The organism is Burkholderia seminalis (assembly GCF_001718535.1).
Taxonomy (GTDB): Bacteria; Pseudomonadota; Gammaproteobacteria; order Burkholderiales; family Burkholderiaceae; genus Burkholderia; species Burkholderia seminalis.
This window is the reverse complement of record NZ_CP013400.1, coordinates 55,125-167,308: the sequence shown is the minus strand read 5'-3', so window position 1 is coordinate 167,308 and position 112,184 is coordinate 55,125. Positions and strand designations below refer to the sequence as shown.

The 112,184-nt window shown below is 66.5% G+C and carries 112 protein-coding genes (1 of these 112 only partly in view); 53 read left to right on the top strand and 59 right to left on the bottom strand.

Annotation, left to right across the window (positions count from 1 at the left end):
• From WJ12_RS36030 to leuA, 3 genes are all read right to left on the bottom strand, one after another.
• Positions 1–178 carry the 5' portion of a hypothetical protein gene (locus tag WJ12_RS36030; protein ID WP_156444714.1) on the bottom strand. The gene continues 347 nt to the left of window position 1, outside the view, so 178 of the gene's 525 nt are visible here — the first part of the coding sequence; its start codon is at positions 176–178; its stop codon lies off the left edge, out of view.
• Entirely contained in the window at positions 175–579 is a 405-nt protein-coding gene (locus tag WJ12_RS21475) for a hypothetical protein (protein WP_034189643.1), read from the bottom strand. Before WJ12_RS21475 ends, WJ12_RS36030 begins: the two co-directional genes overlap by 4 nt.
• 134 nt (positions 580–713) lie before the next feature.
• Positions 714–2,423: a 2-isopropylmalate synthase gene (gene leuA / locus WJ12_RS21470; RefSeq protein ID WP_197423850.1), complete on the bottom strand. Its 1,710-nt coding sequence runs from the start codon at positions 2,421–2,423 to the stop codon at positions 714–716.
• A gap of 957 nt (positions 2,424–3,380) precedes the next feature.
• On the opposite strand from leuA, the gene WJ12_RS21465 reads away from it, so the two are divergent.
• The 4 genes from WJ12_RS21465 (at position 3,381) to WJ12_RS21450 (ending at position 6,573) form a co-directional block, all read left to right on the top strand.
• Positions 3,381–3,770, top strand: a complete 390-nt coding sequence (locus WJ12_RS21465) for a fucose-binding lectin II (RefSeq protein WP_034189645.1) — start codon at positions 3,381–3,383, stop codon at positions 3,768–3,770.
• 123 nt (positions 3,771–3,893) lie between these two features.
• A complete protein-coding gene (locus WJ12_RS21460; RefSeq protein WP_034189646.1) occupies positions 3,894–4,700 on the top strand; it encodes a fucose-binding lectin II in 807 nt (268 codons plus the stop codon).
• A 150-nt stretch (positions 4,701–4,850) separates the two neighbouring features.
• Positions 4,851–5,585 (top strand): fucose-binding lectin II, encoded by a 735-nt coding sequence (locus WJ12_RS21455; RefSeq protein ID WP_059556335.1) that lies wholly within the window; start codon positions 4,851–4,853, stop codon positions 5,583–5,585.
• Between the two features lie 148 nt (positions 5,586–5,733).
• Positions 5,734–6,573, top strand: a complete 840-nt coding sequence (locus WJ12_RS21450) for an AraC family transcriptional regulator (protein WP_059556336.1) — start codon at positions 5,734–5,736, stop codon at positions 6,571–6,573.
• Between the two features lie 55 nt (positions 6,574–6,628).
• Here the strand turns inward: WJ12_RS21450 and WJ12_RS21445 are convergent, their stop codons facing one another.
• From WJ12_RS21445 to WJ12_RS21415, 8 genes are all read right to left on the bottom strand, one after another.
• A complete protein-coding gene (locus tag WJ12_RS21445) occupies positions 6,629–6,961 on the bottom strand; it encodes a helix-turn-helix domain-containing protein (RefSeq protein WP_049029949.1) in 333 nt (110 codons plus the stop codon).
• The gene (locus tag WJ12_RS21440) at positions 6,954–7,316 is read right to left on the bottom strand and encodes a type II toxin-antitoxin system RelE/ParE family toxin (protein ID WP_376699837.1); all 363 of its coding nucleotides are present in this window, start codon (positions 7,314–7,316) and stop codon (positions 6,954–6,956) included. Before WJ12_RS21440 ends, WJ12_RS21445 begins: the two co-directional genes overlap by 8 nt.
• Before the next feature lie 307 nt (positions 7,317–7,623).
• Positions 7,624–7,773: a hypothetical protein gene (locus WJ12_RS21435; RefSeq protein WP_154233778.1), complete on the bottom strand. Its 150-nt coding sequence runs from the start codon at positions 7,771–7,773 to the stop codon at positions 7,624–7,626.
• Between the two features lie 139 nt (positions 7,774–7,912).
• Positions 7,913–11,254 carry an autotransporter outer membrane beta-barrel domain-containing protein gene (locus WJ12_RS21430; RefSeq protein ID WP_226103860.1) on the bottom strand — a complete coding sequence of 1,114 codons (3,342 nt, stop codon included), beginning with the start codon at positions 11,252–11,254 and terminating at the stop codon, positions 7,913–7,915.
• 121 nt (positions 11,255–11,375) lie between these two features.
• Positions 11,376–11,567, bottom strand: coding sequence for a hypothetical protein (locus tag WJ12_RS36025; RefSeq protein ID WP_156444716.1), 192 nt, complete (start codon positions 11,565–11,567; stop codon positions 11,376–11,378).
• A gap of 176 nt (positions 11,568–11,743) precedes the next feature.
• Positions 11,744–12,310 (bottom strand): cytochrome b, encoded by a 567-nt coding sequence (locus WJ12_RS21425; RefSeq protein WP_059556338.1) that lies wholly within the window; start codon positions 12,308–12,310, stop codon positions 11,744–11,746.
• Positions 12,307–13,545: a catalase family peroxidase gene (locus WJ12_RS21420; protein ID WP_226103859.1), complete on the bottom strand. Its 1,239-nt coding sequence runs from the start codon at positions 13,543–13,545 to the stop codon at positions 12,307–12,309. The genes WJ12_RS21425 and WJ12_RS21420 overlap by 4 nt, the downstream gene beginning before the upstream one ends.
• 188 nt (positions 13,546–13,733) lie before the next feature.
• Complete coding sequence (locus WJ12_RS21415; RefSeq protein WP_059556340.1) at positions 13,734–15,101, bottom strand: M23 family metallopeptidase; 1,368 nt, start codon at positions 15,099–15,101, stop codon at positions 13,734–13,736.
• A gap of 289 nt (positions 15,102–15,390) precedes the next feature.
• On the opposite strand from WJ12_RS21415, the gene WJ12_RS21410 reads away from it, so the two are divergent.
• On the top strand, positions 15,391–16,260 hold the full coding sequence (locus tag WJ12_RS21410; protein ID WP_059556341.1) for a mechanosensitive ion channel family protein: 870 nt from the start codon (positions 15,391–15,393) through the stop codon (positions 16,258–16,260).
• A 222-nt stretch (positions 16,261–16,482) separates the two neighbouring features.
• The gene (locus WJ12_RS21405) at positions 16,483–16,905 is read left to right on the top strand and encodes an NUDIX hydrolase (protein ID WP_059556342.1); all 423 of its coding nucleotides are present in this window, start codon (positions 16,483–16,485) and stop codon (positions 16,903–16,905) included.
• Between the two features lie 43 nt (positions 16,906–16,948).
• On the opposite strand, the gene WJ12_RS21400 is transcribed toward WJ12_RS21405, so the two are convergent.
• Positions 16,949–18,091, bottom strand: coding sequence for a branched-chain amino acid ABC transporter substrate-binding protein (locus tag WJ12_RS21400; RefSeq protein WP_059556343.1), 1,143 nt, complete (start codon positions 18,089–18,091; stop codon positions 16,949–16,951).
• A gap of 69 nt (positions 18,092–18,160) precedes the next feature.
• The gene (locus WJ12_RS21395; RefSeq protein WP_059556344.1) at positions 18,161–19,198 is read right to left on the bottom strand and encodes a histone deacetylase family protein; all 1,038 of its coding nucleotides are present in this window, start codon (positions 19,196–19,198) and stop codon (positions 18,161–18,163) included.
• A 129-nt stretch (positions 19,199–19,327) separates the two neighbouring features.
• Between WJ12_RS21395 and WJ12_RS21390 the strand changes: the two genes are divergently transcribed.
• The 5 genes from WJ12_RS21390 to dbpA all read left to right on the top strand — a co-directional run bounded on the left by WJ12_RS21390 (position 19,328) and on the right by dbpA (position 24,231).
• Positions 19,328–19,816, top strand: coding sequence for an Lrp/AsnC family transcriptional regulator (locus WJ12_RS21390; RefSeq protein WP_034189659.1), 489 nt, complete (start codon positions 19,328–19,330; stop codon positions 19,814–19,816).
• A 69-nt stretch (positions 19,817–19,885) separates the two neighbouring features.
• Complete coding sequence (locus WJ12_RS21385; RefSeq protein WP_059556397.1) at positions 19,886–20,191, top strand: hypothetical protein; 306 nt, start codon at positions 19,886–19,888, stop codon at positions 20,189–20,191.
• A gap of 538 nt (positions 20,192–20,729) precedes the next feature.
• Positions 20,730–22,373, top strand: coding sequence for a malate dehydrogenase (quinone) (gene mqo / locus WJ12_RS21380; RefSeq protein WP_034189660.1), 1,644 nt, complete (start codon positions 20,730–20,732; stop codon positions 22,371–22,373).
• Between the two features lie 255 nt (positions 22,374–22,628).
• On the top strand, positions 22,629–22,826 hold the full coding sequence (locus WJ12_RS21375) for a hypothetical protein (protein ID WP_006483193.1): 198 nt from the start codon (positions 22,629–22,631) through the stop codon (positions 22,824–22,826).
• A gap of 1 nt (position 22,827) precedes the next feature.
• Positions 22,828–24,231: an ATP-dependent RNA helicase DbpA gene (gene dbpA / locus WJ12_RS21370; RefSeq protein WP_059556345.1), complete on the top strand. Its 1,404-nt coding sequence runs from the start codon at positions 22,828–22,830 to the stop codon at positions 24,229–24,231.
• Positions 24,232–24,271: 40 nt separating this feature from the next.
• Here the strand turns inward: dbpA and WJ12_RS21365 are convergent, their stop codons facing one another.
• Positions 24,272–25,096: a phosphate/phosphite/phosphonate ABC transporter substrate-binding protein gene (locus tag WJ12_RS21365; protein WP_049030916.1), complete on the bottom strand. Its 825-nt coding sequence runs from the start codon at positions 25,094–25,096 to the stop codon at positions 24,272–24,274.
• 243 nt (positions 25,097–25,339) lie between these two features.
• Between WJ12_RS21365 and WJ12_RS21360 the strand changes: the two genes are divergently transcribed.
• Entirely contained in the window at positions 25,340–26,365 is a 1,026-nt protein-coding gene (locus tag WJ12_RS21360) for a fatty acid desaturase (RefSeq protein ID WP_059556346.1), read from the top strand.
• 176 nt (positions 26,366–26,541) lie between these two features.
• Positions 26,542–27,744: a benzoate/H(+) symporter BenE family transporter gene (locus WJ12_RS21355; RefSeq protein ID WP_034189664.1), complete on the top strand. Its 1,203-nt coding sequence runs from the start codon at positions 26,542–26,544 to the stop codon at positions 27,742–27,744.
• Positions 27,745–27,769: 25 nt separating this feature from the next.
• On the opposite strand, the gene WJ12_RS21350 is transcribed toward WJ12_RS21355, so the two are convergent.
• Positions 27,770–28,657: an NmrA family NAD(P)-binding protein gene (locus tag WJ12_RS21350; protein WP_059556347.1), complete on the bottom strand. Its 888-nt coding sequence runs from the start codon at positions 28,655–28,657 to the stop codon at positions 27,770–27,772.
• A 133-nt stretch (positions 28,658–28,790) separates the two neighbouring features.
• Positions 28,791–29,714 (bottom strand): AraC family transcriptional regulator, encoded by a 924-nt coding sequence (locus WJ12_RS21345; protein ID WP_034189666.1) that lies wholly within the window; start codon positions 29,712–29,714, stop codon positions 28,791–28,793.
• 192 nt (positions 29,715–29,906) lie between these two features.
• Here WJ12_RS21345 and WJ12_RS21340 point away from each other — a divergent pair, with 192 nt between their 5' ends.
• Positions 29,907–30,104, top strand: a complete 198-nt coding sequence (locus WJ12_RS21340) for a hypothetical protein (RefSeq protein WP_059556348.1) — start codon at positions 29,907–29,909, stop codon at positions 30,102–30,104.
• A gap of 20 nt (positions 30,105–30,124) precedes the next feature.
• Here the strand turns inward: WJ12_RS21340 and WJ12_RS21335 are convergent, their stop codons facing one another.
• Positions 30,125–31,078 (bottom strand): LysR family transcriptional regulator, encoded by a 954-nt coding sequence (locus tag WJ12_RS21335; protein WP_034189668.1) that lies wholly within the window; start codon positions 31,076–31,078, stop codon positions 30,125–30,127.
• A gap of 100 nt (positions 31,079–31,178) precedes the next feature.
• On the opposite strand from WJ12_RS21335, the gene WJ12_RS21330 reads away from it, so the two are divergent.
• The 3 genes from WJ12_RS21330 (at position 31,179) to WJ12_RS21320 (ending at position 35,119) form a co-directional block, all read left to right on the top strand.
• On the top strand, positions 31,179–32,537 hold the full coding sequence (locus WJ12_RS21330; RefSeq protein ID WP_059556349.1) for an NAD(P)/FAD-dependent oxidoreductase: 1,359 nt from the start codon (positions 31,179–31,181) through the stop codon (positions 32,535–32,537).
• 324 nt (positions 32,538–32,861) lie between these two features.
• Positions 32,862–33,296 carry an HAD family hydrolase gene (locus WJ12_RS21325; RefSeq protein ID WP_034189670.1) on the top strand — a complete coding sequence of 145 codons (435 nt, stop codon included), beginning with the start codon at positions 32,862–32,864 and terminating at the stop codon, positions 33,294–33,296.
• A gap of 179 nt (positions 33,297–33,475) precedes the next feature.
• Positions 33,476–35,119, top strand: coding sequence for a histidine-type phosphatase (locus tag WJ12_RS21320; RefSeq protein ID WP_069245814.1), 1,644 nt, complete (start codon positions 33,476–33,478; stop codon positions 35,117–35,119).
• A 24-nt stretch (positions 35,120–35,143) separates the two neighbouring features.
• Here the strand turns inward: WJ12_RS21320 and WJ12_RS21315 are convergent, their stop codons facing one another.
• Together WJ12_RS21315 and WJ12_RS21310 are read right to left on the bottom strand one after the other, a co-directional pair.
• Positions 35,144–35,824, bottom strand: coding sequence for an alanyl-tRNA editing protein (locus WJ12_RS21315; RefSeq protein WP_034189672.1), 681 nt, complete (start codon positions 35,822–35,824; stop codon positions 35,144–35,146).
• A gap of 36 nt (positions 35,825–35,860) precedes the next feature.
• Positions 35,861–36,877, bottom strand: coding sequence for a sterol desaturase family protein (locus WJ12_RS21310; protein ID WP_059556398.1), 1,017 nt, complete (start codon positions 36,875–36,877; stop codon positions 35,861–35,863).
• A 94-nt stretch (positions 36,878–36,971) separates the two neighbouring features.
• On the opposite strand from WJ12_RS21310, the gene WJ12_RS21305 reads away from it, so the two are divergent.
• Both WJ12_RS21305 and WJ12_RS21300 read left to right on the top strand, forming a co-directional pair.
• A complete protein-coding gene (locus WJ12_RS21305) occupies positions 36,972–38,018 on the top strand; it encodes an AraC family transcriptional regulator (RefSeq protein WP_059556399.1) in 1,047 nt (348 codons plus the stop codon).
• 50 nt (positions 38,019–38,068) lie between these two features.
• Entirely contained in the window at positions 38,069–38,374 is a 306-nt protein-coding gene (locus WJ12_RS21300) for a hypothetical protein (RefSeq protein ID WP_034189673.1), read from the top strand.
• 17 nt (positions 38,375–38,391) lie between these two features.
• Here the strand turns inward: WJ12_RS21300 and WJ12_RS21295 are convergent, their stop codons facing one another.
• Together WJ12_RS21295 and WJ12_RS36450 are read right to left on the bottom strand one after the other, a co-directional pair.
• Positions 38,392–38,691 (bottom strand): hypothetical protein, encoded by a 300-nt coding sequence (locus WJ12_RS21295; RefSeq protein WP_059556351.1) that lies wholly within the window; start codon positions 38,689–38,691, stop codon positions 38,392–38,394.
• Entirely contained in the window at positions 38,691–39,173 is a 483-nt protein-coding gene (locus WJ12_RS36450; RefSeq protein ID WP_167361890.1) for a hypothetical protein, read from the bottom strand. The genes WJ12_RS21295 and WJ12_RS36450 overlap by 1 nt, the downstream gene beginning before the upstream one ends.
• Here WJ12_RS36450 and WJ12_RS21290 point away from each other — a divergent pair.
• On the top strand, positions 39,130–40,734 hold the full coding sequence (locus tag WJ12_RS21290; protein WP_059556352.1) for an EAL domain-containing protein: 1,605 nt from the start codon (positions 39,130–39,132) through the stop codon (positions 40,732–40,734). The genes WJ12_RS36450 and WJ12_RS21290 overlap by 44 nt on opposite strands.
• A 31-nt stretch (positions 40,735–40,765) precedes the next feature.
• Here the strand turns inward: WJ12_RS21290 and WJ12_RS21285 are convergent, their stop codons facing one another.
• The 4 genes from WJ12_RS21285 to kduI form a co-directional block, all read right to left on the bottom strand.
• Entirely contained in the window at positions 40,766–41,143 is a 378-nt protein-coding gene (locus WJ12_RS21285) for an SH3 domain-containing protein (RefSeq protein ID WP_167361892.1), read from the bottom strand.
• Between the two features lie 83 nt (positions 41,144–41,226).
• Positions 41,227–42,108 carry a DNA-binding transcriptional regulator KdgR gene (gene kdgR / locus WJ12_RS21280; RefSeq protein ID WP_059556354.1) on the bottom strand — a complete coding sequence of 294 codons (882 nt, stop codon included), beginning with the start codon at positions 42,106–42,108 and terminating at the stop codon, positions 41,227–41,229.
• A 58-nt stretch (positions 42,109–42,166) separates the two neighbouring features.
• Entirely contained in the window at positions 42,167–42,973 is an 807-nt protein-coding gene (gene kduD / locus WJ12_RS21275; RefSeq protein WP_034189678.1) for a 2-dehydro-3-deoxy-D-gluconate 5-dehydrogenase KduD, read from the bottom strand.
• Between the two features lie 4 nt (positions 42,974–42,977).
• A complete protein-coding gene (gene kduI / locus WJ12_RS21270) occupies positions 42,978–43,814 on the bottom strand; it encodes a 5-dehydro-4-deoxy-D-glucuronate isomerase (protein ID WP_034189679.1) in 837 nt (278 codons plus the stop codon).
• 280 nt (positions 43,815–44,094) lie between these two features.
• On the opposite strand from kduI, the gene kdgT reads away from it, so the two are divergent.
• A complete protein-coding gene (gene kdgT, locus WJ12_RS21265; protein ID WP_034189680.1) occupies positions 44,095–45,114 on the top strand; it encodes a 2-keto-3-deoxygluconate transporter in 1,020 nt (339 codons plus the stop codon).
• Between the two features lie 165 nt (positions 45,115–45,279).
• Here kdgT and WJ12_RS21260 read toward each other — a convergent pair whose 3' ends face one another.
• The gene (locus WJ12_RS21260; RefSeq protein WP_059556355.1) at positions 45,280–45,654 is read right to left on the bottom strand and encodes a nuclear transport factor 2 family protein; all 375 of its coding nucleotides are present in this window, start codon (positions 45,652–45,654) and stop codon (positions 45,280–45,282) included.
• A gap of 102 nt (positions 45,655–45,756) precedes the next feature.
• Between WJ12_RS21260 and WJ12_RS21255 the strand changes: the two genes are divergently transcribed.
• Entirely contained in the window at positions 45,757–46,737 is a 981-nt protein-coding gene (locus tag WJ12_RS21255) for a LysR family transcriptional regulator (RefSeq protein WP_059556356.1), read from the top strand.
• A 189-nt stretch (positions 46,738–46,926) separates the two neighbouring features.
• On the opposite strand, the gene WJ12_RS21250 is transcribed toward WJ12_RS21255, so the two are convergent.
• The 4 genes from WJ12_RS21250 to WJ12_RS21235 are packed head-to-tail and all read right to left on the bottom strand — an operon-like array spanning position 46,927 to position 47,944.
• A complete protein-coding gene (locus tag WJ12_RS21250; RefSeq protein ID WP_034189686.1) occupies positions 46,927–47,133 on the bottom strand; it encodes a hypothetical protein in 207 nt (68 codons plus the stop codon).
• A gap of 9 nt (positions 47,134–47,142) precedes the next feature.
• Entirely contained in the window at positions 47,143–47,355 is a 213-nt protein-coding gene (rpsU, locus tag WJ12_RS21245; RefSeq protein ID WP_034189687.1) for a 30S ribosomal protein S21, read from the bottom strand.
• A gap of 47 nt (positions 47,356–47,402) precedes the next feature.
• Positions 47,403–47,612: a hypothetical protein gene (locus WJ12_RS21240; protein ID WP_034189782.1), complete on the bottom strand. Its 210-nt coding sequence runs from the start codon at positions 47,610–47,612 to the stop codon at positions 47,403–47,405.
• Positions 47,613–47,659: 47 nt separating this feature from the next.
• Positions 47,660–47,944 carry a hypothetical protein gene (locus WJ12_RS21235; protein WP_034189783.1) on the bottom strand — a complete coding sequence of 95 codons (285 nt, stop codon included), beginning with the start codon at positions 47,942–47,944 and terminating at the stop codon, positions 47,660–47,662.
• 248 nt (positions 47,945–48,192) lie between these two features.
• On the opposite strand from WJ12_RS21235, the gene WJ12_RS36015 reads away from it, so the two are divergent.
• Positions 48,193–48,405 carry a hypothetical protein gene (locus WJ12_RS36015; protein WP_034189688.1) on the top strand — a complete coding sequence of 71 codons (213 nt, stop codon included), beginning with the start codon at positions 48,193–48,195 and terminating at the stop codon, positions 48,403–48,405.
• Positions 48,406–48,607: 202 nt separating this feature from the next.
• On the opposite strand, the gene WJ12_RS21225 is transcribed toward WJ12_RS36015, so the two are convergent.
• Positions 48,608–48,811 (bottom strand): cold-shock protein, encoded by a 204-nt coding sequence (locus WJ12_RS21225; RefSeq protein ID WP_034189689.1) that lies wholly within the window; start codon positions 48,809–48,811, stop codon positions 48,608–48,610.
• A gap of 235 nt (positions 48,812–49,046) precedes the next feature.
• On the bottom strand, positions 49,047–49,331 hold the full coding sequence (locus tag WJ12_RS21220) for a hypothetical protein (protein ID WP_059556357.1): 285 nt from the start codon (positions 49,329–49,331) through the stop codon (positions 49,047–49,049).
• 454 nt (positions 49,332–49,785) lie between these two features.
• Between WJ12_RS21220 and WJ12_RS21215 the strand changes: the two genes are divergently transcribed.
• The 4 genes from WJ12_RS21215 (at position 49,786) to WJ12_RS21200 (ending at position 54,245) form a co-directional block, all read left to right on the top strand.
• Positions 49,786–50,001, top strand: coding sequence for a hypothetical protein (locus WJ12_RS21215; RefSeq protein WP_049035401.1), 216 nt, complete (start codon positions 49,786–49,788; stop codon positions 49,999–50,001).
• A gap of 149 nt (positions 50,002–50,150) precedes the next feature.
• Positions 50,151–52,535 (top strand): DNA polymerase II, encoded by a 2,385-nt coding sequence (locus WJ12_RS21210; RefSeq protein ID WP_059556358.1) that lies wholly within the window; start codon positions 50,151–50,153, stop codon positions 52,533–52,535.
• Between the two features lie 153 nt (positions 52,536–52,688).
• On the top strand, positions 52,689–53,012 hold the full coding sequence (locus WJ12_RS21205; RefSeq protein ID WP_034189693.1) for a DUF4148 domain-containing protein: 324 nt from the start codon (positions 52,689–52,691) through the stop codon (positions 53,010–53,012).
• A 108-nt stretch (positions 53,013–53,120) separates the two neighbouring features.
• Positions 53,121–54,245 carry a J domain-containing protein gene (locus tag WJ12_RS21200; RefSeq protein WP_069245813.1) on the top strand — a complete coding sequence of 375 codons (1,125 nt, stop codon included), beginning with the start codon at positions 53,121–53,123 and terminating at the stop codon, positions 54,243–54,245.
• A 33-nt stretch (positions 54,246–54,278) separates the two neighbouring features.
• Here WJ12_RS21200 and WJ12_RS21195 read toward each other — a convergent pair whose 3' ends face one another.
• A complete protein-coding gene (locus WJ12_RS21195) occupies positions 54,279–55,196 on the bottom strand; it encodes a LysR family transcriptional regulator (RefSeq protein ID WP_059556360.1) in 918 nt (305 codons plus the stop codon).
• Positions 55,197–55,315: 119 nt separating this feature from the next.
• Between WJ12_RS21195 and WJ12_RS21190 the strand changes: the two genes are divergently transcribed.
• The 3 genes from WJ12_RS21190 to WJ12_RS21180 are packed head-to-tail and all read left to right on the top strand — an operon-like array spanning position 55,316 to position 59,043.
• Positions 55,316–56,503: a M20 aminoacylase family protein gene (locus tag WJ12_RS21190; RefSeq protein ID WP_059556361.1), complete on the top strand. Its 1,188-nt coding sequence runs from the start codon at positions 55,316–55,318 to the stop codon at positions 56,501–56,503.
• A gap of 55 nt (positions 56,504–56,558) precedes the next feature.
• Positions 56,559–57,731: a porin gene (locus WJ12_RS21185; protein WP_049032063.1), complete on the top strand. Its 1,173-nt coding sequence runs from the start codon at positions 56,559–56,561 to the stop codon at positions 57,729–57,731.
• A 16-nt stretch (positions 57,732–57,747) separates the two neighbouring features.
• Complete coding sequence (locus tag WJ12_RS21180) at positions 57,748–59,043, top strand: MFS transporter (protein WP_059556362.1); 1,296 nt, start codon at positions 57,748–57,750, stop codon at positions 59,041–59,043.
• Positions 59,044–59,189: 146 nt separating this feature from the next.
• Here the strand turns inward: WJ12_RS21180 and WJ12_RS21175 are convergent, their stop codons facing one another.
• The 6 genes from WJ12_RS21175 to WJ12_RS21150 all read right to left on the bottom strand — a co-directional run bounded on the left by WJ12_RS21175 (position 59,190) and on the right by WJ12_RS21150 (position 64,766).
• Positions 59,190–60,095, bottom strand: a complete 906-nt coding sequence (locus WJ12_RS21175) for a LysR family transcriptional regulator (protein WP_034189699.1) — start codon at positions 60,093–60,095, stop codon at positions 59,190–59,192.
• Between the two features lie 76 nt (positions 60,096–60,171).
• Positions 60,172–61,416, bottom strand: a complete 1,245-nt coding sequence (locus tag WJ12_RS21170) for an acyl-CoA dehydrogenase family protein (protein ID WP_059556363.1) — start codon at positions 61,414–61,416, stop codon at positions 60,172–60,174.
• Between the two features lie 34 nt (positions 61,417–61,450).
• Entirely contained in the window at positions 61,451–62,209 is a 759-nt protein-coding gene (locus WJ12_RS21165) for an SDR family NAD(P)-dependent oxidoreductase (protein ID WP_059556364.1), read from the bottom strand.
• Between the two features lie 7 nt (positions 62,210–62,216).
• Entirely contained in the window at positions 62,217–62,981 is a 765-nt protein-coding gene (locus WJ12_RS21160) for an SDR family oxidoreductase (protein ID WP_034189702.1), read from the bottom strand.
• Between the two features lie 59 nt (positions 62,982–63,040).
• The gene (locus WJ12_RS21155; protein WP_049032068.1) at positions 63,041–64,072 is read right to left on the bottom strand and encodes a phosphotransferase; all 1,032 of its coding nucleotides are present in this window, start codon (positions 64,070–64,072) and stop codon (positions 63,041–63,043) included.
• 19 nt (positions 64,073–64,091) lie between these two features.
• Entirely contained in the window at positions 64,092–64,766 is a 675-nt protein-coding gene (locus tag WJ12_RS21150; RefSeq protein ID WP_034189704.1) for a histidine phosphatase family protein, read from the bottom strand.
• A 169-nt stretch (positions 64,767–64,935) separates the two neighbouring features.
• On the opposite strand from WJ12_RS21150, the gene WJ12_RS21145 reads away from it, so the two are divergent.
• From WJ12_RS21145 to WJ12_RS21130, 4 genes are all read left to right on the top strand, one after another.
• Positions 64,936–65,142 carry a DUF1737 domain-containing protein gene (locus WJ12_RS21145; RefSeq protein WP_034189705.1) on the top strand — a complete coding sequence of 69 codons (207 nt, stop codon included), beginning with the start codon at positions 64,936–64,938 and terminating at the stop codon, positions 65,140–65,142.
• 119 nt (positions 65,143–65,261) lie between these two features.
• Positions 65,262–65,417, top strand: coding sequence for a DUF3309 family protein (locus WJ12_RS21140; protein WP_034189706.1), 156 nt, complete (start codon positions 65,262–65,264; stop codon positions 65,415–65,417).
• Positions 65,418–65,652: 235 nt separating this feature from the next.
• A complete protein-coding gene (locus WJ12_RS21135) occupies positions 65,653–66,390 on the top strand; it encodes a response regulator (RefSeq protein WP_059556365.1) in 738 nt (245 codons plus the stop codon).
• A complete protein-coding gene (locus tag WJ12_RS21130) occupies positions 66,387–67,472 on the top strand; it encodes an ATP-binding protein (RefSeq protein WP_059556366.1) in 1,086 nt (361 codons plus the stop codon). Before WJ12_RS21135 ends, WJ12_RS21130 begins: the two co-directional genes overlap by 4 nt.
• 18 nt (positions 67,473–67,490) lie before the next feature.
• Here WJ12_RS21130 and WJ12_RS21125 read toward each other — a convergent pair whose 3' ends face one another.
• Positions 67,491–68,177 (bottom strand): hypothetical protein, encoded by a 687-nt coding sequence (locus WJ12_RS21125; RefSeq protein ID WP_059556367.1) that lies wholly within the window; start codon positions 68,175–68,177, stop codon positions 67,491–67,493.
• 307 nt (positions 68,178–68,484) lie between these two features.
• Here WJ12_RS21125 and WJ12_RS21120 point away from each other — a divergent pair, with 307 nt between their 5' ends.
• The 8 genes from WJ12_RS21120 to WJ12_RS21085 all read left to right on the top strand — a co-directional run bounded on the left by WJ12_RS21120 (position 68,485) and on the right by WJ12_RS21085 (position 77,297).
• On the top strand, positions 68,485–69,750 hold the full coding sequence (locus WJ12_RS21120) for an ABC transporter substrate-binding protein (RefSeq protein ID WP_264169417.1): 1,266 nt from the start codon (positions 68,485–68,487) through the stop codon (positions 69,748–69,750).
• On the top strand, positions 69,734–70,693 hold the full coding sequence (locus WJ12_RS21115; protein ID WP_226103857.1) for a carbohydrate ABC transporter permease: 960 nt from the start codon (positions 69,734–69,736) through the stop codon (positions 70,691–70,693). The genes WJ12_RS21120 and WJ12_RS21115 overlap by 17 nt, the downstream gene beginning before the upstream one ends.
• Positions 70,681–71,520 carry a carbohydrate ABC transporter permease gene (locus tag WJ12_RS21110; protein WP_034189710.1) on the top strand — a complete coding sequence of 280 codons (840 nt, stop codon included), beginning with the start codon at positions 70,681–70,683 and terminating at the stop codon, positions 71,518–71,520. The genes WJ12_RS21115 and WJ12_RS21110 overlap by 13 nt, the downstream gene beginning before the upstream one ends.
• 10 nt (positions 71,521–71,530) lie before the next feature.
• The gene (locus tag WJ12_RS21105; protein ID WP_034189711.1) at positions 71,531–72,565 is read left to right on the top strand and encodes an NAD(P)-dependent alcohol dehydrogenase; all 1,035 of its coding nucleotides are present in this window, start codon (positions 71,531–71,533) and stop codon (positions 72,563–72,565) included.
• A gap of 3 nt (positions 72,566–72,568) precedes the next feature.
• A complete protein-coding gene (locus tag WJ12_RS21100; RefSeq protein ID WP_059556368.1) occupies positions 72,569–73,762 on the top strand; it encodes an ABC transporter ATP-binding protein in 1,194 nt (397 codons plus the stop codon).
• Positions 73,763–73,790: 28 nt separating this feature from the next.
• Complete coding sequence (locus WJ12_RS21095) at positions 73,791–74,729, top strand: AraC family transcriptional regulator (RefSeq protein WP_049030664.1); 939 nt, start codon at positions 73,791–73,793, stop codon at positions 74,727–74,729.
• A complete protein-coding gene (gene xylB, locus WJ12_RS21090) occupies positions 74,726–76,192 on the top strand; it encodes a xylulokinase (protein WP_059556369.1) in 1,467 nt (488 codons plus the stop codon). Before WJ12_RS21095 ends, xylB begins: the two co-directional genes overlap by 4 nt.
• An 82-nt stretch (positions 76,193–76,274) precedes the next feature.
• Entirely contained in the window at positions 76,275–77,297 is a 1,023-nt protein-coding gene (locus tag WJ12_RS21085; RefSeq protein WP_059556370.1) for a MerR family transcriptional regulator, read from the top strand.
• A 7-nt stretch (positions 77,298–77,304) separates the two neighbouring features.
• Here the strand turns inward: WJ12_RS21085 and WJ12_RS21080 are convergent, their stop codons facing one another.
• Positions 77,305–78,120: an alpha/beta hydrolase gene (locus WJ12_RS21080; protein WP_059556371.1), complete on the bottom strand. Its 816-nt coding sequence runs from the start codon at positions 78,118–78,120 to the stop codon at positions 77,305–77,307.
• A gap of 13 nt (positions 78,121–78,133) precedes the next feature.
• Entirely contained in the window at positions 78,134–79,426 is a 1,293-nt protein-coding gene (locus WJ12_RS21075; RefSeq protein ID WP_059556372.1) for an MASE1 domain-containing protein, read from the bottom strand.
• A gap of 310 nt (positions 79,427–79,736) precedes the next feature.
• Here WJ12_RS21075 and WJ12_RS21070 point away from each other — a divergent pair, with 310 nt between their 5' ends.
• Positions 79,737–80,693: an LAPAL motif-containing putative phage structural protein gene (locus WJ12_RS21070; RefSeq protein WP_059556373.1), complete on the top strand. Its 957-nt coding sequence runs from the start codon at positions 79,737–79,739 to the stop codon at positions 80,691–80,693.
• Between the two features lie 43 nt (positions 80,694–80,736).
• A complete protein-coding gene (locus WJ12_RS21065; RefSeq protein ID WP_059556374.1) occupies positions 80,737–81,174 on the top strand; it encodes a GNAT family N-acetyltransferase in 438 nt (145 codons plus the stop codon).
• Between the two features lie 22 nt (positions 81,175–81,196).
• On the opposite strand, the gene WJ12_RS21060 is transcribed toward WJ12_RS21065, so the two are convergent.
• The 3 genes from WJ12_RS21060 to WJ12_RS21050 all read right to left on the bottom strand — a co-directional run bounded on the left by WJ12_RS21060 (position 81,197) and on the right by WJ12_RS21050 (position 85,896).
• A complete protein-coding gene (locus tag WJ12_RS21060; protein ID WP_049028225.1) occupies positions 81,197–82,027 on the bottom strand; it encodes a peptidylprolyl isomerase in 831 nt (276 codons plus the stop codon).
• 170 nt (positions 82,028–82,197) lie between these two features.
• Positions 82,198–84,132, bottom strand: a complete 1,935-nt coding sequence (locus tag WJ12_RS21055; RefSeq protein WP_059556375.1) for an SMP-30/gluconolactonase/LRE family protein — start codon at positions 84,130–84,132, stop codon at positions 82,198–82,200.
• A gap of 465 nt (positions 84,133–84,597) precedes the next feature.
• A complete protein-coding gene (locus tag WJ12_RS21050; protein WP_059556376.1) occupies positions 84,598–85,896 on the bottom strand; it encodes a dicarboxylate/amino acid:cation symporter in 1,299 nt (432 codons plus the stop codon).
• Positions 85,897–86,490: 594 nt separating this feature from the next.
• On the opposite strand from WJ12_RS21050, the gene WJ12_RS21045 reads away from it, so the two are divergent.
• From WJ12_RS21045 to WJ12_RS21035, 3 genes are read left to right on the top strand one after another with little or no spacing between them, the layout of a single operon-like run.
• Positions 86,491–87,636 carry a glycosyltransferase gene (locus tag WJ12_RS21045; RefSeq protein WP_034189722.1) on the top strand — a complete coding sequence of 382 codons (1,146 nt, stop codon included), beginning with the start codon at positions 86,491–86,493 and terminating at the stop codon, positions 87,634–87,636.
• Positions 87,637–87,641: 5 nt separating this feature from the next.
• Positions 87,642–88,202: a hypothetical protein gene (locus WJ12_RS21040; protein WP_049031011.1), complete on the top strand. Its 561-nt coding sequence runs from the start codon at positions 87,642–87,644 to the stop codon at positions 88,200–88,202.
• A 24-nt stretch (positions 88,203–88,226) separates the two neighbouring features.
• Positions 88,227–88,961, top strand: coding sequence for a polysaccharide deacetylase family protein (locus WJ12_RS21035; protein ID WP_059556377.1), 735 nt, complete (start codon positions 88,227–88,229; stop codon positions 88,959–88,961).
• 106 nt (positions 88,962–89,067) lie between these two features.
• Here the strand turns inward: WJ12_RS21035 and thrS are convergent, their stop codons facing one another.
• The 7 genes from thrS to WJ12_RS21000 form a co-directional block, all read right to left on the bottom strand.
• Positions 89,068–90,288, bottom strand: coding sequence for a threonine--tRNA ligase (thrS, locus tag WJ12_RS21030; RefSeq protein ID WP_051701025.1), 1,221 nt, complete (start codon positions 90,286–90,288; stop codon positions 89,068–89,070).
• 545 nt (positions 90,289–90,833) lie between these two features.
• Complete coding sequence (locus WJ12_RS21025; RefSeq protein WP_059556378.1) at positions 90,834–92,795, bottom strand: aconitase family protein; 1,962 nt, start codon at positions 92,793–92,795, stop codon at positions 90,834–90,836.
• A gap of 66 nt (positions 92,796–92,861) precedes the next feature.
• On the bottom strand, positions 92,862–93,959 hold the full coding sequence (locus WJ12_RS21020; protein ID WP_226103855.1) for an alpha/beta hydrolase: 1,098 nt from the start codon (positions 93,957–93,959) through the stop codon (positions 92,862–92,864).
• A gap of 50 nt (positions 93,960–94,009) precedes the next feature.
• Positions 94,010–95,242 (bottom strand): MFS transporter, encoded by a 1,233-nt coding sequence (locus tag WJ12_RS21015; RefSeq protein ID WP_034189790.1) that lies wholly within the window; start codon positions 95,240–95,242, stop codon positions 94,010–94,012.
• Positions 95,243–95,257: 15 nt separating this feature from the next.
• Positions 95,258–95,851 carry an L-threonylcarbamoyladenylate synthase gene (locus tag WJ12_RS21010; protein ID WP_034189725.1) on the bottom strand — a complete coding sequence of 198 codons (594 nt, stop codon included), beginning with the start codon at positions 95,849–95,851 and terminating at the stop codon, positions 95,258–95,260.
• Between the two features lie 66 nt (positions 95,852–95,917).
• The gene (locus tag WJ12_RS21005) at positions 95,918–97,156 is read right to left on the bottom strand and encodes an HlyD family secretion protein (protein ID WP_049033755.1); all 1,239 of its coding nucleotides are present in this window, start codon (positions 97,154–97,156) and stop codon (positions 95,918–95,920) included.
• Between the two features lie 52 nt (positions 97,157–97,208).
• A complete protein-coding gene (locus WJ12_RS21000) occupies positions 97,209–97,703 on the bottom strand; it encodes a YbhB/YbcL family Raf kinase inhibitor-like protein (protein WP_034189727.1) in 495 nt (164 codons plus the stop codon).
• 277 nt (positions 97,704–97,980) lie between these two features.
• Here WJ12_RS21000 and WJ12_RS20995 point away from each other — a divergent pair, with 277 nt between their 5' ends.
• Positions 97,981–99,369 (top strand): TolC family outer membrane protein, encoded by a 1,389-nt coding sequence (locus WJ12_RS20995; RefSeq protein WP_059556379.1) that lies wholly within the window; start codon positions 97,981–97,983, stop codon positions 99,367–99,369.
• 166 nt (positions 99,370–99,535) lie between these two features.
• Here the strand turns inward: WJ12_RS20995 and WJ12_RS20990 are convergent, their stop codons facing one another.
• Positions 99,536–100,075, bottom strand: coding sequence for a LeuD/DmdB family oxidoreductase small subunit (locus WJ12_RS20990; protein WP_226103854.1), 540 nt, complete (start codon positions 100,073–100,075; stop codon positions 99,536–99,538).
• Positions 100,076–100,109: 34 nt separating this feature from the next.
• Complete coding sequence (locus WJ12_RS20985) at positions 100,110–101,414, bottom strand: 3-isopropylmalate dehydratase large subunit (protein ID WP_049033763.1); 1,305 nt, start codon at positions 101,412–101,414, stop codon at positions 100,110–100,112.
• Between the two features lie 143 nt (positions 101,415–101,557).
• On the opposite strand from WJ12_RS20985, the gene WJ12_RS20980 reads away from it, so the two are divergent.
• The 4 genes from WJ12_RS20980 to WJ12_RS20965 all read left to right on the top strand — a co-directional run bounded on the left by WJ12_RS20980 (position 101,558) and on the right by WJ12_RS20965 (position 106,650).
• On the top strand, positions 101,558–102,478 hold the full coding sequence (locus WJ12_RS20980; protein WP_034189731.1) for a LysR family transcriptional regulator: 921 nt from the start codon (positions 101,558–101,560) through the stop codon (positions 102,476–102,478).
• A 598-nt stretch (positions 102,479–103,076) separates the two neighbouring features.
• Entirely contained in the window at positions 103,077–104,096 is a 1,020-nt protein-coding gene (locus tag WJ12_RS20975; protein ID WP_034189732.1) for a TauD/TfdA family dioxygenase, read from the top strand.
• Positions 104,097–104,314: 218 nt separating this feature from the next.
• Complete coding sequence (locus tag WJ12_RS20970; protein WP_049033750.1) at positions 104,315–105,250, top strand: isocitrate/isopropylmalate family dehydrogenase; 936 nt, start codon at positions 104,315–104,317, stop codon at positions 105,248–105,250.
• A gap of 53 nt (positions 105,251–105,303) precedes the next feature.
• Complete coding sequence (locus tag WJ12_RS20965; RefSeq protein ID WP_059556381.1) at positions 105,304–106,650, top strand: MFS transporter; 1,347 nt, start codon at positions 105,304–105,306, stop codon at positions 106,648–106,650.
• A gap of 250 nt (positions 106,651–106,900) precedes the next feature.
• On the opposite strand, the gene WJ12_RS20960 is transcribed toward WJ12_RS20965, so the two are convergent.
• The gene (locus WJ12_RS20960) at positions 106,901–108,340 is read right to left on the bottom strand and encodes an alpha/beta fold hydrolase (protein WP_059556382.1); all 1,440 of its coding nucleotides are present in this window, start codon (positions 108,338–108,340) and stop codon (positions 106,901–106,903) included.
• 169 nt (positions 108,341–108,509) lie between these two features.
• Between WJ12_RS20960 and WJ12_RS20955 the strand changes: the two genes are divergently transcribed.
• Positions 108,510–109,088 (top strand): TetR/AcrR family transcriptional regulator, encoded by a 579-nt coding sequence (locus tag WJ12_RS20955; protein WP_059556383.1) that lies wholly within the window; start codon positions 108,510–108,512, stop codon positions 109,086–109,088.
• Between the two features lie 138 nt (positions 109,089–109,226).
• Here the strand turns inward: WJ12_RS20955 and WJ12_RS20950 are convergent, their stop codons facing one another.
• The 4 genes from WJ12_RS20950 to WJ12_RS20935 all read right to left on the bottom strand — a co-directional run bounded on the left by WJ12_RS20950 (position 109,227) and on the right by WJ12_RS20935 (position 112,005).
• On the bottom strand, positions 109,227–109,883 hold the full coding sequence (locus WJ12_RS20950) for a hypothetical protein (protein ID WP_034189736.1): 657 nt from the start codon (positions 109,881–109,883) through the stop codon (positions 109,227–109,229).
• Between the two features lie 141 nt (positions 109,884–110,024).
• Positions 110,025–110,258, bottom strand: coding sequence for a hypothetical protein (locus WJ12_RS36010; RefSeq protein WP_124609195.1), 234 nt, complete (start codon positions 110,256–110,258; stop codon positions 110,025–110,027).
• 120 nt (positions 110,259–110,378) lie between these two features.
• Entirely contained in the window at positions 110,379–110,936 is a 558-nt protein-coding gene (locus tag WJ12_RS20940; protein ID WP_059556384.1) for a carboxymuconolactone decarboxylase family protein, read from the bottom strand.
• 157 nt (positions 110,937–111,093) lie between these two features.
• Positions 111,094–112,005: a LysR substrate-binding domain-containing protein gene (locus WJ12_RS20935; RefSeq protein ID WP_059556385.1), complete on the bottom strand. Its 912-nt coding sequence runs from the start codon at positions 112,003–112,005 to the stop codon at positions 111,094–111,096.
• Positions 112,006–112,184 lie beyond the last annotated feature (179 nt).

Below are 112,184 nucleotides of genomic sequence, written 5' to 3'. Positions count from 1 at the left end.
CAACGGCGAAATAGGGAAAACCGAAAAGCCGGCTTGACGAGGGAAAGCTGCCGAGCAATAGAGCGACGCAGCCGGACGGCATCCCGTCGACGGCCGCATCACATTCACCTGCAAACTTCTCGATGCACGACCTGCCGTCAGCGTCGGCCCGGCGCCCGGCGCCCGGCTCACGGCTCACGGCCGCGAGAACACCATCACGCGCCCGTTGACACGCTGGAGCTTGAGCCAGCCCATGTCGGCCGTGAAACGCAGCTGCTGCAACGTGAAGTCGAACGACGCATGCTCGGCGGCGCTCACGACCGCGTTGGCGATCCAGCGGATCAGCGCCTTGCCTTCCTCGGTCGTCACGCTGCCGTTCTGGACGCCGTAGAAATAGCGATTCCCGGCGTTGACCTCGTTCTGCAACTGCATCCAGTGCCCCGGCAATCCCGGCAAGGTCCTGAACAGGTCGGCGACCCGCTGCGTCGTGAGCCCGCGCGCCCACAGCGCGCCGTTCGCGGCCGGCCGCGCCAGGTTGTGGCGGTCCGCCGCCTGGGCCTGCCCCTTGATATCGCCCCGCAGGGCATCTTCTTTCGACATGACACATTCCTCGTGGTGATGGGCGCGATAAAACGGACCCGCGCGCCGCTTGCACGATACGCTCGTTATGTGAAGTCATCGCCTGTCAGGTTTGTCAGGCCTGCGTCACACCGGCGCACCCATCACCGCTCGACTTACGCCACGGCCTTCACCGCGCGCGCCACGTCAAAGAACGTCGCCTGCACCGCCTCGTCCGCGCGCGCATACGCGCGGTTGATGCCGCTGATCACCGCGCGGATCGACGCGGTCGTCAGGTTCGCATCGATGCCGACGCCGAACGCGCTGCCGCGCACGCCCGTGCCGGCCAGCTCGGCGATCGCGATCGCCTTCGCATCGGCGCCCTGCGACAGCGCGCGCTCCTCATAGTGCTGGATCCGCAGCGGCGTGCGCAGCGCGTGCATCAGCGCGTCGAGCGGGCCGTTGCCTTCGCCGCGCAGCACGCGGCGCTCGCCGTGCACGTCCGCGGTCAGCACGATCGTCTCGCGGCCGTCGCGCTCGGTCAGCTCATGGCCGACATAACGCAGCGGCGCATCGCCCGCCACATACTCCTGCTGGAACAGCGACCAGATCTGCGCGCTCGTCACCTCGTGGCCGCTGTCGTCGGTCAGGCGCTGCACGGCCGCGCTGAAGTCGACCTGCAGACGGCGCGGCAACGCGACGCCGTAGCCTTGTTCGAGCAGGTACGCGATACCGCCCTTGCCCGACTGGCTGTTCACGCGAATGATCGAATCGTAGGTGCGGCCGAGATCGCTCGGATCGATCGGCAGGTACGGCATTTCCCACACGGCGTCGGGTTTCTGCACGGCAAAGCCCTTCTTGATCGCGTCCTGATGCGAGCCGGAGAACGCGGTGAACACGAGATCGCCGACATACGGATGACGCGGATGGATCGGCAATTGCGTGCATTCTTCCGACGTGCGCGCGACTTCGTTGATCTGCGAGAAGTCGAGGCCCGGGTCGACGCCCTGCGTGTACAGGTTCAGCGCGAGCGTCACGAGATCGACGTTGCCGGTGCGCTCGCCGTTGCCGAACAGGCAGCCCTCGATGCGGTCGGCGCCGGCCATCACCGCGAGTTCGGCCGCCGCGACCGCGGTCCCGCGATCGTTGTGCGGATGCACCGACAGGATCAGCGCATCACGACGCGCGAGGTTGCGGTGCATCCACTCGATCTGGTCCGCGTAGAAGTTCGGCGTGCCGACTTCGACGGTCGCCGGCAGGTTCACGATGGCCTTGTGCTCGGGCGTCGGCTGCCACACGTCGAAGACGGCATCGCAGACTTCCTTCGCGAAGTCGAGTTCGGTGGCCGTGAAGGTTTCGGGGCTGTATTGCAGCGTGAACCGCGTGTCGGTCGCCGCGTCGGCGCAGCGCTTGATCGTGCGCGCCGCGTTCACCGCGAGTTGCTTCACGCCGTCGCGCTCGAGGCCGAACACGATCTTGCGGAATTCCGGCGCGGTTGCGTTGTACAGGTGCACGATCGCGCGCTTCGCGCCGCGCAGCGACTCGAACGTGCGCTCGATCAGGTCGTCGCGCGCCTGCGTGAGCACCTCGATCGTCACGTCGTCGGGAATGTGGTCGCCCTCGATCAGCTCGCGCACGAAGTTGAAATCGGTTTCCGACGCCGACGGGAACGCGACCTCGATCTCCTTGAAGCCGATCGCGACCAGCGTCTTGAACATCCGCATCTTGCGCGCGGCGTCCATCGGCTCGAACAGCGCCTGGTTGCCGTCGCGCAGGTCGGTGCTCATCCAGATCGGCGCGTGCGTGATCGTGCGCGACGGCCACGTGCGGTCCGGCAGGTTGACGGGCGTAAACGGTCGGTACTTCGTCGCGGGGTTCTTCAGCATCATGATGTTCGGTCCTCGGTCGGTATGTCGGGAAACCGCGTCGCGGCGGCCCTCGGCGGGTGTGGCCGGCTGCGCGCGCAGCGGTGACAGCGATGAAACGGCACAACGGCAAAGCGGTACGGCGAACGACGGCCTTGGCGGTTGAGCGACCGGGATGGAGCGGAGCGATACGGAAAAAGACGAACTCAGGCGCCGGTCGACAACCGGGGCCAGGTCGGTGATACGGGGGAAATCTGGCGCTTCAGGACAGAAGCAGACGGAAAGCGCGCAGCCGCAGACCCAGCCCGGAGAAACGGGCGAGTAGTCGTAGCGAGAAGAGGGACTGGGCGGCTTGCATGGCCGGAATCAGATCACAGGGCGACCGGGGCTGTCAACCGGGCGCTCGGGATTCGCGGTTTTTGCCGGCACTCAGTGCGGGCGCAAAATCAGTCCAGTCCGATAGGCGACGGCCTGCCCCGTCGATATGCTTCACGGGTGCGGCGCCGGTGAGGTCCTATTCATGTTCGGAGTGAGTCGGTCCATCCTCTTCGCCGGTGTCGCACCCCTTCCCCTTGCGATCGGGCTTCGGTGCGGGCGTTCGACGGTGGCCGGTGGGCGCGGCCACGACCGAGATGCTGATGTTGAAACGAAACGCTGCCATATGCGAACGCCGAGCGTCTGCTCCGAAGCCCGATTGTCCGCTGCACCTTCCCGCCACGCTCTCGCCGCGCTACGGCCCGCATCGTTCAGGAAAACGATACGCGCATCGACATAATTTCCCGAATACATCGAAAATCGATTCATTAACTGCAATTCATTAAATCGATTAACCTTGATTTTCGATTTACTGAACAATAACCATTCCCGTTCGAATATTTTTTTATTTATTTTTCGCCATGCTTTGACCGTCGCGTTTCAAACGGCAAACGTTTGCGCGACAGCGCTCACGCCTTATCCAACAAACCTCAGGAGGCAAGCATGGCCGACTCTCAAACGTCTTCCAATCGTGCCGGTGAGTTTTCGATTCCGCCGAATACCGATTTCCGTGCGATTTTCTTCGCGAATGCCGCCGAGCAGCAGCACATCAAGCTGTTTATCGGTGACAGCACCGAACCCGCCGCGTATCACAAGCTGACGACGCGCGACGGCCCGCGTGAAGTCAAGCTGAATTCCGGCAACGGCAAGCTCCGCTTCGAAGTGTCGGTCAACGGCAAGCCGTCGGCCACCGACGCGCGCCTCGCGCCGGTCAACGGCAAGAAGTCGGACGGCTCGCCGTACACGGTCAACTTCGGGATCGTCGTGTCGGAAGACGGCCACGACAGCGACTACAACGACGGCATCGTCGTGCTCCAGTGGCCGATCGGCTGACCTGACGCGATCGACGACCGACCACCGCCGGCTGGCCGCGTCCGCGCCGGCCGGCGGGTTCGCGCCGCGTTCGGCGCCCCCTCACGCCGCCATCCCAGAACCGTGTCATCACCGGAGACTTCCATGCCGCTCCTTTCGGCTTCGATCGTCAGCGCGCCCGTCGTGACGTCGGAAACCTACGTCGACATCCCCGGCCTGTATATCGACATCGCCAAGGCGGAGATTCGCGACGGCAAGCTGCAGGTCATCCTCAACGTGCCGACGCCGTACGCGACCGGCAACAACTTCCCCGGCATCTACTTCGCGATCGCGACCGATCGAGGCGTCGTCGCGGACGGCTGCTTCACGTATTCGTCGAAGGTGCCGGAAAGCACCGGCCGCATGCCGTTCACGCTGGTCGCAACGATCGATGCCGGCAGCGGCGTCACGTTCGTGAAAGGCCAGTGGAAAAGCGTGCGCGGCAGCGCGATGCATATCGATTCGTACGCGAGCCTGTCCGCGATCGGTGAAACCGCCGCGCAATCGTCGTCGCACGGCAGCGGGAATCCGGGCACCGGCAACATCGGTGGAGGGGCCGGCGGCGAACGCGACGGCACGTTCAACCTGCCGCCGAACATCAAGTTCGGCGTCACCGCGCTCACCAACGCGGCGAACGACCAGACGATCGACATCTACATCGACGACAACCCGACACCCGCCGCGACGTTCAGGGGCGCCGGCGTGCAGGACCAGAACCTCGGCACGAAGGTGCTCGACTCCGGCAAGGGCCGTGTGCGCGTGATCGTGATGGCGAACGGCAAGCCGTCGCGGCTCGGCTCGCGGCAGGTCGACCTCTTCAAGAAGTCGTTCTTCGGGATCGTCGGCTCGGAAGACGGCGCCGACGACGACTACAACGACGGCATCGTGTTCCTGAACTGGCCGCTCGGCTGATCGGCGGCAGTCACGCAGCTTCGCGATGGCGACGGGGCCAACCACACATTGCGAAACTTTCAAGCAGTCCCACGCTTTGCGCCGCGCGCGGCACGGTGACCCCGGTCACCGGCTGCGCAACGCGAGATATTCCATCGAGACGAGGACGACATGTCACAACCATTTACCCATGACGATCTGTATGCGCTGCTGCAACTCGCCGGCAACGACGCCACCGCCGTACAAGCCAACGGCGACCAGGCCGTGCTCGACCGGATGCGTCAGTTCATGACCGCGCAGCTGGTCGAGAAACTGCCGCAATACGACGTGTTCGTCGATATCGCGACGATCCCGTACAGCTTCGACGTCGGCAGCTGGCAGAACAAGGTGAAGACCGATGCGGCGGCCGAAGTCGTCGCCTGCACGGTCACGTGGGCCGGCGCGCCCGGCGTGCTGCCCGGCGCGGCCGCCAAGTTCGGCGTGGGCGCAGTCGTCAACTATTTCTCGAAGGCAACGCCGCAGCCCGTGCAGCCGGCGCCCGCGCCGACCGGCGGCGGCGAACGCGACGGCATCTTCAACCTGCCGCCGAACATCGCGTTCGGCGTGACGGCGCTGGTCAACTCGTCGGCACCGCAGACGATCGAGGTCTTCGTCGACGACAACCCGACACCGGCCGCGACGTTCCAGGGCGCCGGCACGCAAGACGCGAACCTGAACACGCAGATCGTGAACTCGGGCAAGGGCAAGGTGCGCGTGGTCGTGACGGCGAACGGCAAGCCGTCGAAGATCGGCTCGCGCCAGGTCGACATCTTCAAGAAGACCTACTTCGGGCTCGTCGGGTCGGAGGATGGCGGCGATGGGGATTACAACGACGGCATCGCGATCCTGAACTGGCCGCTGGGTTGAACCGCAGCAGCCCGTCGATCATCGCCACGCCGACCGGCGTGGCGATGTGCATTTGTGCAGCCGCCCGATCACGGCTGCCGCGCAAGAACGATCAAATGCCCCGGCCGCCGATACCATATAGTCCACCCGACACCCTCATTGGTACGCCATGCACCCGGTTGGACAAGCACTCTGGTTTATCGAAACCGAACTGGACAGGGAACTGACGCTCGACAGGATTTCCGCCGATTGCGACATGACGCGCTTCGGCTTCTCGCGCCTGTTCTCGATGAATACCGGCTGGCCGGTGATGCGCTATGTCCGGTCGCAGCGGCTGACGCGCGCAGCGCATGCATTGGCGCAAGGCGCGCCGGACATCCTGCACGTGGCGCTCGATGCCGGTTATGGCTCCCATGAGGCGTTTACGCGCGCCTTCCGCGATCTCTTCGGCATGACGCCCGAGGAGGTGCGGGCACGGCGCACGCTCGACGGATTGTCTGTTGTGGAGCCGCTTCGCATGAAAGAACTGAAGATCGTCGACGTGATGCCGTCACGTTTCGAGACCGCCGGCACGCGGCTGATCGCGGGCATGAGCGACCGCTATACGTTCGAAACCAACGAAGGGATTCCAGCGCTTTGGCAGGCGTTCATCCCCTACCTCGGGTCCTTCCCCGGCCAGCTCGGCGACGTCACGTACGGCGTGTGCTGCAATCCCGATGCGGACGGCAGCTTCGAATACATCGCGGGCGTGGAAGTCACGCGCGTCGACCGGCTGCCCGCGCCGTTTCGCTGGGTCGAACTGGCGCCGCAGCGCTACGCGGTGTTCGAACACGCCGGGCATATCTCGACGTTGCACCAGACCTTCCACAGCATCTGGAACGGCTGGCTGCCGACGTCGGGATTCAAGGCGGTGGACGCGCCCGAGTTCGAGCGCTACAGCGGTGACTACGATCCGGTGACGGGTGCCGGCGTGCTGGAAGTCTGGTTGCCGGTCGAACAGGCGGCGTAAGCGGTCGACTTTGGTATCCGCACCTTCGGCTGATCAGCGCCTGACGCCGGCGTGTTCAAGCGAACGAAATGACGAGCTTCTTGCCGCACGCTGCGGCGTACTTGCGCAGCGTCGCAAACGACGGCGAGTGCTTCTCGCTCGAAAACGAAGCTTCGAGCCTGGATACGGCCGATGTCGTAGTGCCCATTCGTTCGGCGACCTGAGCCTGAGTCAGGCCCGCGTCTTTACGCGCGTCGAGCAACGCACGAAGCGCGGTGAACTCCTCTTCCAGCGCATCGTACTCCGCCTTGATCGCCGGATCGGTAAGTAGACGCGCGGTGTCTTCGGCAGTGTGTCGGACCGGTGCATACCGCTCCTCGCTTGCATGCGCGTGGCGGGCCTTAGCCATTGTTACGTACCTCCTTCATTCGCCGGCGGGCGATTCGCAACTCGTCGCCGGATGTTTCCTGGGTCTTCTTGACGAAGGAATGCAGGACGACGAGGTCATACCCCACCTGCATGCAATAGAACACGCGCCCGATGCCCTCGCGACCTCGCGGGCGCAACTCAAACAATCCTTCCCCCATCGCGCGCGAATGCGGCATCCGTAGATCCGCACCGTATTCTTCCATCGTCTCGATCAGTCGGAGGTAGCCAGCCAGAATGCCCTTGGGCAAAGCGAACACATCACGTTTTACTCGTTCGTCGTAGTACAGGATCGTCCACTTCTTCATCGCAATGTTAGCAAATTTGCTAATTCTCATCAAGCTGTCGAGTCCTTCCGGTCAACGCGCCACGTACACGTGACCACCCGCATGTATTGAGACTCCCGCGACAACGCGACGTGCCCGTTGCCGGTCACGAGCCCCGATCAGGTCACGCTCGTCAGGCCAGGCGAGCCGGGTATCTGGCTTCGGTATGTCAATGCGTCTCTACACGCTTCCTTCGGACTCTAAGGCGACCTCCTCGCGATTCGTCAGTTAGCTAAACGATCTAATTCTTGCGTTGCACGTACTCTGAAAAAATCCGCCGTCATCGACAATGGCAGCGGCGTGACCGGCTCGCACACGCTTACTGCTGAATCATCGTCTGCGCGGCCAGCTCGTCGATCAGCGCCGTTATCGCGTGCTGCGGCGCCCGCGCTCCAAGTCGCTGACACACCACTTTCTTCGCGGCATCGAAGGTCGGCACGACCATCGGGCACTTCTCGTCGAACTTCACGATCGCAAACGCATCGCCTCTCCGGATCGGGCTCGCTGCAACGAGCTTCAAATGCTGCATTGCTGCTAGTTGCGATACGCATGCCCCATGCGAGCATCGATTGCCCGCGCCGCAGCCGAATCGCTGCCACGGCGCGCCCTCACCACGCCCACCGCACACCCGCATTCCCCGTGATCGTGCGCTGGTGCTCGCCGCCCAGGTTCGTCAGATAGCTGACCGTCGCATACACGCTGCCGCGCTTCGTCAGTTGCGCGACCAGCCCCGCGCCGACCTGACCGGCCGTCTGCGCGACCTGCGTTCCGATCGTCGTCGAACCGCCGAATGTCGTCTTGTCGTCGCTGCCGAACGAACGCAGCACGTTCACGCGCAGGTATGGCTTCCAGCTCACGCCGTTCGAATCGAACGCGTATTGCAGGCGAGCGCCGATCCGGCCGAGGAATGTGTTGCCGTTGTTCCACGTGACATCCGACACGCCGTCGTTGAACTTGTCCAGCGACAGGTACTGCCACACCAGTTGCGCCTGCGGCTCCAGCGTCAGCCCGTAACCGAGCGCGATCGGGAAGCCCGCTTCGACCGAACCCGTGAATGCGTTGCCGTTCGTCGAGCCGCTCACGTTGTCGTTCGAATGCGTGCGCACCGTGAGTGCACTGCCCATCACGACCGCATCCGTATACCAGCCGCCCGGGCCGATATGCGTCCAGTAACCGCCGAGGTTGTACGCATTGACCTGCAGCGAGCCGACGCCCATGTCCTGCTGTGCGAGAGCAAAACCGTTCACGTCACCGACCGCGCGCGAGAAGCCGAGGAAGAAGCCGTAGTGATTGCGATGGCCACCGGCAGTCGTATCGGCGTAGAGATCCTGCCCGACCTGCATCCCCCACACCGTGCCGTCGAACGACGGCGTCACGTCGCCCTTCTGCTTGATGTCGCTCTTGCCGCCCCACACGCGTGCCCATGACGCGGGCACCGAACCGTTCTCGGCCAGCAAGCCCTGTTCGCCCTGCCGGTCATGGAACGTGTCGATCTGCAGCAGGCCGAGCTGGCGCGCGACGGCCGGCGCTTCCGCGTACAGCGGCACTTCGGGACGGTAGATCGGTTCCGGGTTACCGCCGGTGCCTGCATTGTCGACAGCTTCAACGATCGATCCCGGCGTGCCTTCGGCCGGCGTGACCGGCGGTTCGGTCGGCGGCGTCGGCTGGCCGGGCTCGACCACCGGCGGCTGCGGTTTGGGCGGTACCGTGTTGCGCAGGTACCAGTTGTCGCCGGTGCCGTTCGCCGTGCCGCCCTTCGCGAGGAAGTACGTGTAAGCGCCGGCGCTCACCGTCCCGCCGGACAGCAAGAACGCGCCCGCGCCAGACGTCCCGCCATTGTTCAGCTGCACGACCTGGATGCCGTCGCCCGTTGTCTGCGCGCCGGGGCCGCCCACGTTCGTCACCTTCAGCATCGACGAGCCGCTGACACCGCCTGTGCCGACAATCAGCCGATCCGATGCCGCGCCATCCCCGGCCAGATAAGTATTCAGCGCAACCGTCCCGTTCTGCCCGATGTAGCCGCCACCGACGATCGTCAGCGTGTTGCCAACGCCGGCGCCACCCAGTTGCAAGAGCCCCGCGTTCGTCAGCAGCCCCTTGATCTCCAGGTTGCCGTTGCGGCCGCTCGCGAGGCCGGTCAATGCGTTCGCGACGGCAACCGTGCCATAGTTCACTACGTCGCCCGCCACGCTGCCGTAACCGCCGAATGTTGCACCGGGCTCGATCCTCGCCCCGCCGCCACCGGTCATCGTGGCAGGTCCACCCAGTCCATCGCCAAGCACCAGCGTTCCCGCCTTGATTTGGGTGAAACCTGTGACATTGCTGGGGCCGTTCAGCGTCAACGTGCCGCTGCCCAGCTTCGTCAGGGAGCCATTACCTGTGAAGTTCTGCGTCAGTGTCGTGTTGAAGCCCTGCGTATCGATCGTGCCGGTGCCCCCGGGCGTGATCGACACCATACGGCTCGACGACAGGTTGAACGAGCTACCAAGCTGCAATGTGCCGCCGTTGAACGTCAAGCCTCCCGACGCCGCACCGAGCGCGTTGTCCGCCGCGACCGACAGCGTGCCCTGCATAATCGTCGTGCCGCCCGAGTACGTGTTGCCGCCGGCAGAAGAAGGCGTGACCGTCAGCGTCCCCGCACCGGTTTTCTCCACCGCGCCCGAGCCGCCGATCGTACCCGTGTACGTGCCGGGGCTGTCCTGCTGGAAGCGCACGAGCCCGTTGTCGGTGACGGACAGCGGCAGGTTCGACGCATTCGCCTGCAGCGTCGCGCCCGCGTTGACGGCCGCGACGACCGACGCCGTCGTCGTGCCGAGCGTGCCGGTCAGGTTCAGCGTGCCGCTCTGCACCAGCGCGGTCGAGAACGTGCCGGTGCCGGCCCACGTCCAGTCGGTGCCGGCCATCGTCAGGCTCTGGAAGTTCGTGAACGCGTTCGACGCGGTGCCCGTGCCCTGCAGCGTCACCGTGTTGGCGCCGGCGCCGCCGTTCGCCGTGCCGACGATCTGCGAGCCCGTCTGCAGGATCAGCGTCACGTTGCCGTTGCCGCCCTGGATCGCGGTACCGCCGCCGCCCTGGATCAGCCCCGCGTTGGTAATGGTGGTCGCGCCGTTGGTCGACCGCACGCCGATCCCGTTGTTGCTGATGATCCTGCCGCCGGCCTGGTTCGCGATCGTCGCCGTGAACGCACTGCCGAGCGTGTTCGATACGACGGCGTCGACGCTGCCGCCGCTCGTCGCGGTACCGGTCGTCTGGATCGTGCCGCTGTTGACCAGCGTGTCGTTGTTGCCCTGCATGTAGACGGCCGGCGCATCGCGGCCGTTCGACGTCAGCGTGCCGCTGTTGGTGATCGTGCCGTTGCCGCCGAGCAGCGACGCCGCACGCGCGTTGTTGCCGGACGTCGTCACGGTGCCCGTATTGACGATCTGGTTGCCCGCCGCGCCCGGATTGCTCTGCCCCCACGCGGCCGTCATCCCGTACGCGTTGTTGCCGGTGGTCGTGATCGTGCCGTTGTTGACGAGTGTGTTGTTGTTGCCGTTCGCGGCCATCCCGTCGTTGTACTGACCGGTCGTCGCGATCACGCCGGCCGCGCCGTTGGTGAGCGTATTGCCGTTGTTCACGCCGAGCAGCACCGCGCCGCGGTTCGCGACGCCCGTGCCGTTGCCGGACATCGACAGGTTGCCGTTGTTGGTGACCGTGCTCGACGTGTCGACGGAGAACGGTGTCGGCGCGGACGACAGCACGTAGCTGCCCGTCACCGTCGAATCGAGATTGATCGTCACGTTGGTGCTGCCGGCCGTGGCCACGACCGACGGCGCGTTCGCGCCGGTACACGTGACGGTCGTGCCGCTGCCCGGCGCGGTGGCCGAGCATGTCGCATACGTACCGACCGGCATTGCGCCGGTCAGGATCGCCACTCCACCCAAACCCAGATTCCGCGCCTTTCTTTTCATTTTTCCGCTCGCATTTATTGGTGACGTTATTGCTGCAAATCGGTGCGTGAACCGGGTTATATCACCTGTCTCGAAATAATCGCAAGATGCGATTGCGTGATATCGGCAATCACGCGGCGATTCATTTCGGATTGGGAAACAAGCGAAACGGGATGGGCTGCTGCTTTGCAGCAACCCTTTGCGCGACGGCGCGGCGGCCGCGCGGCGGGGAAACCGGTTGAATTTGCCGGTTTGGACGAAAACGCTGAAAGTGCGGATGACGGATTTCGGGCGATTCGGAAATACTGACGCAATGCCGCCATTCGTTGGCCATGCATTGGCGATATGCCGCTCGACGATGCTGCTCTGCACGATGCGGACGACCCGCATCCGGTACACCCGCTCGCCGATTCGATTGTCGAACCGGCCGATACGTATTCCAGCTTGCCGGACGACTGTCGCCGGAGCCGTCATCCGACAGGCTCCGGCGACAGTCAGACACTGGGCCGCTTATCCGCGTCGGCGCTCGCCTCGTGCCATGCTCGAGAAAACGCCGTCCCGGTAGATCCACGCATGAACCAGGGCAGCCGACAGATGGCCCACGACGACGACGAACAGCAGTCGCGCCAACAGGCCATGCGCATCGCGCAGCCATGCGAAGAGGGTCGGACTGGCCGGCACGATCGCCGGCAGGTTGACGCCCTTGAACAGGACGATCGGGAAACCGCCCGCCGACAGCAGCGCCCACCCGATCAGTGGAAGCGCCAGCATCAGCGCATACAACATCCAGTGCGATGCCTTCGCGGCCAGCCTCTGCCAATGCGGGAGATTCTCGGGCAGTGCGGGCGGCCGGCTGTGCAACCGGTTCGCGACGCGCAGCAGCGCGAGCACGAGGATTGCGATACCCAGCGGCCGATGCAGGTCGATCAGCCAGATTCGATGATGCAACGACGTCATCATGCCCGCACCGATGAACAGCATGGCCAGGATCATCGCGGCCATCAACCAGTGCAGACCTCTCGCCAGCGCATTGAAATGCCGCGGCGCGCCGCCGCTCGCGCGCTTTTGCGTACTCATTTGACCTCCTGCTTGCCGACCGCCTCGGTCGCCTTGCCGTAGCCGATTTCCCGCTCGCGGCGATTGAACGAATGCGCGTATGCGCCCGAACGCGCATTCAGGATCGGATCGTTCGACACCTCGACGCCCGCGGGCACGATCGAAGGATCGAAGTTGATGTCCCGGCAGGCGCCCTCCGCCTGCTCGACGACGCCCGTCATTTCCAGCGTGCCGGCGACGATCTGCTTGCGATCGGCCGGCCACGGCTGCGATGCGTCGTCCACGGCATCGCCGGGCTGCGCGAGCTGCAGTACGTAGTCCCAATAGAGCGGCTTCTGCGCGAGCCGCGCGCGCACGCCTTCGAACAGGAAGTCGTGGTCGGCCTTCCGCCGTTGAACATCGCTCAAGGGCACGAACGGATCATGCGGGCGCATCATCCAGCGCACCGCTTGCCGGTGCCCGTCGGCGGCCACGAGATAAAAGGCGTTGACGCTATGGAACGTCGCGCCGGCGAAGCTGCCCGGTGCCGGTTCCCGTGCCGCCCATTTCATGAACTTCCCTGCCTCCGGGTACGCCTTCAGAAAAGCGGCTACCCGCTCCGGGTCGGGTTGGCCGGTGGCCGGATCGGGAGCCGTTGCCCGCTGCATCGCCAGAAAACCTTCCGGTTCGTGTGTCGCGAAGTACGGCTGGTTGTTCATGGCCATCCGCCATTGCTGCTTGTCGTCGGTCGTCAGCAGCAGGGCCATGCTCAGCGTCGTCGTGGAACTGTCTGCCGCATGCGGACTGCCGGTCCCGATCGAGAGCCGCCCGACGACGGGAATATCCGCCTGCGTGAAGACGCGCGCGGTCGACAACGGCACCGCCGCGCTGTCGGGACGAAAGGTGCCGGCGAAACAGATGCCCTTGCCGTGCGCGCGGCGAAAGCCCGGCGGAAACGGCTGCGGCGTCTCGGACACCAGCGATGCGCTCGTCGTGCGCGATCCGATCCAGCCCGCCGCCCACGCGAGCGCGGACGTCAGTGCGCCGGCCACGACCGCGATCGCCGCCAGTGCGCTCCAGGTGCGTTTCGATGTGAGGTCAAGTTTTGACATAGATGGTTTTTCATCCCGTTGTGTCGTCGCGCATTCCGCGCCGCGGCCGTCGACACATGAAGCGTCGACACGCCTGCGGACACCATCCGGCGCGCGCGATCGAGCCGATTGACGCGCGAACGCGACAGCGACGATCACCTGCGGAAATCGCCATGCGCGTTGCATACGAAAATCTTAGCGACGGGACGAAGACGGGTACATCGGACTGGGCTGAAAGCACCGGACGGACGTAGGCCCCGTCCTGCCGTACGAGCGCCGGCGACGCGCACATTCGGTGGCGACGGAGCACCGGTTGGCCCACGCAACGATGCCGGTCATTGCGACCGGCATCGACGGACTTCGGAGGCTGGCGGTCAACCCGCCCGCGGCGCATCGACCTTCGACATTGCCACCGGCTGCGCCAGCGCCGCCAATGCCAGTTGCGTGCGCGCATCGCGCGCCACGCGGCGGAACGCCACGCGTTGCTCCCCCTTGAGCTTCGCCGCTTTGGCCGCCTGCACCAGCGCGATCGGATCGACAAGGCGGGCATGCCTGCGCACCTCGAAGTGCAGATGCGGGCCGGTGGCCGTCCCCGTGCTGCCGACCGCACCGACGCGCTGGCCGCGCACGACCCGCATGCCGGTTCGCAACGCCGGGTCGAACGCCGACAGGTGCGCGTAGTACGACGCATAACCGCCGTCATGACGGATCACCACGTACTTGCCGTAACCGCGCGGCTCGGTGCCGATGAACGTCACGACGCCGCGCTCCGACGCATGCACCGCGCGCCCGGCCGGCGCCGCGAGATCGACGCCGGAATGCACGTGACGCGCGCCGCTCACCGGATGCACGCGCGCACCGAAATGCGAGCTGATTCGCGTCGCGGCGACCGGCATGGCAAACCGCGAACCAGCGAGCGGCATGCCGTCGAGGTCGTAATACGCGCCGGGCGCGCGCGCATCGGGCACGAACCATACGGCCGCGACCCGCTGCCCGCGAAAGCGGATATCGAGCGCCGTCACGCGTGCACGGCCCGGCTGCTTCGCCCTGCCGTCGGATTCGAAGGCGACGCGGAAGGTGTCGCCGGCCGCACCACGCTGCGTCGGATCGACGCGTCCGGCCAGCAAGCGGGCGATCTGCGCGGCGACGCCGGCCGGCAGTTCGGCGCGCGCCAGCGACGCCCGCAAGGTGCCGGTGATCGCGCCGGCACGGGTGCCGCGGCTGGGCGGCGCGAGCGTGAACGCCTCGGCCGATGCGAGATCGACGGCGGGACGCCCGGGCGCCGATGGCGGATCCAGCGCGGGCAACGGCGACGCAAGGCCGTAATCGAACCGCGCTGCATAACTGCGTTCGACCGCGCCGCGTGCCGCCTCGCACAGCACGCGGTAAGCCACGCATGCACCGAAGCGGGCAACGGGGCCGTCGCGCTCGGCGGCCGGCGGCCCGTGCAACGCGTACGATGCGTACGCGACGTCGAGCGGCACGACCGACGCGCGCAAACCGCCCCACGTCGTTCGGGCGGAACTGAAAAAAGGCACGCCGGCAAGGTCGCTGGATTCCGCGGTCGCCGGTGCGAAGGCGGCATCGTGCACCGCTTGCGCCGCCGACCCGTGCGCGCAGGCCACGCAGGCCGCCGCGGCGACACCGCGCATCAGCGCGCGGAGCGTCGGAAAACATCGGACGCCGCGCTCGGCGGGTCGACCTTGTTCGCGTGCGAGACGGGAACGCAGGTCTAACCGCATGACGTCGTCACTCGCTATCAATGAAAAATCGGGAAAAAACACGGAAAAACCGGGCATCACGAACCATGATCGGCGCGGCCCGGCAACTTGAAATCGAGTGTATCGGCGTACCCACTTCGGCTAAATAGGACCAATCTTATTTTTGGAAAATGCTGTTTAGTACACGAACGAAATTGCGTTTCCACCGTCCGACCCCGTGCAATCGCGCGAACCGCCGTGCGCCGGGTAGAGTCGAAGGCTGCCTGCGCACGATATACCGCGCCCCCTGTCTTCAACCCGGAATCCCGTCATGTTTCTCGATCAATTTCATCCGGAACGCTGGACGTTCCTGTGGAACGCGTTGTCCACGCTCTCCCTCCGGCTCTGCGCCGGCCTGGCGCTGCTCGTCGCCGGCTGGTGGCTGTCCAAACGCATCGGCCGCTGGCTGAACCGGCTGCTCGCGAACAAGGAACGCGTCGACGACACGCTGCGGCCGATCCTCTGCGACGTCGCCGTCTGGGGCATCCGCATCGTCGCGATCGTCGGCGCGCTGTCGCAGCTCGGCATCGAGACCGCGAGCCTCATCGCGGTGCTCGGGGCCGCCGGCCTCGCGATCGGGCTCGCGCTGCAGGGCACGATGCAGAACATCGCGGCGGGCATCATGCTGTTGCTGCTGCGGCCGTTCAAGGTGGGCGACTACATCGACGGCGGCACCGGCGTCGCGGGCACCGTCGACGAGGTCGGGCTCTTCATGACGCGGCTGACGAAGCCGGACGGCATCTGCGAATACGTGCCGAACAGCGCGCTGTGGGGCAGCGCGATCCGCAACTACACGCGCAATCCGACGCGCCGCCTCGATCTCGAAGTGGACGTGTCGGTACACGACGATATCGATCGCGCACTCGACGCGCTGCGCGCGCTGGCCGCGGCCGATCCCGACGCGCTGCAGGATCCAGCGCCCGACGTGATGGTGATGCGCTTCGACGACAGCACGGCCGTCGCGAACCTGCGCGTGTGGACCCATACCGACACGTTCTGGGCGATGCGCTGGCGCCTCGCACGCCAGGTGCGCAAGACGCTCGCCGACGCGGACTGCGCGCCGCCGATCCGCACGCGTGAACTGCACATCGTGCACGACGCCGAACGCCGCACGGACGGCGCACGCGCGCAGCGGGTGTAATCGGCGGGGACATCGCTCCGGAGCGATGCGCCCGCTGGCCGCGCTCAAATCAGACTTGTCTGATTCACTGCGCGTGCGACGCTCGCCACAATGAGCGTGCCGGATGAAGCGGTCATCCCGTCCGGCACACGCCAGTATCCATCTCCGTTCTTCGCCGCTCTTGCCGAGCGGCGTTTTTTTGCCCGTCGATTCGACACACGGGCATTCAATCGGGAAACCCGCATGAAAGAACGCGCCACCGTGCTGTGCCGACGCGGCGACCGGATCCTGCTGGTCGCCCGGTTGAATGCCCGCTGGGTACTGCCCGGCGGCACGCCGCGGCCCGGCGAATCGTTGCGCGACGCCGCGCGCCGCGAACTGCTCGAGGAAACCGGGCTCGCGTGCGGCAATGCCCGCTATCTGTTCCGGATCGCAGGCGCGCACAAGGTGCACCACGTGTTTCTCGCCGAGATCGATCCGGATGCGATCGCGCGCCCGATGAGCGAGATCACGCATTGCGCGTGGATCGACCGCGAGTCCGTCGGGTCGCTGCATTGCAGCCGGCCGACACCGCTCGTCGTCGAACTCGCGTTCGACTGGCTGCGGCAGCCGCGCCTCGTGCCCGGCGTGATCGACCACGACGTGTTCGCCGATATCGCGGCCTGAGGTCCGCGCGCGCGACGGGCGCGCGATACCGGCGCGCACCGCGTCACATCTTCACGATGTCGAGCAGCGCCTTCTTGCCGCCCCTGTACGTGAACACCGAGATCGCGCCGTGCTTCAGGTCGCCCTGCGGCGTGAAGCTCGTCTCGCCGATCACGCCGCGATAGTCGGTGGCCGGCATCGCGGCCAGCACCTTCGCCGGGTTCGTCGAATTCGCGCGCTTCATCGCGTCGACGATGATGTACACCGCGTCGTACGAGAACGGCGCATACACCTGCATCGGCTGGTGATAGCGCGCTTCGTAGCGTTTCGCGAATGCCGCGCCGCCCGGCATCTTCTCGAGCGCGATGCCGGCTTCGGAGCACACGACGTTGTCGGACGCCGGGCCCGCGAGCTTCGGCAGGTCGGTCGAGCACACGCCGTCGCCGGCGAGGAGCTTCGCGCGCAGGCCGAGCTGGCGTGCCTGCTTCGCGAGCGGGCCGCCCGTCGCATCCATTCCGCCGTACATGATCGCGTCCGGGTTCTCGCCCTTGATCTTCGTGAGGATCGCGCGGAAATCGATCGCCTTGTCGTTGGTCGCGTCGCGCGACACGACCGTCATCCCGGCCGATTGCGCGGCCTTCTCGAACTCGGTCGCGAGGCCCTGCCCGTACGCGGTCGCATCGTCGACCACGGCGACCGTCTTGATGCCCAGGTGCTTCGCCGCATACATCGCGAGCGCCGGCCCCTGCTGCGCGTCGGTCGCGACGACGCGATAGGTCGTCTTGAACCCCTGCTGCGTGTACGTCGGATTGGTCGCGGCCTGCGAGATCTGCACGATGCCGCCGTCGCGATACACGCGCGACGCCGGGATCGACGTGCCCGAGTTGTGATGGCCGACGACGCCGACGACCCTGTCGTCGACGAGCCGCTGCGCGACCTGCGTCGCGGTGCGCGGATCGCCCGCGTCGTCCTGCGCGTCGAGTTGCAGCGTGACTTTCCGGCCGCCGATCGTCAGGCCCTTCGCGTTGATTTCCTCGACCGCGAGCCGCGCGCCGTTCTCGCTGTCCTTGCCAAGATGCGCGATCGCGCCGGTCAGCGGCGCGACGTGCCCGATGCGCACAATGTCGTCCGCATGCGCGGGCCATGCGGCCAGCGCGCACGTCAGTGCGGCCGCGGTGGCGAGTGCCGTCTTGTGATGCCGGTTCATGCCTGTCTCCTCCTTAATCACGCTTCGTTCGTGTCCGGATCCGTCGTTCGTCGAAGGCCGCGCATGCGCTCACGCGCGCCCTTCGAATCCCAGCAGGACGTTCACCGCGTTGATGCCGATCTCGTCGACCATGTAGCCGCCTTCCATCACGAACAGCGTCGGCAGGTTCAGGCACGCGAGCGCCTCGCCGATCCGCAGGAAGTCGGGCGAGCGCAGCTTGAAATGGCTGATCGGGTCGTGCTCGAACGTGTCGACGCCGAGCGACACGACGAGCAGGTCGGGCGCGTGCCGCGCGATCGCCGCCGCGGCGTGGCCAAGCGCCGCCGAGTAGGTGTCCCACTGCGTGCCCTTCGGCAGCGGCAGGTTCAGGTTGAAGCCTGCTCCCGCCCCCTCGCCGCGCTCGTCCGGATAGCCGGAGAAGTACGGGTACGACACCGACGGCTCGCCGTGCAGCGACGCGAACAGCACGTCCGGCCGCGTGTAGAAGATGTCCTGCGTGCCGTTGCCGTGGTGGAAATCGACGTCGAGCACCGCGACGCGCGCGGCACCGCTCGCGATGCCGTGCTGCGCCGCGATCGCCGCGTTGTTCAGGTAGCAGTAGCCGCCCATGTACTCGCGGCCCGCGTGATGGCCGGGCGGGCGGCACAGCGCGAACGCCGCGCGCGCGCCGCCGCCCGACAGCAGGTCGGCACCGGTGAGCGCCGAGTTCGCGCTCGCGCTCACCGCGTCCCACGTGCCCGCGTTGATCGGCGCGCCGGCATCCATCGCGAAGAAGCCGAGCTTGCCGTCGATGAAATCGGGCAGCGCGGCCGACGCCGGCATCGCGCGCACCGGCCACACGAGCGGCAGCGCCTGGCAGGTGCGGCCGGTCGCCGTCCATTCGTCCCACGCGCCGGCGAGGAAATCGACGTAGCGCGCGCTGTGCGCGCCGGCGTAGCTTGCGCGGTCGAACGCACGCGGCGCGATCACGTCGCCGAGGCCCGCCGTGCGGACCCGCGCGAGCACCGTTTCGGCGCGAAGCGGGTTTTCGAACGACTCGGTGATCGCGCCGTCCTTCAGTTCGACGCCGCGATGCAGGTGGTGATCGCTGCTGTAGACCGTGAGCATGATTGACCGTTGCCGTGATGACCAGGGGAATGGGGTGGGAACAGTCTATTGACGCCGGCCGGCAATAACTTTGCTTTTCGCTTCTTCGTTTCGTACAATTTTGAGAAATCTGTCTACGAGACACCGGATATGAGCAAAAATCGCGCTTCGGTTGAACTGGACGGCGTCGACCGCGCAATGCTCCGCCTGCTGCAGGAAGACGGCGCGCTGTCGAACGCGACGCTCGGCGAGAAGCTGTCGCTGAGCGTCACGCCGTGCTGGCGCCGCCGCAAGCGGCTCGAGGACGAGCACGTGATCACCGGCTACCAGGCGAACCTCGACCGCCGCGCGCTCGGCATGAACGTGTTCGCGTTCGTGCAGGTCACGTTCAACATGCACTCGGATCAGGATTCGGATCACTTCGAGGAGGTGATGCGGCGTCACGACGAAGTCACGTCGTGCCACAAGATCACCGGCGCCGCCGACTACCTGCTGCAGGTCGTCGCGGCCGATCTCGACGCGTATGCGGAATTCGTCGAGCGCGTGCTGCGAAAGCAGGCCGGCGTATCGTCGATCCAGTCGAGCCTCGCGTTGCGCGAGGTGAAGTTCTCGTCGCGCGTGCCGGTGCCGGACGCGTGATCGATCACGCGTCCATGCGCCCGTATGCGGGCATCCGCCACCGATCGTCATCCCATGGAGCGCTACCCGATGAAACGTTACCTTCCCGCCGCGTCGTTGGCCGCCGCGATCGCCTGCGCATTCGCATTGAGCGCCTGTGCCGCGCAATCGTCCGCGCCGGCCAGTGCATCGGCGCCGGCCGGTCCCTCCGCGCAAGCGGCCCCGCCGATCGTCGGCGGCGATCGCGACGCACACGGCTGCATCGGCTCGGCCGGCTACGCATGGTGTGAGCATACGCAGCAGTGCGAGCGTCCGTGGGAACTCGCGAAGGCACATGGCTTCGCGAATTCGGCACCGGCCTACGCGCAGTTCTGCCGGAACGGCGAAGCGAAGTGAAGTGATTCGACGTGAACGGGGCGCGGTGCAACGCCGCGGCCCGATGACGTACCCGCGTGGCGCACGGCGCGTCCGTCGCCCGCCTTTCGCGCTTCCGACCCCGCCGGTTTTCCCGCCTCGCGCACCGTCATTCCGGAAACCCGGACACGCAAAAAACCCCACGAAAACAGGGGCATTCGTCGTCTGCGACACGTTGTCCGAGTTCGGTTATATTACGCGCCCCTTGCCACCCCGCCCCCGCAAAAACGCATCGCGCGCGGCGCCTTTCCACGCAGCCTGAAGCGCGTTCCGCCGAGGCTTGCCACAAGGGCCCGGGCACGTTGCGCACCCTCGCGATGCTGCGATTGCCTGCCCGCGGGAAGCCGATCCGAAGGTGTCCTTCCGAACGGCTGCGCGTGCGCAAATGCAACGGCGCATCGCGTCGATCCGGAATTCCGGATTCGCGATCCGGATCTCCGGATCCGCATGCCGGCGCAACGGAACCGCGCGCCGGGCGGCATGGCAAACCGATGTATCCAAGTTGAAAAAGGGATCTGCTGTGATCAAAACGTTACGGGTAATACTGTCGGCGCTCGCGCTGTGCGTCGCGACGTCGTCCGCGCACGCCGCCGATACGAAGAAGGTCGACGTCCTGCTGGTGGGCGGCGGCATCATGAGCTCGACGCTCGGCGTCTGGCTGCACGAACTCCAGCCCGACTGGTCGATGACGATGGTCGAACGCCTCGACGGCGTCGCGCTGGAAAGCTCGAACGGCTGGAACAACGCCGGCACCGGCCACTCGGCGCTCGCCGAACTGAACTACACGCCGGAGAAGGCGGACGGCAAGATCGACATCTCGAAGGCGATCGAGATCAACGAGTCGTTCCAGATCTCGCGCCAGTTCTGGGCGTGGCAGGTCAAGCAGGGCGTGCTGAAGAACCCGCACTCGTTCATCAACTCGACGCCGCACATGAGCTTCGTGTGGGGCGACGACAACGTGCGCTTCCTGAAGAAGCGCTACGAGGCGCTGCAGGCGAGCCCGCTGTTCCGCGGGATGCAGTATTCGGAAGACTACGACCAGATCAAGCAGTGGGTACCGCTGATGATGGAAGGCCGCGACCGCAACCAGAAGGTCGCGGCGACGTGGACGCCGATCGGCACCGACGTGAACTTCGGCGAGATCACGCGCCAGTTCGTCGGCTACCTGAAGACGCAGCCGAACTTCACGCTGTCGCTGTCGAGCGAAGTGCGCGAGATCACGCGCAATGCCGACGGCACGTGGCACGTGTCGTGGGTCAAGCTGCACTCGGATGAACCGCCGCAAGCCGTCGACGCGAAGTTCGTGTTCATCGGCGCGGGCGGCGGTGCGCTGCACCTGCTGCAGGCGTCGGGCATCCCCGAGGCGAAGGACTACGGCGCGTTCCCGGTCGGCGGCTCGTTCCTCGTGACCGACAACCCCGAGGTCGTGAAGCAGCACCTCGCGAAGGCCTACGGCAAGGCGTCGGTCGGCTCGCCGCCGATGTCGGTGCCGCACCTCGACACGCGGATCATCGACGGCAAGAAGATCATCCTGTTCGGGCCGTTCGCGACGTTCTCGACCAAGTTCCTGAAGAACGGCTCGTACTTCGACCTCGCGAAGAGCACCAACCTGCACAACGTCGCGCCGATGATGCGGGTGGGCGTCGACGAATTCCCGCTGGTCCAGTACCTCGCTGGCCAGCTGATGCTGTCGGACGACGATCGCTTCAACGCGCTGAAGGAATACTTCCCGAACGCGAAGAAGGAAGACTGGCGCCTGTGGCAGGCCGGCCAGCGCGTGCAGATCATCAAGCGCGACCCGGTCAAGGGCGGCGTGCTGAAGCTCGGCACCGAGATCGTCGCGTCGCAGGACGGCAGCATCGCGGGCCTGCTCGGCGCATCGCCGGGCGCGTCGACGGCCGCGCCGATCATGCTGAACCTGATGAAGAAGGTGTTCAAGGACAAGGTCGCGACGCCCGAGTGGCAGCAGAAGATCCGCCAGATCGTGCCGAGCTACGGCACGAAGCTGAACGACAGCCCGGCGAAGGTCGTCGAGGAATGGACCTACACGAGCGACGTGCTGCAGCTGTCGCCGCCGCCGAAGATCGACCTCGGCGTGCCGTCGCAGCCGGCCGGCAACGCGCCGGCCCGCCCGGCGAAGGCGTCGGCCGACATGGCGCTGTAACGCGCCCGGCCCCGTTTCGCCACGCCGCACGGCCGCCCTCCGGGGCGGCCGTTTTTCTTGGCGCGCGCCGGGCGGACGCCCCCGCATCCGCTAGAATTGCGGCACGCGCGACCCCGTCGCCGCCCGATCCATCATCCGCATCGACACAACCCGAGCCACCGCCGGTGCGGCCCGCGCCCGAGCCGCGCGAGCGCCGCCCGCCGTTGCCGCGCCCGCCCGGGCGCGCCATCAACCGAATTCAGCTGGAGAAAGACCGTGTTTACCTGCAGAAACCAGAGCTGCGGCACGCAGTGGGAGCAGTCCGACGTCGTCATCAAGGACGAAGGCCAGGGGCTGCTGTTCCGCTGCCCGCTGTGCGGCGCGCGCAACTACCTCGAACGCTTCGAGGACGACGAAGGCAACGTCGTCTACGAGCAGATGGAAGGCCGCCCCTACCTCGGAGACCTGTCCTGACATGACCCAATCGATGCCCACGCCCTTCAGCGCGCTGCCACTGACGCCCGCCACGCTCGCGAACCTCGCGCAGCTCGGCTATGTCGACATGACGCCGATCCAGGCCGCGAGCCTGCCGGTCGCGCTGGCCGGCCAGGACCTGATCGCCCAGGCGAAGACGGGGAGCGGCAAGACCGCCGCGTTCTCGCTCGCGCTGCTCGCGCGCCTCGACGCGCGCCGCTTCGACGTGCAGGCGATGATCCTGTGCCCGACGCGCGAGCTGGCCGACCAGGTCGCGCAGGAAGTGCGCCGCCTCGCACGTGCCGAAGAAAACGTGAAGGTGCTGACGCTGTGCGGCGGCACGCCGATGCGCCCGCAGGCGCAAAGCCTCGAACACGGCGCGCACATCGTCGTCGGCACGCCCGGCCGCATCATGGATCACCTCGACCGCGGCAACCTGAAGCTCGACGCGCTGAACACGCTGGTGCTCGACGAAGCCGACCGGATGCTCGACATGGGCTTCTTCGACGACATCGCGAAGGTCGCGCGGATGTGCCCGACCACGCGCCAGACGCTGCTGTTCTCCGCGACCTATCCGGACGGCATCGCGAAGCTGAGCCAGCAGTTCCTGCGCAACCCGAAGGAAATCAAGCTCGAGGAGCGCCACGACGACAGCAAAATCCGCCAGCGTTTCTACGAGGTGACCGAGAACGAGCGGCTGCACGCGGTGGGCCAGCTGCTGAACCACTACCGGCCGGTGAGCACGATCGCGTTCTGCAATACGAAGCAGCAGTGCCGCGACCTGCTCGACGTGCTGCATGCGCAGGGTTTCCACGCGCTGGCGCTGCACGGCGAGCTCGACCAGCGTGAGCGCGACCAGGTGCTGATCCAGTTCGCGAACCGCAGCTGCTCGGTGCTGGTGGCGACCGACGTCGCCGCGCGCGGGCTCGACATCGCGCAGCTCGAAGCCGTGATCAACGTCGACGTGACGCCCGACCCCGAAGTGCATGTGCACCGCATCGGCCGCACCGGCCGCGCGGATCAGCAAGGCTGGGCGCTGAGCCTCGCGAGCATGGACGAGATGGGCCGCGTCGGCGCGATCGAACAGGCGCAGAAGCGCGACGTCGAATGGCATCCGCTCGCGGAACTGAAGCCGGCGGACGACAGCGTGCTGCTGCCGCCGATGGAAACGCTGCAGATCCTCGGCGGGCGCAAGGACAAGATCCGCCCGGGCGACGTGCTCGGCGCGCTGACCGGCGACGCCGGGTTCGACGGCAAGCAGATCGGCAAGATCAACGTGACCGAGTTCTCGACCTATGTCGCGATCGAGCGCGGCGTCGCGCGCGACGCGTTGCGCAAGCTCAATGCGGGGAAGATCAAGGGCAAGCGGGTCAAGGTCCGGTTGATGGACGAAGACGACGCATGACGCGTGGGGCGGCGCGCCATGCCGCGCGCCGCCCCGCGCTTCACGCCAGTTCCGGATAGCCGTGCGCGGCCGCGTCCTCCGCGAGCCGCGCAATCGTGTCGTAGTCGGCCGGCGACAGCCGCTCGAATCCCTTCAGCCGCAGCACGCGCGCCCGTTCCGCATCGGCTGCCACCGCCCGATCGAGCGCCTCCCGCAATGCGCCGACCTGCGTTTCCGGCAGTGCCCGCGACGCGATGAACGGCAATCCCGGCGCGGAGGCCGTCGTGCCGATCACCCGGATGTCCTTCAGGAGATCGGGCAGCGCATCGCGCACATAGGCAAACGTCACGCAGTCGATCGACGCGCAATCGGCCTCGCCCGCCGCCAGCGCACGCAGCACGTTCACGTGCGAGCCGAACGGCGTGACCGCGCCGAAGAAGCGTCCGTCGTGCGCATGCGGCGCGACCGCATGCCGGAATGCGTTCATCCCGCTGTGTGAATCTTCGCCGTTGAATGCGGCGCGCAGCCCCCGGCATGCGGCGAGCGTCGTCGCGCCGCCCGCGTGCACACGCGCCGACACGACCAGCACGCTGCTGTAGCGCGCGCCGTCGCAGCCGTCCGCGTCGAAAGCGGGCGTCGCGATCAAGCGCACGACGTCGCGCAGGCCGAGCATCCGGTACGGATAGCCGCAGGTCTGCGACAGCAGCAGGTCGTCGCGCCGCCACAGCGCGTGCAGGTCGTCGAACGGATCGTCGGGCAGCGCGACGTCGGCGGGGCTGCCCGCCTGCGCGAACGCATCGAGCGCGTCGCGCAACAGCGCACGCCACAGGGCGGCGTGGCGCGGCGTCACGTTGTACATCGGGAGTACGGCGATCGATGGGCTCATGCGGGCATTCTACGCATCGGCGGCGGCCCCGATGCTTATCGGCCGCCCGCCGATAAGCAAATACGAATCGATTGGTTGGCCATGGCGCGCCCGCCGGTTACCGTTGGCGGGCCTGCCGGCGCCGCACCCTGCGCGATGCCTGGCGGGCCGACCGCGATCCGCGAGACACCTGCGCACCCGGGCCGAGCGCCCCGGTTCCACCGCTCGTTCCCCGCACTGCCCGATCCATCCCGCCTCAACGCCATGGCCGAATACTTCGACGTCGATCATGCGCGCGCGATTGCCGCGCTCGACGCCCGCTTCACCGCCCGCACCGAGTGGCCGACCTGGCTGCTGGTCGCCGTCATCTACGGCGGCTGGCTCGCCGTGCTGCTGCTCGTGCGCGACGGGCGCCTGCCGCTCGCGGCCGCGACACCGCCGCTGATCCTGCTCGGCGCATGGCACATGTCGCTGCAGCACGAACTGCTGCACGGCCATCCGACGCGCTCCGCGTTCATCAACAAGCTGCTCGGCTATCCGCCGCTGACGGTCTGGTATCCGTATACGCTGTATCGCGACACCCACCTCGACCATCATCGCGACGAAGATTTGACCGTGCCGGGCGTCGATCCGGAAACGAACTACGTGACGCGCGAACGCTGGGCGCGGCTGCCACGCTGGCGCCGTGCGCTGACGGTCGCGCGCAAGACTTTCATCGGACGAATCGTCGTCGGGCCGCCGCTCTCCGTCGCGGCGACCGTCGGCGATGCCTTCGCCGCGTTCCGGCGCGGCGACTTCCGTTATCTGCCGATGTGGGCGACGCACGCCGCCTGCGTGATCGCGCTGCTCGCATGGCTGCAATGGGCAATCGGCGTGCCGTGGTGGTACTACCTGCTGGCCGTCACGTGGCCCGCGCTGTCGCTCGCGATGATCCGCTCGCTGTACGAGCACCGCGCCGCACGGCATCCGAAGGCGCGCATCACGATCAACGAAGCCGGTTTCGCGATGCGGCTGCTGTACCTGAACAACAACTATCACCTCGTCCATCACGACCTGCCGAAGCTGCCGTGGTACGACCTGCCGCGTGCATACCGGATGCGGCGCGACGCGTATGCGCGCAAATGCGGCGGCTTCGTGATCCGCGGCGGGTATCGCGCGTTGCTCGCGCGCCATGCGTGGACGCCGACCGACCCGCCCGTGCATCCGTTCGACGAAGGCACGGCGTCGCTGTCGACCGGAAGCGGCGTGAAGGTGGCCGTGGTCGACACGGTGCTGCAGATCAGTACGTGACGGCCGGCGATCCCTCCGCTTTCGCGCCAATCCTTACGAAAAGCCGACAACGTCGATCTTCGCCGGCGAATTGCCAACCGGGCCGGCAATGGCCAGAATGGCGGCTCATCCGGGGCTTCCAACAATCATTCGCCCCGGCTCCGCCCGACGGCCGCGCGCCGCATTTCCCGACGACGATGCAACCGAACTCCCCGCCCGGCGCGATCCGCACGATCGGCAACGACTGGTCCGTGTCCGCGATCACCGCGGGCTTTCTCGCGGTCCTGATTTCCTATGCGGGCCCGCTCGCGATCTTCTTCCAGGCGTCGCAAGCCGCGCACGCGTCCAATGCGATGGTGTCGTCGTGGGTCTGGGCGATCTCGATCGGCGCGGGCGTATCGGGCCTGTTCGCGAGCTGGAGGCTGAAAGTACCGGTCGTCACCGCGTGGTCGGCGCCCGGCACCGCGCTGCTCGTCGGCCTGTTTCCGCAACTGACGCTCAACCAGGCCGTCGGCGCGTACATCACGGCCGCCGTCATCATCCTGCTGATCGGCGTCACCGGCTACTTCGACCGGCTCGTGCGCCACATCCCGCGCGGCATCGCGTGCGGGATGATGGCCGGCATCCTGCTGCCGTTCGGCATGCATGCGTTCTCCGCCGCGTCGGCGCAACCCGTGCTCGCGTTCGGCATGATCGCGGCCTACGTGATCTTCCGGCGCCTGCTGCCCCGCTACAGCATCGTGCTCGTGCTGCTGACGGGCGCCGCGCTCGCGACGCTGCTCGGGATGACGCATCTCGGCAACGTGTCGCCGAGCCTCGCGCGGCCGGTCTTCATCGCCCCCGAATGGACGCTCGGCACGACGCTCAGCCTCGCGTTGCCGCTCGTCGTCGTCAGCCTCACCGGCCAGTTTCTGCCGGGGATGACGATCCTGCGCGTGTCCGGCTATCCCACACCGGCGCGCCCGATCATCGCCGCGACCGGCGTGATGTCGCTCGTCGTCGCGTGCTTCGGCGGGATCACGATCGTCGTTGCCGCGATCACCGCCGCGCTCTGCACCGGCAAGGACGCGCACGAGGATCCGGACCGGCGCTACGTCGCCGGCCTCGCGAACGGCGCGTTCTACCTGCTCGGCGGGCTGTTCGCGGGCACGATCGTCACGGTGTTCTTCGCGCTGCCGAAGGCGTTCGTCGCGATCCTCGCGGGGCTCGCGCTGATCGGCGCGATCAGTGCGAACGTGCACGGAATCTTCGAGGACGAGCACCACCGCGAAGCGTCGATGATCACGTTCCTCGCGACCGCGTCGGGGATGACGTGGCTCGGGCTCGGGTCCGCGTTCTGGGGGATCGTGATCGGGTCGGTGGCGTATGCGGTGCTGAACAAGGTGCGCCGGCCCGCGTGATGCGCGCCGCGTGCGGCTGCTTCACTCAACGCGCATGCCGGCGCACCAGTTGCGCGAGCGCGTCCTCCGGTGCCGTCGTCCCGTAAGCCCGCTCCGACACGTCGGCCTCGACGTCGATCCGCCCCGCGTTGTGCACGTCGTACAGATCGACGATCAGCTGCGCATGGCGCTCGCCGAGCCCGGCGCGCAGCAGTGTCGCCTGCCATGTCTCGCGCGGCAGTTCGTGCGCGACGACCGCACGGCCGGCCGCCGCGCCGAGGGTCTCCGCGATCGCCGTCACGCTCATGCGTCGCGGCCCCTCGACGCTGACGATGCGCGGCCCGTTGCCGCCTTCCGGCGCATCGAGCAGCAGCCGCGCCGCGACGACGCCCACATCGGGCGCCCACACCGTCGGAAACACCTTGCCGACCGGATGATGGAAGCTCGGCAGCACGCCGGCGCCGAGCGCGACCGGCAGCACGCGTGCCCAGTTCTGCAGATGTTCGGCGGCGCGCAGCAGCGTCAGTCGCGTCGGGATCGTCTTCAGACGTTCCTCGAAATCATGGAACAGACGCGTGATACCCGTATTGCCTTCGAGCTCCGCTCCGTAGTCCGACAACGCGAGCAGCGCAGGCGGCGGGTTCGCGGCGAGCGCGGCGGCCGCCACGTCGATCGTCCGCGCCATCGTCGTGGCCGGATCGGGATCGGCGACCGGCACCGGGCACAGGATCTGCACGGCCTGCGCACCGTCGATCGCTGCGGCGACGGCATTCTCGTCCGTCAGGTCCGCGATCGCGACATCGCAGCCGAGTTGCACGAAACGGTCACGATGACGCGCGTCGTGCAGCACCGCGCGCACGGCATGGCCGGCCTGGCGCAAGGTCGTCACGGTCGACAGGCCGACGTTGCCTGATGCTCCGAAGATCACGAACACGATCCGCTCCTGGGGGATGAAGGTGTCGTGATTGTCGGCATGCGCGGCCGGAAAGGCGCGCAGGGAGGGATGAATCGCGCAGGAAAGGATGACGGGATGCGAGCGCCGTTCGTGCAATCCGCCCGCCGGGCCGCTATCGGCGCGCAGGCTTCACGTCGTCCTCCCCGTCATAAGCCAGCCGCAACCGGCCCCGCGCGCCCGAGCGCGCAATCTCCGTCGGCGTCGCGCCGAGCACGCGGTTCATCCAGTTCGCCATGTGGCTCTGGTGCGCGAACCCGGCTTCGAGCGCGATCTGGCTGATGCTGAGCCGGCCTTCGAGCAGCAGCGCCTTCGCGCGCTCCACCCGGCGCCGCACGACGTACTGGTGCACGGGCATCCCGAGCGTTTCGCGGAACAGCACCTTGAAATGCGGCACGCTGATCGACACGAGCGCCGCGAGTTCGGCCAGCGTCATGCGCCGCTCGAGGTTCGCCTCGACATAGTCGATCACGCGCGCGGCCGCCTTCGGCGCCAGCGTGCGCCGGCGTTCGCGGAACGCCGGCTGGCCGTCGACCAGCCGCGCGACGAGCGCCGTGCACAGGCTTTCCGCATAGAGCGGGTCCGACGCGTCATCCGCTTCGAGCTCGGCGGCCATCGCCCACGCGATGTGCTGCAGCCGCGGGTCGCGCACCTGCAGCCGCCGGCGGATCTGCGCGTGCGACGGCTTCAGTTCGAGGTGCTCGACGGTGCGTCGCACGAACGTGTCGCTGAGCATGATGTGCAGGATCCGGCAGTCGGCGCTGTCGGTCCACTGGCCGGGCAGGCCGGCCGGAATCACGTCGACGTCGCCGTGCGCCTGGATCCGCGACACGCGCTCGCCGTCGCACACGCAATCCGCGCGGACGGGCCCGCCGATGTGCACGCCGATGCGGTGATGCTCGGCGGCCGGAATCCGGTACGTGCCGGCGCGAATGTCGAGCAGCGCCGCGCCGAAGCCCCGCCAGCCGAGCCCGCGGCTGGAACGCAAACTGACCGGCACGCCGTTGTCCGGCGGCGCGGCGGGAATCGGATCGCTCATGGCTGGGCTCCACCCATTCGTGGTTCGAACGCGCATTGTGACGCGTTTTCGGGCCGCGCGCCGGGCCTGGGCGGCCGTCCCGGCACCGAGCGGAAAAAGATCATCCGTTTCTGCTCGGGACGATCCTTGCGTGCGCGCCAGCGGGCGCCGCGGCGCTTACGATCGCCCCATCCGACACCTACGGAGCCCGCCATGCCCCATTCCTGCCCGCTGCGCGCGACGTTCATCGCGCCTTCGCCTGCCAGCGCCGCCCGCCCAGCGTCCGATCCCCGCCCGCGCACTCGCCGCACCGCCATCGCCGCCTGGTGCGTGCGCGTCGTCGGCGGGTACCGGCTCGAACGGCTGCTCGCGTCGATTCCCGACAGCAACGACGACTTCGGGCTCGTCTGACCGGCAGTCGATGCGTTCGCCTACTTGCGCCGCCGATCGTGCGGCGCCACCGTCGCGCCGTCGATCACCGGCGCGCCCTGCTTGATCAGGAAGTCGCGGAACAGCCCCGTGACCTGCGAGATGCGCCGGTCGGCGAGCGTGACCACATACCATTCGCGCTCGATCGGGTTGCCGGGGAACGGCAGTTGCCCGAGCAGCCCCGTGCGCAGCTCGAGCGCGCACGCGTGCAACGACAGGAACGCGATGCCGAGCCCCGCTTCGGCCATCTGCTTGATCGCCTCGTTGCTCGACAGTTCGGAGCCCACATGAAACCGGTGGCCCGCGTTCTTGAACAGGCTCTCGACGGTCGAGCGCGTGCCCGCGCCGCGTTCGCGCACGAGCAGGTGCGCGGATTCGAGATCCTTCAGCGCGACGCGCTTGCGCTGCATCAGCGGATGGCCGGGCGCCGCGACGAACACCATCGGATGCTTCGCGAACTCGACCGCGTGCGTGCGCAGTTCCTTGGGCGCGCTGCCCATCACCGCGAGATCGATTTCATGCGTCGCGAGCATGCGGATGATGTCGTCGCGATTACCGACCTTGAAATACGTCTTCACGTGCGGGCGCGTCGCGGTGAACTTGACGAGCAGCGGCGGGATCAGGTACTCGGCCGTCGTGATCGCGCCGATCCGCAACGTGCCGCCGAGATCGCCCGTCAACGCGGCCACTTCGTCGCCGGCCTCGCTCCACAGATGCAGGATCTCGCGCGCATAACGCGCCACGATCTCGCCGGCCGCGGTCAGCTGCACGCCGCGCCCCACCCGCTGCAGCAACGCGGCGCCCGCGGCCTCCTCCAGCAGGCGAACCTGCAGCGACACGGCCGGCTGCGTCAGGTTCAGCTCCTCGGCCGCGCGCGACACGCTGCCGAGCCGCGCAATCATGTCCAGCGCCTTCAGCTGCCGGAACGTCGCGGTCTTTCCTATAAGTGAATACATATGAGTCGCTTATAAACATTAAATTGTTCGAGTGGGTGCCAAACTATATCGTCGGTTCTTGAGCAATGTCATCCGAATCGTCATTCAGCGGGAGCCCCACATGGACAACACCACGCCCAACCTTGCAACGGACCGCGCACCGCGCCTGCCGCGCATCGTGATCGTCGGCGGCGGCGCCGGCGGCCTGCAGCTCGCCACGCGTCTCGGCGATACGATCGGACGCCGCGGCCAGGCCGACATCGTGCTCGTCGACCGCTATCCGACGCACTTCTGGAAGCCGCTGCTGCACGAAGCCGCATCGGGCCATCGCGATCCGGCCTCGCACACGATCGAATACGCGGCGCAGGCCAAGCGCCACGGCTTCCGCTTCGTGCAGGGCGCGCTGCAGCAGGTCGACCGCGCGGCACGCACCGTGACGATCGCGGCCGTGCACGACGCGGACGGCACCGAAGTCCTGCCGCGGCGCGAACTCGGCTACGACGACCTCGTGCTCGCCGTCGGCAGCGTGACGAACTTCTTCGGCGTGCCGGGCGCCGCCCGCCATGCGCTGCCGCTCGAAAACCTCGACCAGGCCGAGGATTTCCGCCGCAAGTTCCTCGCGGCCTGCACGAAGGCGAATCACCTGGCCGAGCAGCAGCCCGCGCGGCGCGCGGCACCGATCTGCATCAACGTGATCGGCGCGGGCGCGACGGGCGTCGAACTGGCGGCCGCGCTGCGCCACGCGGTCCAGCAGCTGACGACGTACCGCTTCAAGGCGCTGGTGTCCGCACGCGACGTGCACATCCGGCTGATCGAAGGCGGCCCGCGCATCCTGCCGGCGCTCGACGCACGGCTCTCCGGCAAGATGCACGCGCAACTGCGCGCGCTGAACGTCGACGTGCTGACCGACACGCGCGTGGCGGAAGTGGGCGCGGACGCCGTGACGACCGCGACGGGCGAACGGCTCGCGAGCGACATCACGATCTGGGCGGCCGGCGTCGCGGGCCCCGCGATCCTGCGGGACATCGGCGACCTCGCGCTCAACCGCTCGAACCAGGTGATCGTGACCGACACGCTGCAGACGCCCGACGATCCGCACGTGTACGCGTTCGGCGACTGCGCCGCGTGCCCGTCGACGGGTGCGAGCGGCTTCCTGCCGCCGCGTGCGCAGGTCGCGCACCAGCAGGCCGTGTATCTGGTCAACGCATTCGCGCGGCGCATCGCCGGCAAGCCGGTGGCCGGCTTCACGTTCCACGATGCGGGCACCGTCGTGTCGCTCGGCCATGCGGGCGCCGTGTACCAGGCCGACATCAGCATGCGCTCGCGCTCGCTGATCGTCGACGGGCTCGCCGCGATCGGACTGTACAAGTTCCTGTATCGCAAGCACCTGTTCAGCGTGGTCGGCGCGAAGCGCGCGCTGTTCCAGTCGCTGAGCCACTGGCTGCAAAGCCGCAACCAGCCGTCGATCAAGCTGCACTGATCGACGGCACGCACGCGGCATCGCAAGACGGCATGCCGGGCGGCCATCGCTCGATATGCCGTTTTCTTATATGCATATGCCGAATGCATTCAAACCGCGCGCCACGCTGGTGCATCACGTCGAACGCCGTCGATGCGACGTCATGCGCGCGGGAAACACCATGCGGCCCGCACCCCGCGCCCGCTCTGGCGCGCCACCTCATTCATAAGCCATATCATATGAGTCACCTATAAATATTAATTGGTCGTATTTTCAAGATGAACGCTAAGGTGTGTGGCATTCCCGTCGGCGAACGGATCATCACGTCTCTGAAGAGGAATCACCGTGGTCATCGAAGCCATCGTCACCCGTCTCGACGCAGCATTCGCACAAATCGAAGCAACACCGGATTCGCGCGAATCGCGCCATCAGCGCGACGCGATCATCCAGTGGCTCGATCGCGCATCGGAAGAAGGATATCGACTCGGTCTCGTCACGACGCTGCCGGCCGCCCGGCTCAGCGACATGTTCGAAGGCCAGTTCGGCCGCGCGCACCTCGACCGCTTCTCGGTCGTCGTCACCGATTCAGATCAGCAGGACTCCAGATCGAATCAGCATCCGTTCGACGTCGCGCTGCAGGCGCTCGGCGTGCCGCCCGAACGCGCGGTCGCGATCGCAAGCAGCGAACCGGAGCGCCGCGAAGCCGAGCATTTCGGCCTGTCGCGCTGCGTGAACATCACCGACACCGTGCGCTCGATCGCATCGGCCGGGCTCCACTGAACGTCGGCACGGCGGCCGGCGGCGACCGGCCGGCGCCGATCCGGCGGCAATCCGACGATTGCCCGACCGAACCCTGACATTCCGCTGTCAAAGTCGCTTGCCACACTTCCGGGCTCGATCCCACTCTCCCGGAAACGGAACGGCGCGCATCCGCATGCGTCCGTCCGCCGCTCGCCACGATGACACGCCCGACCCGCACCGCCGCCGCCCTCACGATCGCCTGTCTGCTGCTCGCCGCCTGCGGCGGGGAAGAATCGACGCCGCCCGCCACCTCGGCCGACAACGGCGGCACGACGCCCGCGCCGCAGCCGCAGCCGCAGCCGCAGCCGCAGCCGCAGCCCACGCCGACACCGGCGCCCGCGACCTACTACCAGACGAAGACACCGTACCGCCCGCAGCAGGACGCCGCGACGTACGAAGCGCCGCCCGCCGGCTACGCGCCCGTCTATGCCGAGCTCGTCGCGCGCCACGGCTCGCGCGGGTTGTCGGGCTTCAAGTACGACGGCGCGATCTACGCGATGCTGCTCAAGGCCGAGGCCGACGGCGCGCTGACCGCGCTCGGCACGCAGCTCAAGGCCGACACGTACGCGATGATGAAGGCCAACGCGCTGCTCGGCTACGGCGTGCAAGGTATCTCGACGCCCGGATACGGCAACCTCACGCAAACCGGCATCCGCGAACACCAGCAGCTCGCCGCCCGTCTCGCCCAGCGGCTGCCCGCGCTGTTCGCGGCGGGCACCCGGCAGGTCGTCGTCGTCAACTCGGGCCAGGATCGCGCGGTGGACAGCTCGACGTATTTCTCGGCGGCGCTCGTCGCCGCCCGGCCGGCGCTGGCATCCGCCATCACGCTGCCGGCCGCGCCGTCCGGCTATCCGGCGAGCGCGCCGGTTGCGCAGCCGGCCGGCACCAACCGCTTCCTGCTGTATTTCCATTCGCTGAAACCGGCCACCGATCTCGTCACCGATACGAGCGATCCGTACTACGCGACCTATCAGGCGAGCCAGGCGTACCAGGCCTATGCGAACGACGCGACGGTCGCCGCGAAGCTGAAGGCGATCAAGGCCGCACCGCAGGCGGCCGACGTCGCGCAGACGGTGCTGTCCGCACTCGTGTCGCCGGCCTTCATCGCCAAGCTCGGCAGCGACGGCTACACGTTCGCGAACACGGGAACCTACGCGTTCACGTCGACGGACGGCAAGTTCACCAATACGCTGAAGGGTGACGGAAAGACGAGGATCGCGACGGCCGTCGATGCGGTGAACGTGCTGTACAACCTGCTGCAGGTCGCGCCCGCGATGACCGCGGAAACCGGCGGCGTCACGATGGAGAAGTACATCGGCGCGGAGCAGGCGCAGTATCTCGCGTACCTGCAGGATGCCGAGGACTACTACCAGAAGGGGCCCGGCATCCAGGAAGCGAACCCGGTCACGTACCGGATGGCAAAGGTGCTGCAGGACGATTTCTTCGGCGAAGTCGACGCGATCGCCCGCGGCGACCTGACGCGGGCCGCGAAGCTGCGCTTCACGCACGCGGAGATCGTGATTCCGTTCGCATCGGTCATGAACCTGAAGAACGTGTTCGTGCCGACGCCGCAGGCGCAGACGTACACCTATGCGAACAACCCGTGGCGCGGCGACCAGGTGTCGCCGATGGCGGCGAACCTGCAGTGGGACGTCTACCGCAACGGATCGCGGCTGATCGTGAAGATGCTGTACAACGAGCGCGAGACGGATTTTCAGGCTGCGTGCGACGGCGCGAAGATCGCGCCGGCCAGCCACTTCTACGACTACACGGGGTTGAAGCAGTGCTACGGGTATCAGTGACGCGAGGATGAGGCGCGGTGCGGGTCACGCAAGTCGCATCATCGCGTGCCCGCTCGCTACCTGAGGATCGAGCAGCATGACCTCGATCCGCTCCTTGCCCTTCCCGATGTTCTTGCGCTTGAGCGTCAGCATGCCGATCTCGCCGGTCGTCGCCGGGTGTGTGCCGCCGCAGGCCATCGTCGCAAAGCCGTCGACCGCCCAGAACCGGCGCTGTGCATCGACATCGCTGAAGTCGGTCACGATGCGCAGGTCACGCCTCGACAGGTCGGCGGCCGCCGATTCGATCTCCGGGAACAGCGGCGACAGGCTCGTGTCGCTCGCGAAGTCGATGCGCGCCTTGTCCTGCGCGATATGCGCGCCGATGCGCTCGATGCCGGGCCTGAGCCGGTAGACCAGTTGCAGCACCATTTCGGCCGCGAAGTGCAGGCGCATCAGCCGGTACCGGCGCGCCCAGTCGATGCGCCAGGTCGCACGATCGCCGACGCGCAGCGCGTGATCATGCGGGAGCGTATAGACGATGTCGAGGCCCTGCTTGTCGGCGCGGATCACCGGATAGTCGCCCAGCGATCCCGCGTCGCTTTCCTGGCCGCCCGAAAACGCGAAGAAGATGGTTGCGTCGACCCGCACGCGATCGCCGTCGACGTGCGTGACGACGGTATCCAGTGTGGTCCGGTAGGGATCGTCCCAGAACATTTTCCTTGTCATCGCCCGCCACGCCTTTCGCCGAGGAAAACGCCCAGCTTAGCCCGAACGCGTCCGGGCGGCTTGTACGATCTTGCGCCCCGTTGCCGTCGCACCCTCCGCCGGTGCGTCGCGCGGCGCCATCGCGTCTTCCTCGCGCTTGCGCTCGACGCGCCACGTGTGGATCGGCCGATGCCCCGGCCGCTCCCACCCGGGCGGCATCCACAGGTGTTTCACACGCTGCATGACGGGCCCCGGCGCAAACACGTCGCGCCACATGTCGACGAATTCGTGCACGTTCAGCACCAGGAAGTTGTACGAACGGATCTGCTGCGTGATCCCGTAGTCGACCGGTTCCGTTTCCTCGACATACGTGCCGAACATGCGATCGAAGATGATCAGCACGCCGCCATAGTTCCTGTCGATATAACGCGGATTGCGGCCGTGATGCGCGCGATGGTTCGACGGTGTGTCGAACACGTATTCGAACCAGCGCGGCAGCCGCCCGATCGCTTCCGTATGCACGAAGTACTGGTATGCGAGATCGACCGCGAGCAGGAACAGCACGACGGCCGGCGGGATGCCGAGCCACACGGGCGGCAGGTAGAACACGAACACGCCGACGAACGCATTCAGCAGCGACTGCCGCATCGCCGTCGTGAAGTTCATCACTTCGCCGCTGTGGTGCGGCACGTGCGCGGCCCAGAACCAGCGCACGCGATGCGACGTGCGATGAAACCAGTAGTAGCAGAATTCCACGACGACGAAAATCGGCACGACCGTATAGCTGTTCACGGGCACGTCGAACAGCCGGTGTCGATGGACCCACGCGAAGATCGCGCCGGTAAACAGCAGCCCCATCACGGTCTCGGCCACCTGGTAGCCGGCACCGAGCGACAGGTTCGCGACGATCTCCTTCCAGCGAAACGGCTCGCGGCGGCCGCGCCCGGTCATCACCGCATATTCGATCGCGAACGCGATCAGGAACACCGGCGTCATGCCGATCAACAGCACCTGCTTCCAGTCCACGTCGTTACCCAGGAACGCGTGGAGCCACGTCATCAACTCGTTCGGCATGTCGGCGGCCTCGATCGGGAACTGCCGCGCAGTATGGTCGCGCACGGGTCCGCTCGCGTTGACACTTGCCGACGATTACTTGACACTTTCCGCCATGCCCGCCGCCTCCCCGCTCGCGACCCAGCGCGTCTACTACTCGAGCACCTACGTGCGGCTGCTGTTCGACTATCTGTCCGGGCAGGGCCAGGATGCCCCGCGCGTCCTCGGCGAGGCGCGGCCGCCCGAGGACGATCGCGGGCTGACGCTGTACGCGAGCGCGCATTGGCGCGGCCTGCTCGAACGCGCGGCCCGCGCGCTCGACGATCCGCTGCTCGGCCTGCACGTCGGCCAGCGGATCACGCCCGCGCATCTCGGCGCGCTCGGCTATGCGCTGCATGCGTGCCGCGATGCCGGCGCCGCGCTCGCGCGCTGGCAGCAATACGAACACCTGATCGCGAACGTCGCGCGCATGGAAGTGCGCGTCGAGGCGACGTCGGTCGCGATCGAATGGCACGATGCGCCCGAGCCGCTCGGCCCGCTCGTCGACGAAGTGGCACTGACCGCCATCGTCCAGTTCGCGCGCAATATCACCGGCACGCGCCACGGGCCCGACGAAGTCTGCTTCGTGCATCCGTCGCCCCGCGACGCACAACCGTACATCGACTACTTCGGCTGCCCGGTGCGGTTCGGCCAGCCGGTGAACCGTCTCGCGTTTCCGCTGCACCTGCTGACGCAGCCGCTGCAACGGCCGGACGACGCGCTGCGGCACATGATGGAGCGCCAGGCGAGCGCGCTGCTCGCCGAGCTGCGGCAGGCCGACGACCTCGAACAGTCGGTGCGCGAAGCCGTCGCGCGCTTGTTGACGCACGGCGAAGCCGGCATCGAGCCGATCGCGGCGGCGCTGCACGTGTCGTCGCGCACGCTGCATCGCCGGCTGGCCGAACTCGGGCTGAATTTCAGGACCCTGCGCGAGGACACGCGGCGGCGGCTCGCGATCGACCACCTGAACGATCCGCGGCTGACGCTCGCGGAAGTCGCCTGGCTGCTCGGCTATTCCGAACACAGCGCATTCACGCGCGCGTTCCGGCGCTGGACCGGTGAATCGCCTCAGCAGTGGCGCGCCCGACAGCCGCTGCGGGCGGCCCGCGTCGCGCGCGGCTGACGAACTCGCGCCCGCCGGCACGGTCGAACGGACATCGCCGGAGAATCCTCATGAAACGCGTTACCGCTGCTGCTGTCCTGACCCTGCTTGCCGCTGTCAGCGTGCCCGCCGACGCCGGCGCGCTCCCCGGCGCCGCCGCGCCGGTTCCCGTTCAGGCGCACGCGAAAAACTGCGTGCCGTCGCGGGAGGCCACGCAGGACGTCCGCTCGCCGTCGAAGGCGCCGCCGATCCGCGTATGCGTCGGCGATTCCGATACGCAACTGAACCTGCCATGGTTCCTGACCGACGTCCTGACCGCGGTCGACACGCACCAGTCGCCCGGCGCGCTGCTTCACAAGATGCGCAACGATTTCTGAGTCGCGGCCGGCGCCGCTCATTCCGCGTCAGGCCGCGACAGCACCTCCACGAACGTGCTGACGATGCCGGCCCACATCGCGGGGTCGGCGATACGCGCCAGCCATCCCCGCAATTCCTTTCGCTCTCCTTTCGACAGTACCCCGTGTGCGCCGCAGATGGTGTCGTAGCGCGGCGTACCGCGCGACGCGAGTGCGCGATCGAGCAGATAGTTGCGGACCTGTCCGTCGATCGAAATCTGGATCCACAGCGAGCCGCCATCCGCGGCGGCAGCGCCATCGGTCACCATGACCGTCGTAGGAGCGGTATCTTCTTCCATCATTGCGAAACTCCGGCATGACGCGCGAACAGCCCCCCGCGCGCTCGCGGCGACCCGCCTAAAACGGTATGTCGCGGCAATGTTTCTTTTTTAGACGCAATCACAAAACTGCACCAATTTTTAATCAATAATATTTCGTAATAGCGCGCCACATCATATACTTGCCGCGCACCATCCTCGTGCCAAGAGACGGTGTCTTTCGACCCGGCCGCATGACCATGCGGCCGGGGGTTTTTTCGGTGTGCTACGTCAATATGGATGCGCAAAATGCACTCGTCAGAGACGTGAGCCGTCGGATCGAACGGCCGATCGCGACGGGCCTGCCGCCGCTGCCCAGCGCGATCGTCGCGCCGGTTCGCATCGCGATGCCGATACGCGAACCGGATCGCCCGGACCAGGCATGACGCATGCGCACCGACCGGTTCGACATGCCTCTCCATGCGTACAACATCAAGGGCAACCGCGGGAATGTCGGCGCTCATACCAGGCTCGAAGTCCGTTTTCCAGCGTAGCGGTACATGGCCGCGGGCGGTCTTTTTCGTCGCGGTAATCGTTTGCGTGCTCGTGCCCGCCTGCGCAATCGTACTGGCCGATCGCTACGCACGCGATGCCGTCACCACGCAGGAACGCGTCGTCGCGAACGACATCGTGGCGACGGTGAACCGCATCCTCGACGGCGTCCGCCTGCGACATGCGGACGAGCTGACCGCGCTCGTCGGACGCCCTTGCGCGTCGGTATTCCGGACGCTGGCCGAAGTGGGCACTCGCCTGCGCTACCTGCGCGCCGTCGCGCTGGTGAACGACGGCCGCGTCATGTGCTCGTCGGCGCTCGGTGCGATCGACCTGCCGCTCGACGCATACTCGCGCGAGCCCGAACCGGGCGCGACGATCGTCACGCTGCTGCGCCAGACGCCGTTTCAGCGCGGCATTCCGGTGCTGGCCGTGTATCGCGCCACCGCGCGTGGCGCGGGTGTCCTGTACCTGATCGAAGGCGACTACGTGGTCGATGCACTCGCGCCGAGCGCCCGCAGCGGGACGGAATCCGCCACGCTGTCGATCGCCGGATCGGGCCGTCTCGACCAGCAAGGCAAGTTCGCGCCGGAATCGGACCACGCTCCCGCCGGCGGCACCACGATCGCGTCGCAACGCTGGCCCTTCACGGTGTCGGTCGCCGCATCGGCTCAGTACGCCTCGCACGTCCAGGGCCACTACCGGTTGATCGGCATGACGATCGTGCTGTTGGCCGACGGTCTCGTGATGGCCGCCTACCTGCTGGCGATGGCGCCGCGGCGGCTGTTGCTGAAGGCCGTTCGCCATGCGCTCAGGCGCAACGAGTTTCACGTCGTGTACCAGCCGATCGTCGACGTGCAGACGCGCCGGACGGTCGGTGTCGAGGCGCTGCTGCGCTGGCAGCATCCGAAGTGGGGAGTCATCAGCCCGGCCGTGTTCATCCCGCAGGTGGAAGCGAGCACGGTACTGCCGAAGGTGACCGAATTCGTGCTGCGGACGGCCGTGTCGGAACTGACCGCGCTGACGCCGTCCGCGCCGCTGCGCATCGCGGTGAACATCGCGCCGAAGGATCTCGAGCGCGCGCGCTTCGTATCCGTCGTCGAGGAAGCGATCCGCGCGCTGCCGCCGGGCTTCACGCTGGTGCTCGAGGTCACCGAACGCATCCTGCTCGAGAAGAACGCGCGGACCACCGAGGTCTTCAACGCGCTCCGGTCGAAAGGCGCGAAGTTCGCGATCGACGATTTCGGCACGCATCACAGCAATCTCGATGTGCTGTCGCGTTTTCCGTTCGACTACGTGAAGATCGATCGCCAGTTCGTCGCCCAGCTGAACGACGGCGGCGCAGGGCTGATCGAGGGGATCGCGGCCGTCGCGCACCACTACGACCTGAAGATCATCGCGGAAGGCGTGGAGACGGAAACGCAGCATCGCGCGCTGCATACGATCGGGATTCAGTATGCACAGGGCTATCTGTATCGGCGGCCGCAGCGCGCGGAGAACCTGAAACGCGATTTCGCTTGGGTGTCGTCGTAGCGGCACCGGGCCCGACACGCACCGCCGGCGGTCACTGTGCGCCGTATTGACCGCCGAGACGTACGCGGCCCAGTTCGACCCAGCCCTCGAAGTCGTCGCCGGTCTTGCCGTTCACGTACATGATGTTGTACCAGCGCCCGTGCGACTTGTAGACGGTCACCGAATCGCCCGGGACGATGAAGGTTCGCTTCGTCATGCACTGCGCGTCGGGTGCCGAGTAGAAATATGCGCGCCCGGCGCCGATGACCGTACCGGACGCCGGCGGCCGGAAGTTGTCGTCCGGGCCGCTCGTGGCCGCATCGAGCTTCCCGCAATCCACCGCGCTTTTTGCCTGCGCGCCGTTCGCGACGAGGCTCGCGCCGATCGCCAGCAGCGCGATGCACGTGCGCATCCACATGTTCATTCGCATGGTTCGTCCTTCAGGTCGTCGTGTTCGGGGTTCGCCGGTGCGCGACCGGCGCGGCACCGATTGTAGCGCCGCCCGCGGCGTGTTCAGTCGTGCACGACCGCGGCCGCTTCGACGGCCGCCGCGTGCGGGCGATGCCCGAGCCGCGCGGAAATCGCCTGCCCGGCTTCCTTCAGCAGTGCGACATAATGCGCTTTCGTGTCCGCGCCGCAACGCATCGTCGGGAACGACAGCGACAACCCCGCGATCACGCGATCGAAACGGTCGAACACGGGTACCGCGAGACACAGCAGGCCGTCTTCCTGCTCTTCGTTGTCCTCGCCGTAGCCCTGCTGCCGCACGTGCGGCAGGATGCTCATCACCGCATCCGCCGACACGAGCGTCTTCGCGGTCGACTTCCTGAACTCGATGCCGGCCAGCACCGCGCGCGCTTCGTCGGGTGTCATCCAGGCGAGCAGCACCTTGCCGATCGCCGTGCTGTACAACGGATTGCGCCGGCCGATCCGCGACTGCATGCGCAGCCCGTAATCGGCGTCGATCTTGTGGATGTAGATGATCGCGTCCTCGTCGAACGCACCGAGGTGCACGGCTTCGCGTGTCAGCTGCCCGATGCGGCGCATCTCGAGATCGGCCTCGCGCACGAGGTCCACGCTCTCCAGTGCCTTGCTGCCCAGCTCGAACAGCCGGATCGTCAGGCGGTAGCGGTCGGTCTCGCCTGCCTGCGCGACGTAGCCGAGCGTCTTCAGCGTCTGCAGGAAGCGATGCACCGTGGTCTTCGACATGCCGAGATGCTGCGACAACTCGCTGATGCCGATCTCGCGGCGATCGCCGAGCGCGGCGAGGATCGTGAAGACCTTGCCGACGGCCGCGACCGAATCGGCCTTTTCGGCGGCACCGGCCGCCGACGGGTCGGCTTCGGCGCCGAGGTTCGGCTGATCGCCTTTGCGCTGCCTGGGCGTTGCTGTCATGTCCGTGAATCCGTGAGTGCGAATCGGGAGAGCATAACGCGTCCGCCGCGAAGCGCGATCAGCGCGCGAGCCACCCGCCGTCGACGGCGAGCGTGTGGCCGTGCACGTAGTCCGACGCAGGCGACGCAAGAAACACGGCCGCGCCCGCGAGGTCGTCGGGCACGCCCCAGCGGCCGGCCGGGATGCGTCCGAGGATTTCGTCGCTGCGCCGGCTGTCCTCGCGCAGTTGCGCGGTGTTGTCGGTCTCCATGTAGCCGGGCGCGATCGCGTTCACGTTGATCCCGCGCGCGGCCCATTCGTTCGCGAGCAGGCGCGTGAGCCCCAGCACGCCGCTTTTCGATGCGGTGTACGACGGTACGCGGATGCCGCCCTGGAACGACAGCATCGACGCAACGTTCACGATCTTGCCGCCGCGCCGCTGCCTCACCATCTGCCGCGCGACGGCCTGCGACAGGAAGAACACGCTCTTCAGGTTCACGTCGATCACGGCGTCCCAGTCGGCTTCGGTGAATTCGAGCGCATCGCAGCGGCGGATCATGCCCGCGTTGTTGACGAGGATGTCGACGCGACCGAACGCATCGACCGCGCCGCCGACGATCCGCTCGACCGGTTCGAGCGTCGACAGGTCGGCGCGCACGTCGGCGAAACGCCGGCCGGCCGCCTCGACGCGCGCCGAGGTCTCGGCCGGGGCCGAACGGTTCGCGCCGACGATGTCGCACCCGGCCGACGCGAGCGCGACGGCCATCGCGGCGCCGAGCCCCGTATTGCAGCCGGTGACGATCGCAACCTTGCCGGTCAGGTCGAACAGGCCGGCGCGCGCGGGGCGCGCGTCGACGCCGGGAAGATCGGGCGTATCGCGTTTCATGGTGTCAGCGCAGGTCCGCAACGGCGATGTGATCCATGTCCTTGAACACCTGGTTCTCGCCGACCATGCCCCAGATGAACGTGTACGCCTTCGTGCCGACGCCCGAATGGATCGACCAGCTCGGCGAGATCACCGCCTGCTCGTTGTGCACGACGACGTGACGCGTTTCCCGCGGCTCGCCGAGCAGGTGGAACACGGCCGCATCGTCGGCGAGGTTGAAGTAGAAATACACCTCCATCCGGCGCTCGTGCGTATGGCACGGCATCGTGTTCCACAGGCTGCCGGGCTCGAGCTTCGTCATCCCCATCGACAGCTGGCAGGTGGGCAGCACGTCGGGCACGATGAACTTGTAGATCGTGCGGCGGTTGCTCGTGGCCGCATCGCCGAGCGTTTCGGGCGACGCCTGCGCGAGCGTGATCGTGCGTGTCGGCCAGGCCGTGTGCGCGGGCGCGCAGTTCAGGTAGAACTTCGCGGGACGCGTGCGATCGTCGCTGCCGAACACGACGCCCTGCCCGCCTTGCCCGATGTAGATCGCCTCCTCGGTGCCGACCGCATGGCGCTGCCCGTCGACCTCGACCCAGCCGGGGCCGCCGATGTTGATCGCCCCCAGTTCGCGACGCGCCAGCAGATGGCTCACGCCCATCGCCGCGCCGAGCGACGCGGGCACCTCGACCGGCCGCGTGGCCGGCCACGCGCCGCCGACGATGATCCGGTCGATGTGGCTGTAGGTGAGCGACAGCGCGTCCGGAGCGAACACGTTCTCCACCAGGAAATGCCGGCGCAGGCCGGCCGTATCGAGCGTCTTCGCGTGTTCGCCGTGTATGCCCTGTCGCACTTCCATGCCGGCTCTCCGTTGGGGAAGAAGACGCCGCCGACGTGCGTGCCGGCGGTGGTCATACGATGAATTGAAGCACAGATTCCGCAAATTCGGAACGTCGATCCGAAAATAGCCCGCCGTACAACGATAGCGAAATTCCCTTTTTTATCAGCTATTTATAGTGATACTGGTATACGATTACCGTTCCAAACAATAAAAACGGACCGACGTTCCGAATAATGTCCTATAGTCAGTCAGCAGACATCATTCGACAACGGGACGCATCGACGTCCACGGAGGAGACGTGAAGCTGAAACAGGCCATCGACCGCATACCGGGCGGGCTCATGCTGGTCCCGATGCTGCTCGGCGCGTGCGTGCACACGTTCGCGCCGAACGCCGGGAAGTACTTCGGCTCGTTCACCAACGGCCTGATCGCGGGCACGGTGCCGATCCTCGCCGTCTGGTTCTTCTGCATGGGCGCGACGATCAACCTGCGCGCGACGGGCGTCGTGCTGCGCAAATCGGGCACGCTGCTCGCGACCAAGATCGTGGTCGCGTGGCTGGCGACCCTGATCGCCGCACGGTTCATCCCCGACGACGGCATCCGCACGGGCCTCTTCGCGGGCCTGTCGCTGCTCGCGATCACGACGTCGATGGACATGACCAACGGCGGCCTCTATGCGGCCGTGATGCAGCAGTACGGCAGCAAGGAAGAAGCCGGTGCGTTCGTGCTGATGTCGATCGAATCGGGGCCGCTCGTCAGCATGCTGATCCTCGGCGCGGCGGGCGTCGCGGTATTCGAGACGCGGCTCTTCGTCGGCGCGGTGCTGCCGTTCCTGATCGGCTTCACGCTCGGCAACCTCGATGAAGACCTGCGCGAGCTGTTCGGGCGCTGCGTGCATCCGCTGATCCCGTTCTTCGGCTTTGCGCTCGGCAACGGCATCGATCTCAACGTGATCGCGAAGAGCGGGCTGCCGGGCATCGCGCTTGGGCTCGCGGTGATCGTCGTGACGGGCGTGCCGCTGATTCTCGCGGACAAGTTCGTGGGCGGCGGCAACGGGACAGCCGGGCTCGCCGCGTCGTCGACGGCGGGCGCCGCCGTGGCGAACCCGGCGATCATCGGCGAGATGATTCCGAAGTTCAAGCCGATGGTGCCGGCCGCGACGGCGATCGTCGCGACGGCTTGCCTCGTGACGGCGATTCTCGTGCCGATCCTGACGGCAATGTGGGCGAAGCGGGCGGCCAGGATGTCAGGCATGCCGATCATCGTTGCGGCGCGGGCCGGGCATGGCGCGCCGATCGAACATGAAGGGCATGTTTGAGAGGGAAGGTTCGAGCCCGCCTTTCAGGTTCCGGCTGCGGGTCGATCCATGTTCGATGACATGAAAGCCCCGGGAAATCGACGCGTTTCCCAGGGTTTTGTTCGTTGGTGTCGGCGCGCACTCCGGACCCGGACGCGCGTCAGCCGCGCGGCGCTACGCCACGTTTCAGTCGAACGTATGCACGATGGCGGACGCCTTGGTGGCGATCAGCCAACTGCCGTCCACCTTGTGCATGACGAAGTGATCGTTGAACAGCCGGCTTCCGATCCGCACCCGCACCGTGGCCGTCGAAAGGCCGTCCGAGACGTGCGCCATGGAGAGGATCGCGTCGTCTCGGGGTGCGCCGGTTGACCGGGGGCTCGGTCTCCCGTTGACGAGCGCCTCGTACTCCGACGACGACAGCGTGCGCAGCCGGCCTTCGTCCAGCCACTGAATCAGGCAGCTCGGGTGAAAGACCTTGTTGAAGTCACGGCTCCTCGGCTCGTAAGCCAGATTGAAGTAATCCTCGATCAACGCGACGACGGCTTGGGTCTGGGTCATGACTGGCTTTCCTCGAGAGTGAACGGCTCGTATAGTGAGCGATCGTCCTCGCCTCGGCTACGGCGGCCCGTTTATCGCTGCCATTACAGGAACTCATGGATCATGGAAGACCTCGACGGAGGACTTGTCGGCGGCTTGCTCGTGCTTGCGGCCATCGCCGAATCCGGGAGCTTTGGCCGTGCGGCATCCCGTCTGGGCAGGACTCAGCCGGCGGTCAGTCGCGCCATTCAGCGACTGGAAGACCGCCTGCACGCGAAGCTCGTGCATCGCACCAGCCGGCACGTCGAAGTGACGGACGCTGGCCACGCGCTGTTGTCGAAAGTGCGGCCGTTGCTCCAGGGAATCGAAGAGGCGACCGCCGAAGCCGCCGGCCAGACCTCGGTCGTCAACGGAACGCTCCGTGTGGCGTGCGACGCGGCGTTCGCTCGACTTGTGCTGGCGCCGGAGCTGGCCCAGTTCATGAAGGATTACCCGGCGCTTCATGTGAAGCTGGAAACCCGGAACGACCTGTCGGATCTGGTAAGCGACGGTTTCGATCTCGCGATACGATTCGGGCCGCCGTCCGTTTCCACGTTGGTCTGTCGCAGGCTGTACAGCCCGCGGGTCCTGACGGTGGCCGCGCCGTCCTACCTGGCGCAACGCGGCCGACCGAGGTCGCCGCAGGATCTGGTCGACGACGGCCATGAATGCATCCTGGCCATCGATCCGGCTACCGGTCGGCCCTTCGACTGGGAATTCTGGCGCGACAACGAGAAAGTGAAAGTGGCTGTCAACGGGAATCTGACCGTCACGGATGCGGGAACCAAAATCGGCGCGTGCGTTGCAGGCTTCGGGATCGCCCAGCTGATCGACCTCGGAATCGACGCGCACCTGCGTGCCGGCACGCTGGAGCCGATCCTGACGGACTGGAGCGACGAGACGTTCCCGCTTTATGTCTATTACCCCAGCCGGAGTCACGTTCCGGCCAAGGTACGAGCGTTCATCGACTTTGTCGTCGGCATGATGCCCGGGCTGCAGTCGAAGGGCCATGGCGCTGGCGAGCGGCCGTCATCGGCCGTGCTCGAAACGCTGCATCGCGCATAGTTTTCCGGCGTTCATGCCGAGGGTGCCGGCCGCGACGGCGATCGTCGCAACGGCTTGCCTTGGGACGGCGATGTGGGCGGCCAGCGTGTCGGCGGGTACTGCCGAGGTTCGCGGCGCGAGCCGGGCACGGTGACGCGATCGAGCAAGAGAGGCTTGTGCGACGAGGACGGTGCGGAGCCGCCGCCCACCTCACCCCTGAACGCTGAGCGCCTTCTCGAGCGCGGCGATCAGCTTGAACGCATCGTCCCGCCCGATCAGAAAACCGCGGCTGGTGTACTCGCATCCGAACGCATAGAAGCTCGGCAGCAGTGTCACCATGTCCTTCTGCCGATCGAGATCGACTTCACATTTCGTCAACGGGAAGAACGGGGGTGCCTCGGCCGGCATGTTGTACACGATGTTCTCCTAGTACATTTTGCGCGGCGGCAGCATGCGCTTCGCACGCAGGCGCTGCCTGGCCACGGCGCTGGCCTTTTTCCGCTTGCGTTCGGTCGTCGGCTTTTCATAGCCGGTGCGACTGCGCAGTTCCCGGATCAGCCCGGTTTTCTCGATGCCGCGGCGGAATCGTCGCAGCGCGACATCGATCGGTTCGTTGACCTTCAGCGTAATGGTTGTCATCAGGGTCCTGTTTCAGGGAAAGGAAAAGGGAAAGGGGGAACGCAAAACTAGCCAAGCCGTGTCATGACGGCACTCGCGATCCCGTCCGACTCGAATTCCGAATATCCGGCTCCGATCGACAGTGCGCGTACCGCGGCGAACATCTGCAGTTCCTGCTGATGGCACAGCGCCGAATCGGCGACTCCGGCAGGCACGGCCGTGCCCGTCCAAGTCACCTCGCGTCGTCCGATCAATCCAAGCAGTTCATCGACAATCATTTCGCTCTCCGAATTCATCACGCATTGCATTGCCCGACCGCGTCGCATCAAAGCGAGGCGGCGAAGAAATCCTGTTTGTCGCGATTGCTGTCGATGATGCTCTCGGCGAAGCGCAGCGAAGCGCGACGCGCGTCGCCGGCGTTGTCGAACGGGCGACGCTCACGCACCATGAAAGTCTGGCTGCGGGTCAGCGTATCGTCGGTGCCGCGAAGGCAAATCTTGACCGCCGCGTCGAAACCGGCATCGTAGTTGTGCGGGCTGCCATTGGGCGCCGGCACGTGAGGGTAAATCAGTGGATAAATCTCGAATCCACGGTAGATATGCATGCTCATGACGAACTCCTGGCGTTCGGCCACGGCGCATCGCATGGGCGAACACATCCGGCCTGCATCCCCGTTGCGGGGCGGGCAGGTAGGGTGAATGGGACAACGTTGCAGCGCGGAGGCGGGGCGATGCAGCAAGCGGGTATTAGGAGGGGCGAGCGGCCGGTGGGCGGATGCCGGCTCGAATGAACCCATCATACGCGCATCGTTTGTCGGACGCCCAACTAATTCCGGGTTGCGCGCGACCAGGCGCGCGGGTGCAGCCGGACGGCACACGGTGTCCGGCCACGAAGCCGACACTCGCCGCGCCATCCGATCCGGATCGCGATTACGGCGCCGGCAAGCGCTTCTTCGGGCGCGATTTCGTGAGTGCGGCGGGTTTGGGCGGCACCCAGTTCAATGCGGTGCCGAGCCTGGGCAGCATGATGGCCGGCTTGGCGCGCGGCGGCGGCTTGTTGCTGCGGGACTGACTTCGGGTCATGCGGGTTCTCCTGCCGCACCGCTTGCGCGATCCGATGAGCGTGACGCGTCAAATCGCGCGCGCGGCCGAACACGCGCACGGCGATGCATGCCCGGGATCGGCATGCGCGCGAGTTCGACGGCGGTGCGTCACCCGTGAAGCGGCGACGACGCGCCGCCTCATGAACGATGCTGACGCACCCGGGCAATGAATTACAGCGGGGTGATGTTCGCTGCCTGCAGGCCCTTGGGGCCCGTCTTCGTCTCGTAGCTGACCTTCTGGCCCTCGGCGAGCGTCTTGAAGCCCTCACCGCGAATCTCGGAGAAGTGGGCGAACAGATCGTCGCCGCCGCTGTCGGGCGTGATGAAGCCGAAACCCTTGCTGTCGTTGAACCACTTGACGGTACCGTTATCCATGTTAGATCTCCTGAAAATATGGACGAGCGCACGCATCCGAAAAGACGCGGACACAAAAAAATAATCAAGGAGGGAGAGGACAACGAATACCGCAGGCTGCGGTCGATGATGAGCAGCAATCGCGCTTCTTGAATACTTACGCGGCCGACAGTACGCCTCGTCAACAGGTGTGTCAAGCGCTTTCGGTCGAGGGGCAGAACGCGCGGCCGTCGTTCGCACCGTCCCGACGACACGCTCAGAGGGACGCCAGCAAGCGCAACTGATGTTCGGTTTCGGTGCCGTTGATCAACGCGAAGAACGCGGTCTCGCGACGCTCGATCGCCGACAGGCCCTCGGTGTCGGAGAAGATGTTCCATGCGACGCCGTCGACATGCGCGAACCGGCCGCGCGACCGTGCAAACGCCCGCAACAGCGGGCTCGCGTCGCGGCGAAGCACCCGGCGATCTTCATTCAATACGTACGGCGCCCAGCCGGCACGCAGGACGAGATAACAGGGAATGGCACTGCGATCGATTTTCATGGGCACGCCGTTTCTTCCGGAGGTACGTTGCCGATCTCGCTCGTGTCGACGCGAACCACTGAACAGCGCTTGCTCCACTATACGCGCTACCGCTGCCGTGCATGCCGTCGCCGCGGCGCGAAGGCCCGTCGCGGCTGCGGAAATCCGCTCGAAATTTCGCTATACAAACGGATTGAACGGCGTACGATCGAGGCGACGGATGACCGGCGGCCGATTCCGGCGCGTTGCGCCGCGTCCCTCCTTGAATTCGATCGGGCCCCTCACTGCGACCGATCGCCCCGGCGCCGTCGAGCGGCCGTGATGCCCCCTTCCTGTCCCGTCGCTTGAGCGTGGCTCCGAAGCAGTTCCGGAGCAGCGGGCTTTCTCCTCTCCCTGCGGGCGGCATCCGGTTTGCGGGTCCATTCTTCACCCTCCCGCGCCAGCCCACTCGCGGTAACCCGACAGGGAGGCGCCCATGCGCTTCGACACGACACGTTTCCGGATCGACCCGACACCGCGCAGGGCGGACGGCGAATACATCGCGCATGCGCGGATCACCACGATTCTCCTGGACGGAGATGAACGGGAAGTGCACGCCAGCGGCGATCTCGCCGGCTTCGATGCGCGCGATGATGCAGTCGCCTACGCGACCCAATGGGCCAAAGGATGGCTGAGCGCGCAGTTCGGTTGAGCACGGACGATCCGCAACCGGGCAGGCAACCCGCCGCCGCGGAACGCGAACCGTTCGAGCGCTGCCGGCTTCGCGCGCGGCCGGCGCGAGCGTGAACCCGGGCCAGGCGCTAAAATCCGCGGCCTGGGCATTCACGACGAGCAAGCGTTTTGACGGCGTTCGAGCAGGGTTTCATCCTCACCCGCCACTGGCGGGACACCGCATCCGGCATCGAGATCGAGTTCTGGCTGGCAACCGAACACGGTCCGCGCCGCGTGCGCTTGCGCCCGCAGGAAGCCGTCGCGTTCATTCCGGCCGAACAGCAGGCACTCGCCGAACGCGCGCTGGCCGGCGAGCGCGAAGCCGAATTGCGTCCGCTCGCGCTGCGCGACTTCCGGCAGCGCCCGGTCGTCGGCCTCTATTGCAAGCGCTACCGTCATCTGTCCGCGCTCCAGAAGCGCCTGGCCGCCGCCGGCGTCGACGTCTACGAGGCCGACGTGCAGCCGCCCGACCGCTACGCGATGGAGCGCTTCATCACGGCGTCCGTGCAGTTTCGCGGCCAGCCCGGTCGCGACGGCACGCTGACCGTCGGCGAACTGAAGCCCGCCGACGGCTACCGCCCGACGCTGCGCTGCGTGTCGCTCGACATCGAAACCAGCGTCCACGGCGAGCTGTATTCGATCGCGCTCGAAGGCTGCGGGCAACGGCAGGTCTACATGCTCGGCCCGCCCAACGGCGATGCAAGCGGCGATGCCGGCCCCCTGGATTTCGACCTCGACTACTGCGATACCCGGCCCGCGCTGCTCGCGCGGCTCAACGAATGGTTCGACGCGCACGATCCCGATGCGGTGATCGGCTGGAACCTCGTGCAATTCGACTTGCGCATCCTGCATGCGCATGCGGAGCAATACGGCATCCCGCTGAAGCTCGGGCGCGGCGGCAGCGTGCTCGACTGGCGGGCGCACGGCCAGCAGCCCGACCACTTCTTCGCGGGCGCGGCCGGCCGGCTGATCCTCGACGGCATCGACATGCTGAAATCCGCGACGTGGACCTTTCCGTCGTTCAGCCTCGAGTACGTGTCGCAAGCGCTGCTCGGCGAAGGCAAGTCGATCGACAACCCGTACCAGCGGATGGACGAAATCCAGCGCCGCTTCGATCACGACAAGCCGGCGCTCGCACGCTACAACCTGAAGGACTGCGAGCTCGTCACGCGCATTTTCGACAAGGCCGACCTGCTGTCCTTCGCGCTCGAACGCGCGAGCGTCACGGGCCTCGCGGCCGATCGCACCGGCGGCTCGGTCGCGGCGTTCACGCACCTGTACCTGCCGCGCATGCACCGGCTCGGCTACGTCGCGCCGAACCTCGGCGACGTGACGGGACAGAACAGCCCCGGCGGCTTCGTGATGGATTCGCGCCCCGGGCTGTACGACTCGGTGCTCGTGTTCGATTACAAGAGCCTTTATCCGTCGATCATCCGCACGTTCCTGATCGATCCGGTCGGCCTGATCGAAGGACTCGCGAACCCCGGCGACGACGCCTCGGTGCCCGGCTTTCTCGGCGCGCGTTTCTCGCGCACCGCGCATTGCCTGCCCGATGTCGTGCGCCGCGTATGGGAAGGCCGCGACGATGCGAAGCGGCAGCGCAACGCGCCGCTGTCGCAGGCACTGAAGATCATCATGAATTCGTTCTACGGCGTGCTCGGCTCGACGGGTTGCCGCTTCTTCGACCCGCGCCTCGCGTCGTCGATCACGATGCGCGGCCACGAGATCATGCACCGCACGCGCGAGCTGATCGAGGCGCAGGGTTACGAAGTGATCTACGGCGATACCGATTCGACGTTCGTGTGGCTCGGCCGCGCGCACGACGACGACGAGGCCGGCGCGAAGGGCCGCGCGCTCGTCGGGCACGTGAACCGCTGGTGGCAGGCGCACCTGCGCGACCGCTTCGGGCTCGAGAGCGCGCTGGAACTGCAGTACGAGCGGCACTACCGCCGCTTCCTGATGCCGACCGTGCGCGGCGCGGAAGAAGGCAGCAAGAAGCGCTACGCGGGCCTCGCGGCCGCGGCCGGCGGCGGCGAGGACCTCGTCTTCAAGGGGCTCGAGACGGTACGCACCGACTGGACGCCGCTCGCGCAGCAGTTCCAGCGCGAGCTGTACCGGCGCGTGTTCCGGCGCGAGCCGTACCAGGATTTCATCCGCGACTACGTGCGGCGCACGCTGGCCGGCGAATTCGACGACCAGCTCGTCTACCGCAAGCGCGTGCGCCGGCCGCTGCGCGAATACGAACGCAACGTGCCGCCGCAAGTGCGCGCCGCGCGGATCGCCGACGAGTTCAACCACGCGCAGGGCCGGCCGCTGCAGTATCAGCGCGGCGGCTGGATCAGCTACGTGATGACGACGGCCGGCCCCGAGCCGCTCGAAACGATGCGCTCGCCGATCGACTATGCGTTCTACCTGAGCCGCCAGCTCCAGCCCGTCGCCGACGCGATCCTGCCGTTCCTGCGGGACGATTTCGAGCGCGTGATCTCGGGGCAGGGGCAATTGTTCGGCGACTGACGCGCCGGCGTCGCGCGGCTCATTCTTACTCGTTCTGAAACACTGCTGGAACGGATTCTCCATTTATCCGGACGGTGCGGGTTCCTAAACTTGCATCGTCGGTTCAGCCAAGCGAATGCGTGCAGGACCGTAACGAAACCGTCTGAGGAAACCGTGAAATCCGTCATCGTCACCATCGCCGCCGTCGCCGCTACCGCCACCGCTCTGCTCGCCGCGCCGGCCGTGTCGTACGCGCAGTCGTCTCACTCGACGCTCACGCGCGCCCAGGTCCGCCAGGAGCTGTTCGACCTCGAATCGGTCGGCTACGTGCCGATTGCCGCCGACGGTGACAACTATCCGGGCGACATCGTCGCCGCGCAGGAACGCCTGGCCGCCAAGCGCCTCGCCGAACGCGAGCACGCCGAGGCGGCCTACGGATCGAACGGCGCACCGGCTACGGAAGCGGGCACGCCGGCGGTGGCGACCGTGAAGCCGTAACGCGCGCGGCCGGTTGCGTCGGGACAGAACGCCGCCGGGCCGCTCGCCGCGCGTCCGGCTAAAATACCGGCCTGCCGCGCCTCCCGCCGCGGCCGGAGAACCTTCATCATGACCGCACGTCGCGGTGCCGCGGTCGTCATCGCACCCGGCCACGAAGCAGCCAGCCTGTCGAAAGCCCAGAAAACGTTCAATACGCTCGTCAAGCAGATCGAGCAGCGGCGCGAGCGGCTCGGCGCGTGGGACGCCGTGATGCCCGCGTTCCAGAAGAAATTCGTCGACGGGCTGCTGCCGCTCGAACAGGCGTCGACCGCGTTGCGGATCCGCTTGCTCAATCTGCTCGACGACGCGTTCCTGCAGAAGGGCTTGAGCAAGGCCGAGCAGTGCACGCTGTCCGCGCTGATCGCCGACATGGCGCGCAACCTGCTCGACTTCAGCGACGACGCGCAGTTGAAAATCATCTACAACCGGCACGCCAAATCGGACGACGACCTCCCGGCGGCCGATCACGCACCGGCGAAGCAGCATGCGGAGCCGACTCCCGACGTAGCGCCGGCGGACGATCTCGACATGCTGTCGCCCGACGAACTCGCCGAGCGCATGCAAGCCGAGCTGGACGAACAGTTCGAGCGCGACATGGCCGCCCACGAGGCCCGCGAGGCACAGCGCGCCAAACGCAGGAAAGCACCCCGGCAATCGGCCGCGGCGGCGAGGCGCGAAGCCGAGCAGGCCGAATCGAGCAAGTCGATCCGCGAGGTCTATCGCAAGCTCGCGAGCGCGCTGCACCCCGATCGCGAAACCGATCCGCAGGAGCAGGCACGCAAGACCGTGCTGATGCAGCGGGTCAACCACGCGTATGCAAAAGGCAACCTGCTGCAATTGCTGGAACTGCAGCTGGAGATCGAACAGATCGACCGGCGCGCGATCGACGGCCTGAGCGAAGACCGGCTGACCCGCTACAACGGCATCCTGGAGGAGCAGATTCGCGAGCTCGATCAGGAGATCCGGCACGTCGAGAACGACTTCCGGCGAACTTACGGGATCGCGCCATCGGTCAAGCTGGCGCCCGATACCGTGATGCGCACGCTCACGCGCGACATCGCCGCGATGCAGCGCAGCAACCACGACCTGACCGTGACGCTGCGCGAGTTCGACGATCCGGAAAACGTCCGCGACTGGCTGAAGGACATGAAGCGCCGGCCGGCTTCGTCGCGCTTCGACGACGATTCTTTCTAGGCGCGTCGCCGAGCAACCCGCAGTTGCCGAGCATCAACGCGACGGAACCTTCCCGACGACCGGCTGCGATGCGAATGCGGTTTCGACATACGCGAGGAAGTCGGAGGCGGGCCGTGTCAGCTGCAGCCCCGGTGGCGTGAGCCGGTACAGTTGAAGCGGCGGCGGTGACATCGGCAGCGGCAACGGCGTTAGCTTCTGGCCGAAAACGGTCTCGGCGAGCGAGTGCCGGGTCCACGAAAAGACGGCGTCGGTGGTCAAGAGCAGGCTGTAGAACAGCGCATACGACGTACAGCGGGTGACGCAGTGCGGCGGCGGCAGCCCCGCCCGCTCGTGCAGATCGCGGATGTACGCGGGAAAGCTCTCGCTCGCGTCGGCGTGGATCCACTCCGCTTCGCGCAGCGCATCGAGCGACGTCGCGCCGGCAAAACGTCCGTTCTCGCGCGTGACGAACACGGTGTCGAAGGCGCGAATCGCCTTCACGTCGGCCGATTCGGCGAGCGGGCCCGTGACGGCCGCAAACGCGAGGTCGAGTGTCCGGTTGCGCAACTGCTCGGCGAGCTGGGTGAACGTCAGCTCGCGCAGTTCGCACTCGACGTGCGGCCAGTGACGGCGAAACGCCGCATACGCATCCGCGAAGCCCGTCACCGCGACGATCGGCGTGAAGCCGATCACGAGCCGGCCGTCGCGCAAGCCCTTCATGTGCGCCATGTCCTCGCGCGCCCGTTCGAGCTCGCGGACCACCGCCTGCGCACGCCCGAGCAGCGCGTCGCCTTCCGGCGTCGGCACGACGCCCCACGGCATGCGCTCGAGCAGCGGCACGCCGAACTCGTTCTCCATCTCCTGGATCGCCTTGCTGACCGCCGGCTGGGTCACGTGCAGCGCGGCTGCGGCGCCCTTGATGCTACCGGCCGTCGCCACGGCGACGAGTGCGCGCAATTGATGGGTTTTCATGATGTGGAATGTATCACCGGAAGTTATTTATATCAAAATTGGTGAGTTTTTTGAGCGGGTGGGTCTCCCTATGCTTGGCCGTGACGGTCGCGAGGCGGCCGATCTCATGGAGCTCATCAATGACGCAGGACCTTGCTCACGTGCTCGCGGCCATCCGCGAGTCCGAGTCCCGATTCATCGCGATCCGGCGCGACATCCACGCCCATCCCGAACTCGGCTTCGCCGAAACCCGCACCGCGCGGCTCGTCGCCGAACGGCTGGCCGAATGGGGCTATGACGTGACGACCGGTGTCGGCGGGACCGGCGTCGTCGGCCGGTTGCGGCGCGGCGCATCGGCGCGCACGCTCGGCCTGCGCGCCGACATGGACGCGCTGCCGATCCAGGAGGCGACAGGGCTGCCGTATGCGAGCACCGTCGAGCGCACGATGCACGCGTGCGGGCACGACGGCCATACGGCGATCCTGCTCGCCGCGGCACACTATCTCGCCCGCCAGGGGCGTTTCGACGGCACGCTGAACCTGATCTTCCAACCGGCCGAGGAAGGGCTCGGCGGCGCGAAGCGGATGATCGACGACGGTCTGTTCGAGCGATTCCCGTGCGAGCGAGTGTATGCGCTGCACAACGCGCCGGGCGTGCCGGTCGGTCATTTCGCGCTGCGCTACGGCCCGATGATGGCGTCGTCCGATTCGGTGACGATCACGCTGACCGGCAATGGCGGCCACGGGGCGATGCCGCAGCTCGCGAGCGATCCGATCGTCGCGGGCGCATACATCGTCACCGCGCTGCAGTCGATCGTCTCCCGCAACATCGACCCGGCGAAGCCGGCGGTCGTGACCGTCGGCACGTTTCACGCAGGCACCGCGCCGAACGTGATTCCGCACAGCGCAACGCTGCAGTTGTCGGTGCGCGCACTCGACGCGGCCACGCGCAATGAAATCGAGGCGCGAATCCACCGGATCGTCGACACGCATGCGCAAGCGTACGGCATGACCGCGCAGGTCGACTACCAATCGATCTCGCGCGTCGTCGACAACAACCCTGCCGCGTCGGATCTCGCGGTGGAGACCATCGCGGCGCTGGCCGGCGACGGCGCGCTCACGCTCTTGCCCGACGGCGTGATGGGCAGCGAGGACTTCTCGTGGATGACCGAATGCGTGCCGGGTTGCTACGTGCTGCTCGGCAACGGCGTCGATTCGCAAGGCGGCTGTTCGGTGCACAACCCCGGTTACGACTTCAACGACACCGCGCTGAGTTGGGGCGCGGCCTATCTCGCCGGGGTCGCCGAGCGCTACCTGAAGGTCATCTGACGAGCGCGTGCGGGGAAAGGCGACGTATCCGCTGCCATCACGATAAGGAATCCAAATGAAAAAACGAATTGCACTGAGCGCCGCCTGCCTTGCACTCGGCGCAGGCCACGCGCGTGCCGTGCCGTACCAGGACACGCTGCTCGCCGCCGTCCCCGAGTACAACGGCCGCATGGCGGAAGGCGTCGCACTGTACGGCTCGGTGGACATGGGGATCAATTACCAGACGGTCGGCGGCCGCTCGTTGTGGCAGACGCAGAGCGGCGGTGAGTGGACGTCGAAGTTCGGCCTGTTCGGCCGCGAGAACCTCGGCGGCGGCTGGCGCGCCGAGTTCAATCTCGAGAGCGGATTTCTCGCCAACAGCGGTGCGCAGCAGGACCCGCAATCGACCTACAACCGGCAATCCTGGGTCGGCCTGTCGTCGGACAGCTACGGCCGGCTGCGTTTCGGCAAGCAGATCGGAACGGCACTGCCGCTGTTCATCGACGTGTTCGGCACGGTGGGCACGAACTCGGTCTATACGTGGCTCGGTGCGGCGGCGGTGCAAACGAGCCGTGGCGTCGGCTACAACTCGGACCTCGGCCCGGGCGCGACACAGTTGCCGGCGCGCATCGACAACGCGATCACATACCGCACGCCGATCGTCGCCGGCACCACGTCGCTGATGCTGATGCTCGCCCCGAGCAACGTGGCCGGACGCGCACCGGCCGCCTCCGCACAAGGGGTGCTGCTGCAGTGGTACAACGGCACCACCTATCTGGCGGCGAGCTACAACCAGGCCTGGGGCGTCAATGGCGCGAGCACCGTGCGCAACGACCTGTACGGATTCGGCGTCGTCCACGACACCGGGCGGCTCGTGCTGTCCGCGTCCTTCAACCAGTACGCGCCGAAGCTGGCCGGCGACGGTATCGCGCGCGTCTACACGGTCGGCACGATCGTGCCGTTCGGGGTCAATGCGATCCGCGCGTCGGTCGTCTACCGCGACACGTCGGGCGTGCGCGACGCAACCGGCCGGCCGGCGAAGGACTCGGCGCTCGGCGTGATGCTCGGCTACGACTACCTGCTGTCGAAGCGCACCGGCCTCTATGCCCGCGCCGGTTTCATCCGCAACTACGGGATCTCGACCGTCCTGCTGAACGGCAATCCGTTGCCGACCGAGCCCGGCAGCACCGCGCCGCGCACCGGGACGACGCCGGTCACGATGTCGCTCGGCATGTATCACAACTTCTGACCAGGGCCGCTCTTCGATGAACACACTGAATCGCACGGCCGCCCTCCCGGCGGATGCCGGACAGCGCCCGATGCGCCGCACGATCGTCGCGGCCGCACTCGGCAACGGGCTCGAATTTTTCGATTTCACCGTCTACAGTTTTTTCGCGGCGCTGATCGGCAAGCTGTTCTTCCCCGCCTCGAGCGACACGGGCGCGTTGATGCTGTCGCTCGCGACGTTCGGCGTCGGCTTCGTCGCGCGGCCGCTCGGCAGTGTCGCGATCGGCGCGTATGCGGATCGCGTCGGGCGCAAGCCGGCGCTCGTGCTGACCGTCGCGTTGATGGCGCTCGGCACCGGGCTGATCGGTTTCGCGCCGACCTACGCGCAGATCGGCATCGCGGCGCCGTTGCTGATCGTCGTCGGGCGTCTGCTGCAGGGTTTCTCGGCCGGCGGCGAAGTGGGCGCGGCGACGACGTTGCTGATGGAATCGGGCGGCACCCGCCGGCGCGGCGAACTCGTGAGCTGGCAGATGGCGAGCCAGGGCGGAGCGGCACTCGTCGGCGCACTCGTCGCGCTGACGCTGTCACGCACGCTGTCGCCCGACGCGCTGCATGCGTGGGGCTGGCGTGTGCCGTTCATGCTCGGCCTGCTGATCGGGCCGGTTGGATTCTACCTGCGGCGTCACCTCGACGACACGCTGCCGCACGCGACATCCGGTGTTATGCACGAGCGCGTGCGCATTCCATGGCGGTTGATCGCGGCTGGCACGTTGCTCGTGATCGGCGGCACGTCGACGATGTACACGATCGTGTTCTTCCTGCCGTCGTTCCTGACGTTGACGACGGGTATGCCGGCATCGGTATCGCTGCTGTCGGGCTGCACGGCCGGCGTCGTGCTGCTGGCCGGCTCGCCGTTCGCGGGACGGCTCGCGGACCGGCTCCGCCGCCGCAAGCCGCTGGTGCGCAGCGTCTGCGTCGTGTCGGCCCTGCTCGTCCTACCCGCCTTTTACGCGATGCACGCGTGGCCGTCGGTGACGACCGCCATCGTCGTCGTCGCCCTTCTGATCGGCCTGATGACGCTGTCGAGTCCGGCCTGTTTCGTGATGATCCTCGAGGCACTGCGCCCCGAAGTGCGCGCGACGTCGCTCGGGATGATCTATGCGCTCGGCGTCACGATCTTCGGCGGCTTTGCGCAACTGATCGTCGGCATGATGTGGCGTGCGACCGGCAGCTTCTATGCGCCTGCCTGGTATGTGATGGCCTGCTGCGCAGCCAGTCTTGCCGGCCTCGCGTTGTTCACGGAGGAAACCGGTGGCGACGGCACACGCGGGTAAGCGGTTCGGCGTAGGCGCCGCGACGCATCGGAGAGGCGCCGCCGGTCGAATCGTCGTGCTACGGGATGAGCCGCAGCTTCGGCCACGAAGCCGAGCATGACGACACGTCGAGGGCGATGCCGAGTGGCCGTTGCTGCCCGGCTGCGTCACCGCACGTCGCCGATTCCGCCCATCAGCGTCATCAGTTGCTCGCGCAGCCACTGGCTGCCCTGGTCCTGATCCGCGCTGCGGTGCCAGTAGCAGAAGTAGTCGAGCCCCGGCATCTCGAACGGCAGTTCGAGGATGCGCGCCGGATAGCGCTGCAGCAGCCGCAGCGGCGCGGTGAGCGCGAGATCGCCGCGCATCGCGATCAGCGGCGCGACCATGTAGTGCTGCACCCGCATCTGGATGTTGCGACGCAGCCCGAGGCGCGTCAGTTCCGCATCGACGTGCCCGCTGCCCTTGCGGCGGCTCGACACGTGGATGTGCCCCATCGACAGGTAGTCGTCCATGGTGAGCGTGTCGCCCCTGAACGGATGATCGTCGCGGATCATGCACGCGTAGCGGTCACGCACGAGCAACGCCTGGTGCAGATGCGGATCGCCGATCAGCGGCGCGTCGATCGCGATGTCGACCGAGCCGTTCGCGAGCGCGGTCGCGACTTCGCGGCGATCCATCGTGTAGCTGCGCACGTGCATGCCGGGCGCATGCGTCTGCAGCAGCTCGCCGAGCGCGGGCAGCAGCAGCGCTTCGGTCAGGTCGCTCATGCTGAGCCGGAACACGCGCTCCGAAGACGCCGGATCGAACACGTCGCCTTCGTGCGCGCTCGAATCGAGCAGTTGCAGCGCCTCGCGCACGCGGCCGACGATGTTCTCGGCCATCGGCGTCGGCATCATCCCGGCCGGCGTGCTGACGAACAGCGGATCGTTCAGCGTCTTGCGCAGCCGCGCCAGCGCATTGCTGACGGCCGGCTGCGTGAGGTTCAGCACCTCGGCCGCGCGCGTCAGGTTGCGCTTGTTGTAGATCGCCTCGAATACGACGAACAGGTTCAGATCAATCTTCGTCAAGCGCATCGCCGGATCTCCTTGCCGGCATCTTACGGCGCGCGCCGCTCGTTCGTCCATGTCGCCCGGCCGATCGTGCCGCCGCTCAGCCGCGCGGCGGCGGCGTCAGGTAAGGCGCCGTCGAACCGGGCTCGCCGTCCTTGATCTCCATCCGCGCGATCGCCTGCAGGTGCACCTCGTCCGGGCCGTCGGCGAAGCGCAGCGCGCGGCCCCACGTCCACAGGTCGGCGAGCGGCGTATCGGGGCTCAACCCCGCCGCGCCGAACACCTGCATCGCGCGGTCGCATACGTCCGTATAAACCGTCGGCACGAGCGCCTTGATCATCGAGATTTCCTTGCGCGCGGCCTTCGCGCCGACCTTGTCGATCATCCATGCGGCCTTCAGTACCAGCAGGCGCGCCTGATCGATCTCGATGCGCGAGCGTGCGATCCATTCGCCAACCGTGCCGTGCCGGTTCAACGGCTTGCCGAACGCGACACGCGACTGCGCGCGGTCGACCATCAGCTCCAGCGCCAGTTCGGCCGCGCCGATCGAGCGCATGCAGTGGTGGATGCGCCCCGGCCCGAGGCGCGCCTGCGCGAGCGCGAAGCCGCTGCCTTCCTCGCCGAGCAGGTTGCGCGCCGGCACGCGCACGTTGTCGAACGTGATCTCGCAGTGCCCTTCCGGCGCGTAGTGGTTGACCACCGTGATGTTGCGCACGACCGTCACGCCCGGCGTGTCGCGCGGCACGAGAATCATGCTCTGCTGCCGGTGCGACTCGGCGTCGGGATCGGTCTTGCCCATCACGATGAAGATCTTGCAGTTCGGATGCGCGGCGTTCGTGATGAACCACTTGCGGCCGTTGATCACGTATTCGTCGCCCACGCGCTCGATGCGCGTCGTGATGTTGGTCGCATCCGACGACGCCACGTCCGGCTCCGTCATCGCGAACGCCGAGCGGATCTCGCCGCGCAGCAGCGGCAGCAGCCACTGTTCGCGCTGCTCGGGCGTCGCGAACATGTGCAGCAGCTCCATGTTGCCGGTGTCCGGCGCGTTGCAGTTGAACACTTCCGACGCCCAGCCCACGCGCCCCATGATCTCGGCGAGCGGCGCGTATTCGAGGTTCGTCAGGCCCGTGCCGGGCTCGTCGTCCTTCAGGTGCGGCAGGAACAGGTTCCACAGCCCTTCCGCCTTCGCACGCTCCTTCAGTTCCTCCATGAACGACACCGGATACCGGCCCGCGTGCACTTCCTCGTTCCACTGGCGGATGCGCGGCACGATGTGCGCGTCCATGAACGCGCTCACGCGTTCGCGCAGCGCCTCCACTTTCGGGGTATAGCCAAAGTCCATGATCGACTCCTCGAGATTGTCGTGTTCCGTTCGGTCAGAAGGCCGAGACACCGCCGTCGACGGCGACGGCCTGCCCGGTCAGATAAGTGTTTTCCTTTGCGCACAGCGTCAGCATCGTCGCGACGATTTCGTCGGGCCGGCCGAGCCGCTTCATCGGCGAGCCCTGCGCGAGGAAGTCCTGGCGCTCGCCGATATCGCTGTCGGTGACCATCGGCGTCGTGCTGTAGAACGGGCACACCGCGTTCACACGGATGCCGTGGCGCGCGTATTCGAGCGCGGCCGTTTTCGTCAGCCCGACCACCGCATGCTTCGACGCCGCGTACGCGGCGAGCTTCGGCGCGCCGCCGAGCCCGGCCATCGACGCGACGTTCAGGATCACGCCTTCGCGCTGCGCGAGCATCTGGCGGATCTGATGCTTCATCCCGAAAAACACGCCCTTCGCGTTCACCGCGAAGCTCAGGTCGAGATCGGCTTCGTCGGTATCGATCAGCGCCTTCAGCGGCGGCGCGATGCCCGCGTTGTTGATGCCGACGTCGAGCCGCCCGAAGCGCGCGGCGGCCTCATGCACCAGCGAAGCCACCTCCGCTTCGACGCGCACGTCGCAACGCTGCGCGATCACGTCGGCACCGGCCGCGCGCAGCGGCGCGGCCACGCGTTTGAGCGCGTCGCCGTTCAGGTCGCCGAGCGCGAGCCGCGCGCCCATCGCGGCGAGTTCGCTCGCGAGCAATGCGCCGAAGCCGCTCGCGGCGCCGGTGATCATCACGGCCTGCCCGGCGTAGCTGTCGATTTTCATCGCGCGCTCAGATCGTCAGGCCGCCGTCGACGACGATGCATTCGCCGTTCGTGTAGCTCGCCGCATCCGACACGAGGTACAGCACGGTGCCGGCCATCTCGCGCGGCTCCGCGTGGCGCTTCAGCGGGATCTTCGCCTTCCACGTCTCGTAGATGTCCTTGTCGGCGAACAGCGCGCCCGCGAACTTCGTCTTCGTGAGCCCCGGCAGCAGCGCGTTCACGCGGATGCCGAGCGGCCCGCATTCCTTCGCGAACGCCTTCGTCATGTTGACGACGGCCGCCTTCGTGATCGAGTAGATGCCCTGCCGGTCGCCCGGCTGCAGTGCGTTGACCGACGCCGTGTTGACGATCGCGCCGCCGCCGTGTTCCTTCATCAGCTTGCCGGCCTCGACCGACATGAAGAAGTAGCCGCGGATGTTCACGTCGACGGTCTTCTCGTACGCGGCGAGATCGGTATCGAGGATATGCCCGAAATACGGGTTCGCGGCCGCGTTGTTCACGAGGATGTCGAGCCGCCCGTGCTTGCCGCGAATGGTCTCGAACGTCGCGGCGATATCCTCCAGACGCCCGACGTGACACGCCAGCGCCTCCGCGCGGCCGCCCGCCGCGACGATCGCGTCGGCCACGGCCTGGCAGTCGTCGAGCTTGCGGCTCGACACGATCACGTGCGCGCCCTGCTCCGCGAGCAGCTTCGCGATTTCCTCGCCGATGCCGCGGCTTGCGCCCGTCACCAGTGCGATCTTGCCCGTCAGGTCGAACAGGTTCGTTGCCATGTTGCTGTGCTCCTCCATTGATTGGATTGTCGTGTCGCCGCCCGGCGACCCTGGCGCGCTCAGCGATGCGCGTCGATCACGCCGACCGCCAGTTCGGCGAGCCGGCCGGCCATTTCGCCGACACGCAGCGCCTGCTCGCTCGATGCGTTGCCCTGCAGCGCGCGCGCCTTCACACCCTGCGCGATCGCCGCGAGCCGGAAGAAACTGAACGCGAGGTAGAAGTGCCAGTCGCGAATCGGCGCGATGCCGCGCAGCTCGCAATAGCGCGCGACGATCGCCGCTTCGTCGGGAATCCCGAGCGCCGCGCGATCCTGGCCCGCGAGCCCGCGCACCTGCCCGCCGGACGGCAGCCGCAGGCACATGCAGAAATATGCGAGATCGGCGAGCGGGTTGCCGAGCGTCGACAGTTCCCAGTCGAGCACGGCCTGCACGCGATAACCGTCATGCGCGAACATCAGGTTGTCGATCCGGAAATCGCCGTGCACCAGCGCCGGCCGGCCCGTATCCTCGGGGCACGCGTTCGGCAGCCAGTCGATCAGCGTCTCCATCGCGTCGAGGCGCCCCGTTTCGGCCGCGCGATACTGCTTCGTCCACACGCCGATCTGGCGCTCGAAGTAGTTGCCGGGGCGGCCGTAGTCGGCCAGGCCCACCGCGTCGACATCGACGTCGTGCAGTGCGGCCATCGTCCGCAGCAGCGCGTCGTAGCACGTCGCGCGATCGGCCCGCGGCAGTTCCGGCAGCGCGGGATCCCAGAAGATCCGGCCGTCCTCGAAACTCATCACGTAGAACAGGCTGCCGATCACGTCGCGGTCCTCGCAGAGGTGATACGGGCGCGCGACCGGCACCGCGGTGCCCGACAGCGCGGTCAGCACGCGGAATTCGCGGTCGACCGCGTGCGCGGACTTCAGCAGTTCGCCCGGCGGCTGGCGGCGCAATACATAGCGGCCGCTCTTCGCGTTCAGCAGGAAAGTCGGATTCGACTGGCCGCCGGCAAACTTCTCCGTGTCGACCGGGCCTTCGAAGCCCGGCACGTGCGTTTCCAGATAGCGCGTCAGGCGGGCTACGTCGAGTTGCTGAGAAGGGTTCGTCATCGTCGCGATCGTTCGTGGGTCAGCCGTAGGTTCGCCACGCGTGCCGTTCGGGATCCTCCAGATGCGGGATGCCGTTGAACGACGCGAGGTGGAACGCATCGGCATTGAAGAAAAACTGCGAAAGACTGCTGTTGCGGATCTGCAGGTTCAGCGCGATCGCGCTCGACGGCGGTGCCGCGAGCACCTGCTGGACGGTCACCGCGATCGGGCCGCCGGAACTCACCGCGAGCACGCGCTGACCGCCGCCCTCGCGGATCGCGGCGCGTGCGTCGGCGACGCGCTGCTGGAAATGCGACCAGGTTTCGGGGGCCGCGTCGCCGAGCTTGTCCTCGGTCCACAGCTGCAGCACCTGCCGGAGCGCGCGGAAGTGCTCCTTCATCGAGCCGGCGGCCAGCCGCGCGACGTCCGGATAGTCGCTCGCGGCCGCCGCGAACAGCCCGTGGAAGTCGTATTCGTTCAGGCCGGGATGGCGGTCGACCGGTACGCCCTCGCGGCCCATCCCGCGCAGGATCGCGTCGACCGTCTGCGCGTGGCGGGTCATCGTGCCGCGGATCACGCGATCGAACGTCAGGCCCTGCCGCGCGAAGTATTCGCCGAGCCACGCGCCCTGCTGCTCGCCTGCAGCGGAAAGCCGGTCGTAGTCGTCGGTGCCGAATGATGCCTGCCCGTGCCGTACCAGAAAGAGTTCAGCCATCGCATGCCCGCCTGAGTGAAGGATTCAGCATAGCCAGCGGGGCAGCATTTTTGAAATTTATTTGTTGAATGAACCGACATTCATGACGGAAATACACTTGCCCTCGCGGGTGGCCCGGGTTTGTCCGACTTATACTGCCCGATCCGCCCCCTTCACAGGAGTCCAGACCATGTCGCATTCCCCGCCCAACGGCCTGCCTCGCTATCGCTTGCTGACGGGCAAGGACGACGCCACGTTTTGCCACCGTGTATCGGATGCACTGGCGCTCGGCTATCACCTGTACGGATCGCCCGCCGCCACCTTCAACGGCGATCACGTCGTCGTCGCCCAGGCGCTGCTCTGGCCGGACGCCACCGACACGGACGCCGGCGCGTAATCCCGGCCGCCCGCCGCGCATCGTCCGATGCGGCAGCGGCGCCCACGGACGCATCGGCCCCGGCGGCGCGGTACGCAAATTGCGACAGCACCGTGTCGAATAAATTCTGGAGGGATGCGATGCTCGGTACGATCCTCATCATCGTTCTGATTCTGCTGCTCATCGGCGCATTTCCTGCATGGCCGCACAGCCGAAGCTGGGGTTACTGGCCATCGGGCTCGGTCGGGCTCATCGTCGTCATCGTCGTCGTGCTGGTGCTGCTGGGTCGGATTTGACGCACGAACGCGCGTGCCCGTTGCATGAGCACGCGCGTTCCAGTCCCGGCGCCAGGACTTCCGTCGTGACTTCTTTACACACGCGAGCAAACCGTAGCAGCACACGCGGTGCCGTGCGTCACGCTTGCACGCTCGCCCACCTGTTCCGGGCGCGTTGCCCGCCTTCGTTCGATCGACCGGACCGTGCGGTAGTATGGCGACTCGATGGAACCCCGATGGATCTGAACGAGTGGCCATGCCCGAATTTTCCTCATCTCCCGGCGCCGGCCAGGGCACGCAAGCGCTCGTCCTCATCGCCGAGGACGAGCCCGAGATCGCCGAGATCCTGACCGCCTACTTCGCGCGCAACGGTCTGCGCACCGTGCATGCCGCCGACGGCCGCCGCGCGCTCGAACTCCACCTGTCGCTGAAGCCGGACCTCGTGCTGCTCGACGTGCAGATGCCGCACGTCGACGGCTGGAAGGTGCTCGCCGAGATCCGCCATCGCGGCGACACGCCGGTCATCATGCTGACCGCGCTCGACCAGGACATCGACAAGCTGACCGGGCTGCGCATCGGCGCCGACGACTACGTGGTCAAGCCGTTCAACCCGGCCGAAGTCGTCGCGCGCGCGCAGGCCGTGCTGCGCCGGTCGATGGCCGGCTCGCGCCAGGAAGAACAGCGCGTGCTGCGCGCCGCGCCGTTCGAGATCGATCTCGAACATCACGAAGCGACGGTCGAGGTCGGCGGCACACGCCACACGCTCGTGCTGACGCTCACCGAATTCAAGCTGCTCGCGCAACTCGCGCGCGCGCCGCGCCGCGTGTTCAGCCGCGCCGAGCTGATGGCCACCTGCCTGCCGGAAGGCGATGCGCTGGAACGTACGGTCGACAGCCACGTCAGCAAGCTGCGCAAGAAACTGGACGACCTCGGCGTACAAGGCGTGCCCGCCAGCGTGCGCGGCGTCGGCTACAAACTGTGGAGCGGCGAGTGAAACTCGATGGCCTGAGCCGCCAGATCGCGCTGACGATGGGCGCGATCGCGTTCGGCATCACGGTGCTGATCGTCGTGACGGCCTACGCGTTCTACTACCTGCTGTACCAGTACTCGCCCGAGTACTTCAAGCCGCAGAGCTGGCTCCCGAGCGGACCGGAGTGGGTGTGGATCGTCTCGACCACGCTGGTCGGCTTGCTGATCTCGGTCGTCGTCGCGATCAACCTGTCGCGCCGCATCCTCGTGCCGCTGAACTCGGTGACGGACGGCATCCGCCGCGTCGCGCGCGGCGACCTCCGCGCGCGCGCCGTCGCCGGCGACCGTTCGCTGCGCGAAGCCGCGCTGCTCGCCGACAACTTCAACGCGCTCGCGAGCGAGCTGCAGCGCGTGACCGAGGAGCAGACCTTCTGGAATGCGGCGATCGCGCACGAGCTGCGCACGCCCGTAACCGTGCTGCGCGGCCGGCTGCAGGGGCTCGCCGAAGGCGTGTTCACGCCGAACGAAGCGCTGTACCGCAGCCTGCTCGCGCAGGTCGAGGGGTTGACGCGGCTGATCGAGGATCTGCGCGTGGTCAGCCTCGCCGACAGCGGCCACCTGAGCATCGAGATCCGCGACGCCGACCTCGCCGCCGACGTGCGCGCCGTGGTCGACGTGTTCACGCCCACGCTGCAGGCCGCCGGCCAGCATCCGGAGCTCGATCTCGATACGCGGCGCATGTGCTGCGACCCGGTCCGCATCCGCCAGGCGTTGCTGGCGCTGCTGGAGAACGCGCGCCGCCATGCGGTGCCCGGCGCGATCCGGATCCGGACGCGCGTCGAGCACGGCATGTGCCGGCTGAGCGTCGAGGACGACGGCCCCGGCATCCCGGCCGATTTCGCGCCCCATGTGTTCCAGGCATTCCGCCGGATCGACGATACGCAACCCGGCGGCACCGGCCTCGGGCTCGCCGTCGTCGCGGCGATCGCGCATGCGCACCGCGGCGAGGCCATCTGCGTGCCGACCGGCGCGGGCGGCACGCGCTTCGAGCTGCAGTGGCCCGACAACCTCGTGCCGGCATCCGACCGCGAGCGCTTCCCGGCGTAACGCGGCGCCGTTACGCGCTCATGCGCACCGCTCGCGTCCAACCTGTTCGAGCGGCGGGCCGAAGCCGAGCACCGTGTACTCCGTCACGGACACCGTTCCTCTCCCGCCGGCGCCCTGCACGACCACCGCGCGCACGGCGCCGGCGCGATCGAATTTCAGCTGCGTGCCGACCGTGGCGTAACGCAGCGCCTCCAGTTCCTCGATCCGGGCGATCGCGAGCTTGCGCACCGCGCCGGACACGTACACCGGCAGGAACACCAGCGCGATGAAGATCGACACGGCTTCCTTCGACACGCTGTCCAGCACCGGCCGGCCCGACATCACGAGCGACAGCGACGTCGCGGCGACGCAGATCGCCAGCACGGTCGCACCGACGCCGAGCGACGCGAGCCGCTCGGCCGCCTTCTTCATGCGTGCCTTCACGAGCGCACGCGCGGTCGCGGACGTCACGAGCCATTCGCGCTGCGCGCCGTGGTAACCGGCGAAGCCGAGGAACAGCGTCGCGGCCGCGCTGACGGCGATGCTCGTGTACAGCGCGTCGACCATCATGCAGACGAATTCGAGCGCGAACACGATGACGAGCGGGACCAGCAGCAGACGGAACGAATAACCGTCGCGGCCGTGCCCGCGAATCCACCACCTCACCGGCGCAAGCTGCCAGAAGCGGCTTTCCGGGCGGAGCGAGAGTGCTTCGTTGTCGGTCAAGTTCCCCCCTGTCGGATGCTGCGCCGTGTCGGCGCGGGCCGTGGACCGGCACGGCCGCAACCGCATTCTCCCAGATGCGCGGCACGGCGAGAAAGGAACCACCGCCTGCCGCCCGGCTCCGGCCCGACTCCGGCATGCGCCTCGCCCGACCACCACATTTTGTGCATCGCACGACCGACCCTGAGCAAAAAGTATCGGTTTCCAAACTCTTTTGATGTGGTGATCGCATCGCCCGCGTCACACCATTGTTCCTGCCGTCATCGACGGCATTCGAACAAGCAGAATCAAGGAGACACGGGTGAACAAGATGCGAATCGTCGCAGCCGGCCTGCTGCTCGGCGCCTGTCTGCCGGGCGTCGCGGCCGCGCAAGCCTGCAAGGTGCCGACCCTTCGGGTGCTCGCGCAGAAGAGCCTCGGCCTGTCGGTGATGGAGAAGTCGCTGGCCGACTACGAGAAGAAGAGCGGCACCAGGGTCGAGATCAGCTATTTCGGCGAGAACGACCGTCGCGCGAAATCGCGGCTCGACGCGTCGACCGGCGCGGGTTCCTATCAGATCTACTACGTCGACGAGGCAAACGTCGCCGAATTCGCGTCGGCCAACTGGATCGTGCCGCTCCTCAAGTACTACCCGAAGGAATACGACTACGACGATTTCCTGCCCGGCCGCCGCGCGGTCGCGAGCTACAACGGCGTCGCGTACTTCGCGCCGCTGATCGGCGGCGGCGACTTCCTGTTCTACCGCCGCGACCTGCTCGACGCCGCGCACATCCCGGTGCCGAAGACGCTCGACCAGCTCGTCGCCGCGATCAAGAAGCTCAACGCGCCGCCGAAGCTGTACGGCTGGGTCGCGCGCGGCCAGCGCGGCTCGGGGATGAACGTGTGGCGCTGGTCGCCGTTCATGCTCGGGATGGGCGGCACATGGACCGACAAGGGCGGCCAGCCCGCGTTCAACTCGCCGGCCGCCGTGAAGGCCACGCAGCTCTACAGCGACCTGTTCAAGTACGCGCCGCCGGGCGCCGCGACCTACGACTGGAGCAACGCGCTCGAAGCGTTCCGCTCGGGCAAGGTCGCGTTCATGATCGAATCGACGCCGTTCGCCGACTGGATGGAGGATGCGAGCAAGTCGAGCGTGGCCGGCAAGGTCGGCTACACGCGCCCGCCCGCGCCGCTGCCGTCGGCCGCGTATGGCCACGGCTTCGCGATCTCGGCGGTCGGCGCGAAGGACGACTGCACGCGGATGGCCGCCGGCCGCTTCATCGCGTGGGCGACCAGCAAGGACCAGGAACAGGCGCGGCTGCGCAACGGCGTGTTCAGCGACTACAACCGCTCGAGCACGATCGGCAGCCCGTACTTCAAGCAGCACGTCGCGCCGCAGATCCAGGCCGGACTGAACGACACCAACCCCGTCACGCAGGTGACGATCTGGCGCACGCCGCAGTGGCCGGACATCGGCGACAACCTCGGCATCGCGCTCGAACAGGTGTTCACCGGCACGCAGACGGATATCCGCGGCACGCTCGACGACGCGGCCCAGTACGCGAAGGATGCGCTCGAACATGGCGCTCGCAAATGACGGCGCGGGCGGGCGCGCGCTCGACGTCCGCCCTGCCCCTTCCCCTCCTGCGGCCCGGCACGGCCGCGCGCGCCGCGACCGCACGAGCCTGCCGTGGGTATTCCTCGCGCCGACGCTCGCGCTGCTCGCGGTCCTGAGCCTCGTCCCGACCGTCGCCGCGATCAACCTCGCGCTGCGCAACCGCGTGCTGCGCTACCCGGACAGCGAATACGTCGGTCTGCGCAATTTCGTCCGGCTCGCGTCGGACCGCCGCTTCCTGAACGCGATCGAGGTGTCGGTGCTGTGGGAAGTCGTCACGGTCGCCGGCGCGGTGCTGGTCGGAATCGCGCTCGCCGTGTTCCTGTTCGAGCGCGTGCACGGCCGCTGGCGCCGTCTTGCGTCGCTGGTGCTGATCATGCCGGTGCTGCTGCCGCGCGTGTCGGCCGCGTTCATCTGGAAGTTCATGTACGCGCCGCTCACCGGCATCCTGAGCTGGCTGCTCGGCACGCTCGGCATCGAGAACACCGCGTTCCTCGCCGATCCGCATCTCGCGCTGTACGCGGTCGCGCTCGTCGACGTATGGCAATGGGGGCTGTTCTTCGCGGTCGTGATCCTGAAGCTGCTGGAGACGCTGCCGCCCGAGCCGCTCGAAGCCGCGCGGCTCGATTACGCGACGACGTGGCAGGTGCATGCGTACATCGCGCTGCCGATGCTGAAGGCGCCGCTCGTGAGCCTCGTGTTCATCAAGATGGTCGAGTCGCTGCGTTCGTTCGACCTGATCTACGTGATGACCAAGGGCGGCCCCGGCATCGCGACCGAGACGCTCGATCTCTACGCGTACCAGCAGGGCATCGGCCTCGCCGGCAAGGTGTCGTATGCGTCGGGCATGGCCGTGCTGATGATGGTCGCGACCACGCTCGTCTTCACGCTCATCTGGAAGAGGGTCAACAAATGGGACGACTGATGGCTCGCCGAATGGCTCGCCGCGGCCCCGCCGCCGTTTCCACCGTCGCGATCGCCGGCGCGATCCTGCTCGTCGCCGCGTTTCCGCTGTTCTGGGCCGTGCTCAATTCGCTCAAGCACCTGCTCGACATCGTCACGCCGACGCCGCGCTTCATCTTCACGCCGACGCTCGCGAACTACGAGCAGGTGCTGTCGAGCCCGGAAGTGTTGATCGGGCTCGGCAACAGCATCGCGATCGTCGGCGCGGCCGTGCTGATCGGCGCGGTGCTCGGCGTGCCGGCCGCGTATGCGATCGCGCGCTACCCGGTACGCGGCAAGCGCGACATCCAGTTCTTCCTGCTGTCGCTGCGCTTTTTGCCGCCGGTCGCGGTCGCGCTGCCGCTGATCGCGATCTGGGTCGATCTCGGGCTGTACGACACGAAGCTGTCGATGATCGTCACGTACCTGCTGGTCACGCTGTCGACCATCACGTGGCTGTCGATCCCGGTGTTCCGCCGGCTGCCGCGCGAGATCGAGGAAGCCGCCGCGCTCGACGGCTACGGCCCGTACGCGGTGTTCTGGCATATCGCGCTGCCGGTGTGCGCGAGCACGCTGCTCGGCGGCATCGTGTTCAGCTTCGTGCTGGTCTGGAACGAACTGATGATCGCGCTCGCGCTGACGTCGTCGCGCAGCGCGACGCTGCCGGTGGTCGCGTCCGCGTTCACGTCGCTCGGCCAGGAAGTGCCGTGGGGCGTGATCAATGCGTCGACGGTGCTGCTCGCGCTGCCGCCGCTCGTGTTCGTCGGCATGCTGAGCCGCCTGCTCAATTCGATGGTCAAGGGAAAATAAGGAGGAAACGTTGAAAGCGCTCGTACTCGAACGCACGCGCGAGCTCGCGCTGCGCGACATCGACCTGCCGCAACAGGTCGGCCCCGGCGATGTCCGGATCAAGGTGCATACGGTCGGCGTCTGCGGCAGCGACGTGCATTACTACGTTCACGGCGGCATCGGCCCGTTTCGCGTCGACGCGCCGATGGTGCTCGGCCACGAGGCGTCCGGCACCGTCGTCGAGACCGGCGCCGCCGTCACGCACCTGCGCGTCGGCGACCGCGTGTGCATGGAGCCCGGCGTGCCGCGCCTCGATTCGCCCGCGACGCTGCGCGGGCTCTACAACCTCGATCCCGACGTGCGCTTCTGGGCGACGCCGCCCGTCCACGGCTGCCTGACGCCGTTCGTCGTGCATCCGGCCGCGTTCACGTACCGGCTGCCCGACAACGTGTCGTTTGCCGAAGGCGCGATCGTCGAGCCGCTGTCGATCGGCCTGCAGGCCGCGAAGAAGGCGGCGATGAAGCCGGGCGACCTCGCGGTCGTGATCGGCGCCGGCACGATCGGCGCGATGACGGCGCTCGCCGCGCTCGCGGGCGGCGCCGCGCGCGTGATCCTCGCCGACGTCGTACCCGAGAAGCTCGCGCTGTTCGCCGGCAACCCGGCCGTCACGACCGTCGACGTGCGCACGCGGCCGCTTGCCGACGCGGTCGCGGTAGCCTCCGGCGGCTGGGGCGCGGACGTCGTGTTCGAGGCAAGCGGCAGCGCGAACGCCTATGCGGGCCTCGTCGACCTGATGTGCCCGGGCGGCTGCGCGGTGCTGATCGGCATGCCGGTCGCCCCCGTGCCGCTCGACGTGGTCGCGCTGCAGGCGAAGGAAGGCCGCATCGAATCGGTCTTCCGCTACGCGAACATCTTCCCGCGCGCACTGGCGCTGATCGCGTCCGGCGCGATCGACGTGAAGCCGTTCATCTCGCGCACGTTCCCGTTTTCCGAAGGCGTGCGCGCGTTCGAGGAAGCGGCGAGCGGCCAGCCGCGCGACGTCAAGATTCAGATCGAAATGGATTGAGCCATGGCCCAGATCACCTGCAAGGCTTTGTCGAAGCACTACGACGGCGGCCCCGCCGTGCTGCATCCGCTCGACCTCGAGATCGCCGACGGCGAATTCATCGTATTGCTGGGCCCGTCCGGCTGCGGCAAGTCGACGATGCTGCGGATGATCGCGGGCCTCGAGGCGATCACCGGCGGCGAACTCGTGATCGGCGATGCGGTCGTGAACGACCTGCCGTCGCGCGAGCGCAATGTCGCGATGGTGTTCCAGAACTACGCGCTGTACCCGCACATGACGGTGTACGACAACATCGCGTTCGGCCTGCGGCGCCTGAAGGTGCCGGCCGACGAGATCGACCGCCGCGTGCGCGACGTCGCGCGCATCCTGAGCCTCGACGCGCTGCTCGAGCGCCGCCCGCGCGCGATGTCGGGCGGCCAGCAGCAGCGCGCGGCGATCGCGCGCGCGATGATCAAGACGCCGGCCGTGTTCCTGTTCGACGAGCCGCTGTCGAACCTCGACGCGAAGCTGCGCACGCAGTTGCGCGGCGACATCAAGCGGCTGCACCGGCGGCTGAAGACGACGACGCTGTACGTCACGCACGACCAGCTCGAGGCGATGACGCTCGCGGACCGCGTCGTGCTGATGCGCGGCGGTCGCATCGAGCAGATCGGTACGCCGGCCGAGCTGTACGGTCAGCCGCATACCGTGTTCGCCGCCGGGTTCGTCGGCACGCCCGCGATGAACTTCGCGGACGGCACGATCGGGCGCCACGGCGCGACCGTGGTGCTCGACTGCAACGGCACGCGCTGGCCGCTCGCGTCGTCGCGCTTCGCGCGGCTGCAGGACGGCCAGCAGGTCAAGGTGGCGGTCCGCCCGAATCACCTGCGGCTCGTCGCCGAAAGCGATTCGACCCCCGGCACGCTCGCGCTGACCGGCACCGTGGAACTCGTCGAACTGCTCGGCGCCGAGGCGCTCGTCACGCTCGACTGGCACGGCCAGCCGTGCGCGGCCCTCGTGCCGGCCCCGATGGCACCGGCCCCGGGCGCCGTGGTAGCGTTGCGCTTCGACGAAGCAGCCCTGCACCTGTTCGACGCCGGCACCGAGCGCAACGTCACGCTGCCCGACGCGAACCCGATCGCGCACGCGGCCCCGCCGGCGGCCGCGACGCGCGCCACGCCGCCTGCCGCGACGGGCTGGTCGATGTCCCGCTCGTAGCACGCCGGCACGCCCGACGGAGCACACGATGAACCCGGATCTCGAGATCGTTCCCACCCACCGCGACGAATCGTTCCGCGCGTGGGTCCACGACTATCCGCATTCGGTCGCGAAGTGGCACTTTCATCCCGAATACGAGATTCATCTGATCCAGGCGTCGCACGGCAAGGTGTTCGTCGGCGACCATATCGGCGATTTCGGCCCCGGCAACCTGATCGTCACCGGGCCGAACCTGCCGCACAACTGGGTCAGCGAACTCCCCGACGGCGAGCGTGTGCCGTCGCGCGACGTCGTGCTGCAGTTCTCGCGCGATGCGATCGAGAAGATGGTCGGCGCGTTCAGCGAGCTGCAGCCGGTGATCGACCTGATCGACGACGCGGCGCGCGGCGTGCAGTTTCCCGACCGCATCGGCATCGAGGTCGCGCCGCTGATGCTCGAGCTCGCGAACGCGCACGGCTGCCGGCGCGTCGAGATCCTGATGTCGCTGTTCGACCGGCTGTCGTCGTGCCGCGAGCGGCGCGTGCTCGCGGGCCCCGGCTACCGCAGCGACGCGCAGCACTACATGTCGTCGACCATCAACCAGGTGCTGTCGTACCTGCAGCAGAACCTGCCCGGCGTGCTGCGCGAGACCGACGTCGCCGCGTTCGCCGGCATGAGCGTCAGCACCTTCACGCGGTTCTTCCGCCGCCATACCGGCTCGTCGTTCGTGCGCTACCTGAACCGGCTGCGCATCAACGAGGCGTGCGAGTTGCTGATGTTTTCCGACCTGACGGTGACCGACATCTGCTACCGGGTCGGCTTCAACAACCTGTCGAACTTCAACCGTCAGTTTCTCGCGATGAAACAGGTGCCGCCGTCGAAGTTCCGCGCGCTGCATCGCCTCAACGAACCGCACGGCCGCGACGACGACGCGCCGCTCCCGCGACGCGCGCCGCCGCGCGCCCCAGACAGGACGCTTCATACGTGACATTTCTCGGCATCGATCTCGGCACGTCCGAGGTCAAGGTTCTCCTCACCGATTCCGGCTCGGTGCCCCTCGCGATCGGCTCGGCCACGCTGTCGATCAGCCGCCCGCATCCGCACTGGTCCGAACAGAGCCCGCAGGCGTGGTGGCACGCGATGCTCGATGCGATCGCGTCGGTGCGCGCCGCGCATCCGGCCGGCTTCGCCGCGCTGCGCGGCATCGCGCTGTCCGGGCAGATGCACGGCGCGACGCTGATCGATCGCGCGGACCAGGTGCTGCGGCCCGCGATCCTGTGGAACGACACGCGCGCCGGCACCGAATGCGTCGAACTCGAGGCGCTGGTGCCGGAGTCGCGCGCGATCACCGGCAACATGGCGATGCCGGGCTTCACCGCGCCGAAGCTGCTGTGGCTCGCGAAGTACGAGCCGGCCGTGTTCCGCGCGGTGCACAAGGTGCTGCTGCCGAAGGATTACCTGATCTGGCGCCTGTCCGGCGAATTCGTGTCCGACCTGTCCGATGCGTCGGGCACCCTGTGGCTCGACTGCGCGCGCCGCGACTGGTCCGACCGGATGCTCGCCGCGACCGAGCTGTCGCGCGCGCAGATGCCGCGCCTCGTCGAAGGCAATGCGCTGGCCGCGCAGCTGCGCGATGCGCTGCGGCGCGAATGGGGCATCGCGGGGCCCGTGACGATCGCCGGCGGGGCCGGCGACAACGCGGCGTCGGCGATCGGCATGGGCGTCACGGGCGCCGGCAGCGGCTTCCTGTCGCTCGGCACGTCCGGCGTGCTGTTCGCCGGCAACGACCGCTTCGCCCCGAACCCGGATGCGGCGGTGCACGCGTTCTGCCACTGCATCGAAGGACGCTGGCACCAGATGAGCGTGATCCTGTCGGCCGCCGCGAGCCTCGACTGGCTCGCGCGCGCGCACGGCACGACCGCCGGCGCGCTGGCCGCGCGCGCCGAGCACGCCGATCCGGCGCGTGCGCCGCTGTTCCTGCCGTATCTCGGCGGCGAGCGCACGCCGCACAACGACGCGCATGCGCGCGGCGTGTTCTTCGGGTTGTCCAACGAGCACGACGCGGACGACCTCGCCTATGCGGTGATGGAAGGTGTCGCGTTCGCGATGGCCGACGGCTACGACGCGCTGCGTGCGGCCGGCACGACGCTCGACACGGTGTCGTTCATCGGCGGCGGCTCGAAGAGCGCGTTCTGGGCGCGGCTGTGCGCGAATGCGACCGGGCTCGCGATGCAGCGTCATGCGGACGGTGCCGTCGGCGCGGCACTCGGCGCCGCGCGTCTGGCGCGACTGGCGGCGACGGGCGACCCGCTCGAGGCAGTCTGCGTCGCGCCGCCGGTGACGGAGACGGTCGCGCCCGATTCGGCGTCGGTCGATCGGCTGGCGGGGCGGCTCGCGCGGTATCGGCGGTTGTATCGGGCGTTGCGGGAGGAATTCGCGGCCGCCGACTGAGCGGCCGCGCCATCGCGCTTGACCCGGCCCTTGGGGTCGCCTTTATGCTGGACGCAACCAATCGACCGCAAAGAGGTGACGGATGGGTAGGTCCACGCCCCGTTTGAACGCATCCGCGGCCGCCGCGCAGCTTGGTGTTTCGACCAAGGCGCTGCGGCTGTATGAGCAGCATGGCCTCGTCATGCCGGAGCGCACGCCGGCCGGATACCGCGCGTACGGCCCGGACGACCTCGCCCGCGCCGCCGACATCGCGGCACTGCGCAAGCTCGGCCTCAGCCTCGCGCAGGTGGCGGACGTGCTCGACGGCGATGCGCGCAGCCTCGATGCCGCACTGGCGGCACACGAAACCGCGCTCGATCGCGGCGTTCAGGATCTGGTGCGCAAGGTGGACCGCGTGCGCGCGATCCGCGCCGGCCTCGCGCGCGGCCGGATGCCTGCCGGCGGCGAGCTGACGCGGCTGCTCGACGATTCGGGTACCGGCGTCGCGTTCAGCCTGCCGTGGCCGTGGGGCGGCGAGTGGTTCGAGTGTCGCGATATCCGGCCGCTGAACTACATCATCGGCTCGCTGGGAAGCGGCAAGACGCGGCTCGCGCTTCGGCTGGCCGACGCGCTGCCCGGTGCGGTGTTCGTGGGGCTCGATCGGCTGGAAAACGACTGTGCGGCGGCACGCGCGGCAGTGCGCGCCGATCCAGCGCTGAAGTCGTGCGTCGACCGCGCGCTGACCTCGCTTGCCGACAGGGGCGCCACGCCGTCGGCAGCGCTGACCGCGCTGCTCGTCAACCTCGAAGCGGAAGGCCCGCGCACGCTGGTCGTCGACATGATCGAACAGGATCTCGACCGTTCCACGCAACTGGCCTTGATGGCCCATCTGCGTGAACGCGCCGCCGCCGGCAGGCGGCCGCTGTTCCTGCTCACGCGCTCGTCGGCGATCCTCGACCTGGCGGCCGTCGGCCCCGACGAAACCATCCTGTTGTGCCCGGCCAATCACAGCCCGCCTTCACGGGTGGCGCCTTACCCGGGCGCGCCCGGTTACGAGGCGGTGGCGACATGCCTGGCGTCGCCGGCGGTCCGCGAGCGGCTCGCCCGCCGGCCGGAAGCGGCGTGAGCAGGTATCAGGATTCCAGCCGCCCCAGCCTGCGCGCCATCGCCGGGCTCACCGCATGCACGGGATCGAAGCCGAAGAATTCGAGCACGTGCCGCGCGACATCGTCGCGATCGTTGTCCGCGCAGATCATGTGATAGCTGTTTTCCAGCACGATCCCGCGCGCGTCGGGCATCTTCTCCAGCAGGAAATCGGCCGAGCGCAGGCTCGTCAGTTCGTCCTCGCGCGCATGCAGCACGAGTGTCGGGCACGGCGTGCCTGGCGCGGCCTTGCGCACCCAGTCGCGCATCCGGTCGACTTGCCGCACGCACGCGAGCGGCACCCACGCATAGTGGAAACCGTCCTGCCGCTCGAACTTCTTCTTCACGATCGCGCGGATCGTCGCGTTCTTGATGCCGAACGGATCGCCTTCCTCGACGCGCATCCGTTCCGCCACCCCCGGCACGCGATACAGCACGTGCCGCAGCGACCGGTACCACGGCGTCGACCAGCCGTCGATGAATACCGGCGCGGCCAGCAACGCGAGCCGGCCGCGCGCATGCTGCACGCGGTGGCACAGCAGCAGCGCGACCAGCGCGCCCATGCACATCCCCGCGACATGCAGCGTGTCGTACTCGCGCTCCAGCGCACGATACTGTTCGGTCACCGCGTCGAGCCACGCCTCCGCGCGCACGCCGACCAGATCCTCGGGGCGCGTGCCGTGCCCCGGCAGCGTGATCATGTGCGGGTCGGCGCCCGCGCGCCGCATCGCCTTGTGCAGCGAACCGAGATCGTATTGCGTGCCGCCGAGCCCATGGATCAGCAGGACGCCCGTACGCCCTGTCATGACGCGTGCCCGCTCATTCGTCCGCCGGCCACACGCGCTCGATCTGCCAGACGCCCGCGACCACCGTCACGTCGACGTTCGAATCGAGCAGCGGCGCGCCGTGGTCGGTGATCGTCCGCGTGCCGCCGTCGCGCAGCACGATGCGCAGCGACAGCGACGCGCGGTCCTCGCCCGCGATCTCCGCGTTCCAGTAGTCGCTCAGTGCTTCGCGGTCGCCCGGCTGCACGCGTTCGAGCACGAGCGGCACGCTCGCGATCTGCGACGCGTCGACGCCGACGCCGAACACGCGCTCGACGTCGCCGCTCCAGTCGATCCGGCCCGACTCCGGATCGAGCACGTACGCGATCTGGCCGGCGCTCGCGAGCGCGAGCTCCATGTTGTTCTGCAGCACCGCCGCATGCTCGTGCACGCGTTCGCGGGTCGTCTTCAGCGTGCTGACCGCCAGCACCAGCAGCGATGCAACCGCGAGATAAAGCTGCGCTTCGAGCAGCGCGCTGCCGTAGTGTTCGTGGAACGACGAGAACGGGCCGTCGCCCTGCGCGGTCTGCTCGATCACGATCAGCGCGAGCACCAGCACCGACGACGAGCCCGCGCGGCCGCCGAGCAGCAGCGTGACCGCCACGGCCAGGAACAGCGGGACATAGGTGAGCGCGAAGCCGGCGCCCGTGCCGAATTTCCGCGACGTGTCGCCGTCGAAGATCGCGAGCGCGACGAGCGCGAGCAGCGCGAACGCGACGATGCCGAGCATCAGGTCGAAGCGCTCGTGGTCGCCGGAGCGGTGCGCGCGAAAGCGCGACCACGACGCGAGCACCGGCGTGACCAGCAGCACGCCGACGAAATCGGACGCGGCCCACACCGACCACACGTCGAAGAACGACGCGCCCTTGACCGTCGTGTACCACGCCGCGCCGCCGATCGCGCCGACGACGCCCGCGATCAGCCCGGCGAGGATCACCGAGCGCAGGAAGTACAGCCCTTCGAGCGAGAAGCGCACGCGCTGCACGAGCCAGACGGCCAGCGCGGCCGCGCCGACCTCGTCGACCGTGAACAGCATGGCGTTGACGAGGCTGCCGTGTTCGATCGCGGTCAGCGCGAGCTGGCCGACGAGGAACGCGCCGGCCAGCGTCAGCCAGTCGCGCACCGGGCGCAGCATGAAAGCGCCGACCGTCACGCCGGCCGGCAGCCAGATATAGCCCGTCAGCCGGACGGGGCCGTTGAACTCGTGCGAGATGTAGCCGGTCGCGAGATACAGCGCCGCCCAGAGCAGCGCGGCGACGAGCCCCGGCCGCGATCGTTTGGTGTCCATCGAGAATCCCTGTATGCCGCGCCTGCGGCCTGCAGGTGCGCGATGTGCGAATGATATGCGGACGGCGCGGGCCGGGGAATACCGGGGACCGGCGGCGCGTTCGGCGGCGCCGGCGTGCCCGCAAGCCGGCGGTTGTGACCGGGAAGATATCGGAAAAGTTCGCGGGTGGCCGGATGCTGTCGGGACACGTCCGCGTGTCCCCCTGGCCGAATGGCCAAATTCGCGCATGGCAGGTCGTTCACCCCCATCATGAAAGACATCCGGAAGCACTCGTTTCGGGTATCGTCCCCCTTTCCAGCCCGCATTCGACATGACCACATGCAATGGAAACCGTCCCGGCCCGGCCGATCTCGGCCCCTTTGATTCCATGAGCCGATTTCGCGTCACGTACGACGGCCCCGCGCTCGAATCGTCCGAGATGGACGTGCGCGAACTCGCGCCCGCGCTGCTTGCATTCGGCGATTTGCTCGACGCGTCAACGCGTGCACTGTGCGGCGATCAGGTTCGGCCGCAAGTGAATGTGCGCGGCAGCTTCAAGACCGGCAGCTTCGGCATCGACTTCACGCTCGCGACCTCGCTGCTCGGCCGCATGCGCGACATGCTGAGCGGCAACGAAGGCACGGCGCTCGCCAATGCGGTCACGATCCTGGCGGCGCTCGGCATCGCCGCGCCCAAGGCGAGCAAGGGGCTTTTCGCCGTCCTCAAGTGGCAGCGCGGACGCGAGATCCGGCACGTGCGGGTGCAGGACCACGGCGCGGTGCTGCAGGTCGACGGCGACGAACTCGAGATCGACCTGCCCGTCCTCACGCTGTTGCGCGACGTCCGCGTTCGCCACGCAACCGCGCAGGTCCTTGCGCCGCTCGCGCACGAAGGCATCGAGATGTTCGCGGCCGGCACCGATACGCAAGTGTTCGAGACGGTCGCCCGCCACGAAATTGCGTGGTTTCACGCGCCCGAGCCAGCCGATGCGCTCCTGCTCGACGAGCATCGCAAGATGGCGTTCTCGATCGTGTCGCTCGCGTTCAAGGACGACAACAAATGGCGGCTGCACGACGGCACGTCGACGATTCATGCGGCGATCACGGATGCCGGCTTCCTGTCGCGCGTGAACAACAGCCAGATCAGTTTCAGCAAGGGGGACGTGCTCGTCTGCAATGTCCGCATGCAGCAATGGCAAACTTCGGACGGGGCAAAAACCGAATACGAAGTCACGGATGTCCTCGAACATCGTCCGGCCGGCCGGCAGATTCAGTTGCCCGGCCTGTGATCCGCGTCGCCGCTCCAATGCCCAACGCAATCCGTCATCCATCATGAAAACGGCGATCGATCTGCGTCCTGCCTCCGCCGCCGACCTCCCCTTCCTGCTGACGCTCCGTCGACTGACGATGACCGAGCACCTGCAGCGGGTCGGCGCGCCGACCGACGACGCAGCGCACGACCAGCGCATCCGCGCCCACTTCGAAGACGCGATGATCGTCTGCGAAGGTGCCGCCGCGATCGGCCTGCTGAAGGTGACGCGCACCGCCGTCGAGTGGCACGTCCACCAGATCCAGATCCTCCCCGCGCACCAGGGCCGCGGCATCGGCGAGGCCGTGCTGCGCGCCTTGCTGGCCGACGCCGCACGCGAGCACGTGCCGGTCTCGCTGAGCGTGCTGCACGGTAACCCGGCGCGAAGGCTCTACGAACGGCTCGGCTTCCGGCTCGCGTCGGAAACCGCCACGAGCGCGAATCTGATCTGGCGCGCATGACGCGCGCGATATCGCCGTCGCGTTACTGCGTGATCTTCGCGTCCTTCAGCAGATCGCCGATCATCTGCGCGCTCGCCTTCTCGACCGCGATCGCCTGCAGCTGCTGCTGAAGTCCCGGCTTCGCGGCCTCGAAACCCGGCACCTGCGTCGGCCGCTTCGCATCCAGCTTCACGATCGCCCGCACACCGTCGACCGGAATCGAATCCTTGGTCGTCGCGCCGACGGCCAGTTTCTCGAGCGCCTGCGCGACCGGCAGCGGCAACCCGCCCGTCTTGCCTTCCGCCGCCGGCGTGTTGAAGCTCACCCAAGGCAGCTCGCCGCCGCTGTCGCGGCTCGGCGCCATGCTGTACTGCCGCGCGAGCCCGTCGAACGACTTGCCCGCTTTCAGTTCGCTCAGCACGGTCGCGGCCGTCACCGGATCCTTGACGACGATCACGCGCGGCTTGTATTCGCTCTTGCCGAGCGTCGCGACGAGTGCGTCGTAGCGCGCCTTCACCTGCTCGTCGGTCACCGGCTCGGGCTTCACGTTGTCGCGCAGGTACAGCTGCACCTCGGCCGTCACCTTCGCCTGCTGCACCGCCGCCTTGACCTCGGGCTTGTCGCCGTAGTTCGCCTTTTCGGCGGCCTGTTGCACCAGCACGCGCGTGATCAGCTGGTTCTTGATCGCCTGCCGGACCTGCGGCGAGTCGGGTTGCCCGGACGCACGCAGCAGCGTATCGACGTCGGCCTGCGTGATCGGCGTGCCGTTGACGGTCGCGACGGTCGCGGCCGTCTGCGCGTGAACAGGGCCGCACAGTGCGCCGGCCAGCGCGGCAATCAGCACCAGGCGGTTCGGTGTCGTCTTCATCTTCATCGTTATCGTCGCTTCGAGCGTAAGAAGCGCGGCATGGAGCGCCGCGCCGGTTCATCGTGCACGCACACGCAGCGCCTGCGTGTGCCGCTGTCATTGTGCACGGAACCGCGTTTCCGCGTCGGGAGGTTGGGGAATGCCGCGCCGCGCAACGCGGCCGCACGCCCGGCACATCAAGGCGTCCAGCGGTACACGGTGATGCTGTTCCCCTTCACGTTGTTCTTCATCACCACGTACTCGCCGTTCGATCGACGGTACGCGCGGAGGCTGTACATCGCGTCGATCGCGCTGCTCGTATCGACCGTCGCGGGGCTCGCATTGACCAGCGTGGTGTCGAGATTGCCGGTGGCGAGGTTGAACGCGTCGACGTTCGGCCACAGCGGTCCGCTGCTGCTGAACCAGTAGCCGACGAACAGATGATTGCCGACCGCGTCGATCGATTTGGCGCCGCTGTGCGGCAGCGTGATCACCGGATCGGGCTTCGTCGTGTTGCCCGCGCTCCAGCCGTGGTACACCTCGATGCGCGTGCCGATCGACGTCCAGTCGTTGCTGCCGGGCGCACCCTGCGCGAGCACCATCGTGTCGCTGTCCGCGAGATAGACGATGCGCGTCAGCGGCAGGATGCTGGCCGGAATGCGCGTCGCGACACCAGGCCCCCACGACGGCTTGCCGTTCGCGTCGAAGCCGGTCAGCGGGTAATGCGTGATCGCGCCGGTCTTGTCGAGGCCCGCCCACACGCCGCCCTTGCTGTCGATGCTGAAGCCGCTCGTCACGCGCTGCGTCGTGTTGAATGCGGGGCCCGGAATCGAGCCGTCCGGAATCGCGACATAGCCGTTCGCCGCGTTGAAATGGTAGAAGTAGAAGACCGGCGGATTCTGGCCGGCCGCGACGAGAATCCGGTTCGTGCCCACCGACGTGAGCAGACCGAAGTGTTCGTCGCGCTGCGTGTCGCTCATGTTGATGCGCGGGTCCGCCGGGTACGCGAACGGATCGACGGTGTTCGCGACGAACTTGCCGCCCGCGGTGCCGCTGTACACGTGCGTGCCGCCATAGAACAGCGCGCCGTCCGTGACGGGATCCGGCGCGGCGATGCCTTCGAAATTCAACGACTGCAGCGTATAACGCAGGCTCCCCGTACCGCTGTACACATGAATGTCGGTCGCGCCGTTGCGGCCGAGATCCCAGCTGCCGCCCCACGGATTGTTGAGCACGTACAGGTTGCCGCCGGTGTCCTTGCCGATCCCGACGATGCGCGTGAAGCGCTGCGCGCCGACCTGCCCCTTGATGCCCGTCGTCGTGTCGAGATAGCCGCCGCGCACGCCGAACGTGCCGGCCAGCGCCGGTCGGCCCGCCACCGTATAGCGCTTGATGTTCTGGTCGGGGCCTTCGTCGCCCGCCAGCAGCTGGCCGGCCGCCGCATCGAAATACAGCGCCGACGGCCGCGACCCGGCCGGCATCCGGATCGTGTTCAGCAACGCGCCCGCCGGGCTGAAGCCGACGATCGAGCCCGCGCTCTTCTGGGCGACCCACACGTTGCCCGTACCGTCCACCGCGAGCGCGCCCGGCGCCGACACGTCGATGTCCCGTTGCCACACGCCGTCGGTGGTGAATACGCGCACGCGATTGCCGTAGAAGTCGCTGGCGTAGAGCAGCGAACCGGCCGTCGCGAGCCCGGTGACGACGTCGATGCGCGGCTGGTTGGTCGCCGCGCTGATCTGGATCACGCGGTCGCGATATTTCGTCGCGCGGTTGTAGCGCCCCACCGCGCCGCTGCCGTACGTCTTGCCGGGCTGCAGCGCGACGAAGAGCGACGTCGCGTTGCCGGTGATCGCGCTGCCCTGGAATTCCGAATGCGTGCCGATCGAGCCGATGCTCTTGCCGTTCTGGTAGATCGCCACACCGCCTTCATCCTCGTCCCACATCGACGCGGTATAGATCACGCCTTCGGGCGCGACCCACATCGCGCGCGCGACGTTGCCGACGTGCGCCGCGAGCGTACCGTAGGTGTTCGCCAGCCAGTCGGTGGTATTACCCGCGTGCGCGGCCGGCGCAATCGCGGCGATCGCCGCGACAACAAGCGCAGCCTGGATTCGTTTGCTGGCGACCATGACGGTTGCTCTCCTGAATGATGCAGACATTCACCTGAGGGACCGGCCGGCCAGATGGCTTGAAATCCGCAATGCGTAAATTCTTCCCGTGAATCATCCGGCGCAATCGGTATTACGTACGGCATGCGTTCGATAATGAGCAGGGCGAGAATAGCGTTATATAAATCGAAAAAAATTGCGGTCCGCTCGTGCTTGCGGCAAGCACGAGTGCGCGACAGTGAATGTTCACTTACGCACCGGCACGGGAATGGGGAGAATCGGGCGTTCGCCTGCGGGAATATCGCCGCTCGTCCAGCGGCGACCGCTTGAAACGGCAAACGCTTTTAGCGGAGAATCGAAAAAGGCCGCCGAATGCGGCGCAAAATCACTGCACAAAACAAATCGCCGGCCAGAATCCGTCGCGAATCCTGGCCGGCGATTGTCATCGACTGCGGATCAGGCAACGCGTCGCCGCGCTGCCATGCATCATGCCGATGTCTCCCGCACCTTTACCTCGGTTACCGTGCCGGCGTCCGAATCATTGTCGTCGCGCGGTTCGCCGAGTTGCCCTTCCCACTTCGCGACCACCGCGGCCGCGATCGAGTTGCCGACCGCGTTGGTGGCCGAGCGCCCCATGTCGAGGAACATGTCGACGCCCATGATCAGCAGCAACCCGGCTTCGGGCAGGTTGAACTGGTTGAGCGTCGCCGCGATCACGACCAGCGACGCGCGCGGCACGCCGGCCATCCCCTTCGACGTCACCATCAGCATCAGCAGCATCGTGATCTGCGTGCCCAGCGGCAGATGAATGCCGTACACCTGGGCGATGAACAGCACCGCGAACGTGCAGTACATCATCGAGCCGTCGAGGTTGAACGAATACCCGATCGGCAGCACGAAGCTCGAGATCTTGCGGTTCACGCCGAAGCGGTCGAGCGCGTCCAGCAGCTTCGGATACGCGGCCTCGGAACTCGCCGTCGCGAACGACAGCAGGAACGGCTCGCGAATCAGCCGGATCAGCGTGAACGCACGCTTGCCGAGGAACGTCACGCCGGCGAGCGTCAGCACGCCCCACAGCAGCGCGAGCGCCAGATAGAAGCTCGCCATGAACTTCGCGAACGTCAGCAGGATGCCGAGCCCTTCGGTCGTGATCGTCGACGCGAGCGCCGCGAACACCGCGACCGGCGCAAACCACATCACCGCGCCCGTCACCTTCAGCATCACCTGCGCGAGATCCTCGATCACGCCGGTCAGGCGCTTGCCCGCGTCGCCGAGCGCCGACAGCGCGGTGCCAAAGAAGATCGAGAACACGACGATCTGCAGGATTTCGTTGTTCGCCATCGCCTCGGCGATCGACTTCGGCACCAGGTGGACCACGAAGTCCTTCAGCGTGAAGGCGCCCGTCTTCAGGTTGAGGGCCGCATCGGAAGGCGGCAGCGGCAGGCTCAGGTGGCTGCCCGGCTGCAGGATCGTCGCGGTCAGCAGGCCGAGCAGCAGCGACGTGAACGACGCGATGAAGAACCAGCCGAACGCCTTGACGCCCACACGGCCCACCGCGCTGCCGTCGCCCATCTGCGCAATGCCGACGGTCAGCGTCGCGAAGACCAGCGGTGCGATGATCATCTTGATCAAGCGCAGGAATACATCAGACAGCAACGACACGTAACCGGCGACTTCCTTCGCCATCTTCGGGTCGGGAAACGCGCTGTGGCATGCATAACCCACGGCGATACCAAGCATCATCGCAATGACGATGTACTTGGTAATGTTGTGCTTCTTCTTCATTAGTAATCCAAATCACAAAACGTATGTTGCTAACGGCTGGCAAATCATTCGCGTCCGGCTGCGAATCGGAACCTGTGCCGCCACGCGGGCGACCAGTCCGCCCTGGCGGTCGCCAGGGCGGACAAGGGGGGGCATTCTAACGCAAATGGCGCACCGGCTTTCAAATCTGAAAGCGGCGCCGGTTGATCTGTGTCCGGATGTCGCCGGCAAAACAGGTTTTGTCGCGATCCAGCACACCCCTGGCGAGGGCCGGCCGGCGTGGAACAGCCCGGCCGGTCGGCGAGAAATCGGTCGGCGCCGCCGTGGCAAACGGGTTGCGCGCACGCACGCGTCAGCGCCACGCTCCGCGCAGGCGGCCGAGACGGTCAAGCGATCGCGACACATTCTCACAAAGATGCGCAGACCTCGACACTACGATACGTAAACGATATGTAATATTTGGAAATGATTCGCGTTGGCGCCATGCCCGGGCGTCGATCCGCGATCGCGAGCCGCAAACGCGGCACCGTGTTCGAGTCATTGCTCCCGACGGGTTGAGCCATTCATTTCATCAGTAGTCCTTTTAATGGACGATCGAGGAAAAGCGGCATCGTGATGAACATTCTGTACACCAACTTCCACGGCGACTACGGCGGCGGCCAGGATACCTACGTACGCGATCTCGCCGCCGCGATGAGCCGGCATCACCGCGTGACCGTCGCGTCGCCGGCGGGAAGCCGCCTGTCGCGTCTGTTGAAGGACAGCCCCGACGTGGCCATCTTCGACATGGAATTCAAGCCGCGCTGGAACCGGCTGTGCCAGGAAATCGTCCGGCTGCGCCGGCGCATCGTCGCCGAGCGCTTCGACGTCATCCACGTGAACGGGTCCGCCGACCACCGGCAGGTCATGCTCGCGCTGCTCGGGTGCCGCTACCGGCCCGCGGTCGTGCTCACCAAGCACAACACCTATCGGGCCGACAGTTTCGGCAACCTGCTGCGCGCACGGCTCGCCACCGACCACACCATCGCGGTCAGCGACTATGTCGCGAGCATGCTCGCGCTGCGTTCGCCGTATGGAAACGTCACGGTCGTGAAGCACGGCGTGCGCCGCCCGGCCGCCGAACGGCTGGCCGGCGACGAAATCCGCCGCCGCAAGATCGCGCTGTTCGGGCCGTCCGGCGCGGACGCAATCGTGCTGGGCAGCAGCGCCGGCACCGCGCCGGAGAAAGGCTGGATGGACCTGATCGCGGCGCTGGGCCGGCTGCCCGAAAGCGAGCGCGAGCGGTTTCGCGTGCTGCTGGTCGGCGCGGAGCCGTCCGGCGAGCAGCGCGAACAGATCGCGCGGCACGGCATGGCGTCGCGCACCGCGTTCACAGGTCGCCTCGACGACGTACGGGCGCCGTTCGCGATCGTCGACGTGTCGTTCGTGCTGTCGTACCACGAGAGCCTGTCGTACGCGTGCCGCGAAGCGATGTCGCTCGGCTGCCCCGCGATCGTCACACGCGTGGGCGGGCTGCCCGAGAACGTCGAGCCGGGCATCGACGGCTGGGTCGTCCCGCCGCGCGAGCCCGAAGCGATCGAGGCCATCCTGCGCGCGATCGTGCGCGAACCCGGCTGCGTCCGTTCGATGGGGCGCAGCGCGCGGCTGAAAGGCAAGCGCGAGTTCTCGTTCGACACCTTCGTCGACGCGACGCTGTCCGTCTATCAGAAATCGATTCGACACAACCCCTACCGCTGGGCGACATCCATGAGGTCCGCTTGATGGCAATGAATATCTGGAAGAAGTACTGGGATTTGCGGACGCAGGAATGTCCGTGCGACGTGCACTTCGTCGAATGGCTGGAATCCGTGCGTCTCAGGGGCGTGCGCATCTATCACTTCGGCACCGGCGGCCATCACCATGTCGGCATGGAATGCGCGCGGCCGCACCTGAACAACACCGTTTTCGGCGTGACGGCATCGCCGAAGGAATACAAGTCGTACGTCGAGCTCGTCACGCGGCAACCGGAGATCAGCAAGACCTACCTCGCGTATTTCGGCGACATCTATACGAGCAATTCGGGCCTGCTGCCGGCATTCGACGTCGTCACGCTGTTCCATCTGTGCGAATTCCGCGACGAGTCGAACAGCCGTTATGGCGCGAAAACGGACGAAGAGGTGCTCGACCTGTTCGCACGCCATACCGCGCCCAATGGTCACCTGTTGTTCTACAAGGGCTCGTCGGCATACCGCAAGGCCGAGCCGATCATCGCGCAGTGGGCGGCAAACGCCGATTTCGTCGAGATCGGCGACTTCAAGACCCTGCGGATCTTCCGCAAGGCCGCATAACGCCGCGTTTTTCCCGGGCTGCCGATGTTTCTTTCCGCCACGCGCCATCCGATCCTGATGTATCACCAGATACGCCCGTTGCCGCCGCCGGCCGACCGGCTACGCGGCCTGAGCGTCGCACCGGACGCGTTCCGCCGCCAGATGACGCTGTTCAAGCGGCTCGGCTACCGTGGGCTGAGCGTGCGTGAACTGCGGCCGTATCTGCGCGGCGAGCGCAGCGGCAAGGTCTTCGGCATTTCGTTCGACGACGGTTTTCGCAACGTACTGACCCATGCGATGCCGGTGCTCGACGCGCTCGGGTTCACCGCGACCTGCTATTTCGTCGCCGGCCGCTTCGGCGGCCAGAACGACTGGGATGCGGCTGACGACACCGCGCGCTCACCGCTGATGACATGCGAGGACATGCTCATGTGGCGCGACCATGGCCATGAAGTCGGCTCGCATACGCTCGATCACGTCGCGCTGTCGCAGGTGCCCGGGTTCGAGTCGGATCATCAGGTAAGCGAGTCGAAGCGGCGCCTCGAGGCATTGAGCGGCCAGCGCGTCGAATCGTTCTGCTACCCGTACGGCGACCTGGATGCGCGGGTACGCGACCAGGTCGCGGACGCCGGATACGACAATGCGACGACGACCCGGCGCGGATGTGCCGGCGCGGCCGACGATCCGTTCCTGCTGCCGCGGATTCCGGTCGCGGGCGGTGTCGGGGCCGCCCGGCTGTGGCTCAAGTGCGTGAAGGCGCGGGTCATCGCACGCGGGTAGCACGGCGCCGTCGCCGGCACCCGCATCGATACACGAGCCGCTCACCACGACGGCGATCGGCCCGCCCATCCAACGCGTTCTTCACATGGACGGGCCTGCCGACGGGTCAAACCGGCGAGCGAAACACACGCGTCGCGGAGGGTGCACGCACATGCTGCTTCAGGTACGCAAGCGCAGCGTCGATCGACAGCACGTGCTGCTCCCCGTTCCTCATCCGCAGCGACACCTCGCCGGCCAGCGCTTCCTTCCGCCCGGCCACCGCGACGATCGGCGCGGCGAGTTCCCGCGCGTCGAAGATCTTGCGCGGCAAGCGCTCGGCACGGAAATCCCGCAGCACCCGGCAGCCGATGTCCTCGAACGCGAACGCCGTGTTGTCCGCAAATGCGCGTTCGTCCTGCCCGATGTTCGCGACGACGATCTGGTCGGGGGCCAGCCACGTCGGCAACCATCCCTCGTAATGCTCGAGCAGGATGCCGATGAACCGCTCGAGGCTGCCGAGCACCGCGTGATGCAGCATGACGGGCGTCGCGCGCACGCCGTCCTCCGCGACATAGGTGGCGCCAAGCCGCTCCGGCAACACGAAGTCGAGCTGGATCGTCCCGCACTGCCACTTCCGCCCCTGACGGTCGAGCAGATGAAACTCGAGTTTGGGGCCGTAGAACGCGCCTTCCCCGGGCAGCATCGCGAAATCCAGGCCGGCCGCTCGGGCGGCGGACGCCAGCATCGCTTCCGCCCGATCCCAGACCGCATCGTCGCCCGCGCGAACCGCCGGCCTCGTCGACAGCGCGACGTCGAACCCGTCGAACCCGAAGTCCGCGTAGATCGTCTTCAGCAGCACGCAGAATCGCGCGACTTCGACCTCGACCTGATCGGGCAGGCACAGCACATGCGCATCGTCCTGCGTGAAGGCGCGGGCGCGCATCAGCCCGTGCAGCGCGCCCGACGGCTCGGCGCGGTGCACCGCGCCGAATTCCGCGTAGCGGACCGGCAGGTCGCGATACGAACGAACGCCCTTCCTGAAGAGCTGCACATGGCACGGGCAGCTCATCGGCTTGAGGCAGTATGGGTGGCTGTCGCTCTCGAGCGAGAACATGTTCTTCCCGAACTTCTCCCAGTGGCCGCTCTGCTCCCACAGGCCGCGCGACACGATCTGCGGTGTCCTGACTTCGGCGAAGCCGGCTTGCCGCATCCTGGCGCGGATGTATTCCTCGACGGTCCGGTAAAGGACCATGCCGCGCGGATGCCAGAAGATGGCGCCCGGACTTTCATCCTGCTGGTGAAACAGATCGAGTCTGCTGCCAAGCACTCGATGATCGAAATCGTCCATCACGTTCTCCGTTGACTGGGGTGCCGGTCGAACGGAGCATGAAAAAAGCCCCGTCCGTTGCCGGCGGGGCTCCTGGGGATGATGTGACGCATGAATCTACGACGTGCAACCTCCCCCCGGCCCGCCGTTGGCGGTCGTGGTGGTGGTCGTGGTGGTCGTGACGAAACGTGCGTTCATGGGATGAATCTAGTCAACCTCGTGCGGCCTGTCAATCATGCGTTCGAATCGCGATGCGGTGCGCGCGCCGCCCGCCGGTTCGGTATCGCGACAGCAAATCCTCACGCGCGTATGTTTGCCGCCTCACGACGACATGGCGGGCGGTAACCCCGATCGAGTGCCGGTTGCGTCTAATCCCCACCTCACTCGCAACGCAACGCCTCCCATGGATCTCCACCATTTCATGGCGGCGCTGCGCGGCCGCCTGGCATACCGGCATACACGCGCCCGGCCGTACCCACACCATCGCGCGATCCACGGTCGACTTGATGCCGGCGCTCAATGCCCCCGTCGAAACCGCACGCTTCGCCGCGAAGAAGCCGCTTTGCTCACGCGGCGTGCAGCGCGCGCAGCGCTTCGAACGTCACGATACGGCCGGCCAGCGCGCTCGCGGCAACCGTGTACGGACTGGCCAGCCATACGTCCCCGGGGCCGGAGCGCCCCGGAAAATTGCGGTTGATCGCACTGATCGTCACATCGTCCTTGGTGGCCGATTGACCCGGCCCGCAGTTCGCGCACGCACCGCAGCCCGGCATCACGAGCGTCACGCCGGCCTGCTCGAACGTGGGAAGATAGCCGCGTTCCGCGCAGTATTCGCGCACGTGCATCGTGCCGAACTGCAGGAACAAGCGTGTCGTCGGTGCCACGCGCATGCCGCGATCGACGCCCCACCGCAGCACTTCGTGATAAAAGTCGAAGTCCGCCTGCTTGCCGGCCGTGCACGATCCGCCGTAAGCCACGTCGATCGCGACGTTATCGGCCAGCCCGCTCACCGCGACACCGTTGCTCGGGTCGCCCGGCCGCGCCAGCATCGGCTCGATCTCGCGCGCATCGATGTGGATCACGTCGCGGTAGACGGCATCGGGGTCGCTTCTCATCCACGGCTCGAGCACGAAGTCCACGCCGCGACGTTCTTTCAGGAACGCAACGGTCCGTGCATCGGGTTCGACGATCCCCGTGAACCCGCCCAGTTCGGCGACCATGTTCGTCAGCGTCGCGCGCTCGTCGACCGGCAACGCGCGCACGGCTGAACCGCCGTATTCAAATACCAGGCCAATCGCGCCGCCGGAGCGGATCTCGTCCATCTGCAGCAGATAGAGCACGATGTCTTTCGCCGTCACGCCGGGACGCAGCGCGCCGTCAACCTCGATCCGCAACGTTTCCGGAATCCGGCAGCGAACATAACCCGTGACCCAACTGTTGGCGATCTCGGTGGCGCCGGCGCCGAATGCCAGGCTACCCAACGCACCGGCGTGCGGCGTATGCGAATCGGTGCCCGCGACGATCTGCCCCGGCAACGCGTACTGCTCCGCCATCATCGAATGGCAAATGCCTTCCGAGCCGGGCGCGTCCGGCAACGCACCGTGTGCGCGCACCGGGTAATCGCGTGCGAATTCGCTGTGCCCGGCGACGAGATTCGCGATCCCGGGCAGCAGCCCGTCTCTCACGTGCGGAATGCTCTGCCGCGCAAGTGCGAGATGATCGTGGAACGCGATGATGCGGTCCGGATCGTGCAGTTGCGCCGGTTTGCCGAACGCTCGGTGCATCAGATACGCACACATGCCGGTGAAGTAGTCGTGGCTGAAGCGCCAGTCCGCGGCGACGAAAACGCCGTCTCCTCGCGATGCCCCCTGCATTTCCGGATGAAGGTGGCGTGCGAGAATCTTCTCGACGAGCGTACGCGGCCCGTGCGCCGCGCCCGCGCCCCCGTCGGCCGGCACGGTGCGCTCGTCCGCGTTCGGCCATCGGACGGTCTTGCTGTAGGCGAGCAGCCCGCCGCTGCGGATAATCCGTTGCGTGAGCGCATCCCGGCCCTGCAGGAACACGTCGATCGGGATCGCTTCACCCGCGAGCAGGCGGTCCAGCACGGAGAAATCGGTCGTGGTGAGGATGCCGATGTTGTCGCAGTTCTGCTGGTAGATCCGCTCGAAGCTTTCCGCGACGATCAGGCGGATGCCGGCCGACAGTTCGGCCAGCGGTGCCGATTCGCGCGACGAGCCCTTGCCGTATCGCTTGCCGGCCACGGTCACCTGGAAGCCGCCGTCACGCACCGCGTGATTCCCGATCGGTAAGCGGCCGCCCGCCTTGAAGCCGACGTACGGAAACTCGCCGAGCCGCTCGTCGTAGGTCAGCATGACGGTGACCGGCGTGATCTCGTCGGTCGACACGTCATCGCGCAACGCACCGGCCTCCTGCCGCGTCAGCGCGCGCCCCGCGAACTGCGCATCGATCGTGTCCGGATCGCGAGTCAGGTACAACACCTTCCCCGTCAGTCGAAACGTATCTTCCATAAGTGCTCCTCGGTTGCATTCGGTCATCGGTGGCGCCGGACGGTCCACGCTGTCGGCGGCGGTCGCTTACGGGTCGGCGTGGGGCAGGCGTACGGCAAGCCATGCCTGCACCATCGCGGCGATCCGGTCGGAATTGCGGTCCAGCATCAGCATGTGGGAGTTGCCATGGATACCGTGCGCGGGCAGCGACAGCGTTTCCAATCGCCCGCCCTGCTCCGCCAGCGCCCGCTCGTAGCGCAACGACACGCGGGTCAAACCACGCCAGAACGCCGATCCGTCCAGGTTGTCACCCCATACGAACAATTGCGGGATCGCGGCGATTGCGTGCAGGTCGGCCTGTTTCGTGTCGGGCATACCGGTCGGCTCGAGCGCGACGATGGCGCGGATCTTGTCGGGTGCGTGCAATGCGGCCACGAACGCAAAATTCGCGGCCTGGCTGTGCGCGATGACGACGCACGGGCATACGCGCTGCACGAGCGCGTCGTAGGCGGCCTGGATCAATGCGTCGTTGGTGGCCCAGCGCGGGACGAACTGCTTGCTGAACGCATCGAAAGCGTCGACCGGAAACTGCGACTCCGGGTAGGCCGCGCGCGACGCCGGCGTATCCGAATAGGACGGCCCGATCCTGAAGAGCAGCCATGCTTCCCGCTTCGACCGGAAGAACGGCTCGTCCGGATAGAGATCCGGGTAACGCGCCCACGACGCCCGCCCGCGCTCCACGGCATCGCTGACATACACGTCGTAGCCCGCGCGCAGGAAGGCCATCTGCCAGCCGTCGCGCCCGTCCGGCGTCGTCTCCCAGTTCACGCCGGTCAGGCCGCCGCCGTGCCACAACAACACGGGCAACGCCTTGCGCGGATGGGCGAGCTTCACGTACTGCACATACATCTGGCCGACTTCGAACGTGCCGTTCGGGTCGACGACGGTCGGCGGCGCCCCGGGCGAGAATACGATGCTGCGCGACGGCAGGCCGGACAGCTCTGCCGCATGTCCGCCGATATGGAAACTGCCGATCGACGCGACCTCCAGCGTGCGCGCATCGCTGCGATACGTCGCCGTCGAATCGGCCGGCGTGTCGGCACAGCCCGTCAGCGTCAGACAGCCGGTCGCCGCGATCGACATCGCACCAAGCCACCGCATGCACGCGGCAAGCGCCGTTCGCATGCGGTGCGCCCGCCGGTCGATATCGCCCCTGACGGGCACGCGCGCATGACTCACGGTGTGGCCTCGCCGGTGTCGACCGCCCGGTTCGCATGAAACAGCGCGCCCAGCGCAAGCAGGTACAGGCCGCTCAACCACAGCATCAGTGCCTGAAAGCCGGCATCGGCGAGCAGATAGGCACCGATCGCGAGCAATATCCCGTTGGCCACCCCGAAGTTGCGTTCCATGCGCGCAAACATCGCGACCCGCGCAAGCGGGTCGAGCGCCGACAGGTCGAGATTCGCCATCGTCGCCGGCCGCACGCCGCCCGAGCCGAGACCGAGCAGGCTGATGCCGACCAGCCCCGACACGAAATAGTCGATGCCGTGGTAGGCCAGCACGTCGCTGCACCCGAGCACGAGCATGGAGCTGAACATGCAGGCGAGCGTCGCGATCATCAGCGCTTTCACGCCGAAGCGTGCAATGAATCCGTTCACGGCCAGTGAAGTCGCGAACGCAGACAGCGTAAACAGGCCGAGCACGGCGCCGAACAGAAGCGGATCGACATCGACCATGATGAAATAGAACGGCAGGAAACCGACGAACGGAGCGAGGGTGAACGCGCGCGACAACGAGTAAAAGCCCATCCAGAAACGCTGCCTCGGGTCGAGCACGGCCGCCTCGGTCGCCGCTTCCGTTGCCGGCCGCGGCTCGGCCCGCGGCTCGCGAATCATCAGCACCAGCAGCGTCGACGCGATGCTTGCCGCGAGTGACGCATAGAACGGCCAGAACGGCTGATAGTCGAACAGGATGCTGCCGGTCGATCCGGCCACCAGCGTCGCGATGAACATCTGGCTTTGCGAGCGCGTCTGCGTGCGCATGAACAGCGTCGCGTCGCCTGCCGCGCCCGCCAGCGTGCGCAGCAGGCTTGAATCCGTCGACAACGCGACGCTGAATCCGGTGCCGCCGACGATCTGCGCCAGCACCAGCAGGTTCATGTCGACATCCGCGAGCCGCGTGCCGGCGAGCAACAGCACGATTCCGCCTGCCTTCATGGTTTCGCCGGCCGCCACGACTTTTTTTTCCGACATCACGCCGAGCAGCTTTCCGCCGAGCCCCGACGTGACGGTCGTCACCAGCCCGTAAATGGCCAGCAGTGCAATCACGCGATACAACCCGAGTTCCACTAGGTAAAGGTGGAGGAACAGCACCGGCAAATGGAAGTACAACCGCGAGACGACCCGGTACAGCACGAACAACCGGATGTCGCGGAGGCCGGGCGGCGGAGTCGGGACCGGATCGCTCATCGTCGCGCGCAATCGCTAGGCGATCACGATGTCGCCCTGGCGCAGGACTTTCAGCGTACCGTCGAGCAGCGATACGATCGTGCTCGATTTCGTCGTCGTCGGCTTGCCGGGCGCCGGCGGGACAATGAAGTCGACCGCATCGGGAAAGGTCCGCGTGGCGAGATCGTAGTCGATCAGGCAATCGTGCTCGACGCCCGAGAGATTCGCGGAGGTCATCGCGAGCGGCCGTCCGAACGTTCCGATCAGTTCATTCAGCACCGGATTCCGGTTGCAGACGACCGAGATGGAATCCTCCTTCAGGTAGCGGTGATCCGGCGCGCGTGCCGACTTCGGCAACACGAAATTCAGCGGCCCCGGCCAGAACCGTTCCATCAGCGTGCGCACCGTATCGGCCTGCTCCGCTTCGAGACTCGCATATGCCCACAGCTCCTGCGGGTCGGACACGAAAAGCGTCAGCGGCTTCTTGACGTCGCGCTTCTTGATCTCGTACAGACGCGCGCAGGCGCGCTCGTTCCACGGATCCGCCGCGAACGCATAGTTCGTGTCGGTGGGCACCATCAATACGCCACCGTTTTTCAAGACCTGCGCGGCATGTGCGTTGGGTAACATGAATCCAGTCTCCTCTGGTTGAAGTCGTGGGCAGCGCGGCGACTCGCCGTCGCCGCGCCATGCGCGTCAGATGCTCACCTCGACGCTGCGGCCGGCCAGGCAGTACTGGCTCGGCTGCAACGCCCGCTTCCAGTCGACCCGCACACGCACCGTGACCACCTTGACCGGCAGTTGCCGGCGAGCGATTTCGGGCGGCGGTGCCGCGACGTACTGGCCAACCGTCACGCGGCCGGAGCCTGACCGGACCGTCTCGATCACCCCCGTCCAATGTCGCGCATCGTGCGACAGCGACACCTTGACCGGCGCGCCGACCTTCAGGTCGCGCACGTCCGATTCGTCGAAAAACGCATCGACCCACACGTCGTTGCAGTCGATCAGTTGCATGATCGGCGCCCCCGCGGTCAGCGCTTCGCCGCTCTGCGCATCGAGCGACCAGACGACGCTCGGCCGGTCCGCGACGAGCGTTGCCATGCGCTGACGCGCGTATTCGGCGCTGACGCGGGCCAGCTCCTCGTTCGTCGACGCGCCGAGTGCCTTCGTTTCCTGCAACTGCTGACGCAGATCGACGAGTTCCAGTTCCAGTTGCCGGTTGCGCTGTTCGGGCTCGCTCAGAGCGCGCGGTCCGTCGAGTTGCAGGCCGACGCGTGCCGCGGCGTACGTGGCCTCGCTCTGGCTGACCTGTGCGCGCTGCGCCTGCACCTGCGCGACGCTCACCCGCGCATTCGCGATGCTGCGGTCGTATCCGGCGCGACTCAGGTAGCCTTTCTCGAACAACGCGGTGGCGCGGCGCATGTCGGCTTCCGACAACGCCGACATTGCATCGAGGCGAGAAAGCTCCGCATGCGCCTGCGCGATCTGCGCGCCCGCGTAGCGTGCCTGCAGCGTCTGCTGACTGCGGCTTTCGCTGCGGTACTGATCCTGCTGCTGTTGCCGATCCGCGATCCGCAAGGCGAGGCTGCGCTCGCGTTGCGCGAGATCGCTGCTCTGCACCTTCAGTTGTTGCTCGAGTACCCGCAACTCCGATGCACGCGGGTTCGACAGGTCGCCGGCAATCGTCGCGACCGGCTGCGACGCTTTCGCCAAATTGCCGACCTCGACACCGGGGACGAACGACAACGTCCCCGCAATCGGTGCGCGCACGACGATGACGGTGGCATTGATGAACGCCTGCTTGCTGGCTGGCCGCTTCAGCCACCACCAGCCTACCGCCAGGATCGCGACGATGATGGCGACCACGGGCAACGCACGCTTCCACGCCGCCCGGGCCGAATCGACGTGGAGCGCTACCCACGATTCGCGACGCATCGTGCTTCCCCTTTTTCTCTGGTTGGATTCCGTGCGATCGAGGCCCGGGCGCTCAACGTCCGTAGTAGGCGGTCGTCGACGCGCTGTCGATCGTGTTCGCGTGAATCAGGAACCGGGCGACCGCGTTCGGCGTGGTCCCGTCGATACCCAGCTTTTCGACGGACAACGCGTGCAGGGTGAACACGTATCGATGCGGTTCCGCGCCCGGCGGCGGGCATGCGCCGCCGAAGCCTTGAACGCCATAGTCGTTCGTGCTCTGGATCGCGCCGGCCGGCAGCAGGCGGCCATCCTTCGCGCCGCTGTTGGCGGACAATCCTTCGGTGTCCGGAGGAATGTCGAACGCAACCCAATGCCAGAACCCGCTGCCCGTCGGCGCGTCCGGATCGTACAGCGTGATCGCGAGACTCCGCGTGCCGGCGGGCACGCCAATCCAGCGCAAGGCCGGCGATCGGTTGTCGCCGTCACCGCCGAAATCGTTGTACTCGTGTGCCTTGGCGAGCTTGCCCTGCTCGGCGAATTCCGGCGAAGTAAGGCTGAACGTTGTCATTTTTCTGTCCTGTTCTAACGGTTGCGTACGGATTCGGATTCCGCCGGCGGCATCAGGCCAACGCGACGCGACGGGCCCGGCTTTCGATGCAGGGCCAAGATAGCACGCACCCGTTTTCCTTCGAACAATTGGATCGACAGTACGTCGATTGTTTCTCCCAGAGGACAATCATTTCGCCAGGGAGTCAACGCTCGGCAGGCGCTGCAGGCTGTCCGTTCTGCGTTAGAGTCCGGAGCAAACGGCCCTCGAACGGTCGACGCTCAGGAGGCCTCATCGCATGACCGGACGACTCTCGACATCCCTGAAAGCCTGCGCGCTGCTCGTGCTGGGCGCGTGCGCGCAAGCCGCGTATGCGACCGACCTGATGAGCGCGTGGCAGGACGCGCAGGCGAGCGATCCTGGTTACGCCGCCGCGCGCGCTCAGCGAGCGGCGGGCGTCGAGGCGTTGCCGCAGGCACGCGCGGCGCTGTTGCCGCGCCTGCAGGCGGCGCTCGGCGTCGGATCGACCTGGGCGAGCGTGTCCGACCTGCCTCGCCAGGAATACACGACCAATGGCTATGGCGCATCGCTCGTCGTACCGGTGTTCCACTGGGGCGACTGGCAGGGTTACGAGATCGGCAAGCTGAAGGTCGCGCGCAGCGAGATCGTGTTCGAGAAGGCCAGGCAAGCCCTGATGATCGACGTCGCGCGCGCGTACTTCGACGTGCTGCAAGCGCAGGATCAGCTCGCGTTTTCGCGCGCGCACGAGGCGGCACTCGATGAGCAGCTCAAGATCGCCCAGGCCGCCTTCGACGCGGGCACGCAGACCGTCGTGGATCTCGATCAGGCGCGTGCCGCGCTTGACCTCGCGCGGGCCGAGCGAGCCGGTGCGCTGAACGACTATCAGATCCGCACCGAACGCCTGAACAAGCTCGTCGGCCATCCGGTCGGTTCGCTGGCCGCATTGCCCGACGATGCGTCGGTATCGCCGCTCGCCGCGGCCGATCTCGACCAGTGGACCACGCTTGCGCGGCAACGCAACCTCGACGTCGCGACTTGCGAGATCGACAGCGAGATGGCCAGCCGCGAAACCCGCCGCGCGCAGTCCGCCGACCTGCCGACAGTCGATCTGATCGCCACCTTCAACCACAGCAGCCAGGGCAACTCGCGATACATGTACTCGGCGACGCTGCCCAGCCAGAACGGCATCGGTGTCGCGGGCGGCGCCGGCAACTCATCGGTGATCGGCGTGCAGATCACGATCCCGATCTTCACCGGCGGCTACGTGCAGAGTCGCAAACGCGAAACGCTTGCGCTCGAAAGCCGCGCCGGCAACGCGTTGCTCGATGCACGCGAAAACGCGGTCCTCAATGCACGGCAGACGTATCTGTCGTTGCTCAACGGGAGAGACATGATCGCGGCGCTGCGCTCGGCGGTCGTCTCGACCCGGACCTCGACCCGATCCGCGAAGACTGCCTACGAGATCGGCGATCGCACCAGCACCGACGTGCTCATCGCCGAGGACAAGCAGTATCGGTCGCGCACCGCATTCAGCCGCGCCCGCTACGACTACATGCTGCACTGGCTCGAACTCTCCCGTGCCGCCGGACAGTTGACCGACGCCGAACTCGCGAACGTCAACGCGCTGCTCACGACGTCGTTGCCGTCCGCGACGTCCATTCGTTGACCCCGTCCGCGGCGTGGCCGGGTGGCCCCCACCACACGCATCACGCCTGTTCGAGCGCACGCATACAAACCGAAACCCGAACCGTCAAACGAAAACGGCCGTCTGTCGTGCGGATGCATCGACAGACGGCCGGCGATCCGCCGGGCCGACGGCCCGGACGGATGGATCAGGCGGTTTCCGGCACGCGCGCCGGAATCTTGCCCACCAGGCGCGCGTAGGCGAACAATCCGCCCGCATCGACGATGTTGGCGAGCTCGCCGACCGGCTCGATCGGCGCACCCGGCTGGCCGTCGTCGATCCGGACGACCTGATCGCCGACCGAGATCTCGATGATGTCGCCGGTCCTGATCCGCTCGCACAGCCGTTCTTTCGACGCGACCGGCAGCAATTGCCCCGTCGATACGCAATTGCGGAAGAAGATCCGTGCGTACGACTGCGCGATCACGGCCCTGACACCGGCCGCGCCGAGCGTGACCACCGCATGCTCGCGCGACGAGCCGCAGCCGAAGTTCTGCCCGGCGACGACGATGCTGTACGGCGACTTGCCAAGCGCCGGATCGATGAACGGGATCGAACCTTCCGGCAGCCCGCACATCGCGAGCGACGCGAGTTGAGCGTACCCTTCCGCGCTAGACGGATTGATCTTCAGATACTCGGCCGTCAGGATCTGGTCGGTATCGATGTTGTCGCCGAGCACGTAGGCCATGCCCCGAATCGTTTTTTCGGTCATCTGTCGGGTCTCACAAAAATGCGTTGGGATTGACGAGCCGGCCGGCCACCGCGGCCGCGGCCACCGTATAGGGGGAACCGAGGTAGATGTTGGCGCGCTTGTTGCCCATGCGGCCGACGAAGTTCCGGTTGGTGGTGGACGCCACCGACAGCGGTTCGTTGACGCGGCCGAACGTGTCGGCCGGGCCGCCGCAGCACGCCGCGCAACTCGGCTCGGATGAAAGCGTGACGCCCGAATCGGTCAGGATCGAGTAGATCGACGTGTCGCCGATCTGGGTCGTCACGATGCCATGGAAGACTTCCTTCGTCGCCGGCACGGCAAAAGTCGGCACGGCGACCTTGCGTCCTTTCAGCACCTTCGCTGCGGCGACGAAATCCTCGAGCTTGCCGCCCGTGCACGAACCGATGTACGCCTGCTCGATCCGGATATCGCCGACGTTGTCGACGCTGTCGACGTTGTCCGGCGAATGCGGTTTCGCGACGAGGGGCTGCAGCTTCGATACGTCGATGTCGAGTACGCGCGCATACCGTGCATTCGCGTCGGGCGTGATGACCTCGAACGGGATGTCGTTACGCGCGGCGAGATAGTCGAGCGTTGCCTGATTCGGCACCATGATCCCGTTCTTCGCACCGCATTCCACGACCATGTTGCAGAGTGTCATCCGCTCTTCGACCGACAGCGCATCGGTGACTTCACCGCCGAACTCGATCGCCTGATACGTCGCCCCGTCGATCGTCAGTTCGCCGAGCACGGCGAGAATCAGGTCTTTCGCAAGGACATGGCGCGGCAGTTCGCCGTGAAAGTTGACGCGGATCGTGTCGGGTACCTTCAACGGAATCTCGCCCGTGCCGAGCGCGAATGCGGCGTCCGTGATCCCGAGGCCGACCGCGAAGGTGCCGAACGCACCCGACGTGACCGTGTGCGAATCGGTGCCGAGCAACACTTCGCCCGGCCGGTTGTGGCCGCCTTCCGCGAGGCCGATATGGCAGACGCCGCGATACTTCGGCGTCCCGACGTCATAGAAATGCTTGATCTGCTGCTCGCGCGCGAACTCCCGCATCACGCGAACGTTCTGGTTGGCAAGCACGTCGGCCGTATAGATGAAGTGATCCGGGATCATCACGAAGCGCGCCGGATCCCATACGCGCGCGTCGGCGCCGAACTCCTTCTTGAAGATGCTGATCACGCCCGGCGAACACGGGTCGTGCGACATCAGGATGTCCACCTTGGCCCAGATCACCTCTCCGGGCGTGATATGCGTCCGACCGCTCGCCTTCGCCAATACCTTCTGGCTCAATGTTTGTCCGTGGTTCATGCTCACCCTTTTTCTGGCATTGGGATATCGGCGCGGCCTCGATGAATGCATCGCCGTCGTATGCAAAAAAAAGTAACACGGCACGCATACAGTCGAAAACAAATCGTTTATATTTCGAGCGTTTGTTTCCATGGAGAAACGAAGTGAATCAGCTCGATCAACTGAATTCGATGGCGATCTTCGCGAAGATCGTCGACACGTTGAGCTACACGGAGGCGGCGAAAGTGCTCGGCCTGTCCAAGTCGGCCGTCAGCAAGGAGATCAGCCGGCTGGAAACCGGGCTCGGGGTCACGCTGCTGAAACGTACGACCCGGCGTATCGAAGTCACGGAGGTCGGGCGCACCTATTACGCGTACTGTTCGCGATTGCTCGCGGAAGTGCGCGGCGCCGACGCGTTCGTGCGCCAGTATCACGAAGAGCCGATCGGCAATCTCCGCGTCGTCGCGCCGATGACCTTCGGCAATCACGCGATCGTGCCGACGCTGTGCCGTTTTATCTCGAACAACATCCACGTCCAGGTCGACCTCGAGCTGACCGACCGGATGGTCGACCTCGGCGAGCAGAACATCGACGTCGCGATCGTGATCAGCCGCGACAACCCGGAGCAGCCGGGTACCAACACGCACGCGTTGACCGACATCCATTGGGGCATCTATGCGTCACCGGACTACATCGCCGCACACCCGCCGGTCACGCGCCCGGAAGATCTCGCTCGACACCCGTTCCTGCTGTTTCGCGGCCCCGCGCACACGACCGCGCTGCAGTTGCGGCAGGGCAAGCGCCAGCTCGAGACGCGCGTGCGCTGCATCCTGCGCTCGAACAACAGCGTCGCGCTGCTGAACGCGGCCGTCGCCGGCGTCGGCGTCGCCTACCTGCCGCGCTACGTCGTGCGGGACGCCATCGCCAGCAACGAGCTGGTTCAGCTGCTGCCGAACTGGGCGTCCGAAGTGCGCACGGCCTACGTGCTGTATCGCGAAGACAATTTCCTGTCGCCTCGTGTCCGGATGTTCGTTCAGGATCTCACCCGCTTCTTCGCGACGGAAATGCGCGCGCTCGGTAACTAGTCACGCGCCGGCCAATCGACGCCCGTCGCGCGTCGATTGGCGCCGCGCTGCCTCGCGCTTCCCTGTCTCGCAGCCCCGCCTCAATCCCCCCCTTCCTCGCATTCGCCCGTCCGGGTCGCTCGTCGATCAGGCATGCGTACGACTTTTCGTCGCGCCGATTCGGTTCAAGAGTTTCCCATTGGAAACAATTCAACGCCCACAAATGTTCGAGTAACGTCTCCAGCAATCCGGTGATAGTCTGAACTCCAATAAAGCGCGCCACGTCGTTGCGCACCAACCACCCACAATGGAACCTGAGAGATAAACCAGATGAAGACCGTCAAACGGATCGAAACTTTACGATTCCATTAAAAAGCAGTCCTTAAATTATCAAATTTAAATATTCAATGTTTGTTTAAAAACAGACTGCTTTTGCACGCCTGTCGCCAGGAGAACGTTCCGTTGGCAAGGAACCGGCTCGCCTGCGACCAGAAATTCTCGAATACGGAAACAAAGAATTCGGTGCCCGTCATGAACCCTCATGCCGGGCGCGATGTAGTGTTCCCGCCCGGCCGGGCTGGAAATTCGCGTTGAAGTTTCTTACCTTATCGAGGATATTATGAAGTCGACGTTTGAATTTTCCGACCAAGAAAAAAGCGACCTATCGACCGCGCTACGAAAAATCGATAAAAGCCCCTACCAGGATTACTCGGGGTTTCATCGCGGTATCGGCGCCTTGGTCGAGAACGGCAGCATTCCGGTCTTCTTTCTGAACGTCTGCGAAACCATCCGCAACGAACGAACCGGCCAGAAGCGCTACGCGCATCTGCTGCGCAATGTCCCGCTCGACGACACGATTCCGGTCTTCGATCAGAATGATCCGGTCCAGGACAAGTACGCGAAGAAGAAATCCTACGTGGGCGAGGCGCTGCTCGAGTTGTTCGCCCAACTGACGCGGACCCCGCTGCTCGCGTACCAGACCCGCAACAACGGCGACTTCTTCCACGACGTCTACGCCCACAAGAAATATAGCCAGACCCAGACGCAGAAAACGGACGGCGAACTGTTCTTCCACAACGACCGCACGGCTCACCCGGTGCGGGCCGACTACCTCAGCCTGCTCGGCATGCGTTGCAACGACGCCAATCGCATCTACACGGGCTTCCTCGACGGCCGCGCGCTGCTCGATCACATCAGCGAGGCGCATCAGGCCTTGTTGCGCGAACCGCACTTCATCACGCCGTACGACGAATACTCCCGTGATTCGAACCTGAATCAGACGGTGTCGGACCGGCATGTGATCCTCGAGAACGCGCACAGCTTCCGTTATTACGACACGCGTACCACCTACGCCCCGGGCGCGCCGCTCGGCGCAATCGACGCACTGCTGTCGCTGAAAAACGCGATCGTGAAAGCCAACAAGGAACGCGTGCAGATCCGCACCGGCGACTTGTTCTCGTTCGCGAATCAGGATGCGCTCCACAACCGCGAACTGATCGAGGTCAACGATCACGAAGACGCGCTCAAGCGCTGGCTTCTGAAGACCTACAGCTTCCGCGACGACGCGAGCATGCACCGCTTCGACCACTACTTCGCGGAACAGCCCGGCCTCGTCCGGGAATCGGCCGCCCTCGCCTGATTTTCCAATCGACTGCCGTCGCGGTCGCACCCTGCCTTGCATCGCCAAGGCCGGAGTGGTTCGTCACGCGCGTACCGCGCGCGTGACGCAGCACGCCCTCGCCTATCCGGCGATCGGCGTCCCTGCCGCTCCTTCGTCCCACGCCAGTCCCCTCGGTCTTTCGTCATGCGTGACGCAGCAATCGTCACGCATGCCGCCAACGGCACAGGTCTCTCATCATGCATATCCTGATCATTCCCGGCGCGAATCGCGCCGCCCCGCTCGTCCGTCACGTGATCGCGCTGCTCGACGATCTCAAGTCGCGCAACGGCGCGCTCGACTACACGTGCGTCGACGCGGGCACGCCCGATGACGGCGCGTATTCGGCCTGTTTCGAATCGGACATCGTGCTTGCCACACCCGGCGCGAGACATGCGACGGCCGTCGCCGCATTCGCCAAGGTAGCCGGGCTGCATACCGAACTTCATGCGATCTCCATCCCGGCGGAGCTAAAGCGGTTTTCTCCCGTGTCCACGCGGCATGCACGCGCAACGGATTGCCTGATTCTGGGCGATGCGTCGCGCGGCACGAAGAACACGCATACGAGCGGCGTCGTCGCGGGCGAACGCGAGCTCGTGGGCTGGTATACGCAGCGCTATACGGAGAGCGACATCCGTCGCCTCGCGCACCGGGCCTTCAGGCTGGCCGGCGCTCGCTCACGACGCCTGACCTCGGTCGACCGGTCGGATCGCCTGGACGTGATGGGGATGTGGCGCGACATCGTGTCCGAGACCGCGTTGCAGTACCCGGACGTTCAGCTCGAGCATCTGCTGGTCGAGCAGGCGATCGAGCGGTTCATCGTCGAGCCGGACGGGTTCGATACGGTCCTCGCAGGCGGCGACCTCGCGCCGCTGCTGGCCGCGCACGCGAGCGCACTGACCGGCTTTCCCGGTCTGCTCACCCGTGCCCGCGTGGGGGACGGCCCGGCCGTGCTGTACGAGATCGGCCTGCCGGTGCACATGGACCTGCCGGCCGGCCTCGAGGTCGACCTCGAGGCGCGCGCGGCTGCAAACGCGGTGTCGCTGCTGCTTCGCCACCCGCCGCAAGACGCGATGCCGGACCGTCCGGCGTACCCGCCGCAGATCCTCGACGCGATTCCGTCGCTACGCCACTGAATGCACGCGGCAACCGGTCACTTCCGGCCCGCTTCCTGCACGGAGAATTCGACATGTCCCCCGCCTTTTCATCATCGCCGACGCATCGGCCGGCCGCGCTCGAGCGCGCGTATCGAACCGCGACGCTACGCATCATCCCGATCCTGTTCGTCTGCTACATGTGCAACTATCTCGATCGCATCAACGTCGGCTTTGCCAAGCTGCAGATGCTCGATCAACTCCGAATGAGCAACACGGCGTTCGGGATCGGTGCCGGCGTATTCTTCGTCGGATATGTGTGTGCAGGCGTGCCGAGCAGCCTGGTATTGCGCCGCGTGTCGCCGCGCCGCTGGATGTGCATCCTGATGCTTTCATGGGGCACGCTGTCGGCCGCCCTGCTGTCGGTGAAGACACCCGCATCGTTCTATGCGCTGCGATTTCTGACCGGCGTGGCGGAAGCCGGCTTCTTTCCGAGCATCGTGCTGTATCTCGAGCAATGGTTCTCGACCAAGCATCGCGGCCGGGTATTGTCGCTGTTTCTGGTTTCGATTCCGGTGTCAGGCGCGGTCGGCGGACCGTTGTCCGGCTGGATGCTCGATTATTTCGCCGGCGGTCGCGGCGGCCTGTCCGCGTGGCAGTGGCTTTATCTGCTGCAGGGCGCGCCGACCGTCCTGTTCGGCATCCTGCTGCTGTTCGTGCTGCGCGATCGCGTCGAACAGGTGTCCTGGCTGACTGATGCCGAAAAGCAGATGGTCCGCGAGGATCTCGACAGAGACGCGCGCACGCGTGCCCTGCCCGCACACCCGACAGGCTCGACGAGCCATGTGCTGTTCGACCGAACAGTCCTGTCGCTCGGCTTCGTGTACTTCTGCATCCAGATGGGCGCCTACGCGATGAACTTCTGGCTGCCGACGATCATTCACGCGCTCGGCGTCACGAAGCCGGGCCAGATCGGCCTCGCAAGCGCGGTGCCCTATCTTGCGGCGAGTATCTCGATGGTCGTCGTCGGCCGTTCCGCCGACTTCCGCCAGGAGCGCCGTCTGCATCTGGGGGTACCGTTGTTGATCGGCTTTCTGGGACTCTTGCTCACGGGCGGCGCGGGCGGCGACATGATCCTGTCGATCGTCGGCCTGACGCTGGCGACCGCAGGCACGCTGACCGGCATCGCGATGTTCTGGCCATTCACGTCGTCGCTGCCCAATCGCCCACCCGCGGCCGGAGTCGCACTGATCAATTCGCTCGGGCAGATCGCCGGCTTCGTCAGCCCGTATTTCATCGGTTGGGTCCACGATACGATCCATTCGACGACGCCGGCACTCTATATGCTATCGAGCCTGATGGCGGCAGGTGCGCTGTTGATCGTGCTTCGACCGGGTCCCTCGCACGTCGTCCCTGGTGCGTCGACGCTGGAGACCGAATAGGCACGCGCGACCGGCGGGCCGACGTGAAAAAGTCGGGCCGGCGGCGGCGATCGGTCAACCGACAGCGGGCCGCATCTGGCCCGCCGTCGATAGCGAGATGCGCCAGCAACGCGATCTCGTCGAAACGATCCGGCGTGTGTCCGGGATCATCGCGGCCGCGTCGCGCGCGGTCGAGCTGACTACCCGACATGCTCTCGATCCTCGAGGCTGCTTGCCGGGCGGCCATTTACGGCCGCCCCGCCGCAGCAGGTCAGGCAGTGGGGTCCGGCAGGAAACCCGCATCGATCTCGATCTTCGACAGGTGCGCGACCGTGTTGACGAGCGTCTTGCCGGCCACGGCCATCGCAATCGCCACCGCCGCGCGGCGGTCGAAGCCCGCCGCCTTCAGCGCGTTCACGTCGCTATCCGATACCTGCGTGCGCTTCGATGCGATGGCTGTCGCGAACTGGCGCACCGCTTCGAGCTTCGGATCGGCAAGCGCGCTGCCGGTACGCAACGCGTCGACCACGTCCGCGGCGGCACCGAGCTTGCCGGCCAGCGTCGCGTGGACGGCCACGCCGTAGTCCGCGGCATTCACGCGGCTCGCGGCCGCCATTGCGACCTGCTGCGCCACCGCATCGAGGGACGTCGCACCGAGAGCATGGAGCCACTGCAGGTAAGCCGACAGCACCGGTGGCTCGACCGCAAGCGCGTGGCCGAGATTCGGCACGAAACCGAATACGCCGCGCATCGCGTCGAACAGCGGCTGGGCCTCCGCCGACGCAGACACGTCGTCCAGTCCGCCAAACAGCGCCTGACCTTGTGCGACGTCCAGCGTGCGCGCGAAGAATGCGCGAATGATGCCGGCCACTTCGTCCAGATGCGACTCGAGCGGGAAATGACCGCCATCGACGAGATGCACCTCGGCATCGGGGATATCGCGCTTGAACGCCTCGGCTCCCGCCGGCAGGAAAAACGGATCGTTCTTGCCCCACACCGCCAGCGTCGGCGGACGATGCGTGCGGAAGTATTCGTGGAAGCGCGGATAGGCCGCGACGTTCGCCTTGTAGTCGGCGAACAGGTCGAGCTGGATCTCGTCGTTACCCGCGCGGTCGAGGAAGTGCTGGTCGAGCGTGTAGCTCTCCGGCGCAATGTGCGACGTATCCGCCTCGCCATGCCGGTACTGGAACTGCGTGGTGCCGGCCGTCAGGAAACCGCGCAGTTGCTCACGGTTCGCATCGGACGGGTTCTGCCAGTATGCACGCATCGGATTCCAGCCGTCGCTCAGGCCTTCCTCGTACGCGTTGCCATTCTGCGAGACGAGTGCGGACACGCGATCCGGGCGCGACGCAGCCAGACGGAAGCCCACCGGCGCGCCGTAATCGAAAACGTACAGCGCGTAGCGCGTCAGGCCGAGCGTGTCGGTAAAGCGCTCGATCACTTCCGCGAGATGGTCGAAGGTGTAGCCGAACGCCTTCGCTTCCGGGGCGTCGGAGAAACCGAAACCGGGCAGGTCCGGCGCGATCACCCGGTACTTGTCGGCGAGACGCTCGATCAGCCCGCGATACTGATGGCTCGAAGTCGGGAAACCGTGCAGCAGCAGCACCGCGGGCGCGTCCTTCTGGCCGGCTTCCCGGTAGAACAGATTGAGGGCCGAGCCGGTACGACGATCGGCGACGGAGGCGGTTTGATAGGTCACGCGTGTGGACATCGAAAATCTCCTGGATCACGGAATGAGGCGTCGGCCTGAGTTTTCTGTACCGAACGATCGGTACAGTACATCCGGAAATGATGGGCGTCAAGGTTGATTTAATGAGCAAGGCAACTTACCCTTCCGCTTGTACCGAACGATCAGTACTTTTTGGGAAGCGAAAAGATCTATGGCCACCGCTCAGGCATCGAAAGACGAAATCATTGACCGGCTGTTCACGGTGTTCCGGGATCGCGGCTTCGACGGGGCGTCGATCGCCGATCTGTCGCGCGCAACCGGTCTCGGCAAGTCGAGCCTCTATCACCACTTCCCCGAGGGAAAGGAGCAGATGGCCGAGGCCGTGTTGGAGCGCGCGACAGCGGTAATCGACAGCGAAATCCTGAACGCGGCGCACTCGTCCGGCACGCTGAAAGCCCGCATTCGCAAAATCGTGGCCACGCTGGATCAGATGTACGTCGGTGGGCGCGCCCCCTGCGTGCTCGGTCAACTCGCCACGGCCAACATCGGCTCGGTTGCGAAACAGGGTTTGTTGCTGGCGTTTTCGCACTGGATCGACGCCATCGAAGCCCTGGCGCGTGAAAGTGGCATGTCGCCGGCGCGGGCGCGGCATTTCGCGGAGGACTGGGTCGCTCGCCTGCAAGGAGCGCTCATCCTGCAGGCGGCAAACGGCGATCTCGGGCCGTACAAGCGGGCCATGGCCGCGTTGCTCGAACTTTCGAAGGAAGGCAGGGATCACGCTCCGGAGTAGGTCTCATCGCCAGCTTCCGATGGCGTCTGGTGATTCCGGGGCGACATAGGGCATCGGCGGGCGAATCGCACGCATTGAACGGCCTTTTTCCATGCGCGGCATGTGACGCTCCGGCTAACCTTTCAGATATTTCCGGAATCAAACCGGACGACTCGCCCATGCCGCGTCGAGATAATCGTGCCCCGGTACATAAGGCCTCAGCAGAAAGGGATGACGCCGTGTCAGCCCGTCCGCGAAGAAGTACCAGTCGCCAATCGAGCGCTGATCCGCTTCGTACGTCTTGTCGCGGGGAACGCGTCGCTGGATCCGGGGCCACAGGTCGGCGTGCAAATCGCGCCATCGCGACGGTCTGCCGTTGTCGATCGCCGGGATGAACGTCTTGATGCTGTAGCAGTCGTCTCGCACTTCGCCAACAAATACGCCTTCTTCGCACGCGAGCCCCAACTGCAACCATTTGTCCCGGTAGATCCACGGCTGCAACCAATAGATATTTGCCATGGCGGTATAGAGGCGCGTGCGGATCTCGTCCTCGCCGGTTCGGCCCGTCCGCTGAATGATCCGTTGCATTGCATGCTGGCTAACCTCGATCCGGTACATGAGACCGTCTTCCGGCCGCACAGCCGACGAACAGACGAAGAAGAAGAAATCCAGCCCGCCAGTGGCGCCACGTTGCTCGAACAATCCGCAGTACATGGTCATTTCGCCGAGGCGTATCAGCGGAAACGTGATCAGGTGCTTGTCGAGTTCCGGCTTCAGCACACGTTCCATGTAGCGGAATGCCTTCCTGCCGCTCATCCCGGGTCGCCACTGCTTTGATACCCGCTTTATCGCGCCATCAAATACCCTGGAAAACGCGAACTGAGACGTCGCATCTGAAATGACTCTTGCTCGTCCGTTCGCTATACGCGGATCAACGCAGCGCGGATGGTCCATGATTCATCGGGTCTCTGCTGCATGCAGTCGATCTGCCAGATCGGCCACAACGGGGAAGTCGATGTGGGTTTTAGCCACTTCGTCGAGGTCGTGGGTGAAGACATTCACGGCGGCGAGTGCAACGATTTCGACGCTCGGTGCGTCGTCGTAGCCCGCATGCCTCACTGCAGCGATGTCGGCATCGCCGAGATGACCAAGCTGCTTCGCTACCAGGCGCGACCATCCAGCGGATTGCATCAATAGAAGCGTTCCGACCAACCACGCGCGCATAGGGAATTGCGCGTGGCCAGAACGGAGCAACCAGCCATCGGGACCAGGCAGCCGGACGCTTCATAGGACGCCCGGACCACCCGGACTTCAGGCGGCCTGACGGGCCCGCGTCCGAAGCGGCGGGAACGTCGCGTCAATGTCGGTCTTGAACGTGTTGTTGAAGAGGTTGGTGATGAAGCTGAACGCGGTCTCGGCGACGATGTCGACGATCTGCTCGTCGGTGTAACCCGCGGCACGTACGGCTTCGACATCGGCGTCTTCGATGTGACCGCGCGACATGGCGATCTTGTAGGCGAACTGCAGCGCGGCGTCGGCCTTCGGATCGGTCGAATGGCCGTCGCGATTGAGCTCCATGTCTTCCGGCGTCAGCCCCTGCAGCTTGGCGCCGAGGTAGGTGTGGGCCGACAGGCAGTAGCTGCAGCCGTTCACTTCGGCGGTCATCACGTGGATGCGCTCCCGGGTCTTGTGACCGAGGCTCTTGCCGAGCGCGCCGTGCATGTCGGCGATCGCCTTCAGTGCGTCGGGGGATTGCGAGATCAGGGCGAAGAAGTTCGGGATCACACCGAGAACTTTCTCGTAGTTCGCGAGGATCGGTTGCGCTTTGGCGGGAGCGGCTTCTTTCGAGGGGATTGCAAGGCGGGCCATGAGATTTCTCCGTTAATCCGAGCCACCGTGGCTTCGGTAGGAGAGATAGTAGTGACTTCCACCCAAAACAATAATTGGCTATTTTCGAGAACCGACATTCCATCCAGTGAAAGTATTGAGGAATTGGAAAGAGCGCACTCCTTGGAGCGAACGCCCGTCAGGCCTTACCCAGCTCCGACATCGCCGAGCGCAACCGGTCGGTTGCGAAGTCGAGGAAGACTCTCATCTTGAGCGGCAACAGCCCGCGCTCTCCGTGGACGAGACTGACAGGAATCGACTCGACATCGAACTTCGGAAGGACGTGGACAAGCTCCCCGGTGCGGAGCGCGGCATCGCAGTGGTAGCGGTACACCCTCGTCAAACCGGTGTGACGGAGCGCCGCCTGTACCGCTGCCTCGGCGGTGGTCACGGACAGGCGCGGAGTGATGTTGACGTTGAAATCACGTTTGGTCGACGGATCCCGAAACCACCATGTTGCGGTGGAAGGGCCGGCGAAGACAACGCACGGAAGCTTTTCCAGGTCGCTCGGGTGTTTTGGTTTGCCGTGCGCAGCCAGCAGGGCCGGCGAAGCGCACACGAGTGTATCCATGGCGCCGACACGCGTTGCAATCATGTTGCTGTCCGGCAGGGTGCCGATGCGCACTGCCATGTCAACGTGGTCATCGTAGAGATGAAGGTTCCGATCCGAGAGAACCAACCGGACGTTGATCTCGGGATAGGCAGCCAGGAAGTCCGTGACGATGGGCAAGATGTACACATGGCCGAACAGCACCGGCGCGGTGAGCACCAGCTCTCCCCGTGGAGTGGTGTACTCGCCAGCCGCGGCGCGTTCGGTTTCCTCGATGTCTTCCATGATGCGTCTGGCAGACGCGACGTATGCTTGGCCGGCATCGGTCAAGGTCAGCTTGCGCGTTGAACGATGCAGCAATTTCGTGCCGAGATACGCTTCGAGTTCCGTGACCTTCCGGCTCACGGTCGGCAGCGGCATATTCAAGGCTTTCGCGGCCGCAGTGAGGCTACCTTTTTCGATCGTGAGCAGCACGATCGACATTGCTTCCAGTCTGTCCACTTAATCTTCCACCCAATGAAAGATGATCTATGGATATGAAACTATCATTTTTCTGGGTGAAATATCGGAGAAGGCTCTGTCCACGCTGGCCGGGGCCTGACGAAGCCGCGTAGTCGGAGTAGATGCTGGCCATAAAAACGACATCGGGGGATGCACCGGAATCTCCTGGTTTTACAAAC

Coding starts and splice junctions, on each gene's coding strand:
- WJ12_RS21475 (WP_034189643.1), bottom strand. CDS start 579: ATGTCGAAAGAAGATGCCCTGCGGGGCGATATCAAGGGGCAGGCCCAG.
- leuA (WP_197423850.1), bottom strand. CDS start 2,423: ATGCTGAAGAACCCCGCGACGAAGTACCGACCGTTTACGCCCGTCAAC.
- WJ12_RS21465 (WP_034189645.1), top strand. CDS start 3,381: ATGGCCGACTCTCAAACGTCTTCCAATCGTGCCGGTGAGTTTTCGATT.
- WJ12_RS21460 (WP_034189646.1), top strand. CDS start 3,894: ATGCCGCTCCTTTCGGCTTCGATCGTCAGCGCGCCCGTCGTGACGTCG.
- WJ12_RS21455 (WP_059556335.1), top strand. CDS start 4,851: ATGTCACAACCATTTACCCATGACGATCTGTATGCGCTGCTGCAACTC.
- WJ12_RS21450 (WP_059556336.1), top strand. CDS start 5,734: ATGCACCCGGTTGGACAAGCACTCTGGTTTATCGAAACCGAACTGGAC.
- WJ12_RS21445 (WP_049029949.1), bottom strand. CDS start 6,961: ATGGCTAAGGCCCGCCACGCGCATGCAAGCGAGGAGCGGTATGCACCG.
- WJ12_RS21440 (WP_376699837.1), bottom strand. CDS start 7,316: ATGAGAATTAGCAAATTTGCTAACATTGCGATGAAGAAGTGGACGATC.
- WJ12_RS21430 (WP_226103860.1), bottom strand. CDS start 11,254: ATGAAAAGAAAGGCGCGGAATCTGGGTTTGGGTGGAGTGGCGATCCTG.
- WJ12_RS36025 (WP_156444716.1), bottom strand. CDS start 11,567: ATGGCCAACGAATGGCGGCATTGCGTCAGTATTTCCGAATCGCCCGAA.
- WJ12_RS21425 (WP_059556338.1), bottom strand. CDS start 12,310: ATGAGTACGCAAAAGCGCGCGAGCGGCGGCGCGCCGCGGCATTTCAAT.
- WJ12_RS21420 (WP_226103859.1), bottom strand. CDS start 13,545: ATGCAACGCGCATGGCGATTTCCGCAGGTGATCGTCGCTGTCGCGTTC.
- WJ12_RS21415 (WP_059556340.1), bottom strand. CDS start 15,101: ATGCGGTTAGACCTGCGTTCCCGTCTCGCACGCGAACAAGGTCGACCC.
- WJ12_RS21410 (WP_059556341.1), top strand. CDS start 15,391: ATGTTTCTCGATCAATTTCATCCGGAACGCTGGACGTTCCTGTGGAAC.
- WJ12_RS21405 (WP_059556342.1), top strand. CDS start 16,483: ATGAAAGAACGCGCCACCGTGCTGTGCCGACGCGGCGACCGGATCCTG.
- WJ12_RS21400 (WP_059556343.1), bottom strand. CDS start 18,091: ATGAACCGGCATCACAAGACGGCACTCGCCACCGCGGCCGCACTGACG.
- WJ12_RS21395 (WP_059556344.1), bottom strand. CDS start 19,198: ATGCTCACGGTCTACAGCAGCGATCACCACCTGCATCGCGGCGTCGAA.
- WJ12_RS21390 (WP_034189659.1), top strand. CDS start 19,328: ATGAGCAAAAATCGCGCTTCGGTTGAACTGGACGGCGTCGACCGCGCA.
- WJ12_RS21385 (WP_059556397.1), top strand. CDS start 19,886: ATGAAACGTTACCTTCCCGCCGCGTCGTTGGCCGCCGCGATCGCCTGC.
- dbpA (WP_059556345.1), top strand. CDS start 22,828: ATGACCCAATCGATGCCCACGCCCTTCAGCGCGCTGCCACTGACGCCC.
- WJ12_RS21365 (WP_049030916.1), bottom strand. CDS start 25,096: ATGAGCCCATCGATCGCCGTACTCCCGATGTACAACGTGACGCCGCGC.
- WJ12_RS21360 (WP_059556346.1), top strand. CDS start 25,340: ATGGCCGAATACTTCGACGTCGATCATGCGCGCGCGATTGCCGCGCTC.
- WJ12_RS21355 (WP_034189664.1), top strand. CDS start 26,542: ATGCAACCGAACTCCCCGCCCGGCGCGATCCGCACGATCGGCAACGAC.
- WJ12_RS21345 (WP_034189666.1), bottom strand. CDS start 29,714: ATGAGCGATCCGATTCCCGCCGCGCCGCCGGACAACGGCGTGCCGGTC.
- WJ12_RS21340 (WP_059556348.1), top strand. CDS start 29,907: ATGCCCCATTCCTGCCCGCTGCGCGCGACGTTCATCGCGCCTTCGCCT.
- WJ12_RS21335 (WP_034189668.1), bottom strand. CDS start 31,078: ATGTATTCACTTATAGGAAAGACCGCGACGTTCCGGCAGCTGAAGGCG.
- WJ12_RS21330 (WP_059556349.1), top strand. CDS start 31,179: ATGGACAACACCACGCCCAACCTTGCAACGGACCGCGCACCGCGCCTG.
- WJ12_RS21320 (WP_069245814.1), top strand. CDS start 33,476: ATGACACGCCCGACCCGCACCGCCGCCGCCCTCACGATCGCCTGTCTG.
- WJ12_RS21315 (WP_034189672.1), bottom strand. CDS start 35,824: ATGACAAGGAAAATGTTCTGGGACGATCCCTACCGGACCACACTGGAT.
- WJ12_RS21310 (WP_059556398.1), bottom strand. CDS start 36,877: ATGCCGAACGAGTTGATGACGTGGCTCCACGCGTTCCTGGGTAACGAC.
- WJ12_RS21305 (WP_059556399.1), top strand. CDS start 36,972: ATGCCCGCCGCCTCCCCGCTCGCGACCCAGCGCGTCTACTACTCGAGC.
- WJ12_RS21300 (WP_034189673.1), top strand. CDS start 38,069: ATGAAACGCGTTACCGCTGCTGCTGTCCTGACCCTGCTTGCCGCTGTC.
- WJ12_RS21295 (WP_059556351.1), bottom strand. CDS start 38,691: ATGGAAGAAGATACCGCTCCTACGACGGTCATGGTGACCGATGGCGCT.
- WJ12_RS21290 (WP_059556352.1), top strand. CDS start 39,130: ATGCGTACAACATCAAGGGCAACCGCGGGAATGTCGGCGCTCATACCA.
- WJ12_RS36450 (WP_167361890.1), bottom strand. CDS start 39,173: ATGAGCGCCGACATTCCCGCGGTTGCCCTTGATGTTGTACGCATGGAG.
- WJ12_RS21285 (WP_167361892.1), bottom strand. CDS start 41,143: ATGCGAATGAACATGTGGATGCGCACGTGCATCGCGCTGCTGGCGATC.
- kdgR (WP_059556354.1), bottom strand. CDS start 42,108: ATGACAGCAACGCCCAGGCAGCGCAAAGGCGATCAGCCGAACCTCGGC.
- kduD (WP_034189678.1), bottom strand. CDS start 42,973: ATGAAACGCGATACGCCCGATCTTCCCGGCGTCGACGCGCGCCCCGCG.
- kduI (WP_034189679.1), bottom strand. CDS start 43,814: ATGGAAGTGCGACAGGGCATACACGGCGAACACGCGAAGACGCTCGAT.
- WJ12_RS21260 (WP_059556355.1), bottom strand. CDS start 45,654: ATGACCCAGACCCAAGCCGTCGTCGCGTTGATCGAGGATTACTTCAAT.
- WJ12_RS21255 (WP_059556356.1), top strand. CDS start 45,757: ATGGAAGACCTCGACGGAGGACTTGTCGGCGGCTTGCTCGTGCTTGCG.
- rpsU (WP_034189687.1), bottom strand. CDS start 47,355: ATGACAACCATTACGCTGAAGGTCAACGAACCGATCGATGTCGCGCTG.
- WJ12_RS21240 (WP_034189782.1), bottom strand. CDS start 47,612: ATGATTGTCGATGAACTGCTTGGATTGATCGGACGACGCGAGGTGACT.
- WJ12_RS21235 (WP_034189783.1), bottom strand. CDS start 47,944: ATGAGCATGCATATCTACCGTGGATTCGAGATTTATCCACTGATTTAC.
- WJ12_RS21225 (WP_034189689.1), bottom strand. CDS start 48,811: ATGGATAACGGTACCGTCAAGTGGTTCAACGACAGCAAGGGTTTCGGC.
- WJ12_RS21220 (WP_059556357.1), bottom strand. CDS start 49,331: ATGAAAATCGATCGCAGTGCCATTCCCTGTTATCTCGTCCTGCGTGCC.
- WJ12_RS21215 (WP_049035401.1), top strand. CDS start 49,786: ATGCGCTTCGACACGACACGTTTCCGGATCGACCCGACACCGCGCAGG.
- WJ12_RS21200 (WP_069245813.1), top strand. CDS start 53,121: ATGACCGCACGTCGCGGTGCCGCGGTCGTCATCGCACCCGGCCACGAA.
- WJ12_RS21195 (WP_059556360.1), bottom strand. CDS start 55,196: ATGAAAACCCATCAATTGCGCGCACTCGTCGCCGTGGCGACGGCCGGT.
- WJ12_RS21190 (WP_059556361.1), top strand. CDS start 55,316: ATGACGCAGGACCTTGCTCACGTGCTCGCGGCCATCCGCGAGTCCGAG.
- WJ12_RS21185 (WP_049032063.1), top strand. CDS start 56,559: ATGAAAAAACGAATTGCACTGAGCGCCGCCTGCCTTGCACTCGGCGCA.
- WJ12_RS21180 (WP_059556362.1), top strand. CDS start 57,748: ATGAACACACTGAATCGCACGGCCGCCCTCCCGGCGGATGCCGGACAG.
- WJ12_RS21175 (WP_034189699.1), bottom strand. CDS start 60,095: ATGCGCTTGACGAAGATTGATCTGAACCTGTTCGTCGTATTCGAGGCG.
- WJ12_RS21170 (WP_059556363.1), bottom strand. CDS start 61,416: ATGGACTTTGGCTATACCCCGAAAGTGGAGGCGCTGCGCGAACGCGTG.
- WJ12_RS21165 (WP_059556364.1), bottom strand. CDS start 62,209: ATGAAAATCGACAGCTACGCCGGGCAGGCCGTGATGATCACCGGCGCC.
- WJ12_RS21160 (WP_034189702.1), bottom strand. CDS start 62,981: ATGGCAACGAACCTGTTCGACCTGACGGGCAAGATCGCACTGGTGACG.
- WJ12_RS21155 (WP_049032068.1), bottom strand. CDS start 64,072: ATGACGAACCCTTCTCAGCAACTCGACGTAGCCCGCCTGACGCGCTAT.
- WJ12_RS21150 (WP_034189704.1), bottom strand. CDS start 64,766: ATGGCTGAACTCTTTCTGGTACGGCACGGGCAGGCATCATTCGGCACC.
- WJ12_RS21145 (WP_034189705.1), top strand. CDS start 64,936: ATGTCGCATTCCCCGCCCAACGGCCTGCCTCGCTATCGCTTGCTGACG.
- WJ12_RS21140 (WP_034189706.1), top strand. CDS start 65,262: ATGCTCGGTACGATCCTCATCATCGTTCTGATTCTGCTGCTCATCGGC.
- WJ12_RS21135 (WP_059556365.1), top strand. CDS start 65,653: ATGCCCGAATTTTCCTCATCTCCCGGCGCCGGCCAGGGCACGCAAGCG.
- WJ12_RS21120 (WP_264169417.1), top strand. CDS start 68,485: ATGCGAATCGTCGCAGCCGGCCTGCTGCTCGGCGCCTGTCTGCCGGGC.
- WJ12_RS21115 (WP_226103857.1), top strand. CDS start 69,734: ATGGCGCTCGCAAATGACGGCGCGGGCGGGCGCGCGCTCGACGTCCGC.
- WJ12_RS21110 (WP_034189710.1), top strand. CDS start 70,681: ATGGGACGACTGATGGCTCGCCGAATGGCTCGCCGCGGCCCCGCCGCC.
- WJ12_RS21100 (WP_059556368.1), top strand. CDS start 72,569: ATGGCCCAGATCACCTGCAAGGCTTTGTCGAAGCACTACGACGGCGGC.
- WJ12_RS21095 (WP_049030664.1), top strand. CDS start 73,791: ATGAACCCGGATCTCGAGATCGTTCCCACCCACCGCGACGAATCGTTC.
- WJ12_RS21085 (WP_059556370.1), top strand. CDS start 76,275: ATGGGTAGGTCCACGCCCCGTTTGAACGCATCCGCGGCCGCCGCGCAG.
- WJ12_RS21080 (WP_059556371.1), bottom strand. CDS start 78,120: ATGACAGGGCGTACGGGCGTCCTGCTGATCCATGGGCTCGGCGGCACG.
- WJ12_RS21075 (WP_059556372.1), bottom strand. CDS start 79,426: ATGGACACCAAACGATCGCGGCCGGGGCTCGTCGCCGCGCTGCTCTGG.
- WJ12_RS21070 (WP_059556373.1), top strand. CDS start 79,737: ATGACCACATGCAATGGAAACCGTCCCGGCCCGGCCGATCTCGGCCCC.
- WJ12_RS21065 (WP_059556374.1), top strand. CDS start 80,737: ATGAAAACGGCGATCGATCTGCGTCCTGCCTCCGCCGCCGACCTCCCC.
- WJ12_RS21060 (WP_049028225.1), bottom strand. CDS start 82,027: ATGAAGATGAAGACGACACCGAACCGCCTGGTGCTGATTGCCGCGCTG.
- WJ12_RS21055 (WP_059556375.1), bottom strand. CDS start 84,132: ATGGTCGCCAGCAAACGAATCCAGGCTGCGCTTGTTGTCGCGGCGATC.
- WJ12_RS21050 (WP_059556376.1), bottom strand. CDS start 85,896: ATGAAGAAGAAGCACAACATTACCAAGTACATCGTCATTGCGATGATG.
- WJ12_RS21045 (WP_034189722.1), top strand. CDS start 86,491: ATGAACATTCTGTACACCAACTTCCACGGCGACTACGGCGGCGGCCAG.
- WJ12_RS21040 (WP_049031011.1), top strand. CDS start 87,642: ATGAATATCTGGAAGAAGTACTGGGATTTGCGGACGCAGGAATGTCCG.
- WJ12_RS21035 (WP_059556377.1), top strand. CDS start 88,227: ATGTTTCTTTCCGCCACGCGCCATCCGATCCTGATGTATCACCAGATA.
- thrS (WP_051701025.1), bottom strand. CDS start 90,288: ATGGACGATTTCGATCATCGAGTGCTTGGCAGCAGACTCGATCTGTTT.
- WJ12_RS21025 (WP_059556378.1), bottom strand. CDS start 92,795: ATGGAAGATACGTTTCGACTGACGGGGAAGGTGTTGTACCTGACTCGC.
- WJ12_RS21020 (WP_226103855.1), bottom strand. CDS start 93,959: ATGCGAACGGCGCTTGCCGCGTGCATGCGGTGGCTTGGTGCGATGTCG.
- WJ12_RS21015 (WP_034189790.1), bottom strand. CDS start 95,242: ATGAGCGATCCGGTCCCGACTCCGCCGCCCGGCCTCCGCGACATCCGG.
- WJ12_RS21010 (WP_034189725.1), bottom strand. CDS start 95,851: ATGTTACCCAACGCACATGCCGCGCAGGTCTTGAAAAACGGTGGCGTA.
- WJ12_RS21005 (WP_049033755.1), bottom strand. CDS start 97,156: ATGCGTCGCGAATCGTGGGTAGCGCTCCACGTCGATTCGGCCCGGGCG.
- WJ12_RS21000 (WP_034189727.1), bottom strand. CDS start 97,703: ATGACAACGTTCAGCCTTACTTCGCCGGAATTCGCCGAGCAGGGCAAG.
- WJ12_RS20995 (WP_059556379.1), top strand. CDS start 97,981: ATGACCGGACGACTCTCGACATCCCTGAAAGCCTGCGCGCTGCTCGTG.
- WJ12_RS20990 (WP_226103854.1), bottom strand. CDS start 100,075: ATGGCCTACGTGCTCGGCGACAACATCGATACCGACCAGATCCTGACG.
- WJ12_RS20985 (WP_049033763.1), bottom strand. CDS start 101,414: ATGAACCACGGACAAACATTGAGCCAGAAGGTATTGGCGAAGGCGAGC.
- WJ12_RS20975 (WP_034189732.1), top strand. CDS start 103,077: ATGAAGTCGACGTTTGAATTTTCCGACCAAGAAAAAAGCGACCTATCG.
- WJ12_RS20970 (WP_049033750.1), top strand. CDS start 104,315: ATGCATATCCTGATCATTCCCGGCGCGAATCGCGCCGCCCCGCTCGTC.
- WJ12_RS20965 (WP_059556381.1), top strand. CDS start 105,304: ATGTCCCCCGCCTTTTCATCATCGCCGACGCATCGGCCGGCCGCGCTC.
- WJ12_RS20960 (WP_059556382.1), bottom strand. CDS start 108,340: ATGTCCACACGCGTGACCTATCAAACCGCCTCCGTCGCCGATCGTCGT.
- WJ12_RS20955 (WP_059556383.1), top strand. CDS start 108,510: ATGGCCACCGCTCAGGCATCGAAAGACGAAATCATTGACCGGCTGTTC.
- WJ12_RS20950 (WP_034189736.1), bottom strand. CDS start 109,883: ATGAGCGGCAGGAAGGCATTCCGCTACATGGAACGTGTGCTGAAGCCG.
- WJ12_RS36010 (WP_124609195.1), bottom strand. CDS start 110,258: ATGCAATCCGCTGGATGGTCGCGCCTGGTAGCGAAGCAGCTTGGTCAT.
- WJ12_RS20940 (WP_059556384.1), bottom strand. CDS start 110,936: ATGGCCCGCCTTGCAATCCCCTCGAAAGAAGCCGCTCCCGCCAAAGCG.